The sequence below is a fragment of the Pseudomonas sp. HAR-UPW-AIA-41 genome (assembly GCF_002304225.1).
GTDB lineage: Bacteria > Pseudomonadota > Gammaproteobacteria > Pseudomonadales > Pseudomonadaceae > Aquipseudomonas.
Genome location: NZ_NSLB01000001.1, coordinates 569,355 through 682,508 on the forward strand (window position 1 = coordinate 569,355; position 113,154 = coordinate 682,508).

The following is a 113,154-nucleotide window of genomic DNA, read 5'->3' on the forward strand; positions in this document are numbered from 1 at the left end:
GAGTGGCCGCTCCGTCAGGCGGGTCAGCGGCAGCAGGCGGGCGGTGTTGCGGGCGTCTTCCAGGGCGCGGTGCTGGGTGCCCTGAAAGTGCAGGCCGGCCAGCTGCAGGGCGGTATTCAGGCCGACCTGTCGCTTCAGTTGGCGGCTTTCGGCAAAGCACTGTTTGAGATTGTGATGGGGGACCTGTAGGAAGCTGCTGTCGAGCTGATGCGCTCGGCATTCCTGCAGAATCTGCCGGCGGTCGTAGTCGCCCCAGCTGAGCCAGCCAGTCAGTTTCGGCAGGTGTGGGGCAAGCCATTGCTCGAAGCCGCTCCAGACCTGGGCGAAGCGCTCTGCGCTATCAATCTGGGCTTGCTGGATATGGGTCAGTTCTCGGCAGAAGCTGGTGAGGAGCGGGCGCCGCTGGGGGCAGACGAAGCGCTGGAAATGATCCAGCTCGCGGCCATTGCTGTCGACCAGGGAGGCACCGATCTCGATGATTTCCATTTCTTCCAGGGGCCAGCCACCTTCTTCGGTGGTGGCTTCCAAGTCGATCACAAGCCAATGCGACATAAGGTCCTCCGTGACAGTGGCAGCAGTATGGAGTGGCTTTGCATGGCGAGCAAACCGCGAGTTCGGGGCGCTTGTGTGGAGCAGTGCGGCTTGCGCGGAAATGCCAACAGCACCTAGGCTCGCAGCATGGTGAACCGAGGAGTTAGCAATGGCTAAGGTGGCATTTATCGGGTTGGGCGTGATGGGTTACCCGATGGCGGGGCATCTGGCCCGCGAGGGGCACGAGGTGACGGTGTACAACCGCACCCCCGCGCGGGCGCTGCAGTGGCAGGAGCAGTACGGCGGTGAGATCGCCGTCACGCCGCGGGAGGCCGCGCAGGGTGCTGAGCTGGTGATGGTGTGTGTCGGTAATGACGATGATCTGCGTCAGGTCGTGCTGGGCGCCGAGGGGGCTCTGGCCGGTATGGCGGCCGGCAGCATTCTGGTGGATCACACCACGGCCTCGGCCAATGTCGCCCGCGAGCTGGCGGTGCAGGCGGCCGAGCGTGAGGTGGGCTTTCTCGATGCGCCGGTTTCCGGTGGTCAGGCCGGGGCGGAAAACGGCCTGCTGACGATCATGGTGGGTGGCGAGGCGGCATTCTTTCAGCGTGCGGAGCCGGTGATCGACAGCTATGCGCGGATGAGTCGCCTGATGGGCCCGGTGGGCAGCGGTCAGTTGACCAAGATGGTCAATCAGATCTGCATCGGCGGATTGCTCCAGGGGCTCTCCGAGGCGCTGCATTTTGCCCAGTGCGCCGGCCTCGATGCCGAGGCAGCGATGGAGGTGATCAGCAAGGGCGCGGCGCAGTCCTGGCAGCTGGAGCATCGGCACCAGACCATGCTGGCGGGCAAGTTCGACTTCGGCTTTGCCGTCGACTGGATGCGCAAGGACTTCGCCATTGTCCTCGACGAGGCACGCGGCAACGGCGCGCAGTTGCCGGTGACCGCGCTGGTCGATCAGTTCTACGCCGATGTGCAGGCCATGGGTGGTGGTCGCTGGGATACCTCCAGCCTGATTGCCAGGCTCAAACCCAGGGCCTGAATCAGCTGCGGAAGATGAAGTACACCGCGCCGAGCAGGCACAGCCCGGCCCACAGGTAGTCGAGTTTCAGCGGCTGCTGCATGTACAGCACGCTGAAGGGGACGAAGACCGCCAGGGTGATGACTTCCTGCATGATCTTCAGCTGGCCAACCGACAGTTCGGTGTAACCGATACGGTTGGCCGGCACCATGATCAGGTATTCGAACAGGGCAATACCCCAGCAGATCAGGGCGGCGATGTACCAGGGTTTGTTGCCGAGGGTCTTGAGGTGGCCGTACCAGGCAAAGGTCATGAACAGATTGGACAGGCAGAGCAGGGCAGCGGTTTGCATCCAGGCCGGCATGGCGGGTTCTCGCAGGGCAAAGCGGCAAGCCTAATCAGCTGGCCGTCATGCGCCAAGGGGTAGATGAGCTGTAGGGCTGCTGCCTGTGCGGTTTGGCGTTACTATCGCCGCCCTTCAATGATGTGGGAGGTTTTCATGGAGTGTCGTGCTGGCTGTGGAGCGTGCTGTATTGCTCCCTCCATCAGTTCACCCATTCCCGGAATGCCCAATGGCAAGGCGGCGGGAGAGCGCTGCGTGCAGCTGGATGAGCGGGACTTTTGCCGTCTGTTCGGTTTGCCGGAGCGGCCCTCGGTGTGTCTTGGATTCAAGGCCGACGAGATGGTCTGTGGTGGTTCCCGCGAGGAGGCGCTGCGCCTGATCGGCTGGCTGGAGCAGGCAACGACGGTTTAGTGCGGCCGGCTGGAGTGGTGCGGTCGGATCATGGTTTTGCTGAGGAGAGAGTTGATGGGAATGTTGCGGGGTGTCACTGCTGCTTGTGCGCTGCTGGTGCTGGCTGCCGGTGCGCAGGCGGAAGAGTGGAAGCTGGCCAAGGATGAAGACGGTATTCAGGTTTATCTCAGCAGCGTGCCGGGATCGAAGTACAAGGCCTATCGTGGCGTTGCTCTGATCAGGGCGGACATGGCCAGCCTGCGCAAGCTGCAGGAAGATGTGGCAGGCTCCTGTGCCTGGATTCATGAGTGCCGCGAGCAGAAGTCGCTGAAGGCCGAGGGCGACAAGCACTGGACCTATACGCGCTTCAATACGCCCTGGCCGGTGACGCCGCGGGATTCGGTCATGGAGGTCACCACCGAGGAAGGCGCTGATGGCAGCATCACCCGCCATCTCAAGGGGGTGCCGACCTACGTGCCGGAGGAGAAGGGCTTTGTGCGGGTGAGCAAGGTCGAGGGCATCTGGAAGTTCACGCCAAAGGCCGATGGCCAGGTTGAGGCGCTGTATCAGGTGCATACCGAGCCGGGTGGCAGTATTCCTTCCTGGCTGGCCAACAGCTTTGTGGTTGATGCGCCTTACCTGACGCTGGAGAAGCTGCGCGCTCTGGCGGAAAAACGCTGAGCAACAGGCAATAAAAAACGGGAGCCGAGGCTCCCGTTTTTTATGTCGAGGAGGAAGGCGCTTAGTTGCGCTCTTCCAGCTTGACGTAGTTGCGCTGCTCGTAGCCGGTGTACAGCTGGCGCGGACGGCCGATCTTGTAAGGGCTGGAGAGCATTTCCTTCCAGTGCGAGATCCAGCCGACGGTACGCGCCAGGGCGAAGATCACGGTGAACATGCTGGTTGGAATGCCGATCGCCTTGAGGATGATGCCCGAGTAGAAGTCGACGTTCGGGTACAGGTTGCGTTCCTTGAAGTACGGATCGGTGAGGGCGATCTCTTCCAGGCGCATGGCCAGTTCCAGCTGCGGGTCGTTCTTGATGCCCAGTTCGGCCAGAACTTCGTCGCAGGTCTTCTTCATCACGGTGGCGCGCGGGTCGCGGTTCTTGTACACGCGGTGACCGAAGCCCATCAGCTTGAACGGATCGTTCTTGTCCTTGGCCTTGGCGATGAACTTGTCGATGTTCTCGACGCTGCCGATCTCGTCCAGCATGGTCAGCACGGCTTCGTTGGCGCCGCCGTGAGCCGGGCCCCAGAGGGCGGCGATACCGGAAGCGATACAGGCGAACGGGTTGGCACCCGAGGAGCCGGCCAGACGTACGGTGGAGGTCGACGCGTTCTGCTCATGGTCGGCGTGCAGGACGAAGATGCGGTCCATGGCCTTGGACAGTACCGGGCTGATCGGTTTGATCTCGCACGGCGTGTTGAACATCATGTGCAGGAAGTTTTCCGCGTAGTTCAGGTCGTTGCGCGGATACATCATCGGCTGGCCAGTGGAGTACTTGTAGGCCATGGCGGCGATGGTCGGAATCTTGGCAATCAGGCGCATCGCGGAGATTTCGCGGTGCTGCGGATTATTGATGTCAAGGGAGTCGTGGTAGAAGGCAGAGAGGGCGCCGACGACGCCGCACATGATCGCCATCGGGTGGGCGTCACGGCGGAAACCGTTGAAGAAGCTCTTGAGCTGCTCGTGAACCATGGTGTGGTTCTTGATGGTGCTGACGAACTTCTCTTTCTGCGCAGCGTTCGGCAGTTCGCCGTTGAGCAGCAGGTAGCAGGTTTCCAGGTAGTCGGAGCTTTCGGCCAGTTGCTCGATCGGGTAGCCGCGGTGCAGCAGGATGCCCTTGTCACCGTCGATGTAGGTGATCTTCGACTCGCAGGAGGCGGTGGACATGAAGCCCGGGTCAAAAGTGAAGTGACCGGTAGCGGTCAGGCCACGCACATCGATCACGTCCGGCCCCACGGTGCCACTCAGAACGGGCAGTTCGACGGGGGCAGCGCCCTCGATGATCAACTGCGCTTTTTTGTCAGCCATGTGGCCTCCTAATTAATGCTTGAAATCATCTGACTGCCCCCCACGCAGGGCTGGCGACACTATAGAGCCATAAAAATTAATGTCAATTTGCGAAAACGCAGGCGGCATAAGGGTTTGCGTGCAAAAAATTGAACAGAAAAGGCGGCTAATACGCCATTTTTTTAGCCCGCGCAATCCGCTTTTAGGGAGGGGTTGTCGCGTTGTTATTAGCTGGCTAACTGTCTATACTCGACCACCGACCGTAGGCGGGATTCTGCCCCTGTCTATGGTTGGCAGCACTCCCTTGGTGAAGGGGTACCTGACCAGTGCACTTCCCGACAACTTGCCCTGCGGTATTGGGGCCTCAGTGTGAAAAAAGCCGTGAATAGCCAACGACCTGTAAACCTAGATCTTAGGACTATCAAACTCCCGATCACTGCTTATACCTCCATTCTGCACCGCGTATCCGGTGTCATCCTGTTCGTCGGCCTGGCCGTGCTGCTTTACGCACTGGACAAGTCCCTGGCGTCCGAGGAAGGCTTCGCGCAGGTAAAAGAATGTCTGACCAGTCCGCTGGCTAAGTTCGTGACCTGGGGCCTTCTGTCCGCCCTGCTGTATCACCTGGTGGCCGGCGTACGCCACCTGATCATGGACATGGGCATCGGTGAGTCGCTGGAAGGCGGCAAGCTGGGCTCCAAGCTGGTCATCGTCATCTCGGCGGTGCTGATCGTGCTGGTGGGGGTGTGGGTATGGTAACCAACGTCACGAATTTCTCGCGTTCGGGTCTCTATGACTGGATGGCTCAACGCGTTTCTGCGGTCGTTCTCGCGGCTTATTTCCTCTTCCTGCTTGGCTACCTGGTGGCCAATCCGGGTGTGACCTATGCCGACTGGCATGGTCTGTTCTCCCAGAACTGGATGCGCATTTTCAGTCTGCTGGCCATGCTCTCCATCGCGGTGCACGCATGGGTTGGCATGTGGACCATCACCACTGACTACCTGACCCACATGGCGCTGGGCAAGTGGGCCACTGGTGTGCGTTTCCTCGTTCAGGCGTTCTGTGGCATGGCGATGTTCGTGCTGTTCGTCTGGGGCGTACAGATTCTCTGGGGTATCTGATTCATGGCTAGCATTCCTACTCTCAATTTCGACGCCATCATCATCGGTGGCGGTGGCGCCGGCATGCGTGCAGCGCTGCAGCTGTCTCAGTCCGGTCACAAGACTGCCGTGGTAACCAAGGTCTTCCCGACCCGTTCCCACACTGTATCCGCTCAGGGTGGCATCACCTGTGCCATCGCCTCGGCCGACCCGAATGACGATTGGCGCTGGCACATGTACGACACCGTCAAGGGTTCCGACTACATCGGTGACCAGGACGCGATCGAATACATGTGCTCCGTTGGCCCGGAAGCCGTGTTCGAACTGGAACACATGGGTCTGCCGTTCTCGCGTACCGAGCAGGGGCGTATCTATCAGCGTCCGTTCGGTGGCCAGTCCAAGGACTTCGGCAAGGGTGGTCAGGCTGCCCGTACCTGTGCTGCTGCTGACCGTACCGGTCACGCACTGCTGCACACCCTGTATCAGGCCAACCTGAAGAACGGCACTGTTTTCCTGAACGAGTGGTATGCGGTTGATCTGGTGAAGAACCAGGACGGCGCCGTGGTGGGCGTGATCGCCATCTGCATCGAAAATGGCGAAACCGTCTACATCCGCTCCAAGGCCACCGTACTGGCCACTGGTGGTGCCGGTCGTATCTACGCCTCCACCACCAATGCCCTGATCAACACCGGTGACGGCGTGGGCATGGCTCTGCGTGCCGGCGTACCGGTGCAGGACATTGAAATGTGGCAGTTCCACCCGACCGGTATTGCCGGTGCCGGCGTGCTGGTGACCGAAGGTTGCCGCGGCGAGGGTGGCTACCTGATCAACAAGCATGGCGAGCGCTTCATGGAGCGTTATGCTCCGAACGCCAAAGACCTGGCCGGCCGCGACGTGGTCGCCCGCTCCATGGTTAAGGAAGTGATCGCCGGCAACGGCTGTGGCCCGGATGGCGACCACGTGCTGCTGAAGCTGGATCACCTGGGTGAAGACGTACTGCACAGCCGCCTGCCGGGCATCTGTGAACTGTCCAAGACCTTTGCTCATGTCGACCCGGTTGTAGCTCCGGTTCCGGTTATCCCGACCTGCCACTACATGATGGGTGGTATCGCTACCAACATTCATGGCCAGGCCATTACCCAGGATGCCAACGGCAACGACAAGATCATCGACGGTCTGTTCGCCGTGGGCGAAGTTGCCTGCGTATCGGTACACGGTGCCAACCGTCTGGGCGGCAACTCGCTGCTCGACCTGGTGGTATTCGGCCGTGCCGCCGGTCTGCACCTGGAAAAAGCCCTCAAGGAAGGTATCGAGCACCGTGGTGCCAGTGAAACCGACCTGGAGCTGTCGCTCAAGCGCCTGTCCGGCGTCAACGAGCGTAAGAGTGGCGAAGACGTTGCTCCGCTGCGCAAAGAGCTGCAGCAGTGCATGCAGAACTACTTCGGTGTATTCCGTACCGGCGAATACATGCAGAAGGGCATCAAACAGCTGGCCGACCTGCGTGAGCGCATCGCGACCGTCAAGATCGCGGACAAGAGCCAGGCGTTCAACACTGCGCGTATCGAAGCGCTGGAACTGCAAAACCTTCTCGAAGTGGCTGAAGCGACTGCGATCGCTGCCGAGACTCGTACCGAGTCCCGTGGCGCGCATGCCCGTGAAGACTTCGAAGAGCGTGATGACGACAACTGGCTGTGCCACACCCTGTACTTCCCGGGTGAGAAGCGCGTGGCCAAGCGTTCTGTCAACTTCACGCCGAAGACCGTTCCGGCGTTTGAACCCAAAGTACGTACTTATTAAGGGTGACCGATATGTCGTTAGGTAAGACATTGCAAGTCAGCGTTTACCGCTACAACCCGGAGCAGGATGCTGCTCCCTTCATGCAGGACTTCAACGTCGAGATCGACGGCAAGGACCTCATGGTGCTGGATGTGCTGGCGCTGATCAAAGAGCAGGACGAAGGTTTCTCCTACCGTCGCTCCTGCCGTGAAGGCGTTTGCGGTTCCGATGGCATGAATATCAGCGGCAAGAACGGCCTGGCCTGCATCACTCCGATTTCTTCGGTGGTAAAAGGCAACAAGCTGGTGATTCGCCCGCTGCCAGGTCTGCCGGTCATTCGTGATCTGGTCGTCGACATGAGCATCTTCTACAAGCAGTACGAGAAGGTGCAGCCGTTCCTGCAGAATGACACTCCGGCTCCGGCCATCGAGCGTCTGCAGTCTCCGGAACAGCGCGAAAAGCTGGACGGTCTGTACGAGTGCATCCTGTGCGCCTGCTGCTCGACCAGCTGCCCGTCGTTCTGGTGGAACCCGGACAAGTTCCTCGGTCCCGCTGCGCTGCTGCAGGCCTACCGCTTCCTGGCCGATAGCCGTGACACCAAGACTGCCGAGCGTCTGGCCTCGCTGGACGATCCGTTCAGCGTGTTCCGCTGCCGCGGCATCATGAACTGCGTGAACGTCTGCCCGAAGGGTCTCAACCCGACCAAGGCGATCGGCCACGTACGCAGCATGCTGCTGCAGAGCGGTACCTGATACATTGCCTGACCTGTAATACCTGCGGCATCGGTGAAGCCCGATGCCGCAGTCTTAACTCCCCGGACCTCAGCTCACAAAGCCAAGGTTCTTACTGAAAGAAGACGACCAGCAGGGGCGACCGGGCTGGTACCCGGACTATCTGCGGGACCCGTAGTGGCTTACCAAGTCGCTGCACTGGACTTTTTAAGCCGCGTGGTTTCACGCCGGTAGCGTCCCCTTATCGAGGGTGACCTAGCATGCAAGAAAGCGTAATGCAGCGCATGTGGAACAGCGCCCACCTATCCGGTGGAAATGCTGCCTATGTGGAAGAGCTTTATGAGCTCTACCTGCACGATCCAAATGCTGTGCCAGAAGAGTGGCGCACGTATTTCCAGAAACTGCCGGCCGACGGCAACCCCGCCACCGACGTTTCGCATTCTACGGTCCGTGACCATTTCATCCTGCTGGCTAAAAATCAGCGTCGCCTGCAACCGGTTTCCGCCGGCTCGGTCAGTTCCGAGCACGAGAAGAAGCAGGTCGAAGTCCTGCGTCTCATCCAGGCCTACCGCATGCGTGGTCATCAGGCTGCCAGTCTTGATCCGCTGGGCCTGTGGAAGCGTACGCCGCCGGCCGATCTGTCGATCAACCATTACGGTCTGACCGACGCCGACCTCGACACCACTTTCCGTACCGGAGAGCTGTTCATCGGCAAGGACGAGGCAACCCTGCGCGAGATCCATGATGCGCTGCGCAGCACCTACTGCGGCACCATCGGCTCCGAATTCACCCACATCGTCGACTCCGAACAGCGCAAGTGGTTTGCCCAGCGTCTGGAGAGTGTGCGTGGTCGCCCGGCGTTCTCAGCGGAGGTCAAAGGCCACCTGCTGGAGCGTCTGACGGCCGCCGAGGGTCTGGAAAAGTACCTGGGCACCAAATACCCGGGCACCAAGCGCTTTGGCCTGGAAGGTGGTGAAAGCCTGATCCCGCTGCTCGACGAAATCATCCAGCGCTGCGGTTCCTACGGCACCAAGGAAATCGTCATCGGCATGGCCCACCGTGGCCGCCTCAACGTTCTGGTCAATACCCTGGGCAAGAACCCCCGTGACCTGTTCGACGAGTTCGAAGGCAAGCAGGCTCAGGGGCTTTCCTCCGGTGACGTGAAATACCACCAGGGTTTCTCTTCCAACGTCATGACTGCCGGTGGCGAAGTGCACCTGGCGCTGGCGTTCAACCCTTCGCACCTGGAGATCGTATCTCCGGTGGTCGAGGGTTCCGTGCGTGCCCGTCAGGATCGCCGCAAGGATGCCGACGGTGATCTGGTCGTGCCGATCTCCATTCACGGTGATGCGGCTTTCGCCGGTCAGGGCGTGGTCATGGAAACCTTCCAGATGTCGCAGACCCGTGGCTACAAGACGGGCGGCACCATCCACCTGGTGATCAACAACCAGGTTGGTTTCACCACCAGTCGTGCCGAAGATGCACGCTCCACCGAGTATTGCACCGACGTCGCCAAGATGATCCAGGCGCCGATCCTGCACGTGAACGGCGACGACCCGGAAGCGGTGCTGTTCGTCACCCAGCTGGCGGTCGACTACCGCATGCAGTTCAAGCGCGATGTGGTCATTGATTTGGTCTGCTACCGCCGTCGCGGTCACAACGAGGCAGACGAGCCGAGCGGCACCCAGCCGCTGATGTATCAGTTGATCAACAAGCAGCGCACCACACGTGAGCTCTATGCCGATGCTCTGATTCAGAGCTCGGTGATGGATGCCGGACGCGTACAGGCCAAGGTCGACGAGTACCGCATGGCGCTGGATAACGGTCAGCACGTGGTCAAGAGTCTGGTCAAACAGCCCAACGAGGAACTCTTCGTTGACTGGCGTCCCTACCTGGGACACACCTGGACCGCCCGCCACGACACCCGCTTCAACCTGAAAACCCTGCAGGAGCTGTCCAACCGCCTGCTGGAGATTCCGGAAGGCTTTGTCGTTCAGCGTCAGGTTGCCAAGATTCTCGAAGATCGTCAGAAGATGGGCGCCGGTGCGCTGCCGATCAACTGGGGCTTCGCCGAGACCATGGCTTACGCCACGCTGCTGTCGGAAGGACATCCGGTACGCATCACCGGCCAGGACGTTGGTCGCGGCACCTTCTCGCACCGTCATGCGGTGCTGCATAACCAGAAGGACGCCGAGCGTTATATCGCCCTGCAGAACCTCTACGACGGTCAGCCGAAATTCGAGCTGTACGACTCCTACCTGTCCGAGGAGGCCGTACTGGCCTTTGAATACGGCTACGCCACCACCACGCCCAACGCGCTGGTGATCTGGGAAGCGCAGTTCGGTGACTTTGCCAACGGCGCCCAGGTGGTGTTTGACCAGTTCATTTCCAGCGGCGAGCACAAGTGGGGTCGTCTGTGCGGTCTGACTATGCTGCTGCCGCACGGTTATGAAGGTCAGGGCCCTGAGCACAGCTCCGCGCGTCTGGAGCGTTACTTGCAATTGTGTGCCGAACACAACATGCAGGTCTGCGTGCCGACTACCCCGGCGCAGGTCTATCACATGCTGCGTCGCCAGGTGATTCGCCCGCTGCGTAAGCCGTTGGTCGCATTGACCCCGAAGTCGCTGCTGCGGCATAAGTTGGCTATCTCGACACTGGAAGATCTGGCCGAAGGTTCGTTCCAGACCGTACTGGGCGAGGTCGAAGCACTGGATGCGAAGAAAGTAACGCGCCTGATCCTGTGTAGCGGCAAGGTCTACTACGACCTGCTGGAGAAACGTCGCGCAGAACAACGTGATGATATTGCTATTGTGCGCATCGAACAGTTGTATCCGTTCCCTGAGGAAGATCTGACCGAGGCCATGGCTCCGTTCAAGAACCTCAAGCACATCGTCTGGTGTCAGGAAGAACCGATGAACCAGGGTGCCTGGTATTGCAGTCAGCATCACATGCGCCGGGTGGCCAGCGCGCACAAGAAGGAGCTGTTCCTGCAGTACGCCGGTCGTGACGCTTCGGCGGCACCGGCTTGTGGGTATGCCTCGATGCACGCCGAGCAGCAGGAGAAGCTGCTCAACGACGCTTTCACTGTGTAACGCCTTCGCGCGCTAGAAACCGAATAAACAGGACAACGAAAAATGGCTATCGAAATCAAAGCCCCTACCTTCCCGGAATCGGTTGCCGACGGCACCGTGGCTACCTGGCACAAGCAGCCGGGCGAGGCGGTCAAGCGTGATGAGCTGATCGTCGATATCGAAACCGACAAGGTCGTCATGGAAGTACTGGCCGAAGCCGACGGCGTGCTGGTGGAAATCATCAAGAACGCGGGCGAAACCGTGCTTTCCGGCGAACTGCTGGGCAAGCTCGACAGCTCCGCCACGGCCTCTGCTCCGGTTGCGGCCGCTCCGGCTCCTGCCGCAGCAGCGCAGGCTGCTGCCCCGGCAGCCGCCGCTCAGGATGCCATCCTCTCGCCAGCGGCGCGCAAGATCGCCGAAGAGAGCGGTCTGAACCCGAACAGCATTGCCGGCACCGGCAAGGGCGGTCGCGTGACCAAGGAAGATGCCGTGGCTGCCGCTGCCGCCAAGGCTGCTGCACCGGCTCCGGCTGCCAAGCCGGCGGCTCCGGCTGTCGAGGCGCCTGTGTTTGCGGCCGGTGACCGTGCCGAGAAGCGCGTGCCGATGACCCGCCTGCGCGCCAAGATCGCCGAGCGCTTGGTTGAAGCTCAGTCCTCCATGGCCATGCTGACCACTTTCAACGAAGTGGACATGCACGAAGTCATGGCGCTGCGCAGCAAGTACAAGGATCTTTTCGAGAAGACCCACAACGGCGTTCGCCTTGGCTTCATGTCCTTCTTCGTCAAGGCTGCGGTCGAAGCGCTCAAGCGTTTCCCGGCGGTCAATGCCTCGATCGACGGCAACGACATCGTCTACCACGGCTATCAGGACATCGGTGTGGCCGTGTCCAGTGATCGTGGCCTGGTGGTACCGGTCCTGCGCAACGCCGAGCTTATGAGCCTGGCCGAAGTTGAAAGCGGCATCGCCACCTTCGGCAAGAAGGCCAGAGAGGGCAAGTTGTCGATTGAGGAAATGACCGGCGGCACCTTCACCATCACCAACGGCGGCACCTTCGGTTCGATGATGTCGACGCCGATCGTCAATCCGCCGCAGGCCGCGATTCTGGGCATGCACAACATTATCCAGCGTCCGGTGGCCATCAATGGTCAGGTCGTGATCCGTCCGATGATGTACCTGGCGCTGTCCTACGATCACCGTCTGATCGATGGCAAGGAAGCAGTCAGCTTCCTGGTGACCATCAAGAACCTGCTGGAAGACCCGGCACGCCTGCTGCTGGACATCTGATCCGTCTGTCAGCCGCTTGAGACGGCCCCCACAAGGGGCCGTTCGCAAACATCCGAGAAGGAAAAGTTATGAGCCAGAAATTCGACGTAGTGGTGATTGGTGCAGGCCCTGGTGGTTATGTGGCCGCCATCAAAGCCGCCCAGCTGGGTCTGAAAACCGCCTGCATCGAGAAGTACCAGGACAAGGACGGCAAGCTCGCCCTGGGTGGTACCTGTCTGAACGTTGGCTGCATCCCGTCCAAGGCGCTGCTGGATAGCTCCTGGAAGTACCACGAGGCCGAAGAAGGCTTCAAGGTTCATGGCATCGAGGTCAAAGGCCTGGCCATGGACGTTCCGGCGATGATCGCGCGCAAGGCCGGCATCGTGAAGAACCTCACCGGCGGCATCGCCGCGCTGTTCAAGGCCAATGGCGTGACCCAGCTGGAAGGCCACGGCAAGCTGCTGGCCAACAAGCAGGTGGAAGTGACCGGCATCGACGGCACCGTGCAGGTAGTCGAAGCTGCCCACGTGATCATCGCTTCCGGCTCCAAGCCGATCGACATCCCGCCGGCTCCGGTCGATCAGGATGTGATCGTTGACTCCACCGGCGCTCTGGAATTCCAGGCCGTGCCGAAGAAGCTGGGCGTGATCGGTGCCGGTGTGATCGGCCTGGAGCTCGGTTCGGTGTGGGCCCGTCTGGGTGCCGAGGTGACCGTGATCGAGGCGCAGGACAAGTTCCTGCCGACTGCCGACGAGCAGATTGCCAAGGAAGCTCTGAAGACGCTGACCAAGCAGGGTCTGAACATCCGTCTGGGCGCTCGCGTGACCGGTTCGGAAGTGAAGAAGAAGCAGGTGACTGTGAGCTTCACCGACGCCACCGGCGAACAGAAGCTGACCTTCGACAAGCTGATCGTGGCTGTCGGCCGCCGCCCGGTAACTCAGGATCTGCTGGCTGCCGACAGCGGCGTGAACCTCGACGAGCGCGGCTTCATCTATGTCGATGATCACTGCGCCACCAGCGTGCCGGGTGTTTACGCGATTGGCGACGTGGTGCGCGGCCCGATGCTGGCCCACAAGGCTTCGGAAGAGGGCATCATGGTGGCCGAGCGTATCGCCGGTCACAAGGCTCAGATGAACTACGACCTGATCCCGGGCGTGATCTACACCCACCCGGAAATCGCCTGGGTCGGCAAGAACGAGCAGCAGCTCAAGGCCGAGGGCGTCGAAATCAACGTCGGTACTTTCCCGTTTGCGGCCAGTGGTCGTGCCATGGCGGCCAACGACACCGGTGGCCTGGTCAAGGTGATTGCCGATGCCAAGACCGACCGCGTGCTGGGCGTGCATGTGATCGGCCCAAGCGCGGCCGAGCTGGTGCAGCAGGGCGCAATCGCCATGGAGTTTGGCAGCAGTGCCGAAGACCTGGGGCTGATGGTGTTCTCCCATCCGACCCTGTCCGAAGCCTTGCACGAAGCCGCACTGGCAGTGAATGGCCACGCCATTCACATTGCCAACCGCAAGAAGCGTTAAGGCGTAGGCGGCCAGTGTGCCGCCACGCTGATTGGTTGATTCAAGCCTGCGGCTTGCCGCGGGCGCAGAACCAGGTTGGATTGCCCGCAGCAAGCTCTGCTCGCTGTCGGAAAGTCCATCCGACCACGCATGTGGTCACAGGTGATGCGGCGCCACGAGCGCAGCATCGTATGCGCAATACCAAAACAATGACGGTAGAAAAGCATGAATCTCCACGAGTATCAGGGTAAGCAGCTGTTCGCTGAATACGGGTTGCCGGTATCCAAAGGCTTCGCCGTAGACACCCCGGAAGAGGCCGCAGCGGCCTGCGACAAAATTGGTGGCAGCGAGTGGGTAGTCAAAGCCCAGGTGCACGCCGGTGGTCGCGGCAAAGCGGGCGGGGTCAAGCTGGTTCGCAACAAGGAAGATGCCAAGGCCTTTGCCGCTCAGTGGCTGGGCAAGCGTCTGGTCACTTATCAGACTGACGCCAATGGTCAGCCGGTCAGCAAGATTCTGGTGGAATCCTGCACTGATATTGCCAAGGAACTGTACCTTGGCGCCGTGGTGGATCGCTCCAGCCGCCGCATCGTGTTCATGGCCTCCACCGAAGGTGGCGTGGACATCGAGAAAGTCGCTCACGACACTCCCGAAAAGATTCTGAAAGCCACTGTCGATCCGCTGGTAGGCGCACAGCCTTACCAGGGCCGCGAGCTGGCCTTCCAGCTGGGCCTGCAGGGTGACCAGATCAAGCAGTTCACCAACATCTTCGTTGGCCTGGCCAAGCTGTTCCAGGACTACGATCTGGCACTGCTGGAAGTGAACCCGCTGGTCATCAAGAAAGACGGCAACCTGCACTGCCTGGATGCCAAGGTGAACATCGACAGCAACGCCATGTACCGCCAGCCGAAGCTGCGCGCCATGCATGACCCGTCGCAGGATGATCCACGCGAAGCCCACGCGGCCAAGTTCGAACTGAACTACGTTGCCCTGGAAGGCAACATCGGCTGCATGGTCAACGGTGCCGGTCTGGCCATGGGCACCATGGATATCGTCAACCTGCACGGCGGCAAGCCGGCCAACTTCCTCGACGTCGGTGGCGGCGCGACCAAAGAGCGCGTGACCGAAGCGTTCAAGATCATCCTGTCCGACAGCAATGTCGCGGCCGTACTGGTCAACATCTTCGGCGGCATCGTGCGCTGCGACATGATCGCCGAAGGCATCATCGGCGCCGTGAAGGAAGTCGGCGTGAAGATTCCGGTGGTGGTTCGTCTGGAAGGCAACAACGCTGAACTGGGCGCCAAGGTCCTGGCCGAAAGCGGCCTGAACATCATCGCGGCAACCAGCCTGACCGATGCGGCTGTGCAAGTTGTCAAAGCTGCGGAGGGCAAGTAATGAGCGTCCTGATCAATAAAGACACCAAGGTCATCTGCCAGGGCTTCACCGGCTCGCAGGGTACTTTCCACTCCGAACAGGCCATCGCCTATGGCACCCAGATGGTCGGCGGTGTGACTCCGGGCAAGGGCGGCACCACTCACCTGGGCCTGCCGGTGTTCAACACCGTCAAGGAAGCCGTGGAAGCCACCGGCGCCGATGCGTCCGTGATCTACGTTCCGGCCCCGTTCTGCAAGGACTCGATCCTGGAAGCGGCCTTCGGCGGCATCAAGCTGATCGTCTGCATCACCGAAGGCATTCCGACCATGGATATGCTGGAAGCCAAGGTCAAATGCGACGAGCTGGGCGTACGCCTGATCGGCCCGAACTGCCCGGGCGTGATCACTCCCGGCGAGTGCAAGATCGGCATCATGCCGGGTCACATCCACCTGCCGGGCAAGGTCGGCATCGTGTCGCGTTCCGGCACCCTGACCTATGAAGCCGTGAAGCAGACCACCGACGCCGGCTTCGGTCAGTCCACCTGTGTGGGCATCGGCGGTGACCCGATTCCGGGCTCCAACTTCATCGACATCCTGAAGCTGTTCCAGGAAGACCCGAAGACCGAGGCGATCGTGATGATCGGCGAGATCGGCGGCAGCGCTGAAGAAGAAGCCGCGGCCTACATCAAGGCCAACGTGACCAAGCCGGTCGTGTCCTACATCGCCGGCGTCACTGCGCCGCCCGGCAAGCGCATGGGCCACGCCGGTGCCATCATCTCCGGTGGCAAGGGCACCGCGGACGAGAAGTTCGCTGCCCTGCAGGACGCGGGGGTGAAGACCGTGCGTTCCCTGGCCGATATCGGCAAGGCACTGGCCGAGCTGACCGGCTGGCCGATGAAGAACGCCTGATCCGCTAGCGCGTTCGTCTAAAAAAGCCCGCCTTTGGCGGGCTTTTTTTTGTCTGCCCGTTGAGCGCCTAGACTCAAGGAGCAGCCCCGTCTGCCGATTTTCCGTAGAGCGGAGAGGAGACGTTTGATGCGCAGTTTCAAAGACTGGCCGGTGGCCTACAAGCTGATGGTGGCACCTCTGGCTCTGGTGCTGTTGATGATGGTTCTGGGTGGGCTGTCGAGTTGGTCGATGGAGCAGGTCGCTGGCCGGGTATCGCTGGTCAGCCGGCAGCTGGGCCCGGCATTGGAGCATACGGCCAAGGTGGTGGAGCTGATGGGGGAGCTGAAACTCACGGTTCAGCACTATCTGCGTGCGGGGCGGCCCGAGCACGAACAGCGCTTCGACAGCCTCGATCAGCAGCTGGGCACCGCCCTTGAACAGGCTACCAAACATCTGCGCGGGGAGCGCGAACGGCAGAATCTGGCGCAGTTGAGCAAGGATTATCAGGAATACCGAAGCCAGTTCCGTGAGCAACTGATGAGCCTGAAGCGCCGTCAGGGTGAGCAGCAGGCGGTGCTGGATGCCGAAGGCCCGAAGGTCGAGGCTGAACTGTCCGCTGCCCTGGTGGCTGCCCAGCAGAGCTTCAATCTGGATGCGGTGTTCTATGCCAGCGCGGCTATGCGCAGTCTGTTGCTGGGCAGCCAGTCGCTGTACCAGTTCCTCCAGGAGCAGCAGCCGGCGCAGTCGAAAAAGGCACTCAGCGAACTGGGCGACGCGCAAAGCAAAATCAGTGTGCTGCGTGACCGCACCAGTTCGGAAAAGACCAAGCAGGCGATGATCAATGCACTGTCCGGCCTGGATGCCTACCGTGCCGCCAGTGAGCAGATGATTGCGCTGGTCAACCAGCGGCGCCAGACCGTAGAGGCCATGGAGGTGCTCGATCAGCGCATCGCCGAGCATATCCGCCAGCTGCAGCAGGGCGTGATGCAGGACATGGCCGGTGCCAGCCAGCAGGCCAGTGCGACGGTGGAGTCCACCAATAGCCTGTTGTGGCTGGCCGTTCTGGTCGCGTTAGCGCTGGGCGGAGGTCTGTCGTTATTGGTGGGCCGTTCGTTCAATCGCGGACTGGATGGGCTGCGGCTGACGCTGCGTGATGTGGCGGAGGGCGACGGTGACCTGACCCGGCGTCTGCCGGTCAGCACGGCCGATGACCTCGGCCAGTTGGCCCACTCCTTCAACACCTTCGCCGACAAGATTCGCAGCACCGTGGTGGCGGTAGCCGAGTCGGTGAATACCCTGGACGATGCGGTGATGAGTCTGCGTGGCTCAGTTCAGGTTGTGCACGCCGATGTGGATGAACAGCAGCGGGAGACGGCTGAGGTTTCCACCCAGGTGCGCGAGCTGGCCAAGCATAGCCAGGCGTTTCAACAGCAGGCGGGGGAGGCGGCGCAGCATTCGGCTGCAGCCCGGAAGGCGGCCGGCGAGGGCCAGGCCCGGGTGGACGACAACCAGACAGCCATGCAGGCGCTCGAGCAGCAGTTCGGACAATTATCACAGGTGATCGAGACCCTGCAGAGCGACAGTGGCCAGATCGGCTCGGTGATTGGAGTGATACGTGCGATTGCTGAGCAGACCAACCTGCTGGCGCTCAACGCCGCGATCGAAGCGGCGAGAGCCGGCGAGCAGGGGCGTGGTTTCGCGGTGGTCGCCGACGAGGTGCGTTCGTTGGCCGGACGCACGCAGCAGTCAACCTTGGAGATCGAGGCCATTATCCAGACCCTGCAACGCAATGCCCAGGCGTCACTGGAGCTGATGGTCGGCAGCCGTCATGCGCTGGAACATGCCGGACAGTGTGCCGTCGAGACCGGGGCAACCCTCAGTCAGGTGCAGGGACTGATCGATGGCATCGACCAGTCGGTGCAGCAGATTGCCCGGCAGGCCGAGGGGCAGGCCAGTCTGGCCGCTTCGGCGGGGGCTGGTATCGAGCGCACCCAATCGATCGGCGACCGTAACCACGCAAGCCTTGGACAGGTCCTTGAAGCCAGTGCGAGCCTCGATGAACTGGAGAAGCGCCTGGGTTCACTGATCCGTCAGTTCCAGGTCTGAGTCGGCGATCGGTACGGCCAGTGCTGGCTGCTCGCCCCGTGGAGAGATGAACAGTCGCAGCCGCTCCGGTAGGGAGGTCGGCGGGTTGTACCAGCGCGCGGCATAGTCTCTGCCCCCTAGCCATTGCACGGCGAGGTCGAAGCCCTGGTCATCCTCGGGGCGGCCTCCGCGATGCAGTGGCTGCCAACGGCCGCCCTGTTGTATCTCGATAGTGAGCAGAGGCTGGTCGAAGGCCATGTCGGCCGGTGCCTGGTCGCGCCAGCGGATTTCCCAGTAGGGCTCCTCCGGCGCGGAAGGGGTTATCCGCTGCGCCGGCCTTAACAGCCGGCGTGGCGATGGTGCGTCTCCTTGTGGCCAGAAGCGTCGGCTGGCCAGGCTGAAGTCCCGGCTGTGCGGCAGTTCGGCGAAGCTTCCACGCGCGAGCATACCCCCGAGCAGCTCGGCGCTGTGGGCCGCGAGGAAGGGAGCGGTCTGCGGGCCGTAGAGGGTGTGTCCGCCTTCGTAGTGCTGCAGGCCATATTCGGCGGAGGTGGTCACGTAGCCGGTGTAGCCGTTGGCCACGCTGCTGACTACCACCATGCCATTCTGTATGCCGGCATCTTTCAGCGTGGCGCGCATGCGTGTTTCGATCTGGCGGCCACTCATGGTGGTGACCTCAAAGGGCAGCATGGCCCAGTAGCTGTCACCGATCTGCAGGGTTTGCAGCAGCAGGCGGTGGGGGAACTGCTCGGTGGGCAGGATCAGCGGCTGCAGCCAGGCGCCGCCGAGCCAGTGTTTGGCGCCCTGGCAGGTGTCCGTAAAGAAGGTGCGTGGCTGGCCGGGATGAATGAAGGGCAGGTACCAGATCAGCGGCGAGCGGTGCTCATGGGCGCCGGCGGCCAGTGCTGCTCCCGCAGCTGGCTTGCACAGGCGGGCCGTGCCGATCTCGGGGCGGGCCAGCACGTCCACCTCGCGCAGAGCGCTGCGCAGTGGCAGGTCATCGCGCAACTGCTTATCCAGATCGTTGAACAGTGCGAATGCCTGTTGGCCAATGGCAGTGCCCACGCGGCGGGCCTCGGCATAGCCGATCTGTCCGGGGCGCTCGTTGGGCGCCACGTCACCGTGAGTGGCTTCGAAGGCCCCAAGCACTGGCTTGTCTGTCAGGCCATAGTGCTGCTGCACGCGCCATGCGGCTTCATTGGCGATATAGGCCCAGACATCGGCATGGTAGAAACCGGTGTCCGAGCCGATGCCGGTGCCGTGGATGGAAAAACTGGCAAAGGCCCCGGCGGGACGGAAGGTACCGCTCGCCTCCTGAAGGTCGATGCGTACCAGCGTCAGGTCTGGGTTGATGGCCTGAAAGAGGGTGGTTGTCTTGTCGGTGACCTCAGGATTGGCCAGGTAGGGTTCCAGCGAGCGGTTGCGAGTCAGTCCCCAGACTTCACGCTGACCGACCGCAATGCGTGCCGGGCGCAGCCCGTCGCGTGCCCTGAGGACGGCCTGTTCGAGGCGGCCGGCGAGGAACTCGAACCAGTGCGGGTCGAAGCCGCCGGCATTGCTCGCGTGCAGGTTGTAGAAGTCGCTGCCGAAGTACTGGCCGGGTGCGGCGTGGGTGTGGTTGGCGGCCAGCACCAGGTTCTGCGGGGCGATCTCGCTGACCCGTGCCAGGCGTGAGGCGAGCGCGGCCTGGAGGATTTCCGAGCCGGCCAGCAGGTCGCTCTGGATCAGTACCAGTGGTTGGCCGCCCTTGGGCCTCAGATAGAACACCCGGGCCTTCAGGCGCGTGCGGAATCCGTCGCCATTCTCGGCCCAGGTGGAGAAGCCGGCCTTGGGCAGACCCGGTGGCGGAGTGATGTCCACTTCCTGCACGGCCCCCAGCAAGACTGCTTGCTGTGCCGGCATCGGCTTGGCAGCGACGGTGGCAAAACGATAATCCAGGCGGGCAGTGCTGCACGCGCCGAGCACTAGGCAGAGCAGGGGCAGGCAGAACGAGAGTGGGAAGAGACGGGGCATGGCCGATCCTTTTTTTGGCCACACCCTACTGCAAAAGTGGAACGTTGGTACAAGTCATTCCGGGCCAGTTTTGCCTGAGATCATGGAGCTGCTGTGGCTATAATCGGCGCTCTGTCCGGAGATGTCCGATGTCGTTGCTCGAACCCTACCTGATTCATCTGGCCGCGCTGGCGTGGTTCATGCTCTGCTGGATCGGCTACAGCCACTATGCGGCCTGGAAAGCCCGTTCCACGCCCTGTCTCGCGTCGGTGCTGCATTTGTACAGGCAGGACTGGATGCGCCGTCTGCTGCTGCGTGACAACCGCATTGCCGATGCCAGCGTGATTGGCAATCTGGAGCGCAATGCCTCGTTCTTCGCATCCAGCACCCTGATTATCCTGGCCGGTATTCTCACCGTGCTCGGCTCCACCGAAAGGGCGGTGTCGGTGCTGGCCGAGTTGCCGTTCGTGCAGGCGCCCAGCCGCGAGCTGTCCGAGGTCAAGCTGCTGACCTTGGCGGTGGTTTTCGTCTATGCCTTCTTCACCTTCAGCTGGTGCATGCGTCAGTACAACTTTGCCGCGGTACTGGTCGGGGCGGCGCCCATGGTGGCCGAGCGTACGGCGAGCGAGCAGGAACGCAAGGTGTTCACCGATCGCACGGCGCGGGTGATTTCCCTGGCGGCCCACCAGTTCAACCAGGGCTTGCGGGCCTATTACTTCGGCCTGTCGATGCTGGCCTGGTTCATCCATCCCTGTCTGTTCATGCTGGCAACCACTGGGGTCGTGCTGGTGCTCTACCGGCGTGAATTCCACTCCGATGTCCTGGAGGTCATGCTGTACACCAATGCCGGTCAGGAACCCCCGCAAAAGCTTTTTTGAGCGGCGCAAATCGCTATCATGCCCGCCCTTTTCGCACTCGCAGAGGTCATAGTCGATGAGCGATAACAGCATGCTGGATCGTGCCCAGCGTTTTCTCGGTGCCTTGCGCCATTGTCAGGTGCTCGGCATGCAGGTGCACAACGTGGACAGCAGCGGGCTGACGCTGCGTCTGCCCTACAGCACACAGATCATCGGCAACCCGGAAACCGGGGTGATCCACGGTGGCGCCATCACCACGCTGATGGACACCACCTGCGGTATCTCAACCGTCTGCGTGCTGCCGGAGTTCGAGATCTGTCCGACCCTCGATCTGCGCATCGACTACATGCGCCCGGCCGAGCCGCACAAGGACGTATTCGGTTTCGCCGAGTGCTACCGCGTCACCGAGAACGTCATCTTCACCCGCGGCTATGCCTATCAGGATGACCCCGGCCAGCCGATTGCTCATGTGGTCGGCGCCTTCATGCGCATGGGCAAGGGCGCCCAGGGCGAGAGCGGACTGAAGCAGAACATCGACGGAGCCGGCGCATGAGCGAATTGAACATCAATGAGCTGGTCCGTGAGGCGCACGCGAGCAACAACTACGATGCGCTGATCGAGTTGATTCCCTACGCCAGGCTGATCGGCATCGAGTGCCTGCGTCTGGGCGACGACATGGTGTTCCGTCTGCCGGCCAGCAAGGACAATATCGGCAACCCGATTCTGCCGGCCATCCATGGCGGGGTGATCGCCGGCTTCATGGAGCATTCGGCGCTGCTGCACCTGCTGATGTTCATGGAGATTCCGCATATGCCGAAAATCATCGACTTCTCGATAGATTATCTGCGCGCCGGGCATTACCGTGACACCTTCGTGCAATGCCAGGTGTGGCGACAGGGCCGGAGGGTGGCCAACGTCGCGATTACGGCCTGGCAGACCAACCAGACCGAGCCGATTGCCACCGCGCGGGCCCATTTCAAGGTGGACTGAGTGGCCGGCCGGGCGGCAGATTTCGCTTTCAAGGACCTGTGAATGGATGCGTTGCTGATTCTTGGCGGTGTGCTGATGATCCTCAGTGGCCTGGTGCTGCTGGTGACCCTGGCCTTTGGCACCAGCCTGCTGTGGGGGCTGGGCAGCCTGTTCCCACCGCTCACACTGGTCTATGTGATTCGCTACTGGAAGCGCGCACGCAAGGCGCTGGTGCTCGCCGGCATGGGCTGCATCCCCCTGGTGGTCGGGCTGGTTCAGCTGGCGCAGCACGATGCCGAGCGGCTGCAGGCCATTGTCAGCCTCGACTGGTTGAAATCCCCGCCGGCAGTTGTGCCCGAACTGAATATCCGTCTGTATGGCGAACTGCGTGGCCAGCCTTTTGCGCCCACCGAGGGTGAGCTGATCGATGGTGTGCTGAGTCTTCGCGAACGTGGCGATTTTTTCGCCAAGCGTGAAGTCAATATCCGCCTGGCTCAGCCCGTCACTGGCGAGCTGCGGGTAGATGTGTTGCCCCGGGATGCCGGTAGCTTGCCGGAAGTCGAGGTGGTCTGGCTGGATGCTGACCGTGATCTGCCTGAAGCGCGCCGGCTTAACCGCGGCTATACGCTGCACCTGGACCTCAAGCCACAGGCACCGAACAGACTGGTGGGCGATTTTCACCTGGTCATGCCCAGTGCTCTGCGCACCGCCCTCAGCGGTCAGATCGAGGTCTTTACCGATCGCTTGCGCTACCACGAGGGACAGGTCGACCGCCGGCATGACTCGCGCGATACCCTGGCCTGGGTGATCCGCGATTACCTGCAGCGCCGGGAGCAGCGCGCCGATGTCAGCCTGTCCAGCCTGCCGCCGTTCACCCTGCCGGCGCCTACCCTCAGCCTGGAGGTGACGGCCAGAGTCGGCGAGCAGGCGCTGACCCTGCCGGTGCAGTTGCGCAAGCACGAGGGGCGCGGCTGGCAGGTGATCGGCGATAACTATCCGCCACTGGCCGAAGGCACTGTCGCCGAACCTGAGCCCAGTGCGCCGCTGGATCCGGCCGCCAGTCTCGATCCCAACGACCGCCGTATTACCTTCAGTCTGCAGCGTCTGCTGCGCGAGCCACAGCGTTATGAACAGCTGACGATGCGTGTGCAGACCCACGCCGGCAGTGTGGCCGAAGGCCGCTTTACCGGCCTCAGCCCGACCGGACGGCTGACCCTGCAACGTCAGGTCAGTGGTGCTGGTGGCGCCAGCTACCGGGTCAAGCCGGAGGATGTGCAGCAGATCGAGCTGCTCGAGCCCTGACTACGGCTTGCCGGCCCGCCCTTGAAATTGCCTGCGCTGACCCCATCTGCATGACATCCGCCGCCATCTCGCGGCCTGTCCTGCATGTGGAGTTAGATGACCATGAGTGTGGAAACTCAAAAAGAAACCCTGGGCTTCCAGACCGAGGTGAAGCAGCTGCTGCACCTGATGATCCATTCCTTGTACTCGAACAAGGAGATCTTCCTGCGCGAGCTGATTTCCAACGCCTCGGATGCCGCTGACAAGCTGCGCTTCGAGGCGCTGGCCAAGCCGGAACTGCTCGAAGGCGGTGATCCCCTGAAGATCCGTCTGTCGTTCGACAAGGACGCCAAGACCCTGACCCTGGAAGACAATGGCATCGGCATGAACCGTGCCGAAGTGATTGCTCACCTGGGCACCATTGCCAAGTCCGGCACTGCCGACTTCCTCAAGAACCTCTCCGGCGACCAGAAGAAGGACTCCAATCTGATTGGTCAGTTTGGTGTCGGTTTCTACTCGGCCTTCATCGTTGCCGAGCAGGTCGAGGTCTTTACCCGCCGCGCCGGTGAGGCCGCCAGTGCTGGCGTGCACTGGTCGAGCAGGGGCGAGGGCGACTTCGAGGTTGCCAGCATCGACAAGCCCGAGCGCGGCACCCGTATCGTGCTGCACCTCAAGGCCGGCGAGGAGGAGTTCGCCGATGGCTGGCGCCTGCGCAACATCGTCAAGAAGTACTCCGATCACATCGGCCTGCCGATCGAGCTGCCGAAGGAATTCCATGGCGAGGAGAAGGACAAGCCGGCCGAGCCTGAGTGGGAAACTGTCAACCGCGCCAGTGCGCTGTGGACCCGTCCGCGTACCGAGGTCAAGGACGAGGAGTACCAGGAGTTCTACAAGCATGTCGGCCATGATTTCGAGAACCCGCTGTCCTGGAGCCACAACAAGGTCGAGGGCAAGCTGGAATACACCTCGCTGCTGTACGTGCCCGGCCGTGCACCCTTCGACCTGTACCAGCGTGAAGCACCCAGGGGCCTGAAACTCTATGTGCAGCGCGTGTTCATCATGGATCAGGCGGATCAGTTCCTGCCGCTGTACCTACGCTTCATCAAGGGTGTGGTGGACTCCAATGACCTGTCGCTGAACGTTTCCCGTGAAATCCTGCAGTCCGGGCCGGTGATCGACTCGATGAAGTCGGCGCTGACCAAGCGCGTGCTGGACATGCTGGAGAAGCTCGCCAAGGACAAGCCCGAGGACTACAAGAAGTTCTGGAAGGCCTTCGGTCAGGTGCTCAAGGAAGGTCCGGCAGAAGACTTCGCCAACAAGGAGAAGATCGCAGGTCTCTTGCGTTTTGCCTCCACGGCGGGCGAAGGCGAGGAGCAGTTGGTGTCGCTTGCGGACTACCTGGGCCGCGTCAAGGAAGGTCAGGACAAGATCTACTACCTGACCGGCGAAAGCTTCGCGCAGATCAAGAACAGCCCGCACCTGGAAGTGTTCCGCAAGAAGGGCATCGAAGTCCTGCTGCTTACCGATCGCATCGACGAGTGGCTGATGAGCTATCTCACCGAGTTCGAAGGCAAGCAACTGGTCGATGTGGCCCGTGGCGATCTGGATCTGGGCAAGCTGGACTCGGAAGAGGACAAGAAGGCTCAGGAAGAAGTTGCCAAGGCCAAGGAGGGGCTGATCGAGCGCCTCAAGGGCGCACTGGGCGAGCAGGTGGCCGAGGTTCGCGTATCCCATCGTCTGACCGACTCGCCGGCCATCCTGGCCATCGGTGAGCAGGACCTGGGCCTGCAGATGCGCCAGATTCTGGAGGCCAGCGGGCAGAAGGTGCCGGAGTCCAAGCCGATCTTCGAAATCAATCCGGGGCACCCGCTGATCGAGAAGCTCGACGGTGAGCCTGACGAAGACCGCTTCGTCGACCTGTCGCACATCCTCTTCGATCAGGCCGCTCTGGCCGCCGGCGACAGCCTGAAGGACCCGGCAAGCTATGTGCGCCGCCTGAACAAGCTGCTGGTGGAACTGTCCGCCTGATAGTGACGCAAGCCGTGAACAAAAGCCCGCCAAGTGCGGGCTTTTGTGCCTCTATGGAAGTGACATGGCTGACAGGTTGATTGACGCCGACGCCAAGGGCGTATTAAGTCACGTGACGCCCTTTTAGCATGCAGGTATCCATGAGCTTACTCGATCAATGGTTTGTCGATTCCGCAAGCGAAGGCATGCAGGTTTTCGGTCAGCACGAGCCGGTGTTGGTGTTGCTGTCTGTCGTGGTCGCCGTTCTGACTTCGGCTATGGCCCTGCAACTGGCCGGTGTGGCTCGGGTGAGTCAGAACCGCTTTCATCGCCAACTGGCAATAGCCACCGGGGCCGTGGCGCTTGGCGGTGGGGTCTGGTCTATGCACTTCATCGGCATGCTGGCCTTCCAGCTATGCGCCACGGTGCGTTATGACCCGCTAATCACTTTGGCTTCGGTGTTGCCCAGTCTGTTTGCGTCCTGGGTAGCATTGAGCTTGCTGTCCCAACATCGCCTCAATATCCACCAGTTGGTCGGAGGTGGTGTGCTGGTCGGTGCCGGTATCGGTGCCATGCACTACAGCGGCATGGCGGCGATGCAGATGGCACCATTGCTGCGTTATGACCCCTGGATGTTTGCTCTATCGATTCTGGTCGCCGTGGTGCTGGCGGTGCTTTCGCTGTGGGTGCGTTTTGGCTTGCGCCAGCACTTCAGTAAAGGCCAAGCACTGTCGCTGGCAGCCCTGGTCATGGGGCTGGCGATCAGTGGTATGCACTACACCGGCATGGCTGCTGCTCGCTTTGTCGGCATGGAGGAGTTCAGCCAGGCGCGAAGTGTCGAGGGCAGCTTCTATCTTGCCCTCGCGGTGGCGATGGCCACCCTGGCACTCAGTATGCTGGTGGCGGCAGTTAATGGCCTGTTGCGCTACCGAGACCTGTATCGTCAGATGCAGGGCAGCCAGAGCCGGATGGCGGCGGTGTTGGATACGGCTGTCGACGGCATCATCACCATTGACGAGCGTGGTCAGATACTCGCCGTCAATCCCTCAGTCGAGCGGCTGTTCGGTTGGGGGAGTGAGGAGCTGCTCGGGCAGAATATCCGCATGCTGATGCCGGAGCCTCACCGCAGCCAGCATGATGGTTACCTGAGTCATTTCAAGGAGACGGGTGACGCGCGGATCATCGGGGTGGGCCGCGAGGTTGAGGGACTGCATAAAGACGGTCGGCATTTGCCCATGCGCCTGGCTATCGGCCGTGCCGAGTTGCCGGGACAGGTGCTCTACATAGGCTTTATCACCGATATCAGTCAGCGTCGCGAAATGGAGCAGGCATTGCGCGTTAGCGAGCAGCAGTACCGGTCACTGATCGGCAATATTCCAGGCGTGGCTTTTCGTTGCTTGCTGGATGATGACTGGAGCATGTTGTTTATCAGTGATGCCGTTGCCGTATTGACCGGCTGGCCTGCTCAGGATTTTGTGGCACGCAGCAAGTCGTTTGCTGAGTTGTATCACCCAGATGATCTGCAGCCAGTGGCTGAGCAGGTGCGTTGTGCCATCAACGAGCGCCGCAGCTACACGGTCGAGTACCGCATTATCGATCGATTCGGTCAGGAGCACTGGATCTGGGAAAGTGGCAGTGCTGTCTGTGACGAATTGGGCAATCCACGCTGGATTGATGGTGTCCTGCTGGATCAGACTGAAAGCAAGCAGCGCAATGCTGAATATGAGGGCAAGGTCACGGCTATCAGCAAGGCCATGGCTTTGGTCGAGTATGACCTCGAGGGCCACTTGCTCACCGCCAATGAGAATTTCCTGGAGCTCTTTGGCTATCAGCTCGATGAGGTTGTAGGTCATCATCACTCGCTGTTCTGCGATCCTGCAGATGTTGCTGGTCAGGAGTACAGCGCTTTCTGGGACGGCCTGCGCAGTGGCAGTTTCCGGCAGGGGGAGTACCGGCGATTGGCCAAGGATGGTCGCGAGGTGTGGATTCAGGCTACCTATAACCCGATCCTCAATCTCGATGGCAAACCCTTCAAAGTGGTCAAATTGGCTACTGACCTGACCCCTCGTCGCCTTATGGAGCTTGAGTTGCGTATGGCGCGTGACCGGGCCGAGCAGGCAGCGGCTGCGCGCAGCAGCTTTCTGGCCAATATGAGCCATGAGATCCGTACACCCATGAACGCTATTATCGGATTCACGGAGCTCTTGCTGGACACTGCTCTGGAGGACGGCCAGCGGCGCCATCTGCGTACGGTTCAGCAAGCCTCGCGATCACTGCTTGGGCTGCTGAATGACATTCTCGATACCGCCAAGCTTGATCGTGGCGCGATAGAACTGGAAACCCTCGATTTTTCGCTCCGCGAGCTGTGTGAGCAGGTTTGTGATACTCAGCGGCTGACTGCCGAGCGAAAGGGTATCTCACTGCATTTCGAGTACCCCGAAAACCTGGATGAACATTTCAAAGGCGACCCACTAAGGCTCCAGCAGGTGTTGAGTAACCTGCTGGGCAATGCCGTGAAGTTTACGGAACAGGGTGAAGTGAGACTGCAGATATCCGGCACGCCGGGAGCTCTGCGTTTCACGGTGCATGACACAGGTATCGGGATCGCGCCTGACCGATTGGAACGGATCTTCGATCCGTTTGCCCAGGCTGATGCGTCAATGAGTCGTCGTTTTGGCGGTACCGGCTTGGGAACCACTATTTCACGGCAACTGGTGGAGCTGATGGGAGGGCGGATTCTGGTTGAGAGTCAGCTCGGTATTGGTAGCCGCTTTATCGTGGAGTTGCCATTGCCTGCCGGAGAGGGTGCCGTGCGGCAGCGAGAGCGGCGCCAGGTTCCCCGATTGCCACCTTTGCGGATTCTGGCGGCAGACGATGTAGCGCAAAACCTTGAGTTACTGGTGCTGAATCTGGAACGCTTTGGCCATCGGCTGGTCACTGTTACCGATGGCAGCGAGGCTGTTGAGGTATTTACCCGCGAAACGTTCGATCTGGTTCTGATGGATGTACAGATGCCTGGTATGGATGGCCTGGAGGCCAGTCGGCGTATACGTGAGTGGGAAAAGACACAGCAGAGACCGCCGATACCTATCATTGCCCTTACTGCCAGCGTGCTCGATCGTGATCGTCAGGAAGCACTGGATGCCGGTATGAACGGGTTTGCAAGTAAACCTTTGGAAATGCCAGCCCTGCTAGCTGAGATGGCGGGGGTGCTTGGCGGCGCACGAGGATCGGTCGCAGCGGCGTCGCAGACGGGGCGTGCTAACGGTCTATTCGACTGGACGGCGGGTTCGCGTTTGTGGGGTGGCCCTCTGCAGATGGCTGCAGCAATCGCACGGTTTCTGGCTACACAGTCGGCTTCAGAAACGTTGCGCACTGCTTTGCTTGAGCAAGACCTGGAGGCACTGGTAGCAGAGGCACACAGACTGCGCGGTGTTGCTGCCAATATGGGGTTGGTGCAGTTGAGCCATACTGCATTTGCTCTTGAGCAGGCTGCACATGCCGGAACGCTTGAGCGTTGTGACGAGTTGATCGGCCAGTGGACTGAGGCTTTTGAGGCGGTTCGAGTAGCGTTGCCACTTCAGCCAGAGGTCCAGCTAAAGGTTGTGACCCAGGTAGATCCACAACAACTGCGAGCGGCATTAGATGCACTCATCGCTGAGCTGGAGCGGGGGGCAATTGATGAAGCGGCGTTGTATCAATTGGAGCAGGGGATACAACTGGCAGGGGCGCCAATGCGAGAGGTGCGCCAGGCAGTCGACGATTTTGACTTTGAGCAGGCGCTTGAGTATTTGCAGGGCCTACGCCAGCAGTTAGAGCAGGAGAGTGGTGAGTGACACAAACTCAAGCCAAGGATGCTCGTCAGCAGTTGTTGGTGGTGGATGATGAGCCCGCCAATTTGCAGGTGCTGCGACATATCTTGCAGGATGACTATCAGTTGCTTTTCGCTAAAGACGGAGCCAAAGCGCTAGAGCTTGCTGCGCGCGAAAAGCCAGACCTGATTCTGCTGGATGTCATGATGCCGGGTATGACTGGTTACGAGGTGTGCGAGCAGCTCAAAAGCACTCCGGCGACAGCTGCTATTCCTGTGATTTTTGTGACGGCGCTGGCGGATGTCGATGATGAGGCCCATGGATTTGCAGTAGGCGCAGTCGACTACATCACCAAGCCTGTCAGTCCTGCAATTGTTCGTGCCCGGGTGCGTACTCACTTGTCGCTGGTGCGGGTGGAAGAATTGCGTGAGACCCGTTTGCAGATCGTTCAGCGTCTTGGAATGGCAGCTGAGTTCAAGGATAACGAGACGGGCCTGCACGTGATCCGCATGAGCCACTTCTCTCAGGTGCTGGCGCGGGCCGCCGGATTCAGTGAGCGTGATGCCGAGGAGCTGCTCAACGCCGCACCCATGCACGATGTTGGCAAAATCGGCATTCCCGACGTGGTGCTGCGTAAGCCCGGCAAACTCGATGACGCCGAGTGGGCGGTGATGCGCACCCATCCGCAGATCGGTGCGGACATCATCGGCCAGCACCCCGGCGGCTTGCTGCGCATGGCCCACGACATTGCCCTGACCCATCACGAAAAATGGGATGGCAGCGGTTACCCGCGTGGCCTCAAGGGCGAGGAGATCCCCATCGAGGGGCGCATCGTGGCAATTGCCGATGTGTTCGACGCACTGACCAGCGAGCGCCCGTACAAGGCGGCCTGGCCGGTGGAGAAGGCGGTGCAGCTGCTGCGCGACGAGTGCGGGCGGCATTTCGATCCGCAACTGGTCGAGTTGTTCATCGCCGAGCTGCCCACCATTCTGGAAATTCGTCAGCGCTGGGCCGAGCAGCAGTCCGGAGTCTTAACCGAGGCTGCTGATTAGCTGGGTGCCATGCAGCAGGTTGTCGGCCAGCGGGCAGCGTTGCTCTATCTCTTTCAGTAATGCCCGTTTGCCGGCCTGATCGAGGTCGGCATCAATGCTCACCTGAATGCGCAGAGCCTGAAAGCCCGGACGCACCTGTGGGTTGCGGCCGAGCAAGCCATCCGGGTCGTAGTCGCCTTCGATGGCGAACTGCATGCCGCGCAGTTCGAAGCGCTGCTGGTGGGCAATGAAGCGGCCTATGGTGCCGAAGCAGCCAGCCAGGGCGGCGAGGATTAGCTCCAGTGGCGTCGGGCCAAGCCCGCTGCCGCCGGCTCCCTTGGGCTGGTCCATGATGATCTCTCGCTCACCACTGGTAATGCGGATGCACATATCGCTTCCCATGCCGCCTTGCGCATGTAAGGTCTTAAGTGCCATGTCAGATGTCCGTCTTGCAGGTTTTGATGCCTAGCAGGGTGTATGCAGGACACCAGTTGAGCAGTCCAGTGGCCAGAGGCACTACACCGATCAGCCCCCACCAGCCTATGAGGCCAGAGGCCCCCAGACCGAGAAGAGCGATACCGGCGGAAATCCTTAGCAGCTTATCGGTTTTGCCTACGTTGCATTGCATGGTGATCGCTCCGCGATGGTGTTGAGTGAATGCAGCTTAGGGGTGGCTCAAAGGAGGCGGTTTGATATGAGTCAATGCTTTTCAATATACAGGTGGGGGTATATTGAAATGCCTTGTCATCTATCTGTCATGCCTTGGTCATAGGCTCGTCGTCGTTCATTCCAAGGAGAGCATCATGCAAGCATTCAAAGTCTTCACCCTGATGGCCATCAGTCTGGTCAGTACACCTCTTTTGGCTGAAGTGCAGGTTCAGGGCGAGGTTGAGTATGGGATTTTCCAGAGTCAGGTTAAGGACTTCGAACCGGGGCAGCGGGTGCTAACCAACCAGCAGCAGAAGATCGAGGCGACCCAAGTGATCCCGGCCAAGCTCGGCACGAAGTTCGGCCTGCGCTATCAGTTGGCTGGCAAGCGCAAGGGCGATCAGCCGCTGACCCTGCTTTATCTCACCCCTGGCGTTGTAACACCGGATGGCCAGCGCCATGACAAGTTCGTGGTTCAGCAGGAGATGGCCGAGGCAGCCGTTGCTGATGTGATGGCGTACGAGTTCAGCGAGCACTACGAGGTAGTACCGGGTGAGTGGCGCTTTCTGGTTTTCCAGGGGGATCGGAAGCTGGTTGAGCAGAGTTTCTTGGTTCGCTAACCGGATGGCTATTCGGTCATTTCTGCTTGTTTAAGCACTTTCGTGCTAATTCTTGCTTGACTCATTAGTCATTGATTGGCAAAACTCTGTTACACAGCAGGTACTATAGTGCTAATTTCTACCTGCTCTGCGTAACCTGCGGGCCCTAGGGTCCGCAGCCGAGAAAAAACAAAAAAGCGTCTGCTAGGGCGCACCAATCTTGGCTTAGGAGTAGAAAATGACAAAGCAGGTGCGATTGCCCGCCCTGTTCTGCAGACCGTTGCAGGCAGGAGCTTTGCTGGGAGTGTTGCCACTGCTGATCGCCAGCCATGTGCAGGCGGTTGAGCTCAGTTTGATGGACGGACAGGTCGAGGGTTCGCTCGACACCACCTTGTCCTATGGCACGCTGTGGCGTGTGCAGGGGCGTGACGACACCGGCGACATCAACGCCGATGATGGTAACCGTAACTTCGAGACTGGTCTGGTTTCGGAGGTCTATAAGGTTACATCGGACTTGGCGCTCAACTACCAGAACTATGGCGCTTTTGTGCGTGGTACTGCGTATTACGACACGCAGATCATGGACAAGCGTAACGACTATTACAGTCTTTCTGACTCGCTGGGGCGACCCAGTCAGGCCTATCCAAACGACAATCATTTCACTGATGAGACACGTGACGTAGCGGGTAGCAACGTCGAGTTGCTTGACGCTTACGTTTTTGGGAATTGGGACATCGGTGATATGCCGTTGTCAGCCAAGGTCGGACGTCAGGTGATCAACTGGGGGGAGGGTGTTTTCTATCGCGGTGGGGTCAACACCATAAACCCGGTAGATGCAGCAAAGTTCCACTTGCCTGGTTCTGAACTTAAGGAAGTGCTGATGCCGTTGGAGGCATTCAGTTTCAACCTCGGCTTGACCGAAAATCTTTCTATGGAAGCTTTCTACCAGTGGACATGGGAGGAGACGCGTCTGGATCCGGTCGGTACCTTCTTCTCGGGGACGGATCTTTTTGCCGACGGCGGCAACACTGCTTACACCACAACCACCGATCCTCAGCTGCAGGCGATACTTGGAGCTCATCAGCTTGCTGTGCAAGCCGGGGCTGTTGGTAACGGCCCCAACGGGCCAAACGCGTACGTTGATCCTGCAGGTGGCGTATTCAAAGTTGCCAATATCGGCAAGGATCTTTCCGCTAGCGATGATGGGCAGTTCGGCCTTTCTCTCCGTTACTTGGCCGAAGGACTCAACTCGACTGAGTTTGGGCTTTATTTTGTCAACTACCACTCCAAAGAGCCCCAGGTGGCGGTTGACCTGACGCAGTATCAGGGCGTGGATGTAATGGGGCTAGTCATGGGGGGATTTGGTCTTGCCGGCCCGGGTATTGCCACGATCGACATGGCCAGCAATGCTCAGGCGAGGCGTCGATATGTCGAAGATATCCGCATGTATGGGTTCAGCTTCAACACCACGGTGGGTGATGCTTCCTTCTCCGGCGAAGTTGCTTATCGGCCCAATGCGCCGGTGGCGATTGCTGCCACCGATGACATTTTGGCCGATCTACTGACCCCAGGTGTACTAGGTGTCAGTCAGGTGGCTAACAGCGCTGTTCCAGCCAATCTTGCCTGCTCGCCAGTAGCTGGCAAGCAACTCTGTCGTGGCAGCATCTTCGACAACTATGAGCGCGCGGAGATGTTCAATGTCTCGCTGTCCTCCATCTACAACTTCGGTCCACGGCTGAGCTTCGACTCACTCTACGGTGTAGTCGAGGTGGCATCGCAGCATATTCGCGGCAGCAGCCTGAAATACACATCCTGGGATGGGCAGGAAAGAGTCTTCACCAGTGCCGCCGATAAAGCCTACGTCAATGATGCAGGCGATGACTGGCAGGTCGATCGTGACAGCTACGGCTACACCCTGCTGCTGTCGGGCAGCTGGAACGACGTATTTGCAGGCGTGCAGCTGTCGCCATTCTTCGTCTTCCAGCATGACTTCCAGGGTAATTCAGACCGGGTCGGCAACTTCATCGAGAACAACAAAGCCTTCACCGTGGGGATGGATGCGCTGTACCTGAACAGTTTCCAGGTCGGCCTGCAGTACACCCAGTACGACGATGGCAACAGCGGCTCCTATGACCGCGACAACATCTCGCTGACCGGCAAGTATTCGTTCTGATCAACCGGCCCGGTCTGGCGCCGGGCTGAGTTTTGCTCTGGAGTTTTCGCTATGCGTCCATCTCTTTCGTTGCTTGCGGTTGCCTTGTGGCTGACCGTTCCTGTTGCCGCACAGGCGGCCGTATCTGCCAGTCAGGCCGATGCGCTCAAAACCACGCTGACCCCGCTGGGTGGTGAGCGTGCCGGCAATGCTGCCGGCACTATCCCGGCCTGGACGGGCGGCCTGACCAAGGCTCCGGCCGGTTATCAGGGCCCAGGCAAGCGGCATGTCGATCCCTATGCTGGCGACAAGCCGTTGTTCAGTATCACCAAGGCCAATCTGGAGCAGTATCGCGCCAACCTTACCGATGGCCAGATTGCCCTGCTCAAGTCTTACCCGGACAGTTTCAGCATGCCGGTCTACCCGACCCGGCGCAGTGCTGCGGCGCCACAGTGGGTGTATGACAACACCTACAAGAATGCCACCACGGCCAAGCTGCTCGATGGCGGTAACGGGATCAGCGATGCCTACGGCGGCACGCCTTTCCCGATTCCGCAAAGTGGCGTAGAGGCGGTGTGGAACCACATCACCCGCTATCGCGGTAGCTACCTGGTGCGTCGCTCTTCCGAGGCCGGGGTACAGAAGAACGGCGCCTACGCCCTGGTTACCTCGAAGAACGAGGCCAAGTTCCGTTTCTATGACCCTCAGGGCAGCTATGCCACGCTGAACAACCAGCTCTTCTACTACCTGACCTTCACCACGGCGCCGGCGCGTTTGGCGGGTGAGGGCGCGCTGGTTCACGAGATGCTTGACCAAGTGAAAGAGCCGCGTCAGGCCTGGGGCTACAGCCCGGGTCAGCGTCGCGTGCGACGTGCGCCAACGCTGGCCTATGACACGCCGATCGAGGCCACCGATGGCCTGCGTACGGCCGATGACACCGACATGTACAACGGTGCCCCGGATCGTTATGACTGGACCCTGGTCGGCAAAAAGGAACTCTTCATTCCCTACAACAACTACCAGCTGACCAGTGCCGAGGTGAAGTACAAGGACCTGCTTACCCCAGGCCACATCAATCCCAAGTACACCCGTTACGAGCTGCACCGGGTGTGGGTGGTCGAGGGCAAGCTCAAGCCCGGTGCGCGACATATCTATTCCAAGCGTCGTCTGTATCTGGACGAGGACAGCTGGAGTGCGGCGGTGGTTGACCAGTACGACGGTCGTGGCGAGCTGTGGCGGGTGTCGATGGCCTACCTGAAGACCTTCTACGAAGTGCCGACGGTCTGGACTGGCCTGGATACCTTCCACGACCTGCAGGCGCGTCGTTATGGCGTACAGTGGCTGGATAACGAAGAGAACAGTACGGTCGACTTCAGTCAGCCCGCGCCCGATGACAGCAACTTCAGCCCCTCGGCCCTGCGCCGCAAGGCAGGTCGCTGAGTTAGTCGCTTGGTAAATGAAAACGGCGCCCGCAGGCGCCGTTTTTTATTGCCTGGCAGTTCAGGCCGTCCAGCGCTTGAGAATCAGGGTGGCGTTGGTGCCCCCGAAACCAAAGCTGTTGCTCATCACGGTATTGAGCTGCACGTTTTCACGAGTCTGCTGCACCACCGGCAGATCGGCCACTTCCGGGTCCAGTTCCTCGATATTGGCGGAGCCGGCGATGAAATTGCCTTCCATCATCAGCAGGCAGTAGATGGCTTCCTGTACGCCGGCTGCGCCGAGCGAGTGGCCGGAAAGGCTCTTGGTCGAGCTGAGTGGCGGCGCCTTGTCACCAAACACTTCGCGTACTGCCCGGCCTTCGGCGGCGTCACCGACCGGCGTGGAGGTGCCATGGGTGTTGAGGTAGTCGATCGGGGTGTCGACGGTGGCCAGCGCCTGCTGCATGCAGCGCACAGCGCCTTCGCCGCTCGGGGCAACCATGTCGTAGCCGTCGCTGGTGGCACCATAGCCGACGATTTCGGCGTAGATCTTGGCGCCACGGGCGAGGGCGTGTTCCAGTTCCTCGACCACCACCATGCCACCACCGCCGGCGATGACAAAACCGTCACGCTTGGCGTCGTAGGCGCGCGAGGCCTTTTCCGGGGTCTCGTTGTACTGGGTGGAGAGGGCACCCATGGCATCGAACAGGCAGCTCTGGCTCCAGTGCTCTTCCTCGCCGCCGCCGGCAAAGACGATGTCCTGCTTGCCCATCTGGATCTGTTCCCAGGCGTGGCCAATGCAGTGCGCGCTGGTGGCGCAGGCCGAGGAGATCGAGTAGTTCACGCCCTTGATCTGGAAGGGGGTGGCCAGACAGGCCGATACCGTGCTGCCCATGGTGCGCGGCACGCGGTATGGGCCGATGCGCTTGACGCCCTTCTCGCGCAGGGTGTCGATGGCTTCCATCTGGTTGAGTGTCGAAGCACCACCGGAGCCAGCCACCAGGCCGGTGCGCGGGTTGGAAATCTGTGCTTCGGTCAGGCCGGCATCACTGATTGCCTGCTGCATCGACAGGTAGGCATAGGCAGCCGCGTCGCCCATGAAGCGCAGGACCTTGCGGTCGATCAGCTCTTCCAGGTTGAGTTGCACCGAGCCGGAAACCTGACTGCGCAACCCCATCTCGGCATAGGCCGGGTTGAAGCGGATGCCGCTCTTGCTGGCACGCAGGTTGGCGCTAACGGTGTCCTTATCGGTGCCTAGGCAGGAAACAATACCCAGGCCAGTGATGACGGCGCGACGCATGGTGGAGTCCTTCAATCAGAAACTGTCGGTGGAGGTGAACAGGCCGACTCGCAGGCCTTCGGCACTGTAGATCTCGCGGCCATCGACGCTGACGGTGCCATCGGCGATGCCGAGGATCAGCGAGCGGTTGATGGTGCGCTTGATGTGAATGGTGTAGGTGAGCTTCTTGGCGGTCGGCAGGACCTGGCCGAAGAACTTCACTTCGCCCGAACCCAGGGCGCGGCCACGGCCGGGGTTGCCTTGCCAACCGAGATAGAAACCGACCAGTTGCCACATGGCATCCAGACCCAGGCAGCCGGGCATGACCGGATCACCCTCGAAGTGGCAGGCAAAGAACCACAGGTCCGGATTGATATCGAGCTCGGCGATGATCTCGCCCTTGCCGTACTTGCCGCCCGTGTCACTGATATGGGTAATGCGGTCCATCATCAGCATGTTGGGTGCCGGCAGTTGTGCGTTGCCCGGGCCGAACAGTTCGCCGCGACCACAGGCCAGCAGTTCTTCCCGGGTGTAGGCGTTCTTCTTGCTCATGCATGCTCCTCAAAGGTCCCTGTCTCAGGGCTGGGCCAATCATCCTGCGGCCGCACAGCGGGTCTGTGTGCCGTCAGCCTAGTCGTAGACTGTTGCGTTGTGGTTAAAGTCACACTACTGCGCACACGTGTTCACACTTTACCTACAAGCTGACGCACTGTGCGGTTTGCGCCTACTCGCCAAAGGTCGGGGGTGCCTGCCAGGCATTGGCCTCATTGGTGTTGACCCGCTGACGCAGCCAGCGCTCCAGCAGGTGTTGCAGGTCCAGACGCTTGAAGGGTTTTGCCAGATAGTCGTCCATACCCGCACGCAAGCAGAGTTCCCGATCACCTTGCAGGGCATTGGCGGTCAGTGCAATGACTGGAATCAAGCGACCCTGTGGGAGTTGGCGAATACGTCTGGTGGCCTCGTAACCGTCCATATGTGGCAATCGGCAATCCATGAGGATCAGATCAAAATGCATATCGCTGACCGCTTGCACAGCAATGGCGCCATCACCTGCCAGGTGTACGCGATAGCCGAGGCTGCGCAGCATGGCCTCGATCACGGTTTGGTTGACCGGGTTATCTTCGACCAGAAGCACCAGCTCGCCAGCGCCTTGGGACTGCTGTTGGGCATTACGCCTGTCGACTCGGGTGTGGCGTGGTACGAAGGGAAGGGGGATCTCCAGGGTGAAAATAGAGCCCTCATCGCTGCTTTCTGCTCGTAGAGTCCCTCCCATTCGTTCTGCAAGGGTTCGGGCAATCGGCAGTCCCAGGCCCGTTCCGCCGTAGCGCCGGGAAATCGAGTTGTCTGCCTGCTGGAAGGCGTCGAACATATGTTCCAGACGTTCGGCGGGAATACCGATGCCACTGTCGTGAACGGCGCAGGTAAACCATAGCACCTGAGCATCCAGAGCCTGCCAGTTGGCCACGACGCGGATACCACCCTGCTCGGTGAACTTCAGGGCATTGCCGATCAGATTCACCAGAATCTGCCGGATGCGTGTCGGATCACCCTGGGTTTCCATGCTTTCCAGCCCGGGCTGGATCTCCAGACTCAGGCTGAGGTGGCGCTGCTGGGCACTGTGCAGGAAGACCTGCACCGAGCTTTGCAGCAGGTCGCCCAGGTCAAAGGCAATGCGCTCCAGCTCCAGCGCATCACGTTCGATGCGCGAGAAGTCGAGGATGTCGTTGATCACCTTGAGCAGGTGTTCGGTGGACTCGGTAGCCAGCGCCGTGTACTCGGCCTGCTCACTGGTCATCTCGGTGGTTTCCAGCAGCTGCAGCATGCCCAGTACGCCGTTCATCGGCGTGCGCAGCTCATGGCTCATCATGGCGAGGAATTCGGACTTGGCGCGGTTGGCCTGCTCGGCTTCCTCGCGCGCCAGGGTCAGTTGTTCGATGGCTTGGTTCTGTTCGCGGCTGGCTGTCTCCAGCGCGCTGGCCAAGGCGTTGATATGGCGTGCCAGGGTGCCCAGCTCCCCATCATCGTTCACTGGCAGCTCCTGGCCATAGTCGCCACTCTGCAGCGAGTGCACGGCTGCACCCATGGCGGCAATCGGCCGCGACAGGCTCATGGCCAGCCGACGGGCGAGGAGAAAGGTCAGCAGCAGAGCAAGCAGGCCAATGGCGCCGGCTTTCGCCAGGATTTCCTGTTGGCGGCTGTTGAAGTCGTCACTGGAAATACCGACCACTACCCGCCCGAGCGTGGAGGCCTGATTGCCCATGACGGCGGCTTGGAAAACCTGCAGTTGATCGTTGCTGGCAGGCTGGGCCTGTTCAACATAAACCAGCAGGCTGTTCTCTGTATCGCGCACCTCAAGAAAACGTACCTTGGAAGTTTCCAGGGTGGCCTGTAACAGCTCGCGTAGCTGCTCCAGGTTATTGTTTTGCAGGGCATATTCGCTTGCCGGTGCCAGCTGGTTGGCAATCAGTTGGCCGGTCTGGTTGATCTCAGTGCGCAGGTCATGCAGGCGCGTGTAGGTGAAAAAGGCGGTGAGAATTAGCGTCAGCAACAGCGCAGGGCCAAGACTGATCAACTGGGTGCGGACGTGGATGTCGCCCTGATTGAGCAGCTTCACGGCGTGACAGCTCCCAGGCAGGCGTGGCAATGCGGCAGGCAGCGGGCAGGCTGAAGCATGGCAAATCCGATCCATCGGGCAGGTTTTTGCATGTTAACCGACCTGACTGTATTTGCCAGCTGGCTAGGTAGTGTGTGGAAGTGGCTGTGCTGGGATGGCAACGTATAATGCCCTGCATGGATTGACTGCTGGTCAGGCATGCTGACCGAAGATGGAACCCTTATGACAGAACAATTTTCGCGTGGCGTAGAGCCGATTGGCGTGCTGGGTGGCGGTAGCTTCGGTACCGCTCTGGCCAACCTGATGGCCGAGAATGGCTTACCTGTTCTGCAATGGATGCGCGATCCGGAACAGGTGGCCGCCATTGAGCAGACCCGCGAGAACCCTCGCTACCTCAAGGGCATCAAGGTGCATGCCGGGGTTACGCCCACGGCCGACCTGGCGCGCGTGCTGGACAGTTGCGAATTGCTGCTGGTGGCGATTCCCTCCAGCGCCCTGCGCAAGGTCCTGCAGCCAGTGGCGGCGCAACTGGCCGGCAAGTTTCTGGTCAGTACCACCAAGGGTATCGAGGCCGACAGCTTCCTGCTGATGAGTCAGATCATCGAGTCGATTGCCCCCGAAGCGCGCATCGGGGTGATTTCCGGGCCGAACCTGGCACGTGAGATTGCCGAGCATGCGCTCACGGCCACCGTGGTGGCCAGCGAGGATGAAGAACTCTGCCGGCGCGTGCAGAAAGCTCTGCATGGCCCGCGTTTTCGTGTCTATGCCAGTCGCGACCGTTTCGGCGCTGAGCTTGGCGGGGCACTAAAGAATGTCTACGCGATCATGGCCGGCATGGCTGCGGCGCTGGGTATGGGCGAGAACACCAAGAGCATGCTGATTACCCGGGCGCTGGCAGAAATGACCCGCTTTGCCGTCAAGCTCGGGGCCAACCCAATGACCTTTCTCGGCCTGTCGGGCGTTGGCGATCTGATCGTCACCTGTTCGTCCCCCAAGAGTCGCAACTATCAGGTGGGCTTTGCTCTCGGCCAGGGGCTGAGTCTGGATGAGGCGGTGTCGCGCTTGGGTGAGGTGGCCGAAGGTGTCAATACCCTGCGTGTGCTCAAGGCACGCGCAGAGTCGCTGCAGGTCTATATGCCGCTGGTCAGCGGCCTTCATGCCATCCTGTTCGAAGGCCGTACCTTGCAGCAGGTCATTGGCCTGCTGATGAGCGGTGAGCCGAAGACGGATGTGGATTTCATCACGGCAGACGATTTCTAAGAACCTGTTCTGGACTGACAGTTTCTAACCTGTGGAGGTGTGTATGAGCGAGCCGGAAAAGCAACTCGAACGTGAATCGATGGGGCTGCGAATTGTCTGGATGCTGGTGTATGTCGTGGTCTGGCAACTGGCGGAAATTCTGCTCGGCGCAGTGGTGCTGTTGCAGCTGGGTTACCGCATTTTCTACGGCGCGCCGAGTGCTGCGCTGCTCGGCTTTGGTGACAGCCTGAGCCAGTACCTGGCCCAGATCGGCCGTTTCGGTACCTTCAACAGTGACGAAAAACCCTGGCCGTTTGCCGACTGGCCGGTGCCTGCCGCCCCGCAGGGGGAAGCTCCCCATGTGATCGAGCCGGCACCGCACCCGGTACGTGACGAAGAGCCCAAGCTGTGAAACTCTGGCTGCTGCGTCACGGTGAGGCAGAACCCCATGCCGCCAGTGATGCGCAGCGTCGGTTGACCGAGCGCGGCATCCGTGAGGTTCGCCAGAGCGCTGAGCAACTGTGTGGCGCCGGCGTGCAGCGGGTTCTGGTCAGCCCTTACCGGCGGGCTCAGGAAACCGCGCAGCTGGTGATGCAGGTGACGGGGCTAGATTGCCCGTTGGTGACGGTCGACTGGCTGACCCCGGACAGCGATCCGCAGTGGGTGATCAATCAGTTTGATGACAGCGCCGAGGTCCTGCTGCTGGTAGCTCACCAGCCGCTGCTGGGTGAGCTGGCCGGCTTGCTGCTGCATGGCCATCGCGGCGACCCGCAGTCGTTTCGTACCGCTGGCCTGCTGGCGCTGCAGGGGCCGGCTGCCATGGCCGGGTTGATGGAGCGCGGTCGCGACTAAACGTTGACCATTCAAACGTCGTTCATTGTTGCGGCAGTGGATCAATGCGTTGCCATTTGTAAGCGCCGGCAACCTTTCGGTGCTTTCCATCTTTCCTGTATGTGCAGGAAAACTTCTTTCTTATCAAATGCCTAACCTGTAAGTCCGGCGGACGTCTGGCCATTGCGCGGTATTTGATTGGCCGATTTGTGCTGGCCTGGGCACTTGCCAGTCACTCTCTGTCCGTGGAATAGTCAAACCAAGCAAGTGCTTGGTAGTTCCCGATAAAAACGACAAAGGGAGAGTGCCCCGTGGTTACTGCTGTCCGTTTACCGCTGGATTGGTTTTACGAGCGCGAAGCGCAACATCCGAACAAGCGTTACCTTGTCCAGCCCATGAGCGGCGGGCAGCTGCAGGAGCTGACCTGGGGCGAGGTCGGCGAGCAGGCACGGCGCGCGGCCAACTGGCTGCGCGCGCTGGAGCTGCCGCAGGGCAGTCGCGTGGCAATCATCTCGAAGAACTGTGCGCACTGGATCATTGCCGACCTGGCGATCTGGATGGCCGGGTATGTGTCGGTGCCGCTGTACCCCAATCTCACCGCCGAATCGGTGCGCCAGGTGTTGGAGCATGCCGAGGTGCAGGTGGCTTTCATCGGCAAGCTTGATGAATGGCCAGCCATGGCCCCAGGTGTGGGCGAGCATATCCGGACTGTAGCGTTGCCGCTTCATCCGCACGGGCGCTTCAACGCCATGTGGGATGAACTCCAGGAAGGTTCGCCGATTCAGGACAGCCCGCGGCCCGGGGCTGATCAACTGGCCACCATCATCTACACCTCCGGCACCACCGGCATGCCCAAGGGCGTGATGCACAACTTCAGCAACTTCGGCTTTGCCGCCAGTCATGCCATCGAGCTGTTTGGTGTGGGACCGGAGGATCGTCTGCTGTCCTATCTGCCGCTGTGCCATGTGGCCGAGCGGATGTTTGTCGAGATGGCTTCAATTTACGCCGGTCAGACCATTTTCTTTGCCGAAAGCCTGGATACCTTCCTGCACGATCTCAAACGTGCCCGGCCTACCGTATTCTTCGCCGTTCCGCGTATCTGGACCAAGTTTCAGATGGGGGTGCTGGCCAAGATGCCGGCCAAGCGTCTTGATTTTCTACTGGGCCTGCCGCTGTTGGGCAAGTTGCTAGGGCGAAAGGTGTTAGCCGGGTTGGGCCTGGATGCGGTGAAGTTCGCCTTGTCCGGGGCTGCGCCAGTGCCTAAGGAGTTGCTCAACTGGTATCGCCGCCTGGGTCTTGAACTGCAGGAGGTGTACGGCATGACCGAGAACTGTGGGTATTCGCATGTCTGCCGTCCTGGTCAATACCGTGAAGGCTGGATCGGGCAGAATTGCCCGGGGGTCGAGGTGCGCATCAGCGAGCAGGGTGAGGTATTGGTTCGCAGTGGTTCGACAATGCAGGGCTACTACAAGGAGCCAGAGAAAACCGCCGATACGCTGACTGTCGATGGCTTCCTGCGCACGGGCGACAAGGGGGAGCAGGATGCCGAGGGTAACCTTCGCCTGACTGGGCGGATCAAGGAAATCTTCAAAACCACCAAAGGCAAGTACGTGGCACCGGCGCCCATCGAGAACAAGCTGGCCGTGCACGACCGCATCGAGCAAGTCTGTGTGGTTGGCGATGGCCTGCCGCAGCCGCTGGCACTGTGCGTGCTGTCCGAGGTTGGCCGTAGCGAGGCCGGCAGCCATGCCCGTGAGGTACTGGAAACGAGCCTCAAACGTTTGCTGAGCGAGGTCAATGCCGAGCTGGACCAGCATGAGCAGCTGCAGCGCATTGTTCTGGTCAAGGATATTTGGGCGGTGGAGAACGGTTTCCTGACACCGACACTGAAGATCAAGCGCAATGTGATTGAGGGCGCCTACGGCGAGCGATTCCAGCAGTGGGCTGAAAATCGTGATCCGTTGCACTGGCACGACGAGGAGCACGCATGAGCATCTGGCAGCGGACTCCCGACTTGGCAGCGCTCAACGCCACGCTCAAGGGGAATATCGGCGAGTTGCTGGATATCCGTTTCGACGACTTCGGGGATGACTGGCTGAGTGCCAGCATGGTAGTTGACAAGCGGACACACCAGCCCTACGGCATTCTCCATGGTGGGGCCTCGGTGGTACTTGCCGAGACTCTCGGCTCCACTGCCAGTTACCTGTGCATCGACAGCAGCCGCTATTACTGCGTCGGGCTGGAGGTCAACGCCAACCATCTGCGCAGTCTGCGTGATGGCCGGGTCAGCGCCGTTGCACGCCCGGTGCATCTTGGGCGTACCACCCATGTATGGGACCTGCGCCTGTGTGGTGAAGATGGCAAGGCCAGCTGCATAAGCCGGCTGACCATGGCCATCGTGCCGCTCGGCGAGCGGGCGCCAGACTGACCATGCGTGCGGCGGCAGTCCGGCCATTCGTCCGGCTGCTGCCGATTGCCGCTGCCCGGGTCCTGCCGGACAATGCCTGCTTTCAGTCCATGAAGCCTGTCGCATGAGCTCACCGATTTTCTTCGCCCACGCCAACGGCTTTCCCAGCGCCACCTACGGCAAGCTGCTTGATGCGTTGAGTCCGGACTACAGCGTGCTGCATCTGGAGCAGCACGCCCACGATCCGCGCTTTCCGGTGGATGACAACTGGGACAATCTGGTCGAGGAACTGCTGACCCACCTGCGCGAACTGCAGCAGCCCGTGTGGGGTGTCGGACACTCGCTGGGTGGCGTGTTGCACTACCACGCGGCATTGCGTCACCCCGAACTCTATCGCGGCGTGGTGATGCTCGACTCGCCCGTGCTCACCCGTCTCGATCAGTGGGTGATTCGTCTGGCCAAGGGATTTGGCCTGATCGATCGCATCACCCCGGCAGGCCGTACCCTCGGACGTCGCGAGCAGTTTGCCGATGCGGCCGAGGCGCGTGCCTACTTTGCCGGCAAGACCCTGTTCAAGCGCTTTGATCCCGCTTGTCTGGACGCCTATGTGCAGCATGCACTGGTGGCTGATGGCGAGCAGGGGCTGCGTCTGAAGTTCGATCCGAACACCGAAATCAGCATCTACCGCAGTGTGCCGCACCGCAGTCCGGGGCGGCCGCAGCAGGTCGAACTGCCGCTGGCGGTGGTGCGCGGTCAGCATAGCCAGGTGGTGTTGCCGCACCATGCCCGCTCGGTACGCAAGATGGCGCGCGGCGAGTCCCATGCCTTGCCCGGCGGCCACATGTTCCCGCTGGAACGCCCGGAACAGACTGCAGAGCTGCTCAAGGGCCTGCTGCAGCGATGGCAAAATGAGGAGCAGCAGCCATGACAATGCAGATCGAGGAAGTCCGTTTCAACCTGCCACATATCGAGCTGGCCGCCCACCTCTATGGGCCGGCCGATGGCCTGCCGGTGATTGCCTTGCATGGCTGGCTGGATAACGCCGCCAGTTTCAGTCATCTGGCGCCCCTCTTGCCGGGCCTGCGTATTGTGGCACTGGATCAGGCCGGACATGGTCACTCCTCGCATCGTGCGCCGGGCTGCGGTTATCAGCTGTGGGATTACGCGCTGGATGTGCTGCAGGTGGCTGATCAGTTGGGCTGGCAGCAATTTGCCTTGCTCGGTCATTCTCTGGGCGCCATTGTCTCGCTGCTGCTGGCCGGTGCCGTGCCCGAGCGCATCAGCCGTCTGGCGCTGATCGACGGGTTGATTCCCTACACCGGCGAGGCCGCCCAGGCACCGCAGAAACTCGGTGAAGCCCTGCGCGCGCAGCTGGCTCTTTCCGGCAAGCAGAAGCCGGTGTATGCCGAGGTCGAACAGGCGGTCCGGGCGCGTATGAAGGGCGTGGGTTCTGTATCCCATGAGGCGGCCTCCCTGCTGGCACAGCGGGGGCTGATGCCGGTTGCCGGTGGTTACACCTGGCGCACCGACAGTCGCCTGACCCTGCCATCGCCACTGCGCCTGACCCGTGCCCATGCCATGGCGTTCCTCGATGCCGTGCAGTGTCCGCTGAGCCTGGTGCTGGCGGAGCAGGGCATGCTGCTGGTGGAGCCGCGGTTTACCGAGGTGCTGGAAGGCCGGCCGTTCAGCGTGCATCGTCTGCCCGGTGGGCATCATCTGCATCTGGACAGCGTCGCGGGTGCCCAGGCCGTCGCAGACTGTTTCAATCCGTTCTTCGCCGGGCCTTGACGGCACGCCGGCGAGTGCCGACCCTCTCTGGTATTCGCTGGCATGCGCCAGCCCCGGAGACTGCCTGATGATCGAGCTCTACACCGCCGCCACCCCCAATGGCCAGAAAATTTCCATCGCTCTGGAAGAGCTTGGCCTGCCGTACCGAGTGCATGCCTTGTCCTTCGACAGGAAGGAGCAGAAGGCTCCCGAGTACCTGAAGATCAACCCCAACGGGCGCATTCCGGCGATCGTTGATACCGAGAATGAAGATTTTGCCGTGTTCGAATCCGGCGCCATCCTGCTCTACCTGGCGGAGAAGACCGGCCGGCTGATGCCGGCCGATGTCAAGGGCCGCTCCACGGTGATCCAGTGGTTGATGTTCCAGATGGGCGGGGTCGGGCCGATGCAGGGCCAGGCCAACGTGTTCTTCCGCTATTTCCCGGAAAAACTGCAGGGCGCCATCGACCGCTACCAGAATGAAACCCGCCGTCTGTACGAGGTGCTCGACACTCGTTTGGGCGAGGTCGAATACCTGGCCGGCGACTACAGCATTGCCGATATCGCCACCTACCCCTGGGTGCGTATTCACGACTGGTCGGGGGTGTCCGTGGAAGGCCTTCCCCATCTGCAGCGCTGGATGGCGTCGCTGGCGGCACGGCCGGCGGTTCAGCGCGGGCTGCAAGTGCCGCAGCGCGAGCCGGATGCGGCAGCGGTGATCAAATCCGCACAATCCATGCTGGCGCGCTAAGTGAGTCCTTGATGCCGTATTTGTTGCTGATCCTGCTGCTGTTGTCCCCTTTGCTGCGCGCCGAGCAGGGCATCTTCCCGGTGCCGGCGCCGGCCCATGCCCGCCTGATCGCACAGGATGATATGGCCGAGGCCGAACGCTTCTATCCGATGTCGGCTCTGCGCCGCATCAGCAATCAGGCCCGCGCCGAGCTGCGCCTGGAGGTTGACGGGCAGTTGGCCCGGCAGACGTACCAGTTGGCCAGCGGGCATCTTGCCCAGCCGGCCTTTGCCCAGGTGCGCAAGACACTGCAGACAGACGCTGATCTGTTGTTCTGGTGCGAGGGGCGCGACTGCGGCGCCAGCACCCTGTGGGCCAACGCGGTATTTGACCGCGCCGACCTGTCGGCGCCGGACGATCAGCAGCTGTTCGGCCTTTGGCGTGTGAAGGCACAGCCCGAGACCGTCCTTGCCGTGTATGCGGTGAACCGCGCCAATCGTCGCTCGTACCTGCATGTCGAACAGTTGCACAGTGAAAGCTCTCTGGCCGAGTTGCTGCCGACAGCCGCCACCTGGCTGCGTCAGTTGCGCGAGGATGGCGAGCTGCAATTGCCGGCGTCGGCCATGGCACCGGTCGAGCCCTGGCTGGCCTTGCTGGTGCGTACCCTGCGTCTGGACAGCACCCTGCGTGTGGCCCTGCAGGGCGAGCAGGGCGAAGCCTGGCAGGCCGCTCTGGTGGGCGCAGGCATCCGGGCTCAGCGTCTGAGTGTTGCGGCCGCGACCGAGGCCGGTGCGGGTCTGCGTTTGCAGCGACAGTAAGTAGCGCACCCTTTCACCGGCATGAGCCTGTTACCCTAACGGGGCGTTCCTTTCCCGGTTTGTAGAGATTGTCTGCACATGTTCAATACCGATCGTCTGCTGATGCAGATCCTGCTTCTGGCCCTGCTGGCCGCCTGCCTACTGGTACTGGCGCCATTCTGGTCAGCGCTGTTCTGGGCGGCGGTACTGGCCTTTGCCAGCTGGCCGCTGATGCGTTTGCTGACCAGCGCGCTGAACGGGCGGATCAACCTGGCGGCGGCGTTGTTGACGGCCGGCTGGATGCTTTTGGTGGCCGGCCCGCTGGTGTGGCTGGGCTTTAACCTGGCTGACCATGTGCAAAAGCTGGTGGCCCTGCTGCAGGGGTTTCAGGTAGACGGCTTGCCCGATGCGCCAGAGTGGCTGGACGACCTGCCGCTGATTGGTCCGCGTTTGGCCAGTCTGTGGAATACCGTGGATGTGCAGGGTGCAGCCATGCTGGCCAATGCGCGTCCGTACCTGGGGCAGATCGGCAACTGGCTGCTGGCGCGCAGTGCCCAGCTCGGTGGCGGCATGCTGGAACTGACCCTGAGCCTGGTTCTGGTGTTCTTTTTCTACCGCGATGGCCCGCTGATGGCGGACAAGGTGCGTCGCGGTCTGGAAAGGCTGATCGGCGTGCGCGCCGAGCATTACCAGAACCTGGTGGCCGGCACCGTGCAGCGGGTGGTCAATGGCGTGATCGGTACGGCCGCGGCGCAAGCCCTGCTGGCGCTGGTCGGCTTTCTCATTGTCGGCGTGCCGGGCGCGGTGGTGCTGGCCCTGCTGGTCTTCGCCCTCAGTCTGATTCCCATGGGGCCGCCGCTGGTGTGGGCGCCGGTCACTGCCTGGCTGGTTTACCGCGGTGACTACGGTCTGGCGGTGTTCCTCGGCATCTGGGGTACTTTCATCATCAGCGGCGTGGACAACGTACTCAAACCCTACCTGATCAGCCGCGGCGGCAACCTTCCGCTGGTAGTGGTGCTGCTCGGCGTGTTTGGCGGCATTCTCGCCTTCGGCTTCATGGGCCTGTTCCTCGGCCCGACGCTGCTGGCGGTGGCCTACAGCCTGATCGGCGACTGGATTGAACAGCCCACGCGCGAGCAAAGCGCGCTACCGCCTGCGGAGTGACGCGCGGATAGCACGAACCAATGGGAGCGGCTGTGACCGCTCCCATCTCCTTCAGGCGCAGAGGTCCAGGCTGCTGCCGACGCTGCTGGCATAGTCACCGGTATGCTCGGTGTACTGCTTGAGCAGCATGGCGATCAGTTGGTTGCTGTCCAGATTGCCAGCGTTCCCGCCGGCATCCGCCTCACCACTCTGCGCCTGTGCGAATCCGCCGCGGCTGCCTTCGGGTGGTGGCGGCGGAGGTGTCAGCGCGGACAGCTCCTCAGTGTCGATGCCGCCACTGCCGTCGGCGTCCAGCTGGCTGAACAGCTCACTCAATGCATCAGAGGACGTAGCGGCACCAGCCTGGCTGGCAAGAACCGACAGCTCGTCACTGTCGATGCTGCCGTCGCCGTTACTGTCCAGCGCGCCGAAAAGCTCCTCGCTGGATGGTGGTTGGCCTGGCGGTGGTGGGGGCGGTGGCAGCAGGGCGGCGGTTTCGTCGCTGCTGAGATTGCCGTCGGCATTGGCATCCAGCTGGCTGAACAGCTCATCGATATCGATGGTCAGGCTGTTGTCGCTTTTCTTGGCGGCGGTCAATGCGGTGTTCAGCTCGTCCTTGCTGACACTGCCGTCGGTGTTGCTGTCGAGGGTCTTGAACAGCTTTTCCTGCATCTGCGCAGGGTCCGGCGGTTTCGGCCGGCTGCTCAGGCTGGAACTGTAGTTGTAGGACGAATAGCCACTGACTCCACTGATCATGGCAGTCACTCCTTTAACGGTTGGCAGGTGGTGCGGCCTGCATCGCGCAGACCGCTTTCCGGAGTGGGTTCTCCGGTTCTGCCAGCGTCGGCAGGGCCTGTGTCGTCTGTGTTTGGGCTTGGTATCAGGCGTTATACAGAGGGACGGGGCAGGCGCAGCACGGCGGTCAGACCGCCACCGGGCGTGCCTTCCAGGCGTAGCTCGGCACCCAGCCGCTGGCTCGCCTCGCGGGCGATGCTCAGGCCGAGGCCGATGCCGCCGGAGTTTCGGTTGCGTGATCCTTCCAGGCGGAAGAACGGCTCGAATACCGCCTCTCGCTGCTCGGCGGGGATGCCAGGGCCGTGATCGACCACCCGCAGCGTCACTTCATGGGGGCCTTCAACCAGTTCGATTCGGGCATGACCTGCATAACGCAGGGCATTACCGAGCAGGTTGTTGAGGCAGGCGCGTAACGCCAGCGGCCGAGTCGGCAGCGGCTCACACTGGCCGAAGATTTCCACGGGCTGGCCCTGTTCGCGAGCGTTCTCGGCCAGCGACTCGACCAGCGCCAGCAGATCCAGGCGCTGCACTGGCTCGTGGCTGCTCTGTTCGCTGAGGTACGAAAGAGTGGCATCAAGCATGCCAGCCATTTCGTTAAGGTCGGCGGCCAGCTTGCTGCGCAGGGCTCCGTCGTCAATTTGCTCCAGACGCAGCTTTATCCGCGAGAGTGGCGTGCGTAGGTCGTGGGAGAGGGCGGTCAGAATACGTGCACGTTGGCTGACCTGCTCGCGGATACGCTGCTGCATGCGGTTGAAGCTGAGCGCGGCCTGACGGACTTCCCGCGGGCCCTGCTCGCTCAGTGGCGGGCTGTCGAGGTCCTGGCTGAGGCGCTCGGCGGCGCTTGAGAGTTGATGGATCGGCCGGGTCAGCAGGCGCGAGCCCAGCCAGGCAGCGATGATCAAGGCCAGCAGTTGCAGTACCAGTGGCACCAGTGGGCCGCCGAAGCGTGAGGGTGGTGGGGCGGGTGGTCCCTCAGGCGGGGGCGGAGGGTGGTCCGCTAGCCAGCTGGCGCCAGGTGGCGGTGGTGGGCCGGGCGGTTGTGGCGGTGCGGCAAAACTGTGAAACCAGATGAACGCCAGCAGGTGGGCCAGGGCGATGGCCAGCACGAACATGCCGAACAGGCGCAGCTGCAGGCTGTCGGTGCGGCGCATCAGCCGGCCTCGCGGCTATCGAACAGGTAGCCTTCGCCGCGTACGGTCTTGATCAGCCGTGGTGCACGTGGGTCGTCACCGAGCTTCTGGCGCAGGCGCGAGACCAACAGGTCAATGCTGCGGTCAAATACCTCGATGCTGCGCCCGCGCGCGGCATCCAGCAGTTGCTCGCGGCTGAGTACCCGGCGCGGACGTTCGAGAAAGGCCCAGAGCAGCCGGAACTCGGAGTTGGACAGCGGCACCACCAGCCCTTCGGCCGACTCCAGCTGGCGCAGTACGGTGTTCAGTTGCCACTGCGCCACGCCGATTCGCTCGGCCGCTTCGCTGCGGCTGGGTGCCTCTCGTCCTTCATTGACCCTGCGCAGAATGCTCTGGATGCGTGCCACCAGCTCGCGCGGCTCGAAGGGTTTGGCCATGTAGTCGTCGGCACCCAGCTCCAGGCCGATGATGCGGTCGGTGGGCTCGCAGCGGGCGGTAAGCATGAGAATCGGGATACGCGAAGTCCGGCGCAGTTCGCGGCATAGGCTGAGGCCATCCTCGCCGGGCAGCATCAGGTCGAGCACCAGCAGATCAAAGGATTCCTCGGCCAGTCGTTCGCGCATGGCGCGGCCATCGCTCACCCCGGCACCTTCCAGGTTGAAGCGTGCCAGGTAGTCGCAGAGCAGTTCGCGGATGGGCTCATCGTCATCGACGATCAGTACGCGAGTGCGTAGGCGGGGGAGTTCCGGAGTGAACTCTGCGGGAGTGCTGTGCATGGTACGCCTTGCCGGGAAAGTACAGAGCGGGGCCGCGCCGGGCGGTGGGGCATGCTACCCCGCAGCCAGGCTGACGGCCACTGTGGCGCCAGACTGTGGCCCGTGTGTATCGGCGCCTTGTCGGTTTTGTATCGATCTCGATACGCGGGAAATGTGCGGATTTTACGGATTCTTTACGGCTGTCCAGTCCTTCGCCATCGAACCTTTACGGACTCTGCTCCGAGAATTTCTCCAGGCGCTATTCGAGCGCGATATGGAGCACAGACACATGAGCATTCTCGACGGATTGTCCCTGGCGCTGGCCACGGGGCTGTTCATCTATTTGACGGTGGCGCTGCTGCGCGCCGGTCGCGGCTAGGAGGCAACATGCAAGTCCAAGATTATTGGCTGATTCTGGCCTTCTTCGTGCTGGTGCTCGCGCCGGCGCCTTTCCTGGGGCGGTTCTTCTTCAGCGTCATGGAAGGCAAGCCTAACCTGCTGAGTCCGGTGCTTTTGCCGGTTGAACACCTGTGCTATCGCATATCCGGGGTTGACCCCGAGCGCGATCAGGACTGGAAGACCTATAGCCTGGCGCTGCTGGCCTTCAGTGCAGTCAGCCTGGTGGTGCTGTTCACCATCCTCATGCTGCAGCACCTGTTGCCGCTCAATCCGCAACAGTTGCCGGGCCTGGAATGGACACTGGCATTCAACACCGCTGTGAGCTTCGTCACCAACACCAACTGGCAGGCCTATAGCGGCGAGGCGGCGCTGAGCTACTTCAGCCAGATGATCGGTCTGGGCGTGCAGAACTTCGTCAGCCCGGCCGTCGGCCTGGCCATCCTGGTGGCCTTCGCCCGTGGTATCGCGCGCAAGTCGAGCAACGGCATCGGCAACTTCTGGGTCGATGTGACCCGCGCCACCCTCTACGTGCTGCTGCCATTCTGCGTGCTGCTGGCCATCTTCCTGGTCTGGCAGGGCGTGCCGCAGACCCTCATGGACTACGTGCAGGCCAAGACCCTGCTGGGCGCCGACCAGAGCATCCCGCTGGGCCCGGCCGCCAGCCAGATCGCCATCAAGCAACTGGGCACCAACGGTGGCGGCTTCTTCGGCGTCAACTCGGCGCACCCGTTCGAGAACCCGACCGCCTGGAGCAACCTGTTCGAGGTGGCATCGATCATCCTCATCCCGGCCGCCCTGGTGTTCACTTTCGGCCACTACGTCAAGGATCTGCGCCAAAGTCGCGCCATTCTGGCAAGCATGCTGATTCTGTTCGTTGCAGGCCTTGGCATGACGCTGTGGGCCGAGTCTCAGCCCAACCCGGCCCTGGCGGCGCTGCCGATTGAGCAAATCGGTTCGCTGGAAGGCAAGGAAGCACGCTTTGGTACAGCAGCGTCTGTATTGTGGGCGGTAACCACCACGGCCGCCTCCAATGGTTCGGTCAATGCCATGCACGACAGCTTCAGCGCCCTTGGTGGGCTAGTGCCGATGTTCAACATGATGCTTAGTGAGGTGATTTTCGGCGGCGTCGGCGCCGGGCTCTACGGCATGCTGCTGTTCGTCCTGATCGCCGTGTTCCTGGCGGGCCTGATGATCGGCCGTACCCCAGAGTACCTGGGCAAGAAACTGGAGGCCCGCGAGGTGCGCCTGCTGGTGCTCACCCTGTTGGTGATGCCGGTTGGCGTGCTGGTGTTCTGTGCCCTGGCGGTGAGTCTGGACGGCCCCGCGGCCTCCATCACCAACCCCGGTGCCCATGGCTTCAGCCAGGCGCTGTACGCCTACACCTCGGGCACCGCCAATAACGGCTCTGCCTTTGCCGGCTTCGGCGCCAACACGCCGTTTCACAACCTGATGATTGGTCTGGCCATGTTGCTGGGGCGCTTCGGCTACATCCTGCCGATTCTGGCCATCGCCGGCAGCCTGGCGGCCAAGAAGCGTGCCCCGGTCGGACAGAACAGCTTCCCGACCCATGGCCCACTGTTTGTCACTCTACTGACCCTGACCATCTTGTTGGTCGGCGGCCTGACCTTCTTGCCGGCGCTGGCCCTGGGGCCGATCGCCGAGCACCTGGCGTTCTAACGGAGAACCAAGATGAATGCCCCTGTAAAGGCGCAACAAGGCGCCAAGATGCATAAAAACCAGGCCCAGACCAGCCTTGCCATGCTGTGGAAGCCGGCGCTGAAGCAGGCCTTCGTCAAGCTGGACCCGCGCCAGCTGGTGCGTTCACCGGTGATGCTGGTGGTCGAGCTGACGGCCATCCTCACCACTGTGCTGTGTTTCATTCCCCATCCGGCGGTTTCCCTTGGATTGGGTATTCAGATTGCGCTGTGGCTGTGGTTCACCGTGCTCTTCGCCAACTTCGCCGAGGCTCTCGCAGAGGGCCGTGGCAAGGCGCGGGCTGACAGCCTCAAGGCTGGTAGTCAGGGCCTGACGGCGCGTCGCCGGGTCGCTGAAAATCAGTACCAGGCAGTGGCCGCCAGTCAGCTGCGCAAGGGCGATATTGTTCGTGTCGAGGCTGGCGAGCTGATTCCGGGCGACGGCGAGGTGATCGAGGGTATTGCCGCGGTCAACGAGGCGGCCATTACCGGTGAGTCAGCGCCGGTGATTCGCGAGTCTGGCGGGGACCGTTCTGCGGTTACCGGTAACACCAGGGTGGTGTCCGACTGGCTGCTGGTGAAGATCACCGCCAACCCGGGCGAGTCGACGCTGGACCGGATGATCGCCCTGGTCGAGGGCGCCAAGCGGCAGAAGACACCGAACGAGGTGGCGCTGGACATCCTGCTGATCGGTCTGACCTTGATCTTCCTGCTGGTGGTGGCCACCCTGCAGCCGTTCGCCCGTTTCGCCAGCGGTGATCTGCCGCTGGTGTACCTGGCAGCCCTGCTGGTGACACTGATCCCGACCACCATTGGCGGTCTGTTGTCGGCGATCGGTATTGCAGGGATGGATCGCCTGGTCCGCTTGAACGTGATTGCCAAATCCGGCCGTGCAGTAGAGGCGGCGGGTGACGTGCATACGCTGCTGCTGGACAAGACCGGCACCATTACCTTCGGTAATCGCCGCTGCAGTTTCATGGTCATGGCCCCAGGCGTGGATGCGCACACACTCGCTCAAGCCAGTCTGCTGGCCTCGTCGGCGGATGACACGGCGGAAGGCAAATCGATTGTCGAATACCTGCGCAGCAGTTCAGCACTGCAACTGCCTCCGCCGGGCGAGATCAAGGCTATTCCCTTCAGTGCCGAGACACGTCTGTCCGGTGCCGACTGGCAAGGATGTAGCTACCGCAAGGGCGCTGTGGATGCCGTTCTCAACTATCTAAATCTGGGGCGAGATGATCTGCCTGCGGCACTGGCTCGTGAAGTGGAGAAAATCGCCCAGAGCGGAGGCACTCCGTTGCTCGTCGCGGGCGAGGGGCGCTTGCTGGGCGCGATTCACCTCAAAGACGTGGTCAAGCCCGGTATCCGTGAACGCTTTGCCGAGCTGCGTACGCTGGGGATCCGCACGGTGATGGTCACCGGCGACAACCCGCTGACCGCCGCCGCCATCGCCGCCGAGGCCGGGGTGGATGACCTGATTGCCGAAGCCACCCCGGAGAAGAAGCTGCAGCGAATTCGCAGCGAGCAGGCTGAAGGCAAGCTGGTGGCCATGTGCGGCGACGGCGCCAATGATGCCCCGGCACTGGCCCAGGCCGATGTGGGTCTGGCCATGAATGACGGCACCCAGGCCGCCCGTGAGGCCGCGAACTTGGTTGACCTGGATTCGGACCCGACCAAGCTGCTGGACGTGGTACAGGTGGGCAAGGAGCTGCTGGTGACACGCGGTGCGTTGACCACCTTCTCGGTGGCCAACGATGTGGCCAAGTACTTCGCCATCCTCCCGGCGCTGTTTGCCGGTATTTATCCGCAGCTCGGCGCGCTCGACATCATGCAGCTGCACAGCCCGCAGAGCGCCATTCTCTCGGCCATCGTGTTCAACGCGCTGATCATCATTGCGCTGATCCCCCTGGCCCTTCGCGGGGTGCGCGTCAAGGCACTGGATGCGGCCAGCCTGTTGCGGCGCAACCTGCTGATCTACGGTCTGGGCGGCATCATCGCGCCCTTCATCGGGATCAAGCTGATCGATCTGCTGCTGGTAGCCCTGGGGCTGGTGTGAGTCTGACCCCCTCTCCTTGGGGGAGGGGCTTCAACGAATTCGGAGAACTATCATGCTCAAGCAACTTCGTCCGGCCATCAGCGTGCTGGCCTTCATGACCCTGATAACAGGCGTGGCTTATCCTCTGGTCGTCACCTGCATCGCCCAGTTGGCCTTCCCCGCGCAAGCCAATGGCAGCCTGGTGCGTGATGCCAAGGGCCAGGTGGTCGGCAGCGCTTTGCTGGCACAGAACTTCGAGGGTGAACAGTGGTTCCAGCCGCGCCCCTCGGCTGCCGCCTTCGCCACTGTCGCCAGTGGAGCCAGCAACCTGGCTCCCAGCAACCCGGCGCTGGCCGAGCGTATCGGCAAGACGGCTGCCAGCTTGGGTGAACAGGGGAAACTGCCGGTGCCCATGCAACTGGTCACGACCTCCGGCAGTGGGTTGGACCCTCATCTGGCGCCCGAGGCCGCGCTTTGGCAGGTATCGCGCATCGCTCAGGCGCGCCAAGTGCCCAGCGCAGAACTGGAACGCCTGATTGAGCAGCATACCGAGCGGCCGCTGGTAGGGCCGGCAGTAGTGAACGTGCTGGCGCTCAATCTGGCCCTGCAGGACAATTCTCCCTCCATACGCCATGAGCTTGTTCAATGAGTGATGCTGTGCGAGCCGATGCCCTGCTGGCTGACTTGCCCCGTGAAGGCCGCGGTCGCCTGAAAGTCTTTCTGGGGGCGGCACCAGGCGTGGGTAAAACGTTCGCCATGCTGCAGGCCGCACACGGGCAGTTGCGGCAGGGTGTCGATTTGCGCGCCGGGGTGGTGGAAACCCATGGCCGGGCCGAGACGGAAGCATTGTTGGTCGGCTTGCCGCAGCAGGCGCTTAAACGGCTGGAGTACCGCGGCGTGCCGATGGTCGAGATGGATCTCGATGCGCTCCTGCAGAGCCCGCCGGCGCTGGTTCTGGTCGATGAACTGGCCCACAGCAATGTGCCCGGCAGCCGGCACGCCAAGCGCTGGCAGGATGTGCAGGAGCTGCTGGAAGCCGGCATCGACGTTTACACCACGGTCAACGTGCAGCACCTGGAAAGCCTCAATGACCGGGTGCAGGACATCACCGGCGTGCAGGTACGCGAGACGGTGCCCGACTGGGTGCTGCAGGAGGCCTTCGAGATCCAGCTGGTTGACTTGCCGCCGCGCGAGCTGCTGGAGCGACTGCGTGATGGCAAGGTCTACGTGCCCGAGCAGGCACGCGCAGCCATCGATGCCTTTTTCAGTCAGACCAATCTGACCGCCCTGCGTGAGTTGGCTATGCAGACGGCTGCCGCACGGGTGGATGCTGACCTTAATCGCCGCTACCGCCTGCAGGGTCAGACTGCGCCTACTGTGCTGGGCCGGCTGCTGCTGGGCATTGACGGAGATGTGCATGCTGAGCGCCTGGTGCGCCATGCCAGTCGGGTGGCCGAGCGCCGCCATCTGCCATGGTCGGTGGTGCACGTGGATACCCGCAGCCCTCAGGATGAGGATGCTCGGGCCCGTCTGCAGTCCGCCCAGCAACTGGCAGAACGTCTGGGTGGTGAGGTGGTTACTCTGCGCGGTGACTCGGTGGCGCAGACGTTGCTGGAACATGCTCATGAGCGGCGCGCCAGTCTGATTCTGGTTGGACGCAGCCGGGAGCGGCTGCGTCGTCGCTGGTTTGGTCGCGGCCTCGGTGAGCGGCTTCTGGCCGCAGGGCAGGGGCTTGAAATCAGTGTGCTGGATACCGAGGCTGAGCCTTCGCCCACACGGCGCCTGGCGCAGCAGCCGGCGAGCTGGGGCAATTACGGGCTGGCTCTGGCGGCTACCGCCGTTGCGGCTCTGCTGGCGCTGGGCCTGTCGCGCGTGCTGGAACTGCCGAATATCTCCATGGTGTTCCTCGCCGCTGTGCTGCTGGTGGCGGTGCGCAGTAGCCTGGGGCCTGCGCTGGTCTGCTCCGGGCTGTCGTTCCTCGCTTACAACTTCCTGTTCATTCCGCCGACCTGGTCGCTGACCATCGAACGGCAGGAGGACGTGCTGACCCTGCTGTTTTTCCTGCTGATGGCCGGGCTGACTGGCAATCTTGCCAGCCGACAGCGTCGTCAACTGGAGGCGCTGCGCCAGGCTCAGACCGAGACTACCGCCTTGCTGGATCTGTCGCGCAAGCTCACGGCAGCCACCGATCGCCGCGCGGTGCTGGCCGCCGCGGAACAACAGTTCTGCGCCTGGAGTGAGCTGGAGGTGGCGCTGCTGTCGCGCGATAGTGATGGCGTATGGAAGGTCGAAGCTGGCGTCCAGCGCCTGCTCGCCGATCAGGAACGTGCTGCCGCCGACTGGGCCTGGCAGCATGAGCAACCCGCTGGGCTGGGTACCGATACGCTGCCGAATGGACGTTGGTGGTGGTTACCGCTGGCCGGAGAGGAAGGGCCTCTACTGCTACTTGGCATCCAGCCGCGTGATGGTCAGCCGCTGCCGGGCGAACGGCGCAGGCTGATTGCGGCCCTCGGTCAGCCGCTGGCCCAGGCGCTTGAACGCGCACAGCTGGCCGAGGAGCTTGAGGCTGCGCGCCTGCATGGCCAGACCGAGGAGTTACGCAGCGCGCTGCTGGCCTCGGTATCCCATGATCTGCGTACTCCGCTGACCGCCATGCGCGGCTCAATCGACAGCCTGTTGGCCCTGGGCGAGCAGATTCCTCTGACTGACCGCCAGGAGTTGCTGGAAGTCACTCGTGACGAGGCCGAGCGGTTGGACCGCTATATCCAGAATCTTTTGGACATGACCCGCCTGGGGCACGGCGGTCTGAAGCTCGCTCGTGACTGGGTGGCACCGGCTGATATCGTCTCCAGTGCCTTGCAGCGGTTGCGCGCTGTGCTGGCACCGCTGCAGGTCGAGACCGTTTTGCCGCGTGAGTTACCTTTGCTCTACGTCCATGCGGCGTTGATTGAGCAAGCATTGGTCAACGTGTTGGACAATGCGGCACGCTTCTCACCGGCTGCAGGGCGCATTCGGGTAAGCGTGTCGGCAGAGCGCGACGAGCTACGTATCGCTGTCAGTGATCAGGGACCGGGGATTCCGTCCAATGAGCGCGAGAAGATCTTCGACATGTTCTACACCGCGGCTCGTGGCGACAGGGGCGGGCAGGGAACCGGCCTCGGACTGGCCATCTGTCGGGGCATGCTGGGCGCACACGGTGGGCGGGTGACGGTGAGTGATGGGCTGGAGGGACAGGGCACTACGCTGGTGCTGCACCTGCCCCTGACCGCGCAGCCCCCTTTGGCCAATGAGGATGACCAGTGAGTGCCGCTCCCAGCGTTCTGGTGATTGACGACGAAGCGCAAATTCGCAAGTTTCTGCGCATCAGCCTGTGCGCGCAGGGCTACCGTGTGCTGGAAGCAGGTAGTGGTCGTGAGGGACTGGAACAAGCGGCACTGGGGCGGCCTGATCTGGTGGTATTGGATCTCGGGTTACCGGATCTGGATGGCCAGCAGGTGTTGCGGGAGCTGCGTGAGTGGAGCCAGGTTCCGGTGCTGGTGTTGTCGGTACGTGCTGGTGAGGGTGAGAAGGTGCAAGCGCTGGATGCCGGCGCCAATGATTATGTGATCAAGCCTTTTGGCATTCAGGAGTTCCTTGCCCGTGTCCGGGTATTGCTGCGACAGAGCCAGACAGATCAGCAGCCGGCTGTGCAGGTCCGGACGGGCGATTTGCTGGTGGACTTCGCCTATCGGAGGGTGCTGTTGGCAGAGCAGGAAGTCCCCCTGACTCGCAAGGAATATGCCGTGTTGGCGCTGCTGGCCCGGCATCTGGGGCGGGTGGTCACGCAGCAACAGTTACTCAAGGATGTCTGGGGCCCCAGTCATGCGGATGACAGCCACTACCTGAGAATCGTCATCGGCCATCTGCGGCAGAAACTGGCTGATGACCCGGCAGCGCCCAGATTTATCGCCACTGAGCCCGGTGTGGGATATCGATTACGCGATGGATTGTGAACACCCATTCGTATTTACCCCCATTTCTAGACGCCTCGTTACGCCCTGAATAGACTGTGCGGATTTTCTGTTCTGTCGACCTTAGGAGTTTTATGAAGCGCAAGGACGTTGCAGTAATTGCAGTGCTGACAAGCCTGGTATGCCCTCTCTCCGGATTTGCATCCGATTACCAGGCAGTCAGTAAACAGGCTGAGCAGCAGGCGCGTTGGGGATTGCTGGGGGATGCTGTTGATAGCTATCGTCAGGTTCTCGCCAATCCTGATCTGAGTGATCACCATGATCAGGCCCGTCTGCGTCTGGCACGTCTTTACATGGACAGTTTTGACTACGCGGCAGCGCGCGCCGCGTTGCAGCCTCTGCTGAGTCGGTCGTCAGACAGTGCCGAAGCGAAACAGGCGCGCAAGCTTGAGCGCAAATTGGCCAGCAAAACCAAGACCCATAGTGTTGGTGGAAAGCTGCAGCTGGGTTTGGTTCATGACACGGATACTGCCAATGCGTCAGCCAGCAGTCCGGTGGCCGATCCGGTCTTTCTTGATGACGACGAGGAGGGTGGCGAGGCGGAAGACGATGCTTTCGAGGACGACGCCGACTTCGCTGACCTGGAATTCGAAGACGATATGCTGGACGACATCCTGGAGGATGTTGATCTCGACGAGGATGACCTGGAAGACAGTGGTCTGGTATCGGAGGACGATGATGAAGACGTCGACCCCGGTACTGGGTCTGCTCCCTCCAAACGCAGTGTCCACGACAATCGCCGCTTGTCTACTGCGGCGATGCGCTATGCCTACGGTTTCAATAGCAGGGGTGATCGCTGGCTCTTGTCTGGGAATTTCAGTCAGGCTCGCCAGGATGATCAGACTCAGCTCAATCGTCAGACGTGGGCCGTGTCGACGGGGCCTGAGTTTTTGCTACCGGAATGGCGATTGAAGCTAAATCCCTCTGTCACTTACCTGCAGCTCTACAAAGACCATCACTACGACCTCTCCAGCAGCATCTGGTCGATGGGTGTCAGCCATAAACCCAATCGAGTTCTGGAAGTCGGGGCGCGCTACAACTACGAAAATCGCTCGCTCTACAGCGATGACTCACCCGACGTCGAAGTAGATACGCTGAAGTTGTCGGCGAAGCTCAAGCCAACCTCTCACGACACGCTTGATCTAAGTTTCTCGCCCAAGGTGGAGGACAATGATCAACGCAAGAAGGACAAGGATCAGCACGGCTGGAAGCTGGCTTATGCCCGCAAGTTGCCATGGGACAGCTTTGCGACTGTCGCCTTCAGCAGACGTCATACCGACTACGACAACGATCCTAAGGGTAAGCAGGAAGACGAGGACAAGTATGCAGTCAGCCTCGGCCATAAACTGACCAAGCAGCTTCAGGTTGCAGTCAGTTATGAGCACAAGGACAAGGACTCCAACCAGCCCGGCAAGGACAAGAACAACGAGAGCACGGCGCTGACAGTCACATATCGTTTCTGAGGTGTGCTCTGTCAGCCGTTGTCACGCTCGTACTTGTCCAGCGTGTCACGGGCGATCTGCCGGCCGAGGAGGATCAGCTCTTCGGCCTTGTAGAACTCGAAGAAGCGGCAGACCCGCTTGGGGATGTTGATCAGCACGTCTGGCGGGTAGCCGGCGATCTTGTATTGCGCCAGCGAGGTCTGCATCGTCTCGAAGCTCTGGTTGATCAGCTCCAGCAACGAGGCTGGGCCGATGTTGTCGCTCACCTGGCTGCCGCTGGCCGAGCGTAGCGGCTGGCTGGGCGCAGCGGCCGGCGCATTGAGCAGGGTCGCCGTGCTGTCGTCTTCTTCCTCCTCGCCGCCGCTGCGCTTGAGAAATGCGAGGCGACTGCCGAGGCTCTCCATCATCGCATCCATGCGCCCCTTGAGTGCTGGCGGACGCTCGATCACCGGCAGGCTGTAGTGCTTCTGGTTCGCCGAGTTGAGGTTGACCGCCACGATCAGGTCGCAGTGGCTGGACACCACCGGCACGATCGGCAGGGGGTTGAGCAGGCCGCCATCGACCAGCATGCGGTTGCCCTGGATCACCGGGGTGAACAGGCTGGGGATCGCGGCCGAAGCACGCATGGCCTGGTGCAGGCAGCCTTCCTGGAACCAGATTTCCTGCTGGTTGGTCAGGTCGGTGGCCACGGCGGTATAGGGAATCGGCAGGTCTTCGATGTCGATGTCGCCAACGATTTCGCGCATCTTGCCGAACACCTTTTCGCCACGAATGGCGCCCAGACGGAAGCTGACGTCGAGCAGGCGCAGTACGTCCAGATAGTCCAGGCTGGAAATCCATTCGCGGTACTCCGGCAGCTTGCCGGCAGCGTAGATGCCGCCAATCACCGCGCCCATGGAGCAGCCGGCCACGCAGCCAATTTCGTAGCCACGCGCTTCCAGTTCCTCGATCACGCCGATATGGGCATAACCGCGTGCGCCGCCTGAACCCAGTACCAAGGCAATTCGTTTACTCACCGTGCAGTCCCCCGCAGAAACAGGTTGCGACGATACCGCCCGGTCGGCAGGCGGCCAAGTGCTGGCTAGAATGGGATGCAAAATTCAAACGGGAGGTTGGTATGTACAAGATGTTGTTGGTGGTGACGCTGCTGGCTATGGCCGGATGCGCGGGCAAGACCGTCAATCGCGATGCCTGCGCCCATTCGCTGGACCGCGCCTGGAAGGAACTGGACCTGGCCAAGGCCGAAGGCTTTGCCGGTACGGTGAGCTACTCCAAGGCGCTGTCACTGCTCACCGCCGCCAAGACTCAGCAGCAGTTCGAGGGCTATGACGGCTGCCTGGAGAATGCCGAAAAGGCGCGCTTCTATATCCGTGAATCGCGCGCCGGGCGTTAACCCGCGATTGAGCGGTGGGCGTGCTGCTCCGGCCAGGTTGTAAGCACGCATTGCAGCGCCTTGGCCGCCTGCCGGCTAGCGGTTAGTCTGGCCAGTCTTGCAGCCAGCCGGCTGTCACCGCGTTGGGAGTCGATGATGCGCAACAAGCTGGATGCCTGTCTGCAGGCGGTCAATCAGGTGGTGCTGGGCAAGGCGCCCCAGGTGCAGTTGGCCATGGCCTGTCTGCTGGCGCGCGGGCACCTGCTGCTGGAGGACCTGCCGGGGATGGGCAAGACCACCCTGAGTCACACCCTGGCCAAGGTACTGGGCCTGTCTTTCCAGCGCATTCAGTTCACGTCGGATCTGCTACCCGGCGACATCCTCGGCACCTCGGTGTTCGACAAGGAGTCCGGGCAGTTCACCTTTCATCCGGGGCCGATCTTTGCCGAGCTGGTGCTGGCCGACGAGATCAACCGCGCCACGCCGAAAAGTCAGAGTGCGCTGCTGGAGGCCATGGAGGAGGGGCAGGTGACCATCGAGGGCGCCACCCGGCCGTTACCCGAGCCTTTTTTCGTCATTGCCACGCAGAATCCGGTGACCCAGAGCGGCACATTTGCCTTGCCGGAGTCTCAGCTGGACCGGTTTCTCATGCGCCTGTCGCTGGGCTATCCGGCCCACGCCGCGGAAAAGGCCCTGCTTCAGGGCCAGGGCCGGCGAGCCATGCTGGGTCGCCAGGAGCCGCTGCTCAGCCACCGCGAACTGGCCGAGCTGCAACAACTGGTGGAGCAGGTACATGCCAGTGATGCCCTGATCGATTACGTGCTGCGTCTGGTCGAGGCGACCCGCACTCAGCCGCAGTTTGCCTGGGGGCTTTCGCCACGCGCCGCACTGGGGCTGCTGAGTGCGGCGCGGGCCTGGGCGCTGCTGGCCAACCGCGAATACGTGATTCCCGAAGATGTTCAGGCGGTCCTGCCGGCGGTAGCCGGTCACCGTCTGCGCGAGCGCGCCGATCCCAGTGGTCATGGCGGCAGCGCCCTGGTGCAGTGGCTGCTGCGCGAAGTGCCGGCGCTGTAGATGTTCAGGGACGCTTACCGCCAGCGCTGGCGGCACTGGCTGAACCGGCGCATTCCGCCGGCGCGGGCGGTGCAGCTCAATCAGCGGCGCATCTTCATCCTGCCCACGCCGCGTGGTCTGGCGTTCAGCGTGGTGCTGCTGCTGATGCTGCTGGCCGGCATCAATTATCAGAACAGCCTGGCCTATGGCCTGACCTTTCTGCTGCTGTCGGTGTTTCACACCGCCATGCTGCATACCTATCGCAATCTGTCCGGCCTCATGATCAAGGCCGTTGGTGTTGCACCGGTGTTCGTCGGTGAGCAGGCGCGTTTCCAGTTGCGCCTGGAGAGTCGCGGCAAGGTCCATGAAGCGATTGCCTGTGGCTGGCCACCAGCGCCGCTGGAGGTGGCCGATGTGCCGGCCGATGGCCAGGCCCTGCTGGAAATTCCCCTGGCCGCGAGCCGTCGGGGCTGGTTGCGGGCCGAGCGTATGCGGGTGGAAAGCCGTTTCCCGCTGGGCCTGCTGGTAGCCTGGAGCTGGGTCGATCTGGATCAGGCGGTGCTGGTCTATCCCCAGCCGCTGCCGGGTGACCTGCCACTGGCGGCGCAGGCGGGGCTGGAAGACGAGGATGAAGGCCAGCGCATCGTCGGTCGGGGCGCCGATGATTTTCAGGGGTTGCGCACTTTTCAGCCGGGTGACTCGCGCCGGCGCCTGGACTGGAAGGCTTACTCGCGCGGCCAGGGCCTGCTGGTCAAGGATTTCGCCCAACTTGCCGGGCGTGACCTGTGGCTGGACTTCAGCAGCCTAGGCGGCGATGTGGAGGCGCGCCTGAGCCTGCTCTGCCACTGGGTGCTGACGCTGGATCAGCGCCAGCAGGCCTTTGGTCTGAATCTGCCGGGTTTGCGCCTGGAGCCGGCAACCGGTACGGCCCATCGCGAGGCGTGCCTGAAGGCGCTGGCGCTGTTCGGGAGTGCTTCGGCATGACGCCGGCGATCCCGCGCATCAGTTTGATCTGGCTGCTGGTGGCTCAGGCGCTGGTGATCCTGCCGCATCTGGCCCATCTTCCCATCTGGTTCACCGGGCTCTGGACTTTCTGCGCGGCCTGGCGGTTGCAGATTTTCCGCATGCGCGCCCGCTACCCCAACGGCCTGGCTAAGGCGGCGCTGTTGCTGGCGACCGCGGCGGGGGTGTTCTGGTCGCGGGGCAGCCTGATCGGCCTGGAGGCCGGCACGGCACTGCTGATGGCCACCTTCGTGCTCAAGCTGGTGGAGATGCGCACCCAGCGCGACGCTCTGGTGCTGATCTACCTGGGCTTCTTTGCGGTGGTCACCGCCTACCTGATGAACAGCGAGATGCTCAGCGCGCTTTACAGCGTGCTGCCGGTGACGGCATTGCTGGCGGCCATGGTCGGTTTGCAGCAGAGCCGTCTGGCCATGCAGCCCTGGCCGACCCTGCGTTATGCCGGCAAGCTGTTGCTGCAGTCCTTGCCGCTGATGTTGCTGCTGTTTGTCTTCTTCCCGCGGCTGGGGGCCTTGTGGTCACTGCCGCAGCCGGGCAATCAGGCGCGCATGGGGCTGGCCGAGAGCATGAGTCCGGGTGATATTGCCAACCTGGGCCGCTCGCCGGAGCCGGTGTTTCGCGCCAGTTTCGAGGGGGCGACGCCGCCCCGCAGTGAACTGTACTGGCGTGCTCTGACTCTGGAGCATTTCGATGGCCGGCGCTGGTCGCAAACGCCTGAGCTGCCAGTGCTGGCAACCGACAGCTGGCAGCCGCTAGGCCAGAGTCTGAGTTACAGCATTCTCATGCAGCCCAGCCAGCAGCGCTGGCTGTTTGCGCTCGACACAGCGCGCACCGATCTGCCCGGTGCGCGCCAGCTCAGTGACTACCGTCTGATCAGTGCCAGTCCGGTGGAGCAGCCCTTGCTGTATCGCGTCAAGTCCTGGCCGCAGGTGGTGCGTGATGGCGAACTGTGGCCCTCGCAGCAGCGCCGTGCACTGCAGCTTCCGGCCGGCAACCCGCGTGCCCGCGAACTGGCGGCCGAGCTCAAGGCCCGCTATGCACGACCGGAACAACTGGTGGCGGCGCTGCTGACGCGCTTCAACCAAGGCGAGTATTTCTACACCCTCAAGCCGCCGACGCTGTCCGGCGATACCGTCGATGCCTTCCTCTTCGACAGTCGCCGCGGCTTCTGCGCTCACTATGCTGGGGCGGCCACCTTCGTCCTGCGTGCGGCGGGGATTCCGGCGCGGGTGGTGGCGGGTTACCAGGGCGGTGAGTTCAACCGCCAGGGTGGCTATGTACAGGTACACCAGTTCGATGCCCATGCCTGGGTCGAGTACTGGCTGCCGGAGCGCGGTTGGCAGCGCGTTGACCCGACCTTTGCCGTCGCCCCTGAACGTATCGAGGAGGGACTGGAGTCTGCATTGGCCGAGGAGGGTAGTTTCCTTGAGGATTCCCCGCTGTCTCCCTTGCGCTACCGCGATGTGGCCCTCATCAATCAGCTGCGCCTGGCCTGGGACAATCTCAACTATGGCTGGCAGCGCTGGGTGCTGGGTTATCAGAGCGAGCAGCAGCTGGGGCTGCTGCAGCGCTGGTTCGGTGACTGGGATATCCAGCGCTTGGTGATCGTGCTGGGCGGTGGCGGTGTGTTGCTCGGCCTGCTGATGGCGCTGTTGCTGCTCAAGCCCTGGCAGCAGCGTCTGGATGCTCAGCAGCGCGTCTACCGGCGCTTCGAACGGCTGCTGGCCCGGCACGGCGTGGCGCGTCAGCCCGGTGAAGGCGCCCGTGACTATGCCCGGCGTGCCGCGCAGGCTCTGCCGCAGCAGGCGCGGCAGATCGAAGGATTTGCCGAGTGTTTCGAGGCGCAGCGCTATGCCGGGGGCAAGTCGGATAAGGGGCGGTTGGCCCAGCAGTTGCGCGCTTTGCGCCGCGCCTTGCCCTGGCGCCTGAGCCGGCTGGACGAGGGGGACACACCGCGATGAGCGAGTCTAGTCGGCTACTCATTCAGCTGCTGCAGCTAGCCAGCTGGTGATGCTAACGATCATTTTTCCCGGTATTCACGGCCTGGATAATTGACCATAGGCTCAGCTCGGTGCCACCGTAACGCCGTATCCAGTCAGATACCCATCAGCATGCCCAACCAGCAGAGGGGAGCAGGTCCGTGAATTTTTCCCAATTGATCGCCCAGGCCGAGCAGTCGCCGGAGCATATCCTTGTGCCGCAGAACTGGGGGCAGGGGCGTGCGGCCTTTGGCGGGCTGGTGGCCGCACTGGTGTTTGCCGCCATGCGCAGCAAGGTACCGGCCGGGCGGCCAGTGCGCTCGCTGGCGGTGACCTTTGTCGGCCCGTTGCAGCCGGGTGTGCCGGCCCAGGTCGAGGCCGAGGTACTGCGCGAGGGCAAGGCGGTCAGCCAGATGCTCGGCCGTGCTACTCAGGATGGTCAGGTCGTGGCCCTGGTGCAGGGCAGCTTCGGTGCGCCGCGCGAGTCGGTGCTGGCGGTTGAGGCCTTGCCCGCGCCGGTCATGAGTCCGCCCGAGCATTCGCAGGAAATGCCCTACATCAAAGGGGTGACGCCGGAGTTCACCCAGCACCTGGCGCTGCGCTGGGCCGAAGGCGGCATGCCATTCAGCAACAATCCGTCGCGCACCATGGGTGGCTGGGTTCGGCTACGCGAGGAGTTGCCGCAGGAGCATCTGGACGAAGCGCATCTGCTGGGCCTGGTCGATGCCTGGCCGCCAGCCCTGCTGCCGCATCTGCGTCAGCCGGCGCCGGGCAGTTCGCTGACCTGGACCATCGAGTTCATGCAGCCGCTGGTGCCGCTCAGTGGTGAGGACTGGTGCCAGTACCGCGCTGAGATCGAGCATGCCCGGGATGGTTACGGGCATATCGCCGCGGGATTCTGGAGCCCGCAGGGTGAGCTGCTGGCAATCAGCCGGCAGACGGTGACGGTATTTGCCTGAAGCCCGGCCTGCGCGCTGTTCGTGCGCAGGACGAGAGCATTACAGCTTGAGCAACTGCACGGCCCGGGTCAGTTCGGTGGACAGGCGTGCCAGGGCATCGCTGGTTTCCGCCGAGTCGTGGGTCATCTGCACGCTCTTGACCGTGACATCGCGGATATCCAGCACGGCGCGGTTCATTTCCGCGGCGACCTGAGTCTGCTGGGCGGCGGCAGTGGCGATCTGTGTGTTGCTGTCGCGCATCTGTGACACCGCGTCGGCAATGCTGCTCAGCGCTGCGCCGGCTTCATCGGCCTGGCGCACGCAGTCATCGGCTTTCAGCGAGCTGTCCTGCATGAATTCCACGGCATCGCGGGTACCGCTCTGCAGCTGCTGAATCATCTGGGTGATTTCGTCGGTGGAGTCCTGCACGCGGCGGGCGAGGTTGCGTACCTCGTCGGCGACCACGGCGAAACCTCGGCCCATTTCACCGGCACGGGCGGCTTCGATGGCGGCGTTGAGCGCGAGCAGGTTGGTCTGCTCGGCGATGCCGTGGATCACACTGACCACGCTGCTGATCTTCTGGCTGTCTTCGGCCAGGCGCTGGATCATCTGCGCGGTTTCCTGCACGCCGCTGGACAGACCGGAGATCGACTGTCCTACCAGTTGCACGGCCTGCTGGCCTGCGCTGGCCAGTTCATGTGCCTGTTGCGACTGGTCTCGGGTGGACGCGGCATGCTGGGCAATCTCGTGCACGTTGGAGGTCATTTCACCAATCGAATGCGCCGCCTCGTCGGTGGTCTGCTGCTGGCCGTGCATGCCGTTACGCATGTCCTTCATGCGAGCGGCGAGCAGACCGGCCTGTTCGTCCAGTCGTGCCGCCGCCTCTGCCACTGTGTTACCCACACGTTGATAACCGGTCTGCATGGCGTTGAAGGCACCGGCCATCTGGCCGACTTCATCGCGAGAGTCGAGTTTGACTCGGATGCTCACATCACCCGTTTTTTCCACATGCAGCATGGCGTCTTTGAGGCGGTGCAGGTGACTGAGGATAAAGTGGATGAGCATCTGAGAGCTGGCCAATAGCATCAGCATCAGAACGAAAACGCAGAGTGCATAGGCAAGAAAGTGTTGGCCAAGCAAGTTCAGCAGTGAGGGCGTGTAGGCCAGCAAGGCATAGCGTTCATTGCCTCGCTCGAATAACTGGGCACCGATCAGTGGTTCACTGGCGAGCAGGCTGTCATGGCTTAGCGCCTGCCAACCACTTCCCTGTTGCAGTTTGGTCGGCAGTTCTCTGGGCCAGTTCTGGTCAAGGCGTTTGAGGTGATTGATATTGGGAAGCGGATTGCCCTCCGGCCATTGCGCGAGCAAACGGGCCTGCTCCTGAACGTGGGCTTGCTGCTGAGCTGCCAGATTCAGCTGTTCCAGATGCAGTGCAAACAGCACCAGCAACAGCGTTGTGGCGAACGATACGGCGTTTACGGCCCAGAACTTGTACTTCAGCGAGAGATTACGCAGCCAAGCATTCATGGTGTGCCCTTGTATGGCGGCAGATGACGAGGCAAAGCCAGTTGATTATTGACCATGCAGCACTGTTGTGCCGGCTGGCAAAAGGCCATCCGCGCAGGGGTCGCATTCTGTAGCGGCGTGTCCGACAAAACCTTGAGCCAGATCAGCCGTGAGAATCAATCCTGGTTATTTTCTGACCATATGGGCAAGTTGAAGAAGCGCCGGGCGGTGTCGGTGGTCTGCGCAGCCAGTTCGGCCTCGCACTGGCCACGGTGACGGGCCACTTCGCTGAGCACATAGGGCAGGTAGGCCGGCTCGTTGTGCCCGCTTTTCGGCTTTGGACGCAGAGTGCGGGGCAGCAGATAGGGCGCATCGCTTTCCAGCATCAGGCGATTGCCCGGGATATTGCCGACCAGGCTGTGCAGGTGGGTGCCACGGCGCTCGTCACAGATCCAGCCGGTGATGCCGATGTGCAGATCCAGATCAAGGTAGGCGAACAGTGCCTGGCGCTCGCCGGTGAAACAATGCACCACGGCGGCCGGCAACTGGTCGCGGTAGTGGCGCAGGATGGCCAACAGGCGGGTATCGGCTTCACGTTCGTGGAGAAACACCGGTAATTGAAGCTCTACGGCCAGTTGCAGTTGCGCTTCCAGGGCCTGTTCCTGCTGCGGGCGCGGCGAGAAGCCACGGTTGAAGTCCAGGCCGCACTCGCCGACGGCACGGCAGCGCGGCTGGAGCAGCAGGTCGCGCAGCTGGCGTTCGCTGTCGGCATTCCATTCCCTGGCATCGTGTGGGTGGACGCCGGCGGTGCTGAACAGCTGCTGACCGGACTTGTCCAGCTCCTCGCACAGGCGCAGGGCCGCCTCGCTTTCGCTCAGGGAGGTCCCGGTCAGAAGCAATTGCACCACGCCTGCCTCGCGGGCGCGGCGCAGGACGGCCGGAGCTTCGCGGGCCAGGCTGGGGTGGGTCAGGTTGACGCCGATATCGATCAGTTGCATGGTGGCCTTGAGCTGTTTTGGGCGGTTTCAGGTGACGGCAGAAGACGCTCAGTCACCGCTTATGGCGGCGATTTTACCGGGGTTTGCAGCGGTTCGGCTTGGCAGTCGTCAGGGCCTGTGCGAACCTCCGCGCCCCGCGATGGTCTTAGCTGGCGCTTGGCGCCGTGTGCCGGGGCCGGTTTGCTGCAACCCGCGCGGTATTCATGTGCTGTGGCGTTCAACTGATAGGCGCCGCTCAACCGATGTGTCACCAACGGATTCGTCTATGACTGCATCACTCACCCCGGCCGAAGCGGTCCGGCCTATGCCCAGCCTGTCCGGTCAGGCGCCGCGTTGCTGAGAGTCCTGCTGTGCCTGTTGCTGGGGCTGCTGTGCATGCCGGCCAGCGCGCGCGTGGCCGATCCACTGCAGACCTGGAACAGTCCGGCTTCCCGTGATCTGGCGCAGATCCGCCGCAGCGGCGAGCTGCGCGTGCTGGTCAACGAGAGCCGCGCCAGCTCCGGTGAGGTGCGTGGTCAGGCGGTGGGCGCGGAGTATCACCGGCTCAAGGCGTTCGAGCGCTTCCTCAACCAGCGGCAGCAGGGCAGTGTGCGACTGAAGCTGCTGCCGCGGCCCAAAACCGAGTTGCTCAAGGCCCTGCAGCGTGGCGACGGGGATCTGGTGGCCAGCAGCGAGCTGCTGCAGAGCGAGACGGCCATTCATGTCAGCTCCAGTCAGGCGCTGCGCGAGGCGGTGCCGCTTGTGGTGGTCACCCGCCAGGGCGTGCGGCGCAACCTGCGTTTTGAACACATGGCCGGACGCAGCCTGGCACTGCCGCGGGGCAGCGCGGCGGTGGAGGCTGTGCGGCGGATCAACCAGCAGCTGACCGAACGCCGGCTGGCGCCGCTGATGATCGAGTGGGTAGATGAGTCGCTGGCGGTGGAGGATGTGCTGGAGATGGTTCAGGCCGGCATCTACAACTACAGCGCGGTGGAGCTGCCGTTGGCCGAGCGCTGGGGCAAGGTGCTGCCGCGTCTGCGTATCGACCGCCATCTGGTGCTGGATAACCAGCGCGATCTCAACTGGTATGTGCGTCCGGATGCCCCGACTCTGCGCGCCAGCCTGGACACCTTTCTGGATGACTACCGCGCGCCGGCGGATCAGGATGCGGTGTTTCAGCGGGTCTACCGGCGCTCGTACAAGGTGCATTACCCGCTCAACCGTGCCGATCGCCAGCGTCTGGAGAAGGTCCGGCCGGTGTTACAGAAATATGCCGCCCAGCAGGACTTTGACTGGCTGGCGCTGGCGGCGATTGCCTACAAGGAGTCCAGCCTCAACCCGGCAGCGCGGGGCGCTAATGGGGCGACCGGTCTGATGCAGATTACGCCGGCGGCGGCACGCAGTGTAGGCGTGGGCAATATTGCGGTGCTGGACAGCAATGTGCAGGCGGCGACGCGCTACATGGCGAAGATCCGCCGCAGCTTTTTCGCCAGCCCGCGGCTGGATCCGAATGAGCGTCTGGCCTTCATTCTGGCGGCTTACAACATGGGGCCGCAGCGGGTGCAGAGTCTGCGGGCCGAAGCCAGGCGCCGGGGGCTGGATGCCGATCGCTGGTTCTTTCAGGTCGAGCGGATTGCTCTGGAGCAGGTCGGCATGGGGCCCGTCAGCTATGTGGCGGCCGTCAATAAATACCGCCTGGCCTTCGATCGGGAGCGTGATGTGCTGGAACCGCGATCTGCACGTAAATAATCGATTATTTCGATTTTTATGGCGGACTTTTTGCGCTTTTTGTATCGATAATGCGCATATAAGGTGTCTCTCACCTGCTACCCATTCGTGAGGACACCACCATGCACAAGCTTCGTCGCGTTCTGTTCAATACCCAGGCCGGCTATGCCATCACCCTGCTGCGAATCACCACCGGTCTGACCTTTGCCGCCCATGGCGCGCAGAAACTGTTTGGCTGGTTTGGTGGCTACGGGCTGGAGGGCACCGGGCAATGGATGGCCTCGATCGGTCTGGAGCCGGGCGTGCTGATGGCATTGCTGGCTGGCAGTGCGGAGTTCTTCGGCGGTTTGTTGCTGGTTATTGGGCTCTTGGTACGCCCGGCCGCTCTGTCACTGGTTGTGGCTATGTTGATCGCGCTGTTCTGGGTGCACCTGGGTAACGGTTTCTTCATGGCCAGCAATGGCTTCGAATACGCCATGACCCTGGCGGTGATCAGTGTGGTCCTGTTGCTGGAGGGAGCCGGGCGGCTGTCGGTGGATGCGCGCCTGCAAGGCTGAGCGCTGAGACTCCGGGGCCGCAAGTGCGGCCCCGGTCGTTTCAATTGCTGTTGTTTTCTTGCCGGCTTTGATGAAGCGCCAGGGCCGCGTCGAGGCGCAGGCGTTCCTGTTCGTTGAAGTTGCTGGAAATTAGCTCGTCGAGGGCCGCTTGCCGGTCTGTCTCGCTGAGTCCGGGGTTGTTCTCGATTTCGGCTTTGGCACTGCTGTATCGCTTGAGGCGTTGCTGCCAGTCGGCGCGTTGCTGGTCCAGCGCTTCCAGACGCGCGGTGGCTTCGCTCCCCACCAGTTGCTGGCGCAGGGCGCGCAACTCCTCGGGGCTTCCGTTGCGCGCTCGCAGGGCCTGGGTCTGCTGGTGCAGCTCGCTTTGCAGCTGCGGTAGTACAGCCTGTTCGAGGATTTCCGGCAGGCTGTCGCGCAGTGCCTGCATGGCCTGGCCCTTTTGTTCGGCGCTGAGGCTGGCGTCGTTCTGAATACTCAGGCGGTTCAGGGTGAACTGGTTGTAGGCCTCTTCCTCGGCGAAGAACGCCTGGTGAGCCTCCTGACTGAACAGGCGGGCGCGCAATGCACTCACGGCCTGTTCGCGCTGACGAATGCCATCCAGATGAGTCAGCTGCGGCAGGTCGCGTTCCAGATCGACCAGCTGGCGTTTGTAATCGAGGTATTGCTGAAGAAGCTGCAGGGCCTGGCCTTCTGCCGGCTCCGTCAGTTGTGCGGTGATATAGCTTTGCAGGCGTTCGATGCTGGCCTTGAGTGGTTCCTCGCCGAAGCTGCTCAGGAAGTAGTCGAACAGGTGGCGTATCTCGCCTTCGATGATCAGGTTGCCACTGGCATCGACCCGCAGGCGTCCATCGATCTCGGTGCCCTGAAAGGACGCCGGGAGGGGCTTGATGCCGCTCGGCAGTGGCCTGGTAGCCTCTGCGGACTCTGCCGCCGGCGTCACGCTGCGGTTTTCGCTTGCAGCAGTGGGAGCTGCAGGCAGGGGAGTATCCGTTGCTGGCTGCGACCACCAGATCACGCCAGTGATGGTGGCCAGCGCCAGGGTCAGCGTCAGTACATAGGTCCTGAGTTCAGTAGGCTTCATCGGGCAGGGCGTCTCGCAGTCTGGAGGGAAGGTGCAGGGCCGGAGCCCTGCACCAGGTCTGGCGGGTGTCAGACTCCGTCGTTCTTCAGACGGTTGGCCACCTGGCGGTAGACCGTCACCGGGCTGGTCTCGAACAGGCTGGTCAGACCGAAGGCCTGGTTCACTTCGTCGAGGTGGTTCATCCGGTAGTTGTCGCGAATCACTTTGCCCAGGTGCGAGCTGCAGCGTCCGACCAGGCCATCGTTGGGCTCGTCGAAGGTCAGCGAAGCGGCGCCGGTCAGCAGATCGCTCGGATCGAGCATGTTGGTCAGCGGGCTGGTGCCACTCCAGGAGTAGTAGCGCACGCCGTTGACCTTGTAGGCGCCTTCGCCACAGGCGGTGGTCGGCAGGCCTTGCGGGTATTTGGCGTTGAACACGGCAGCGCCCTTGCTGTTCAGCGACTCCAGGCTGCCCAGCGCATTCTGCGGCGTCATGCTGCTGCTACCAGAGAGGAAGTTGATCACGGTGCCCAGGGCATTGACGATGCCGACCAGCAGCGGGGTGGCGACGGGGCCGACAGGGCTTTCGGTGATCGATTTGAGGAAGTCGGCAGTATCCGAGCCCTTGTGCGGGGCGCCGACGCTGACCGCGGAAGCCACCAGATCCGGGCGGACGGCCGCGACATAGCGGATGGTCGGGCCACCGTGGCTGTGGCCGATCAGGTTGACCTTGCCGGCACCGCTGATGGCGGCAATTTCCTCGACCTGCTCCAGCAACTCTTCACCACGGGTTTCCGAGGTGTTCAGTTGTGACACTTCACTGATGTAGACCTTGGCGCCACCACTGCGCAGGGCTGAGGGAATGCCATACCAGTAGTCGATGCCCAGCAGGCTGTCGAAACCGAGCATGCCGTGGGTCAGCACGATCGGGTATTTGGTCTGGGTGTAGGAGGCCTGACTGACCTGGGCGGTAGCCGCCAGGCCGAGGCCGATGCAAACAGCGAGCAGAGTCTTGTTCTTGTTCATGGATGCTCTCAAAAGATGGTTAGGCAGAACCGTCCTTGCAGGCTGTCACGCCCCTCCTGAACGTGCACATCAGCTGACAGGGCATGGCAGGAACCATGCCACAGGCGCGTGAAATTAGAGCGAAGGCTCTATTCCGGGCTGTATGTAAATACAGCGAACGAATGTTCACCTTTTCTGATTGGCTCCCGCGTTACAGGTCGCCACGGTTAGAGTTGCCTGTGGTGTCAGTGCGCGGGATCGGCGTGTTCAGCCATGCGCCATTGCTCATGGCATTTGCGTCGTTATCTGAGGCGATTGTGCCAGTTCGCCCATCAAAGGTTGGGCCCGCTGGTGGCACAGGAACGGCACGATGGGCGTGGGCGAGTACGTGGAAGTGAGCATGCAGGCCCCGCCAGCCTTGACAGGCTCCGGGGGCATTTTTAGGATGGCCGCCTGGCGCCGATTTAAGAGCAAATTGCGGGGCGCCGCCCGGTTGGGCACATACCGCTAAAGCGCTGGCCCCGGTGTCGCCTCTCACCGCTGCCCGGCGGTAACTCCGAGGCCGAGATTGATGCCATGAGCTGTCCACGTCCCCTACTGCAATTCTCACCGCTGCCGTCCGGTAGTGTCGTTCGCCACCCCCATGTTCTGCTGATTGGCCAGCACTCGCCGAGCCTGCTCAGGTACCTCGAAGGTTGGCCGAAGAACTGGGCGGCTGACCGTCAGAGCCTGCTCAAGTTTGCGGCGCCCCAGGCTGCCGAACTGCGTGAACTGCCGGATGCAGCCTTCGATCTGGTGGTGCTTGGTGAGTCTTCCGGCGCACTGACTGACGAGCTGCTGCATGAGGTGCTGCGTGTGGCTCGCCAGGGATTGATTCGCCTGCGCTGAAGGGCGGCGGGCTGTCTTCAGGGATAGTCGATCGCGGTGATCACGTAGTACTGCTCACCCGTGGGAGTCTGTACCTTGACTTCGGCATCCAGCGGCTTGCCGACCAGTGCTCTGGCCAGTGGCGAGTCGATGCTGATCAGGCCCTGGCGCAGATCCAGCTCGTCGGGGCCGACGATGCGATAGCGTGCCTCGTTGCCGTCTTCGTCTTCCACTGTCACCCAGGCGCCGAAGTAGACCTTGCCTGCGTCCGCCGGGCGCTCGCTGACCACCTTGAGATTTTCCAGGCGCTTGCTGAGAAAGCGCACGCGGCTGTCGATTTCACGCAGCATCTTCTTGCCGTAGGTGTACTCGGCATTTTCCGAACGATCGCCCTGGGCGGCGGCTTCGCTGACGGCCTGAGTCACCTGTGGCCGGCGCACATGCCACAGCTCGTGAAGCTCTGCACGCAGGCGCGCCTCGCCTTCGGGGGTGATCAGGGGAGTGCCGGCACTGCGCGGCGGACGGTAACGACTCATGGCGACTGTTCGTTCAGCTCTTTTCGTTTCAGCTTTCGCGCAGCACCGACAGCGGGCTGGCGTGAATCAACCGGCGGGTTCCCAGACTGCCGGCAAGGCTCACCAGCAAGGCGCCGGCCAGCGGCAGCAGGAGCAGCCAGGGATGGGGCTGCCAGGCGATATCGAGGGCGAAATGATACAGCAGGTAGCTGACCAGCTCGCAGCCGAGCATGGCCAGCATGCCGCTGCTGGTGCCCAGCAGGGCAAACTCGCGCAGGCGTGCCTGTTGCAGCAGACGCCTGGAACCGCCGAGGGCCCGCAGGATGGCGCCCTGTTTGAGACGTTCGTCGAGGGTCGCCTGCAGGCCGGCAAACAGCACGCAGAGGCCGGCGGCCAGCACGAACAGCAGTACGTACTCCACGGCCAGACTGACTTGGGCCAGGATGCTGCGCAGCTGTTCGAGGATTGCATCGACCTGCAGCAGGGTGACGCTGGGGAACTGCCGCGATAGCGGCAGCAGGGCGCCTTCCTGACTCTTGGGCAGGTGGAAGCTGGTCAGGTAGGTCAGCGGCAGACCATCGAGCACGCCGGGGGCGAAGACCATGTAGAAGTTCGGCTGGAAACTGTCCCAGTCGACCACGCGCAGGCTGCTGACTTCCACCTCGCGGGTTTGCCCGGCGATGCTGAAGGTCAGGCGGTCACCCAGCTGGATTTTCAGGTTATCCGCCAGTTTGCTTTCCATCGACACGCCGGGAAGACCGCTGCGTGTGGTACCCAGCCAGGCGCCGGCGGTCAGTTTGTTGCCAGCTGGCAAATCGCTGGCCCAGGTCAGGCCCAGATCGCGCTGGATCGCCCGCTCTCCCTGGGAATCCTTACTGACCAGTTGCTGCACGGGTTGCTGATTGATGGCAATCAGGCGGCCGGGCACCAGCGGGAACAGCGGCTGGCTCTGCGCGCCCTGCTGTTCGAGGGCACTGACAAAGGCTTCCCGCTGCTCGGGCAGGATGTTCATGGCGAAATGATTGGGTGCATCGCCGGGCAACTGGTTCTGCCAGTTATCCAGTAGCTCCCCACGCAGCAGACCGATAACGCCCATGGCCAGCAGTATCAGGCCGAAGGCCAGGGACTGGCCGGTGGCCGCCAGCGGATGGCGCAGCAGTTGGCCGAGTCCCAGGCGCCAGCTTAGCGAGGCGTTTTCCAATACCCGGCGCAGGCTGCGCAGACCCAGCCACAGCAGGCTGCCGAGCAGCAGGCAGGCGAGCAGGCCGCCGCCGAGCAGGGCCAGGGTCAGGCGCCAGTCGAGGCTCAGTCGCCACATGATCAGGCCAAGGGCTGCGATAGCCAGGGCATAGCTGAACCAGGCGGCGACCGGCAGCGGCTGCAGGTCCCGGCGCAGCACCCGCAGAGGCGATACGCGCCCCAGGTTGAGCAGTGGCGGCAGGGCAAAGCCGGCCAGGGTGATCAGACCGCTGGCAATACCTGCCAGTGCCGGAAGCCAGCCAACGGCTGGTAGTTCTTCCGGTAGCAAGCCGCCCAGCAGATGGAGCAGGCCGAGATGGCCAAGCCAGCCGAGCAGGGCGCCGAGCAGGCTGGCGAACAGGCCCAGGGCCAGTAACTGAATGCAGAACAGCTGGGTGATCTGCCGGCGTTGCAGGCCAAAGCAGCGCAGCAGGGCGCTGGTGTCATAACGGCGTGTGGCAAAGCGACTCGCCGACAGCGCCACCGCGACGCCGGCCAACAGCAGGGCGGCCAGACTGGCCAGATTGAGGTAACGCTCGGCTCGGCTCAGTGCGCCGCCCACCTGGGTGTTGCCACCGCGGGCGTCGAGCAGTTGCTGATGAGCGGCTAGATCTGGTTTGGTCTGCTGCCGGTAGGCTCGCACGGCTTCGGCAGACCCTCGCCAGTAATCCCGGTAGCGCACCCGGCTGCCCGGCTGCACCACCTGCGTGGCAGCCAGATCGCTCAGGTTGATCAGGGCGCGTGGCGTGAGGCTGTAGAAGTCGCCGGCACGATCCGGTTCATAGGTGAGCAGGCGGGTCAGGGTCAGCTCTGTCGCGCCTACCTCGATGCGTGCTCCGGGCTCTATGCCCAGGGCCTGGGTGAGGCGTGCTTCGGCCCAGAGCTCGCCCGGTTGCGGCAAGCCGCCGGCCTGTTCTTCAGCAAAGCGCCTGGCAGTGGATTTCAACTCGCCACGCAGCGGGTAGGGGGCCGCCACGGCCTTGACGCTGGCCAGTTGCAGGCCCTGATCGCTGGCCAGCATGCTGGAAAATTCGACACTCTGTGCATGTTGGAGGCCGAGGGCAAGCCCCTTGTCGATCTGTGCAGTAGCGGCCGGCTGGCTGCCGCTCAATACCAGATCGGCGGCGAGGAACTCGCTGGCGCGCAGCACCATGGCTTCCTGCAGGCGGGCGCTGAAGAAGCCGATACTGCAGCTGGCGCTGACGGCAATCAGCAGTGACCAGAACAGCGTGCGCACTTCGGCGGCGCTGCGTTCACGCCATAACAGGCTCAGGGCCAGACGCAGCAGGGCTGGAGTACGCATCAGGGGTCCACGCTCGCCAGCAGGTGGCCGGCTTCTAGGCGAATCTGCCTATGGCAGCGGTGCGCCAGGCGCTCATCGTGGGTGACCAGGACCAGGGTGGTGCCCTGCTCGCGGTTCAGCTCAAAAAGCAGGTCGCTGATGCGCTCTCCGGTCTGGCTGTCGAGATTGCCGGTAGGCTCGTCGGCAAACAGGATCGCCGGATTGCAGGCAAAGGCACGGGCCAGGGCAACCCGCTGTTGTTCGCCGCCGGAGAGCTGGCGCGGCAGGTGGCGCAGGCGCTGGGCCAGGCCGACTCGTTCCAGGAGCTGCTGGGCATGTGCGCGAGCGTCACGGCGACCTGCCAGCTCCAGTGGCAACATGACGTTCTCCCAGGCACTCAGACTGTCGATCAATTGGAACGACTGGAAAACGAAGCCCACCCGCTCGGCACGCACTGCAGCCCGCTGGTCTTCATCCAGTGAGGTCAGCTCCAGTCCGTCGAGCACAATCCGACCCTGGCTGGGCAGGTCGAGTCCGGCGAGCAAACCGAGCAGGGTGGACTTGCCCGAGCCGGAACTGCCGACGATAGCCAGGCTGTCGCCGGCCTTCAGATCAAGACTGAGCGGGTGCAGTAGGGTCAGTTCACCTTCCGCCACAGTGACCACTTTGCTAAGGTCTTGCGCACTCAGAATGCTTTTGCTCATGGAGTTCTCGATGTTGCTGCGCCTGCGCTGGATCGGCCTCGCTCTGTTGTTACTGGCGGCGCCGCTGCGTGCTGAAGTCTGGCTGGTGGTGGGCGATAGTATCAGCGCCGCTTTTGGCCTGGATACGACCCAGGGCTGGGTGGCCCTGTTGCAAAAGCGCCTCGATCAGCAGGGCAAGCGTATTCAGGTCGTCAACGCGTCGATCAGTGGTGACACCAGTGCAGGCGGTCTGGCCCGCCTGCCAGCGCTGCTTGCAGAGCATCGGCCGGCACTGGTGATGATCGAGCTGGGGGGCAATGATGGCTTGCGCGGCACCCCGCTGGCGCAATTGCAACAGAATCTTGCGAACATGATTGCGGCAAGCAAATCCAGTGGCGCTCGGGTGCTGCTGCTGGGCATGCGCCTGCCCCCCAATTACGGTAAACGCTACACCGAGGGTTTTGCCGGAGTCTATGAGCAACTGGCCGTAACCCATCAGGTGCCGTTACTGCCCTTTTTCCTTGAGGGTGTGGGCGGTGTGCCTGGCCTGATGCAGGCTGACGGTATCCATCCCACGGCTGCTGCTCAGCCGCGCCTTCTGGATAACATCTGGCCCTTGCTCGAGGCGCGACTCTAGGCTTTTCCGCGCCAGGCCTTTCGGCTAAGGTGGCGCACCTTCTCCGGAGCCTTCGATGCCGCGCTTTGTCTGGTCCCTGCATGCCTATCAGCTGATCGAGCCTGACGAACAGCTGGACCTGTTTGCCTGCCGGGAAGTGCGTGTGCATCTGCTTGCGCGTCAGCTTGAGCTTGGCGGCTACGCCGACCGTACGCTCTGTGGTGGCCTGCTACCGGCGCAACCCCAGCTGTTGCCGCTAACGCGGGGCGACCTGCGCGATCGTCGTCTGTGTGTCGAGTGTGAGCGTGTCCTGCGCGCGCAAAAGGCCGGCCAGCGCCTGCCCTGGGGCGACGACTGAGGCCTCCCCGGTCTGGGTGGGCCTGGTGTACAATTCCGCATCTTTTTTCTCAACTATTGCTAATCAAGGACTTTCGGATGTTGTCGTGCGTATCTGCCGTCGCCCGTGGCCTGTCGGTCGCCGGTTTGTGTCTGGCTGGCCAGGCCGTTGCTCTGGAACTGCCCCTGCCGCCCCCTGGCGAGGATGTCGTCGGTGAAGTCCGTGTCATTCAAGCCAAGTACGAAGACACCTTCGCCGATATCGCCACGGCCAATGATCTGGGCTACCTGGAAATGGTCGCTGCCAACCCGGGTGTGGACGCCTGGCTGCCGGGTGCTGGCACCGAAATCATTCTGCCGACCCGCTATATCCTGCCGCCGGGACCGCGTGAGGGCATTGTGATCAACCTCGCCGAGTACCGCATGTACTACTTCCCGAAAGGCAAGAATGTGGTGCATACCTTCCCACTGGGCATTGGCCGTGAGGGCTGGGGTTCGCCGATCGCGACCACAACCATCACTGGGAAAACCCCAAATCCAGGTTGGTCGCCGCCTGCCTCGATTCGTGCCGAGCATGCTGCCGATGGTGATCCGCTACCGGCCTACGTGCCGCCGGGGCCTAATAACCCGCTGGGTCCGTTCAAGTTCACTCTGGGCACACCTGGCTACCTGATCCACGGCTCGAACAAGAAGTTCGGGATCGGCATGCGCGTCAGCCACGGCTGTTTCCGCATGCTCAACAACAATGTGCTGGAACTGGCCAAGATGGCGCCGGTGGGCACCAAGGTGCGCATCATCAACGAGCCGTACAAGTTCGGTGTAAGTGGCGGCAAGATCTATCTGGAAGCCCATGCTCCGCTGACCGATGCGCCTGAGGCTCAGGTCTCGGCGGTGGACAAGAATGCCGCCGTGGTCAATGCCCTGCTCAAGCGTGAGGATCTGGTGCAGCAGGTACAGATGGACTGGGATCGTGTTCGTGAGGTGGTCACCGCCGAAGACGGTCTGCCGGTTCAGATCGCCGCGCCGCATGAGGCGATGGCCAGCACCGAAACGCCGCTGCACTGATCGCGTCGTAAGTGAAAAAGCCCGCCTTGTGCGGGTTTTTTCATGTCTGGCAAAAAGTGTCAGGCATAAAAAAACCGACCCATTGCTGGGTCGGTTTCACAAGATAGCCTGAGAGGCTATTACTTGCGGCTGGCTTTTTCCAGCATGCGCAGAGCGCGCTCGTTAGCCTCGTCAGCGGTCTGCTGGGCTTTCTGAGCAGCGGCCAGAGCTTCGTCGGCCTTGTTGTAGGCTTCGTCAGCACGAGCTTGAGCGCGGGCAGCGGAGTCTTCAACAGCGGTCAGACGGGCTTCGGTTTCGCTGGAAGCACAGCCGGTAGCCAGAGCAGCGGCCAGGGCCAGAGCAGAGAATTTCAGAACGTTGTTCATTGGTTTCCCCTTAAGGTGGACTTTTTCCATAAAAAGCAATTCCCCAAGGCTGGGAAATTTGCCGGCCTACATAGTACCCGTTAGTTGTCGTAAGTAAACCAACAGCAGTAACGACATGCTGTTTTTTTTTGCGTTGTGTGGTGACTTTGTGAGTGTGTTGGGGCTCGGTTGTTCAATAAATAGACAAGGTGAGCAAAGTTTGTGCAAGGCGTAAAGACTTGTAGTCGATGGGGGCGTCCAGGCATGGATGCAGCTGCTTGCGCCTGATACGCTTGGTTTTTCCAAGATGTTGCATACACCTGCAGGGAAGGCATCAATGTCCAAGATAATCAAATGGCTGGTATTGGCGGTAATAGCCTTAGCGCTGCTGATCAAACTGTCGCTCTGGTGGTCGGTACGCAACATCATGGACGAGGCAGCCGATAGTCTGCAGCCGTTTGCTGAAGTTACATACGAAGGCGTTACGTCCTCCTTTGATGGTCGCGTGGGGCTGGAGGGGCTGGAAGTTCGGGTCCCGATGGCTGGTGACAGCATCACCATCGAACATGCTCAGCTCAAGTTCAATGGGCTCGGCGAGTTGCTGCGCTTCAAGGAGCGACTGGAGCAGGGCAAGTTCCCCGAACAGATGGCCATCGATCTCAAGGGGATAGCTCTAGAGGTGCACGGCCCGTTTATGCAGGCTCTCTACGACACGCCCGCCGAACGCAGCGTGTTTACTGCCATGAGCGAGGTCAATTGCGGCAAAATCAAGCACATCGGTACGGTCGAGTTGCTGGATATGGGCTATCGCACCCTGGAAACCGATGCCGAATTTTCCTATCGACTTGATCCAGGAGCGCAGAAGCTGACCTTCAATCTGCGTGCCGATACACGCGATATGCTGGAAACGCGCCTTAGCATGGCGCTGATCAACGTCTCGGATAATCCGGGTGATCTGCGGATGAACCCGCCGCGTATCTCCTCTATGACTGTCGAGATGAATGACAACCAGTACCTGCGCAAGGTTCAGGCTTTCTGCGCGGGCAAGCTGGGGCAGAGCGAGGCGGAGTACCAGAAGACCTCGCTGGACAAGTTTGATGCGGTGCTGCGCAGTCAGCGTGTAGGCCTTGATCAACCAGTGCTGGATGCCTATGCCCGCTACCTCAAGGATCCGCAATCACTTCGCCTGGAAATCAATCCAACCGAAGGCATGGCCTGGGATGGTCTGCAGTTCTTCGAGGCCAAGGATGTGCTGCAGATGGTCAACCCGGTGCTGCTGATCAATCAGGAGTCTGTGCAGCCATTGGGCTTTAGCTGGGTCGAGCCGGGGCAGGTCCGCGAGATGGGGGCGCTGGAGAAGATCGTGGCGGAGGAGTCACAGTCGTCTCGCGAAAACTCGACCCAGTATGACTTCGTGCCGGTGGAGCAGTTGGCACAATACACCGGTAAGCGCTTGCAGTTTCTGACCTATGATGGCACCTATTATCAAGGCATTCTGCACAAGGTGGAGAACAGCAGGGCTTACCTCACGGTCCAGTTTGGGGCGGGCAGTGCGGAGATGTTCTTGCGGCTGGATAAGATCGACAAGGTTCGTGTGAATTTCTGAGTGGAGGTGTGAGGCGCGATGAAGCAGAGCCTGCCCATTGAGCACGATGTGATCAAACATCAGTTTGCGCTGGTGGTGGATGGTCATCGTGCCTATCTGGCCTACATGGACTTGGGCAAGCAGACCCTGGATTTCTATCGCACCTTCGTCCCTAGTGATTTACGTGGACGGGGCATCGCGGCGCACCTGACCGAGCATGCACTCGATTACGCCGAGCGCATGGGCTACAGCGTCATTCCGTCGTGTTCCTATGTCGAGCGCTACATGCAGCGGCGCGAGCGCTAGTCTTCGGGTTGAATCGCAGACACAAAAAAGCCGGGCAATTGCCCGGCTTTTTTGTGTCTGCGGGAAACTCAACGCTGGCGCTTGGGCAGTACGTCCTTGAGCTTGGCGTGCATGCTGCGCACGCTCTTCTCGGTAGCTTCCCAGTCGATGCAGGCGTCGGTGATCGAAACACCATATTGCAGTTGGCACAGATCCTTCGGAATGGGCTGGCTGCCCCAGCCGAGGTGGCTTTCCACCATCAGGCCGACGATCGAGTTGTTGCCTTCGAGAATCTGGTTGGCAACGTTGTCCATCACCAGAGGCTGCAGCGCCGGATCCTTGTTGGAATTGGCGTGGCTGCAGTCGACCATGATGTTGGCCTTGATCTTGGCTTTGCTCAGCTCCTGCTCGCAGAGCGCGATACTGACCGAGTCATAGTTCGGCTTGCCATTGCCGCCGCGCAGAACCACGTGGCCGTAGGGGTTGCCCTTGGTGGTGACGATGGATACGCCGCCCAGCTGATTGATGCCGAGGAAACGGTGCGGACTGGAAACCGATTGCAGTGCGTTGATGGCGACTGTCAGGCTGCCGTCGGTGCCGTTCTTGAAGCCCACGGCCGAAGACAGGCCGGAGGCCATCTCGCGGTGAGTCTGGGACTCGGTTGTGCGAGCGCCGATCGCGGACCAACTGATCAGGTCCTGCAGGTACTGCGGGGAAATCGGATCCAGGGCTTCGGTGGCCGTCGGCAGGCCCATCTCGGCCAGGTCGCGCAGCAGTTGGCGGCCAATGTGCAGGCCATCCTGAATCTTGAAGGAATCATCCAGGTACGGGTCGTTGATCAGACCCTTCCAGCCGACCGTGGTGCGTGGCTTTTCGAAGTACACGCGCATGACCAGAAACAGGGTATCGGACACCTCGGCGGCCAGTACCTTGAGACGCTCGGCATACTCTTTGGCGGCCTTGACATCATGGATCGAGCAGGGGCCGATCACCACGAACAGGCGGTGATCCTTGCCATCAAGGATGTCACGAACGACCTGGCGGCCATGGGCAACGGTCTTGAGCGCTGCATCGCTCAGGGGGATTTCGCGCTTAAGTTGCTCGGGGGTGATCAGGGTTTCATTCGAGGCAACGTTAAGGTCGTCAATCGGTAAATCAGCCATCGGGGTACTCATCAGGTCACGGATGCCGGCCGCCAGCCTCCCCGCGCGGCGGAGCACAGCACGACGGGCGCTGCGGGGAAGGCCGAACCTTAGCGCGTCGGGCGGGCGGAAACAATGGGCAGGGCGGGCTTCAGGCGTGGCCGGATGCCGCAAAGGTGGCACCGTGCAAGGCAATCCAGTCGCGCGCGACCTCTTCTATCGGCAGGCTGTGGCCGACTTCGGCTTCGCGTTGCAGGCGATAGCATTCGATCTGACAGACCTGCTCGACCATGCGCGCGCGGAACAGGTTGTCCTCATCGGTGAAGGCAATGCCTACCAGATAGTCGCCGGCACGCTTGCGGCACCAGGCAACCACACCGCTGTAGTGGGCTTCGCTGCCGAGCAGCGGCACGTGAAGCTCCACCCAGAGACCGCGCTTGAAGTTGCGCTGCGAGTTGCAGGCAACCCCACCGAGGCTGATATTGTTGAGCTGCTGGTGCACCTGTTGCTTTCGGGCAATCAGCTCCACCGGCATTTCTGTAGGGTGACGCAGGTATTGACGCATGGCGGCGTACTCCGAGTGCCGACAAACGCAAGGCGGTGATGTCAGTATAGTGGCAAATCTGCGGCTGTCCGATCTGGATGCCGATCGCCAGTTACTGGATCTGCCGGGCGCCTCGCTGGTGATCTTTACCAGCATGGGTTGTGCCAGTTGCCGCTTTCTGGAGCAGTGGCTGCCTAAACAGACACTGCCCGTTCAGCGATTGATCTGGATCGATGCCGGCGAGAGTCAGGGATTGGTCAGTCGTTACGAGGTTTTCCATCTGCCAGCTCTGTTTCTGGTGCGTGATGGTCATTTTTTTGGCGAGGTGCGCGCAGCTCTGCGTGGCGACTCGCTGGTCAAGGCGCTGGCCGTGCAGTGGCAACAGCCAGCCGAGGAGCTCCCCTGATGGTTGAACAACGCTCGCCGCGGATCGGCATTATTGGTGCCGGGGCGATTGGCGGTTATTACGGCATGCTGCTGGCCCGTGCCGGTCTGGATGTCCATTTTCTCCTGCGCAGCGACTACGCCGTTGTCGCTGAACAGGGCCTGCGACTCGACAGTGTCGTACATGGCCAGCTGCATCTGAGCAACCTGCAGGTCTATGCCGATGCGGCCAGCATGCCGGCGTGCGACTGGCTGCTGGTGGGCGCCAAGACCACCAGTAATGCCGAGCTGGCCCCGCTGCTGGTGCAGATTGCCGCACCCGGTGCCAAGGTGGTGTTGCTGCAGAATGGACTGGCTGTGGAAGAGACGCTGCGTCCGCTGCTCCCGGACTCCCTGCATCTGCTGGGTGGCCTGTGTTTCATCTGCGTGCACCGAGCTGCCGCCGGGCAGATCGTGCATCAGGCCTATGGTGGCATCAATCTGGGCTATCACTCGGGGCCCGGCGATGGTGATGCTGTTCTGGCTGAAGGCGTGGCGCTGCTGCGTCAGGCTGAGATTGATGCCAATCCGGTCGCCAATCTGGCACAGGCGCGTTGGCAGAAGCTGGTGTGGAACGTGCCTTACAACGGGCTTTCCGTGCTGCTCAACAGCGGTACTGCAGCCATGATGCAGCAGTCCGATAGCCGTGCACTGATTGCCAGCTTGATGGAAGAAGTGATCAGCGCAGCCGCCGCCTGTGGCCATGCCTTGCCGGAGGGATTGGCGGACAAGCTGCTTCTGGCAACCGACCGTATGCCGGATTATCTGCCGAGTATGTATCACGACCGGCAACTGGGTCGGGTGATGGAGCTCGACGCGGTTTATGCCGCACCGCTGGCCGTGGCAGCCGCCGCGGGCGTGTGCATGCCGCAGACGCGCATGCTGCTGCAATGCCTGCGTTTCCTCGAAACGCCCTGAAGGAGCCTGAGCATGGCCAAGGGATTGGGCGACAAACTGGTGGTGGCCATTTCTTCAAGCGCCTTGTTCGACTTGAGTGCCAGTCACTGGGTCTATGAAACGCAGGGTATCGAGGCTTACCGGCAGTATCAGATCGACCATGAGGACGAGTGCCTGCAGCCCGGCGAAGCTTTTCCGCTGGTGCAGAAGCTGCTGGCGCTCAACCCGCCGGGTGGTGAGGCGCGTACCGAGGTGATCCTGGTGTCGCGCAACAGCGCCGATACGGGGCTGCGCGCGTTCAATTCCATCCAGCAGCATGGCCTTCCCATCTCCCGCGCGGCATTCGTGGGTGGGCGCAGTCCCTATCCCTACCTGGCGGCGTTTGGCTGCCATCTGTTTCTCTCGACCCATGCCGAAGATGTGCGCAACGCGCTGGCGGCGGGGTTTGCTGCGGCGACCATCCTCTCCGGTGGCAGTCGCCGGGCCGACAGCGGTGAACTGCGCATTGCCTTCGATGGTGATGCCGTACTGTTTTCCGATGAGTCCGAGCGGGTTTACCAGCAGAGCGGGCTGGATGCCTTTCAGCGCAGTGAGCGTCAGGCGGCCCATCAGCCGCTGGCGGGCGGGCCGTTCAAGCCTTTCCTTGCGGCACTGAACCGGTTGCAGCAGGCCTTTCCGGCTGAGGCCTGTCCGATTCGCACGGCATTGGTTACTGCGCGTTCCGCGCCTGCCCATGAGCGGGTGATCCGCACCCTGCGCGATTGGGATATCCGTCTGGATGAGTCGCTGTTTCTCGGTGGCCTGGATAAATCGGGGTTCCTCGAGGCTTTTGCTGCCGACGTGTTTTTCGATGATCAATTGGGCCATTGTGAGAAGGCGCGCGGGGTTGTGCCGACGGGTCATGTTCCCCATGGCATCAGCAATAGCGAGCAGGGCTGACTACCCTGTAGAGGCCACGTTGGTAGTTGAGGAAGTCACATGGTGCAGTCGATTCTGTATGCCACTGATCTGGGTCTGTATTCGCCCTACGTCCTGCAGCACGCACTGAGTCTGGCGAGGTCATTCGGCGCCCAGTTGCATGTGGTGCATGCCGTGGAGCCGCTGAGCCTGTTTGCCGAATCGGTATTGCAGACCTATGTCGAGGAAACGCGTTTGCGCGAGTTGCGCGAGAAGGGCATGCAGGTCGTGCTGGAAAGCATTCGTCAGCGCGTACTGGAAAGTTTTCGCGAGGAAATGCAGGACGCCGGTCAGGACATGCAGCTGATTGCTTCCCTGCAGGTGGTGCAGGGCGATCCGCCGCAGGTCATTCTCGATGAGGCCAATCGGCTGGGTGTCGAGCTGGTGGTGGTCGGGAGCCACAGTCATGGCACCGCCTGGGATGCCCCGCTGGGGCGCACGGCCCTGCGTTTGCTGCAGCTGGCCGAGGTGCCGGTATATCTGGTGCCGATGCTGCAGCACCGTGGGCGGGGAGATTTCTGATAGATCGTCGGACGGACGGCAAGCAGAATAAAAAAAAGCGACTAGCTTTACTGGTTAAACCATTAATATGGTTATAACAAAGGTCGTTGTTGACGGGAGCGGGCCGCCGCTCCGAGGGAGAGTCATGAAACTGCAGCAGCTGCGCTACATCTGGGAAGTCGCGCACCATGATCTGAACGTCTCGGCGACGGCGCAGAGCCTGTATACCTCGCAACCGGGGATCAGCAAGCAGATTCGCCTGCTTGAAGACGAGCTGGGTGTTGAAGTCTTTGCCCGCAGCGGCAAGCACCTGACCCGCATTACCCCGGCGGGCGAGCGCATCATCACCACCGCCGGCGAGATTCTGCGCAAGGTCGAGAGCATCAAGCAGATTGCCCAGGAGTTCTCCAACGAGAAGAAGGGCACCCTCTCGATTGCCACCACCCACACCCAGGCACGCTATGCACTCCCGCCGGTGATCAGCAGCTTCATCAAGCAGTACCCAGAAGTGTCTCTGCACATGCATCAGGGTACGCCGATGCAGATTGCCGAGATGGCTGCCGATGGCACCGTGGACTTCGCCATTGCCACCGAAGCGCTGGAGCTCTTCGGTGATCTGGTGATGATGCCCTGCTATCGCTGGAATCGTTGCGTGATCGTGCCGCAGGGCCATCCGCTGACCAAATTGCCGAAGCTGACCCTGGAGGCGCTGGCTGATCAGCCGCTGGTGACCTATGTATTTGGCTTTACCGGGCGCTCGAAGCTCGATGATGCCTTCAGTCATCGCGGCCTGACCCCGAAGGTGGTGTTTACCGCCGCCGACGCGGACGTGATCAAGACCTATGTCCGACTGGGGCTGGGCGTCGGCATCGTGGCGCACATGGCGGTTGATCCCAAACTCGACAGCGATCTGGTGATGCTCGATGCCAGCGAGCTGTTCGAGTCCAGTGTGACCAAGATCGGTTTCCGTCGCGGTACCTTCCTGCGTGGCTTCATGCATGACTTCATCGAGAAGTTTGCCCCGCACCTGACCCGCGAGCGGGTGGCCAAGGCGCTGCAATGCCATAACAAGGCAGAGCTGGATGAGCTGTTCGATGGCGTCGAGCTGCCGGTTTACTGAGTTTCTTCTGCGCAACAAAAAGCCCGGCCTAGGCCGGGCTTTTTCATGGCCGCTGATCAGCCTTTGCTGATCAGGTTGCCGGCGTGCAGGCCGCACTCCTTGTGTGTGGCTTCCTCCCACCACCAGCGGCCTTCGCGCTCATGCTGGTTAGGCAGTACCGGACGGGTGCAGGGCTCGCAGCCGATGCTGATGAAGCCGCGCTCGTGCAGGGGGTTGTACGGCAGCTCCAACATGCGGATGTAGCCCCAGACTTCCTCGCTGCTCATCTGCGCCAGCGGATTGAACTTGTACAGAGGACGTTCAGGCGTGGAGAAGGCTGCGTCCAGTTCAAGTCCGGCTACCTGGCTGCGGGTACCGGGGCTCTGGTCGCGGCGCTGACCCGTGGCCCAGGCCTTGACGGTCGCCAGCTTGCGCTTGAGTGGGGCAATCTTGCGCACGCCGCAGCACTCGCCGTGGCCATCCTTGTAGAAGCTGAACAGGCCCTTGTCCTTGACCAGTGCTTCGACAGCTGCGGCTTCAGGCGACAGCACTTCAATGGCGATGCCGTAGTGCTCGCGGACCTGCTCGATGAAGCGGTAGGTCTCCGGATGCAGACGACCGGTATCCAGGCTGAACACCTTGACGTTCTTGTTCAGCTTCCAGGCCATGTCGACCAGCACCACGTCTTCGGCGCCGCTGAAGGAGATCCACAGCTCGTCGCCGAAGTGCTCGAAGGCCAGTTTGAGAATGTCTTGTGGTGACTTGTTGGCGTAACTGGCAGCCAGCTCGGCGGCATTGAAGGGTTGGCTCATCAGGCGGTTCCTTATCACTGGCGCCTGTGCGCGGCGCTTTCGTGGCGGCGATGTTAGCAAAGCCGCTTTATATTCCTAAATAACGATAGCTAACGGTGACCTTGTGCTTTGGGTATAAGGCACGCGTTGCACTGCGGCAGGCGAGTCGCTAGAGTGCCGCCTTCTTTCATCACCTTGTTCAAGGAGTCGCCTGTGGAAATCGCCTGTCTCGACCTGGAAGGCGTGCTGGTCCCGGAAATCTGGATCGCATTTGCCGAGAAAACTGGTATCGATGCGCTGAAGGCGACCACTCGCGACATCCCCGATTACGACGTGCTGATGAAGCAGCGCCTGCGCATTCTGGATGAGCATGGTCTGAAGCTGAAGGATATTCAGGATGTGATCGCAACCCTGAAACCCCTGGAAGGCGCCGTTGAATTTGTTGACTGGCTGCGCGAGCGTTTCCAGGTGGTGATCCTGTCCGACACCTTCTACGAGTTCTCCCAGCCGCTGATGCGTCAGCTGGGCTTCCCGACCCTGCTGTGCCACAAGCTGATCACCGACGAGACCGATCGTGTGGTGGATTATCAGCTGCGCCAGAAGGATCCCAAGCGTCAGTCGGTCATTGCTTTCAAGAGCCTCTACTACCGTGTGATCGCTGCCGGCGACTCGTACAACGACACCACCATGCTCAGCGAGGCCCATGCCGGCATCCTGTTCCATGCCCCGGATAACGTGATTCGCGAGTTCCCGCAATTCCCGGCTGTACACACCTATGAGGATCTCAAGAAAGAGTTCCTCAAGGCCTCGGTACGCAACCTCAGCCTGTAAGGCTGAGTCATAAAAAAGGCCCGCGAATGCGGGCCTTTTTTGTTGTGGTCACGCTCAGAGCGTCTGTTCCAGGGTGCGCAGCAGCACATCGACCTTGGTCAGCGACTCCTGGTATTCGGCCTGCCAGTTCGAGTCGGCCACGATTCCACCACCGCCCCAGCAGGATACCTGGCCGTCCTTGAACAGCAGCGTTCGGATAGCGATCGAGCTGTCCATCTCGCCGCGCACATCCAGATAGAGCAGGGAGCCGCAGTAGATCGAACGGCGGGTCGGTTCCAGTTCGTCGATGATCTGCATGGCACGGATTTTCGGTGCGCCGGTAATCGAGCCGCCCGGGAAGCTGCCCAGCAGCAGGTCGATGCTGTCCTTGCCGGGCGCCAGCTGTCCGGTCACGCAACTCACCAGGTGGTGCACGTTGGGGTAGCTTTCCAGAGCAAAGAGTTCTGGTACCCGCACCGAGCCAATGGCGCAGCTGCGCCCCAGGTCATTGCGCAGCAGGTCGACGATCATCAGGTTTTCTGCGCGATCCTTGCGGCTGTTCAGCAGTTCTGCCGCGTTGGCCTGGTCGCTTGGTTCGGTGTTGCCGCGTGGTCGGGTGCCCTTGATCGGTCGCGTTTCCACGTGTCCCTGACTGACTTTGAGAAAGCGCTCCGGCGACAGGCTGACGATGGCGTCATCGGCGGCCAGGCTCAGATAGGCAGAGAAGGGTGTCGGGCAGGCCTGACGCAGCAGGCTAAAGGCTGGCCAGGGGTTGCCCTGGTAGGGGGCCTGAAAGCGTTGCGCGAAGTTGACCTGGTAGCAGTCGCCGCTGTGGATGTAGTCCTGAATACGGCCGATAGCCTCGGCGTAAGCCGCCTGGCTGATGCCCGCCTGAAAAGGCGCCTGCAAAGCAAAGTGGCTTGAGGCGGTTGGCGCATCGCTGCTCAACAGCTGCAGCAGGTTGTCTCGGCGGGCGTCTGTCAGGCTGGGGTGGCAGACCAACTGGCAGCGTTGCTGCTGGTGGTCGGTGATTAGCGCCCAGTCATAAAGACCGAAGCTGGCCTGTGGCAGCGCGAGGTCATCCTGTGCCTGGCTGGGTAGCGCCTCCAGCCGGCGGCCGAAGTCGTAACTCAGATAGCCGATCAGGCCGCCGGCGAATGGCAGCTCACAGCCGTCCGGCACGTCTGCGTGGCCAAGCCGGTTGAGGGCTTCACGCAGGCGCGCGGCAAAGTCGTTGGCCGATTCGTCACTGCCAATTCGCAGCTGGGCCAATGGCCAGGCGCTGATTAGGTCATAGCGTCCGCGCTCGGCATTTGGGCGCCCGGCATCAAGCAGCACGGCTCCCTCTGCGTGACAGAGTCGCTTGAAGTAGTCGGCAGGGTCAGCTCGGTAGGCGAGCGGAATAACGGAACAGGTCGGCATCAGGTCTGGCCAGGGAGGCGCGGATGCCGATTGTAGACTGCCGGCTGCCTTCGTCCTAGAGCCTCTCTGCGGGTTTACTTGAACGGCAGGTGCTGATTAGTATGAACGTATCCCAGAGCGGCGATAGCCCTCACTACAATCATAATGAACCAGGGATATTGGCTGTGGACGATGTTCAGGATCCGGCTGTTGACAGCCTTTTGCGTTCCAAATTGACCCCTCCGCGGGTATCTGCCGATAACGTTCCCCGCCCGGGTTTGCAGCGGGTGCTGGCCGAACATGCCGATGCACGGCTGCTTTTGCTGTGCGCGCCTGCCGGTTTCGGCAAAACCACTGCGCTGGCCACTCTCGCTGAGCAGCGTCTACAGCAAGGCGATAAAACGGCGTGGTTGTTTCTCGCCGCTGAGGATGATGATCCGGCGCGCTTCTTCACGCATTTGATCGACAGTCTCGCACTGGCCCTGCCTGGGTTTGGTGAGCAGGCACTGGGCTATTTGCAGAACGTGATTCAGGTGCCGGTGGCGGCAGTTGTCGATTGTCTGCTGCTCGATTTGGCCAATCTTGATCAGCCGTTATTTCTGGTCCTGGATGATCTTCATCTGGTGCAGAACCGCGATATCCTGGGTGCCTTGACGCGTCTCGTGCAGCTGGCACCGGCGGGCTTCACTTTGGCGATCGGCAGTCGCAATCTGCCGTCGATGAGTCTTGCGACTCTGCGTGCCAAGGGGCAGTTGCTGGAAATCGGTCAGGATGAGTTACGTTTGTCTGCCGTCGAGGCACGGCATTATCTGGAGCGTAATGGTCTGAGCCTCGGCGAAGAGTCTTTCGCTCAGCTGTATGACCACACCGAAGGGTGGATGATCGGCCTCAACCTGGCCAGCCTGTGGTTGCGCAATCGACCGGAAGCGGCGGCCGAGGTGCGTGGTCTCAGTGGTGATCAGAGTGCCGTGGGCAACTATCTGCTTCGTGGGGTGTTCGAGCGATTGCCGGTTGATCTGCAGGAATCACTGTTGGCGCTGGGCGTGCCCAGCCAGCTGTGTGGCGATCTGGCCAGTACCCTGTGTGGTCGCCAGGATGGTCAGGCGCTTCTGGAACAATTGGAACAGCTGCAGCTGTTTCTGGTGCCGCTAGACCGTGAGCGTCAGTGGTATCGCTTTCATCATCTGTTCGCCGAGTTTCTCCGCCAGCGCCTGCGTGAGCGTGATCCGGAGCGACTCAAACAACTGCACTTCAATGCCTGTCTGTGGTTCGCCAACCACCGTATGCAGAACCTGGCGATCGAACATGCGGCTTTGGCCGAAGACCCGGAAATGCTGGCCGCGCTGGTTGACGGTTGTGGCCTTGAACTGATCAACCGCGGCCAGTTGAGTTCCATCTATCGCTGGCGCCTGAAGGTGCCAGACGAGATTGCCGAGCGTTATCCGATTCTGATTCTGGCCGACGTCTGGGATAAAGCTTCGACCTTGGCATTGCCCGAAGCCAATCGCATGCTTGATGAGCTGCTGGCGCGATGGGGTGATGGGAAAGCCGATGCGCTGAATAATGACAGCTATGTAGCAGCGCTTGCAGTAAAGGCCGTTATCTCGCTGCAGAAAGATGATCTTGAGCAGTGCGTGAACCTGGTGCGCCGGATTGAACCTCGGTTAGGGCATCAGTCTGCCTTTCTCGAGGTAGCCATGCTCGTCATCGGTGCGCTGGCTCACACCATGCTTGCGCAACCGGATCAGGCGCGACGCTTGTTAGGCTTGGCGCAGCAGCGCAATCACTTTCTCGAGGGACGCTACCTCGATATGCAGCTGTCCAATGTCGAGGTGATCCTGGCGCTGGAGCAGGGCAGTATCAAACAGGCTCGTGACCTCTGCGCCCAATTGCACGCCAAGGCTATGCCGAGCTTTGCTGGCTCGGCCAGTGCGCTGGCGTTGCCGGGAATCACTGAAGCGCTGATTGACTACCAGCAAGGGTGTTATTCCGGGCTCGATGAACGCCTGCAGCATGCTCTCAAGCATGTCGATGTGATCAACCCCATCGACATCTATGCGCAGGGCATGCTCGGCTTGGCGCGTGTGCAGCGTATGCAGATGCGGCCCAAGGATGCCCTCAATACTCTATTGACCATGCAGAATCTGGCTGCGCGCAATCAGTCCTGGCGTTTTTACGCGTTGGCCCTGGTGGATGAGATTGCTCTGATTCTGCAGGAGCCGGCTACTGATCGTCTCAAACGTGCCGAGCAGCGTCTAAAGAGTGTCGATTGGGACAAGCTCGCAGCGCAGTATCGCCAGCAGGGCTATAACCCCGTTCTCTGGTTGCAGGGACTGATCCGGGTACGACTGCAGCAGGCGCGTGGGCATTTCAGCGAGGCCCTGCACGAGATCACCCAATTGCGTGGCCAGCTCTTGCCCAATTGGCATGGGCTGCAGCGTCTGCGTCTCGATCTGCTGGCTGCATTGAGCTATCAGCGCTTGGGCTATCAGGAGCGTGCCTACAGCCTGCTTGTGCAATGCCTGGTTGGGGCTGAGCGCGAAGGTGTGCGCAGTCTGTTTGTCGAAGAGGGTGAAGCCATTCGCCAGTTGCTACAGCAGTTGGAAGCAGCCGAGCGTCAGCCAGCGCTGCAGGGTTTTATCCGCAGTCTGTTGGCAATCTGGCCGGGAGAGGCCGCTAGCAAGGCTCAAGATGTACTTGAGGAAGGATTGACCGAGCGTGAGCGTGAGGTGGTGTGGCTGGCAGCGCGTGGCCACTCCAATGAGGAGATAGGCCAACAGTTGAACTTGGCCCTCGGCACGGTGAAATGGCACCTGCACAACATCTACGAGAAGCTCAAAGTGCGTAATCGGACGCAAGCGATCCGGCGTGCACGCGAACTGGGACTGCTTGAATAATGACTGCGAAGATCCTCGCGAAAAAACGCCTGCCCCTGCTGCCAACCAAACTTTACCCGCCGGAGCTTGGTGGGCGCCCGATGCTGATCAGAGGAGCATTGATCGATCGCCTGTTCGAGCAGCGAGACAAGCTCTTGCTGATCCTCAGTGCTCCTGCCGGATTCGGCAAAAGCACAGTGCTTTATCAGTTTGGTCAGCGCCTGCAGCAGGCCGGTGCCCGTCTGGCTTGGTTGTCCTGCGATGAGGCCGACAGCGAGCCGCAGCGTCTGTTGCTGTATCTCATTGGAGCCATTGAGCGTGTAGTGCCGGGCTTTGGCGAGCAGGTCAGTAACCTCTTGCACAGCGAAATCACGTTGCCTCTCGAGGCACTGGTCGATGCTTTCCATGCCGATTTGCAGAAGGTCGAAGGCGAGCTGTATGTAGCTCTCGATGACTTTCATCGCATTCGCCATCCCGGCCTCGTCAGCGGTGCGCGTTATCTGGTGGAGCGTCTGCCAAAAAATATCCACCTCATTGCCTGCACCCGTTTCAAGCCGCGCTTTTTGTATGACGAGCCGTGGGCATTCTGGCTTAAGGCTGACGATTTGCGTCTGAGTCTTGCCGAAACCCGCGCCTATCTACTGGATGTGCGCCAGCAGGAGCTGTCCGAAGCTGATGTTGAGTTGCTATATCGGCGCACCGAGGGTTGGATAACTGCGTTGCACCTGGCGGTGCTCGCGCTGCAGCGGCATAGCGATCGTGCGGCGTTTCTGGCGGATCTCAGTGGCACCGAACGAAATATCGCCGATTACCTTGCCGAGGATGTTGTCGACAGCCTGTCTGACGACCTGCAACGCTTTCTTGAGCAAACCTCAATACTTGATGAGTTCAACGCCGAGCTGTGTAACGCCCTGACGGGTGAGCGCGACGGTCAGGACTTTCTGGAACGCTTGCAGAGTGATCAGTTGTTTCTGATCGCCCTGGATGATCATGGCGAGTGGTTCCGCTATCACCATCTGTTTGCTGAGTTTCTTCAGAGTCGCCTGAACAAACGTGGTGATGCAGGGCGCCTGCTGCATGCGGCTGCACGCTGGTGTGAAGGCCATGATCTGGCCGATCGGGCGATTCGTTATGCGCTGCGGGCACGTGATTACAGCTTTGCTGCCGAGTTGCTTGAGCGTCAGGGTGCTCGTTTGGTCGCTGGTAACCGGGTTTACGCGATTCTGGCCATGCTCAAGTCTGTGCCAGCCGAGGTGATTCGCGATCATGTGGTGTTTCAGATTTTCTATGCATGGCAGTTGGCTTTCGAGCAACGCTTTGCCGAAGCCGAGGCGCTGATCGAGGAGCTTAGTGGTCGTTTGCTACAGGGGCGTGGTAAGACCATGCACTATGGCATGACCGAGCTGCTAGCTGTCACTCAGGTCCTTAAGGCGTTGGTCCTGCTCTATCAGGACAAGCTTGAGGCATGCCTGAAAATTGCCCGTCAGTGGTTGGCTATGGTGCCGGAAAACCAGCCGGTTTTCCGTGCCAGCTTGAGCTGTGTGCAGGCAGCAGCATATGCCTTGCTCGGCGAGTTTGGTGAGGCGAGCAAGGCGATTAGCGTGGCTCGCACCTGCTTGCGGTTGGCGGATAGCGAATACCTGAATGTGGTAACCAGTCTGATCGAGGCGCTGATCTGCAAGGAGTGTGGCGAGCTGGAGAAGGGACGTTCGATTTCAGAGGCAGCTCGGGCGCGGGTGGAGCGGGTGTTTGGCCGGCGGAGTCGGGTCGGCGGGCCGCTATCTCTAGCCTATGCAGATCTGCTCTACGAGCAGGATCGCCATGCCGCAATCCTCACGGAGTTGCCACGCGCGACCACATGGCGTGATGTCGCGACGCCAGTCGAGCTGGTCAGTCGTGGTCAGCTGGTTATGGCGCGTGGACGTTTCTTCGCCGGTGAGGCTGAGCAGGCCCTGGAACAGTTGGACGAGTGGATCACCGGCCTGCATGGGCCTGGTTATGAGCGTGTCTATGCCCATGCTATCGCCTGCAAGGTGCAGTTTCTGTTGTGGCTGCGAAAGCCCAATGAGGCTGAGCGCAGCTGCCTGCAGTTGGAGCGTCATCTGGCGATTTTGCCAGAGGGGCGCTATCCCGATGCGCATGTTTCTCTGGCTTTGGCGCAGGCGCATCTGGCGCTCAGTGAGCGTCGTGCTGATAAAGCACAGGTTCAGTTGGAACAATGTTTGGCAAAACAAACGGCAGAACACCAGCGAGATAGGCGCTTGCGTCTCTCGCTGTTACTTTCAGTGGCAAGCTGGCGCAAGGGTAACAGCGACAAGGCATTCGCTCTGTTCCAGTCCGTTCTGGAAGAAGCCTGGGCGCGTGGTTACCGTCGGCTGTTTCTTGATGAAGCACTGTGGTTGCTGCCGTTGTGGGAGGCTTGGAGCCAGGCTGAACCGCTGCAGGCTCAGTGCTGGAGTGGTCTGGCTGAAGGTCTGCGCGAGCAATGCCGGCGCCTGGCTGTTGATCCTGAGGCCTTTGAGGAAAATCAGGACATCAGTCACCGTGAGCGGGAGATTCTCCGGTTTGTCGCGGCAGGGCTGTCCAATCGTGATATTGCCCAGGCGGTTCACCTGTCCGAGGCCACCATCAAATGGCATCTGCATAACCTGTTTGCCAAGCTCGGCGTGCGCAGTCGCACCCAGGCGGTACTCAAAGGCAAGAGCATGGGGTTACTCAGCGAGGCCTGAAGCGGGTGTTTGGAAAAATGCCCGGCAATTCGCCATCCCTTGGATGGGCTGGCAGGTGGGGGGGAGGAAAGTAGTTTGTGTCCCAGGACGAGAGGCAACCCGCCTCACGGAACCAGGCTCGACCGACCAGGGAAAACCGGTCGGGTGTGGTGATCGGCGAAAGTCGGTCCTGCTGATGCTGACAGGCCGTCAGCATGAGTAACCGGGGAAACCCCACCTGCGAACTTTGGAGACATAAAATAATGAAAAGCTTCAAACAACTGGCTCTGGCTGCTGCTGTTCTGTCTACCTCCTTCATGGCTCAGGCTCAGATGAAGTCCATGGAAGACGCCGCTCTCTCCGACGTAACCGGTCAGGCTGGTATCAGCATCTCCGGTAACTTCAATCAGACCATCGGCTCGGTCACCTACACAGACACCGACACTGGCGGCGGCTCCATTCGCATGGAAACCATCGCGCTGACTGGTTTCAACATTTCTGACGCTAACCCGGTCATGATCGACGTAGTGAACAACGGTTCGGTTGATCAGATCCAGATCACCATGCCGACCATCACTGGTGGCATGAGCATCGGCGCGATCAAGGTAGGTGGTGCTTCTGCTGCCAGCATTGGCTCGCTGGCCATCAACGACCTCAATATGGCCGGTACCACCATCAAGATCTGGGGTCACTAATCCCTGATTTAGGCTGTACCCAGAAGGCCTTATCGGCGTAAGCCGATAAGGCCTTTTTCTGAGTGATGTAGGGGCGACGCATGCTGGAGATTCTGCTGGGTAGTCTGATCGGGGTCTTTGGTTTTACCCAGGCTGTCGATACCAAGCCGCAACCGGAAGGCGCGGTGCATATCAGTCAGCCGCTGACCAATACCTCTGCCACAGTCAACCGTGAGCGAGTTCAGTTGGAACCGCTCAGTCAGTTGCAGTTTCGCAATGTGGTTCGTCAGGCCTACGACTACAGCTGTGGCTCCGCCGCGCTGACCACCATGCTGGATTACTACCTGGGGCGAAATCTTGAAGAGCGCCAGGTCATGGAAGGACTGTTGCGCTTTGGCGAGGCAGACAAGATCGTGGAGCGTCGGGGGTTTTCGCTGCTCGATATGAAGCGTTTTGTCGCGGCGTTGGGTTACAAGAGTGGCGGTTTCAAAGCGGAGTTCAATGACCTGGAGGGGCTTGAGCATCCGGCAATCGTGCCTATCCACTATGGCGGCTTCAAACACTTCGTGGTGGTGCGTGATGTGTATGATGGCCATGTGTTCATCGCCGATCCCTCACTGGGCAATATCAGTTTTACCCAGACGAGGTTCGAAGAAGTTTGGGATCAGAACGTCCTGTTCGTGATCTATCCGTCAGGTCAGGGGCCACAGAATGCACTGGCCCTGTCCGAGCGGGATCTGCGGATCATTGATGACCGCACTGTGAGTCTGCTGGCTTTTAGAGAGTTTCCACAGATCACCAAGTTCAGCGAGAACCAGGCCACTGAGCTCGGTTCGGGCGGAAACATTCACTACATTCGCCGAAAATAATCGACCCGGCATAACAATAAAGAACTGGGGATACGCGTAATGGACGTTAGGGGGATGGCCGTCGCCGGCCTGCTGCTGCTGTCAGTGCACTCTGCTTGGGCCGATGAGGGTTCGGTAGACCAGGCGCGCGAGGCGCTGAGCAAGAAAGATGACGACGCCGACAGCGCCAAGGCTCTGGAAGAGGTTTTCCAGGCTGCCGAGCAGAGCTATACCCTGCTGAAAAAAGGCGAGCGCACCCTGACCTACGGTGTGGACTACTCGCTGGTGCGCGACACCATGATCGAGACGGTTAAAGTCGGTAATAATGATTACAGCGTGATCGGTCAGAGCGAGGCCCAGCACACCTTCACCAACTCCTTCACCTTCGACTATGGCGTCTGGGATAACCTGACCTTCAGCGTGCGTCTGCCGCTGGTGGCCAAGTTCGATACCGAGCGCGATATCAATGCCTACAGCCTGGGTGATGTATCCGCCAGTCTTCGTTATCAGCCATGGGCTTCGGTTCGTGGCAAGCCGGTTGTCACCTTCTATACGACGCTGGGGTTGCCTACGGGTGACGGCCCCTATGACGTCAAACCGGGCGAGGATCTTTCTACCGGTAGCGGGATATACAGCCTGGGCTTTGGTAGCAACGTGTCTTACGTGCTGGACCCTGTGGTGCTGTTCGGCTCGCTGGGCTACACCATCAACTTTGCTGATACCGATATCGATCAGGTGCGGGGTGGCCGTCGCCTGACAGCTGTCACTCCGGGCGACACCATTTCCGGCAGCATGGGTTTTGCCTATGCCCTTTCTTACGACGTCTCTTTGTCGGCCTCCTATCAAATGGCCTATACGCTGGCAGACGAGTACGAGTTTGACGGTCAGAAGCTGGAAGGCACCGAGCAGACCAGTTCGATCATGAACTTTTCGCTGGGTCTGCGCACAGCGCCCGATCACATCATCAACGTCAACGCAGGCTTCGGTATGACCGAGGACTCACCGGACGTGCTCCTGGGCGTTTCCATGCCATTGGATATCAAGGGCCTCAAGGCCGAATAACTCGCGCGGGTTCAGCATGAATGATTTCGTACTGCCTCTGGCGCGTTTGTGTGCCGGGTTGGCGCTGCTCATGGCCGGTGTGGCGCAAGCGCAACTGGCCAACAATCTGACGATCGGAAATCCCAAGGCCATGGCGCTGGCAAACGCCGTTACGGCGGACTCCACCGGTGTTGATGCGGTTCACTACAACCCGGCAGCACTGACCAAACTCAAAGGACGGCAGACCACGGTCAAGTTCCTGACGGGCGTCATGGATATCCGAGCCGAATTTGATGCTCCACAGGGTTATAACCATTTTGGATTTAGTGATGATGATGTAAAAAACAGCAGCAGTCGCACTCTGACGCCTGCTATGTACTTGCCGGGCCTGGGGGGGATGACCGAAGTTCCCATGCTGTTTGCGCCGCTGGCAGGGCTGTCGATCAATCCGCCAGGTTCCAAGCTGACTTTTGCCACCAATGTTTATGCGCCGATGGCGCTGGGCTATTCGAGGGACGACGACAGCGATCCTGCTCGATATCAGGGGCGTGAGGTAGCGCTGCAGCGCATCACCTACTTCTCTCCGTCCCTCGGTTATCAGATGAATGACGAGCTGGCTTTGGGCTTGTCCATTGGTTTCTCGCATCAGGCCATGGCGCTCAATCAGGATTTTCGTAACCCCAGCATGCTGACGGGGCTGGTCAGGGCGCTGACGAATGCGACCTGTGTGGGCAATGCTCCTATTCTTGCTCCTTTCATTAATCTTTGTGGCGGTAATTTTGGTCCTTTTACCAATCTGGCCAATCTCGATCTTGATCTGCAGCAGAGTCTTTCCCCCACCTTCAATCTGGGGGTGCAGTGGGAGCCGACTGACTGGTTTGCCTGGGGGGCGACCTATCAGAGTGAGGCGCGGATGAAGCTGACCGGAAAATACCGGGTGGATTACACGTCTGACTGGACCGGATTCTGGAAGGATTTCAATCAGGCCTTTGTCGGGCAGATTGGCAATCTGATTTTCGGCATTCCTCAGGGAACTCAGGATGAGGAAACCGGGAATGCCTCGCTGACCCTGACCTATCCGGACAGCTTCGCCACGGGTATCAAGGTTCGACCCTTTGATCGTTGGCAGATTAACGCAGATGTGCGGTGGGTAGATTACAGCGATTGGGACCAGTTTGAGATCAAGTTTGATCGTGAGCTGGATATGTTGCGTATCGCTCAAATGTTTAGTCCCAAATATGCAACTTCTTCGTCGCTCATTCTGGATCGGGGATATGAGGACACTATCAGTTGGGCGCTAGGCGTTCAGTACGATCTCAATGAGCGGGTTCAGTTGCGTGCCGGCTATGAGTGGCGACCCTCGGCCATTCCTAAAGATAAGGCTGATGTGCTGGCTCCGATTGGCGATGCCCATCTCTATGGACTTGGCGTGGGCTATCGCTGGGACAAGGACACGCAGATTGATCTCGGCTTCAACTACTTCGTGACCAAAACCAGTGTGCCGGCCGATACCAGCTGCAACCTCAATTGCACGGGAATCGACAATGTCGTGTACAACCCTTATGCAGGTTTGGACGTAGAAACCTCAGTACATGCTTATGTAATGGCCCTGACCTACCAAACGGTGTTCTGACGTGCGTGGCAGCTCTTTCTTGCTTTTACCCTTGCTACTTACGGCTGCAAATGTGCAGGCGGCTGCAGGGCGTTATCTGACCTGGGTCGATGAGCAGGGGCGGGTGCACAACACCTTCGTCGACGGACGTTATGCCGAGCAGCAGCGCCAGGCGGAGAGGCGTATCAGCCTGAGTGACGAGGCTCGCCAACTGGATGAGCAGAACGCGCGTTGGCCCGGCAGCAAGGCATCGGGCGAGAGCAAGCGTCGTTATTTCACCTGGGTCGATGGCAGCGGCAACCTGCAGAACAGCTTCTATGCCAACAATGCGGTAGGCGGGCAGGGGCGCGACTATCTGCTGCCCAATGGCGAGCGCAGCGGTGAATACATTGATGCCGATGTACTGGAAGGCAAGGGTTTCCGGCGCAGCGAGAATGGTGACTCCTACTACACCTGGGTCGACGAGCAGGGGCGTATGCACAACTCGAAGGTCCCTACTGGCGATCCGGTATCGCGCGCTTCGGCTCAGGGTGGCGCAATCAAGTACACCGAAGGGCGTCAGATCGAATTCAAGCAGGCTGTCGCCAATCTGCCTGGTCTGGATGGTCAGCCAACCGAGGCCATGCGTGCCTTGCTGGGCGGTACTCCGGAAGAGCAGGAGGGGCTGTATGCCGAGCTGGTTGATAAATGCTGTGGGCAGATGCTGGATGATGACTTCAGCGAGCTGAGTGCTGACGAGCCGCGTTACGAGGAGATCAATAACTTCTCTCCTAGTTTCGATTTCCCCATGGGCCGCAGCTACTACGCGGCAGTGAAGTTGCCCAGCTCCTATCGTACCTATGGATTGCGTGTGCGCAGTTTCGCCAATCAGAAGGTGGTCTATCCCTCACTGCTGTTCCTTGATGAGGCCAAGCGCCCGACGCGTTTGGTCAGCGATGCGGTGTATCAACTGCATGGCGAAACCTGGTATCGCTATGCATTCATCGAGGGGACTGTACCTGTTGAGGCCGACAAGGGTGAGCGTTACGTGCTGCTGCTAAGCACCGATGAAGACCGCAGCCTCAAGACGCTGGATAACAAGCCCTTCAAGCGTCCCCTTCAGGATTTGGCGGTGAATGAGGCCGGCATGCAGGTGCATGAGCATGCCGAGCAGGGCTCATTCGAGCTGGCTGTGGTGCGCTGATCACCGCGCAATAAAAAGCCCGGATCAACCGGGCTTTTTTGTTTCTGGCTGAGCGCTTCAGACTTCGCTTGCCAGCACGTGACCGAAGGCCTGCTGGGAGAAACGAACGCGTTCTTCCGGGGTTTCCTGAATGCCTTTCTTCTGCATCTCGGCGATATGGGCTTCGATGGCATTGGTCCGCAGGGCCAGGCCGCAGTCGTTGGCGATCTGGATATTCAGGCCGGGGCGGGCATTGAGTTCGAGGATCAGCGGTCCCTTATCCTGATCCAGCACCATGTCCACGCCGATATAGCCGAGGCCGCAGAGCTCGTAGCAGCCTGCCGCCAGCTTCATGAAGCCATCCCAGTTGGGCAGCTGTACGCCGTCCACGGCATTGGCCGTGTCCGGGTGTTTGCTGATCTTGTTGTTCAGCCAGGTGCCCTTGAGGGTGATGCCGGTAGCCAGGTCCACACCGACGCCGATGGCGCCCTGATGCAGGTTGGCCTTGCCGTTGGACTGGCGGGTGGGCAGGCGCAGCATGGCCATCACGGGATAGCCCATCAGCACGATGATGCGAATGTCCGGCACGCCTTCATAGCTGATGCTCTTGAAGATCGGGTCCGGCTTGACGCGGTACTCGATCAGCGCACGGTCACGGTGACCGCCCAGGGAATAGAGACCGGTGAGGATGCTCGACAGCTGGTACTCGATTTCGTCGTGACTGACGATCTTGCCCGATACGGTCTTGTAGCGGCCCTCGAAGCGATCGGCGATTACCAGAATGCCGTCACCGCCGGCGCCCTGCGCCGGCTTGATGACGAAGTCGTTGTGCTCGCCGATGATCGAGTCGAGTTTCTCGATCTCCTTCTCGGTGGAGATCACGCCATACATTTCAGGCACATGGATGCCGGCTTCGATGGCGCGCTGCTTGGTGATGATCTTGTCATCGACAATGGGATACAGGTGACGCTTGTTGTACTTCAGCACGAAGTCCGCGTTGCGTCGGTTGATGCCCATGATGCCTTTGGCATTCAGGTCCTTCCAGCGTTTCCAGAGACCGATCATGGCTCAATCCTTCAGGAAGGCTTTGAAACGGAACAGTTCGGTCAGGCGGTAGCCGCGGTAGCGACCCATCGCCAGCATAAAACCCACCAGGATCAGCAGTACCGCCGGGAAGGTGAAGACGAAGTAGGTCAGCTCCGGAATGCTCATCAGGGCGTGCGCCAGCGAGGCGGCAATGATGGTGCCCACGGCCACTTTGAAGGCATGGCTGCCGCCACGCTCTTCCCAGGTGATCGACAGCCGCTCGATGGTCATGGTCAGAATCACCATCGGGAACAGTGCCACCGACAGACCGCGCTCCAGGCCCAGTTTGTGACTGAACAGGCTGATGACGGCGATCAGGACCACTACGAAGGTCAGTACCACCGACAGGCGCGGCAGCATCTGTAACTTGAGGTGCTCAAGGTAGGAGCGCAGCGACAGACCGAGGGCAGTGATCAGGGTGAACAGGGCGATACCGAAGCCCAGCTGGGTTTCGCGGAAGGCCAGGGCGATCAGCACCGGGGTGAAGGTGCCGAGAGTCTGCAGGCCGCCGAGGTTGCGCAGGATCAGGATCACCAGCACGCCGATCGGGATCATGATCATGATCTGATAGGTCTGCTGGGTCTGCAGCGGCAGGCCGTACAGCGAGTACTCGAGGAAGCCGGCGCTGGTGTTGGCGTCCGACAGTTTGGCCAGGTGGATGGCGTTCATTTCGCTGTTGTTCAGGCTGAACGTAACCTGGGCTTTCTTGCCACCATCCAGATTGACCAGCGGCTCGTCGCCGGTCCACCAGATCAGGCGGTCATTGGGCAGGCCCTGCTCGCCGGTTTCCGGGTTGAAGTACAGCCAGTTCTCGCCATTGAAGGTGCGCAGCCACAGTTCCGGGCTCTGCTGCTCGCTGGCAAGGCGTACGGTATGCACGCGCTGCAGCGGGACGTGGGCGATGGACAGCAGCAGGTCGGCGACCTTGGCCTTGTTGCTGACCGAGTTGTCGCCGCCGAGCAGAAGTTTGACGTTGTCGTCCTTCTCGTTGTTGACCCGCTTGATGGTCTCGCTGACGAAGGTTTCGATGTCGGCCGAGTGCTGGCGGATGGGTGCCAGCAGGGCTTCGGCGGCAATCTTCTCAGCGCCTTCAACCGGCAGGCTGTCACGGAAGATCGGGCCTTTCTCCTTGGGCTTTTCGCCGCTGTAGCGCTTGGTCAGTACCAAGCGGTAGTACAGGGTCTGCTTGCCACTGGCGCGGCGGGCCGACCAGGTCACCTTGCGGTTGCCATCGGCACGGTTGACGCTCACGCCATAGTTGTTGGAGATGAAGCTCTCGTTAAGGCTCACATAGTCCTGATTCAGCGGCGGAACGAACATCTGCATTTTGACCGGAACACTGGGCGAGGCCTGGAACTCGACCTTGGCGTCGATATTCCACAGATCGTCGGTCTCATCTTCGGTCACCGGAATGCCGAGGATGAAGATCTGGTAGGCCGTAATCAGTACACCCAGGCTCACCAGCAGGGTGATGAGAACTTTCAGATGCAGATTCAGAGAGCGCATGTAGGTTACTCAGCAGCAAGAGCTTCAGACGTGCAGCGCGGCTTGCCGGCTGCGTATTTCACACTGGGGTCAATCAGAGCTCCAAAGCGCTTGAGCGCCTCGGAGCCAATCAGCAACGGGTACTGGAAGGCACTGCGGTCAGTCAGATTGACCTCGATATTGCGCAGGGTCGTACCCATGCACAGTTCGAGCTCGATCACCGGGCGTGCCGTGTAGGTCTTGCCTTCCTCAGGATCGAAGTCACCGGCGCGACGCTTGATCTTGCTGATGCGTGCCAGGGGGCGCTCGATCGGGTGTTCGTGGGCGTCATCAATGGCCAGGTAGAACCGCACCCAGGTCTCGCCATTGCGTTTGAACCGCTCGATGTCACGGGCACTCAGCGAGGCGGTCTTCGCGCCGGTATCAAGCTTGGCTGCAACTTGCAGGTCCATGCCTTGCAGGCGCGCATATTCGTTCAGGCCATACACGGTCTTTTCCACGGCGAGCGCGGTGCCCGAGAGGAAAGTCAGCAGGGTGGCGAGAAGGGCTAGGCGGGTCATAAGGTCCGGATGGCTGCGGGGCGAGCGAATGACTATCGAGTCTAGCAGCTGAGTGGGCGCTGCCGACCGGATGTTATTTGGCGGCATTCTAACACGCGCTTTTTCAGTGGCGACAGGTGCTTAGCGCACGATCTGAAGCCTTGTCCGAGCTTCGGGTGCTGTTCCGCTTGTCGCTGGATTGTCGACAATCGAATAAAAATGTTTGACATGCACGGCTCTGGATTGCTGATAATTGCCTGAATTAAAGCGATGGTGTCGACAATATGTCCGAGCAAGCGCTGCCCATTCTGGATGACACGGAAACCCTCTCCGAGCAGGTGTTCCGGACTATTCAGGCAGCTATTGTCAAAGGCGAGATCGCGCCCGGCAGCAAGATTTCCGAGCCGGAGCTGGCGCGCACCTATGGCATCAGTCGCGGGCCGCTGCGTGAGGCCATTCACCGCCTGGAAGGGCAGAAGCTGCTGGTGCGCATTCCCCACGTCGGGGCCCGGGTGGTGTCCCTGTCGCACGCTGAGCTGATCGAGCTGTATGAGATCCGTGAGTCGCTGGAGGGAATGGCCTGTCGTCTGGCGGCCGAGCGCATGACTCAGACCGAAATTGATGATCTGCGCCGGGTGCTTGATCTGCACGAGCAGGATGCCGCCTTCAAGGCCGGAGTCGGTTACTACCAGCAGGAGGGCGATTTCGACTTCCACTACCGGATCATTCAGGGCAGCGGCAATCAGACCCTCAGCCGCATGCTCTGTGGTGAGCTGTACCAGCTGGTGCGCATGTACCGCCTGCAGTTTTCCGCCACGCCCAACCGGCCACGTCAGGCCTTTGCCGAGCATCACCGCATTCTCGATGCCATCGCCGAGCGCGATGGCGAGCTGGCCGAACTGCTGATGCGCCGGCATATCGCAGCCTCCAAACGCAATATCGAACGCCACTACCAGGCCGCTCAGGCCCGTGGCGCCGCCGTCAAACCGTCGAAGTCCCGAGGTGAGTCATGAGTCAAGCAACTCCCGGCCAGCGTTTCCGCGCGGCGATCGCTGCCGAGCAGCCACTGCAGATCATCGGTGCCATCAATGCCAACCATGCGCTGCTGGCCAAACGTGCCGGCTTCAGGGCCATTTATCTGTCCGGTGGTGGCGTGGCGGCGGGTTCGCTCGGTCTGCCGGATCTGGGCATCAATACACTGGATGATGTGCTCACCGACGTACGCCGTATCACCGATGTGTGCGACCTGCCGCTGCTGGTGGACATCGACACCGGTTTCGGCCCCAGCGCCTTCAACATCGAGCGCACCATCAAAAGCCTGATCAAGGCTGGTGCCGCTGCCGCGCATATCGAGGATCAGGTCGGCGCCAAGCGTTGCGGTCATCGTCCGGGCAAGGAAATCGTCTCCTGCGAGGAGATGGTGGACCGCGTGCGTGCCGCCGCCGATGCCAAGACCGATCCGGATTTCTTCCTGATCGCCCGCACCGACGCCATCCAGGCCGAGGGTGTGGACGCGGCTATCGAACGCTGTCAGGCCTACGTCGAGGCTGGTGCCGACGGCATCTTCGCTGAGGCTGCCTACGACCTGCCGACCTACAAGCGCTTTGTCGATGCGCTGAAGGTACCGGTGCTGGCCAACATCACCGAATTCGGCGCCACGCCGCTGTTCACCCGCGACGAGCTGGCCTCGGTCGGCGTCGCTATGCAGCTTTATCCGCTGTCGGCCTTCCGTGCCGCCAACAAGGCCGCCGAGGCGGTCTACACCTCTATTCGCCAGAACGGCCACCAGAAGGATGTCATCGACCTGATGCAGACCCGCATGGAGCTGTACGACCGCATCGGCTACCACGCCTTCGAGCAGAAGCTCGACGCGCTGTTTGCCCAGAAAAAGAACTGACCAGACCACTTGCCTGAAGAGGACCGATAACCATGGCTGAAGCAAAAGTATTGGGTGGCGCCGGCCTGCGTGGCCAGGTGGCCGGGCAGACCGAACTGTGCACCGTGGGCAAGACCGGTGCCGGTCTGACTTACCGTGGCTACGATGTGCGTGAGCTGGCGGAAAAATGCTGCTTCGAGGAAGTGGCCTACCTGCTGCTGTACGGCGCTCTGCCGAACAAGAGCCAGCTGTCTGCCTACAAGGAAAAGCTGCAGGGCCTGCGTGGATTGCCGGTTGAGCTGAAGGAAGTGCTGGAGCGCATTCCGGCCGATGCCCATCCGATGGACGTGATGCGTACCGGTGCTTCTATGCTCGGCACTCTGGAGCCTGAGCTGTCTTTCGAGCAGCAGCGCGACGTGGCCGACCGTCTGCTCGCCGTGTTCCCGGCGATCATGTGCTACTGGTACCGCTACAGCCATGACGGCGTGCGTATCGACACCATCACCGACGAGGAAGGCATTGCCGGTCATTTCCTCCACCTGCTGCACAGCAAGCGTCCGAGCGAGCTGCATGTGCGCGTGATGAATGTCTCGCTGATCCTCTACGCCGAGCACGAGTTCAACGCTTCGACCTTCACCGCCCGCGTCTGCGCCTCGACCCTGTCGGATCTGTACTCCTGTGTGACCGGCGCCATCGGCTCGCTGCGCGGCCCGCTGCATGGCGGTGCCAACGAGGCGGCCATGGAGCTGATCGAGCGTTTCAGCAGCCCCGAAGAGGCGGTCACCGAGCTGCTGGCGATGCTGGCGCGCAAGGACAAGATCATGGGCTTCGGTCATGCGATCTACAAGGAAAGCGACCCGCGCAATGAAGTGATCAAGCAGTGGTCCAAGCGCCTGGCCGAAGAAGTGGGCGACAGCGTGCTGTTCCCGGTTTCCGTGGCCATCGACGAGACCATGTGGGCGCAGAAGAAACTGTTCCCCAACGCCGACTTTTACCATGCCTCGGCCTACCACTTCATGGGCATCCCGACCAAGCTGTTTACCCCGATCTTCGTCTGCTCGCGCACCAGCGGCTGGACCGCGCACGTGTTCGAACAGCGGGCCAACAACCGCATCATTCGCCCGAGTGCCGACTACATCGGCGTCGAGCAGCGTGCCGTGCCGGCCCTGGATCAGCGCTGAGCAAGATGGGGCGCCCACTGCCGGGCGCCCTGACTGCCGCCTTCCTTATTCGAATGAGTCTTACCGTGATGAACACCGCCTACCGCAAAGCCCTGCCGGGCACCGTGCTGGACTATTACGACACCCGTGCCGCCGTTGATGCCATCGCGCCGGGCGCCTACGCCAAGCTGCCGTACACCTCCCGTGTCCTGGCCGAGCAGCTGGTGCGCCGCTGCGAGCCGGAGCTGCTGACCGACTCGCTCAAGCAGCTGATCGAGCGCAAGCGTGACCTCGACTTCCCATGGTACCCGGCCCGTGTGGTCTGCCACGACATCCTCGGTCAGACCGCGCTGGTCGACCTCGCCGGCCTGCGTGATGCGATTGCCGAGAAGGGCGGTGATCCGTCCAAAGTCAACCCGGTGGTGCCGACCCAGCTGATCGTCGACCACTCGCTGGCTGTCGAGTTCGGCGGCTTCGATCCGGATGCGTTCGAGAAGAACCGTGCCGTCGAGGAGCGTCGCAACGAGGACCGTTTCCACTTTATCGAGTGGACCAAGACCGCGTTCAAGAACGTCGACGTGATCCCGGCCGGCAACGGCATCATGCACCAGATCAACCTGGAGAAAATGAGCCCAGTGATCCAGGCGCGCGGCGGCGTGGCCTTCCCGGATACCTGCGTCGGTACCGACTCGCACACCCCGCACGTCGATGCCCTGGGCGTGATCGCGATTGGCGTGGGCGGCCTGGAAGCGGAAACCGTGATGCTCGGTCTGCCGTCGATGATGCGCCTGCCCGATATCGTCGGCGTCAAGCTGACCGGCAAGCGTCAGCCCGGCATCACCGCCACCGACATCGTGCTGGCCCTGACCGAGTTCCTGCGCAAGGAGCGCGTGGTCGGCGCCTATGTCGAGTTCTTCGGCGAGGGTGCGGACAGCCTGTCGATCGGCGACCGCGCCACCATTTCCAACATGTGCCCGGAATACGGTGCCACCGCGGCGATGTTCTACATCGACCAGCAGACCATCGACTACCTCAAGCTGACCGGTCGTGAGCCTGAGCAGGTGGCGCTGGTCGAGAACTACGCCAAGCTCACCGGCCTGTGGGCCGACGCGCTGGTCACGGCCGAGTACGAGCGCGTGCTCGAATTCGACCTGAGCACCGTGGTGCGCAACATGGCCGGCCCGAGCAACCCGCACAAGCGCCTGCCGACCTCGGCGCTGCACGAGCGCGGCATTGCCGACGAGGCCAAGCTGGCCGCGGCCAAGGCCGAGGAGGCCGAAGGCCTGCTGCCGGATGGTGCGGTGATCATTGCCGCCATCACCAGCTGCACCAACACCTCCAACCCGCGCAACGTGGTGGCCGCAGGTCTGTTGGCGAAGAAGGCCAACGCGCTGGGCCTGGTGCGCAAGCCCTGGGTCAAGACCTCGTTCGCTCCGGGCTCGAAAGTCGCCAAGCTGTATCTGGAAGAAGCGGGCCTGCTGACCGAGCTGGAAAAGCTCGGCTTTGGCATCGTCGCTTACGCTTGCACCACCTGTAACGGCATGTCCGGTGCGCTGGACCCGGTGATCCAGCAGGAAATCATCGACCGCGACCTGTATGCCACCGCCGTGCTCTCCGGCAACCGTAACTTCGACGGCCGTATCCACCCCTACGCCAAGCAGGCCTTCCTGGCTTCGCCGCCGCTGGTGGTCGCCTACGCCATCGCCGGTACCGTGCGCTTCGACATCGAGCAGGACGTGCTGGGCCATGACGCCAGCGGCAAGCCGATCACCCTGAAGGACCTGTGGCCGAGCGACGAGGAGATCGACGCCATTGTTGCGGCCTCGGTGAAGCCTGAGCAGTTCAAGCAGATCTACATCCCGATGTTCGACCTCGGCACCGTGCAGGAAGCCGAAAGCCCGCTGTACGACTGGCGCCCGCAGTCCACCTACATCCGCCGTCCGCCGTACTGGGAAGGCGCGCTGGCCGGCGAGCGCACGCTCAAGGGCATGCTGCCGCTGGCGATCCTGCCGGACAACATCACCACCGACCACCTGTCGCCATCCAACGCCATCCTGCTGGACTCGGCTGCCGGTGAGTACCTGGCGAAAATGGGCCTGCCGGAGGAGGACTTCAACTCCTACGCCACCCACCGCGGTGATCACCTGACTGCCCAGCGCGCCACCTTCGCCAACCCGCAGCTGGTCAACGAAATGGCCGTGGTCGACGGTGTGGTGAAGAAGGGTTCGCTGGCCCGCGTCGAGCCGGAAGGCAAGGTGATGCGCATGTGGGAAGCCATCGAAACCTACATGAACCGCAAGCAGAACCTGATCATCGTCGCCGGCGCCGACTACGGCCAGGGCAGCTCGCGCGACTGGGCTGCCAAGGGCGTGCGCCTTGCCGGCGTGGAAGTGATCGTCGCCGAGGGCTTCGAGCGCATCCACCGCACCAACCTGGTGGGCATGGGCGTGCTGCCGGTCGAGTTCAAGCCGGGCACCACTCGTCTGACTCTGGCACTGGATGGCTCCGAGACCTACGACATCGAAGGCGAAGTCTCGCCGCGCTGCGACCTGACCCTGGTGGTCAATCGCCGCAATGGTGAAGTGGTCAGGGTGCCGGTGACCTGCCGCCTGGACACCGCAGCTGAAGTGCACGTGTACACGGCCGGTGGTGTCCTGCAGCGCTTCGCCCAGGACTTCCTCGAGTCGTCCGCCGGCTAACTCCTTCTCCCTTTGGGAGAGGGCTGGGTGAGGGAGGCGGTCTCCCTCATCCGCCCTTCGGGCCGCTTCTCCCTTGGGGAGAAGGGGACCCCAGCCTCTAGCCCGGATGTAATCCGGGGTGACCTGTTTCCCGGATTGCATCCGGGCTACTTCCATCAAGCCAGGACCTCATCATGGCTCACGTACCCCAGATCAAGATTCCCGCCACCTACATGCGTGGCGGTACCAGCAAGGGCGTGTTCTTCCGTCTGCAGGATTTGCCGGCGAGCTGTCAGGTGCCGGGCGAGGCCCGTGACCGCCTGTTCATGCGAGTGATCGGCAGTCCCGATCCCTATGCGGCGCATATCGACGGCATGGGCGGCGCGACGTCCTCGACCTCCAAGTGCGTGATTTTGTCGAAAAGCAGTCAGCCGGAGCATGACGTCGACTACCTCTACGGTCAGGTTTCGATCGACAAGGCCTTCGTCGACTGGAGCGGCAACTGCGGCAACCTCTCCACCGCCGCCGGCGCCTTTGCCATTCATGCCGGGCTGGTCGATCCGGCGCGCATTCCGGACAACGGCGTGTGCGTGGTGCGTATCTGGCAGGCCAATATCCAGAAAACCATCATCGCTCATGTGCCGGTGAGCAGTGGTCAGGTGCAGGAAACCGGCGACTTCGAGCTGGATGGCGTGACCTTCCCGGCGGCGGAGATCGTGCTGGAGTTCCTTGATCCGTCCGATGATGGCGAGGAGGGGAGTTCGATGTTCCCTACCGGCAACCTGGTCGATGACCTGGAAGTGCCGGGCGTCGGCACCTTCAAGGCGACCATGATCAGCGCCGGCATCCCCACCGTGTTCGTCAATGCCGAGGATATCGGCTACCAGGGCACCGAACTGCGCGAGGCCATCAATGGCGATCCGGCGCAACTGGCGCGCTTCGAGCAGATCCGCGTGGCCGGTGCTCTGCTCATGGGCCTGATCAAAACGCCCGAAGAGGCTCTGACCCGGCAGCACACACCGAAGATCGCCTTCGTCAGTCCGCCCAAGTCCTACCAGGCCTCCAGCGGCAAGCAGATCGAGGCGGGCGAAGTGGACCTGCTGGTGCGCGCGCTGTCCATGGGCAAGCTGCATCACGCCATGATGGGCACCTGCGCGGTGGCTATCGGCACGGCGGCGGCTGTTCCGGGCACATTGGTCAATCTGGCAGCGGGCGGTAGCGAGCGCGAAGCAGTACGCTTCGGTCATCCGTCCGGCACCCTGCGGGTCGGTGCGCAGGCTGAGCTGGTCGATGGGCAGTGGGTGGTGACCAAGGCCATCATGTCGCGTTCGGCACGCATCCTGATGGAAGGCTGGGTGCGGGTGCCGGGTGATGCGTTCTGATGCATGAAAAAGCCCGGCACTGGTCCGGGCTTTTTGTGGGGTAATGCCGGTTTTACTTGAGCCGGCGTTCCACGCCTTTTTCCACCAGGATCTTGGCGGAGATTTCCTCCACCGAGAAATGGGTGGAGTTGATGTGCGGAATGTTCTCGCGGCGGAACAGGTTTTCCACCTCGCGGACTTCGAACTCGCACTGGGCAAAGCTGGAATAGCGGCTGTTGGGTTTGCGTTCGTGACGAATGGCCGTCAGGCGGTCTGGGTCGATGGTCAGGCCGAACAGTTTGTGTTTGTGCTGTTTGAGGGCGGCGGGGAGCTGCAGGCGCTCCATGTCTTCCTCGGTCAACGGGTAGTTGGCGGCGCGGATGCCGTACTGCATGGCCATGTACAGGCAGGTGGGTGTCTTGCCGCAGCGCGAGACGCCGACCAGGATCAGATCGGCCTTGTCGTAGTGGTGGGTGCGGCCGCCGTCGTCGTTGTCGAGGGCGAAGTTCACCGCCTCGATGCGCTCCATATAGTTGGAGTTGGCGCTGATCGAGTGTGACTTGCCTACCGAGTAGGAAGAGCCGGCGGTCAGCTCCTGCTCCAGAGGGGCAAGGAAGGTGGAGAAAATGTCGATCATAAAGCCGTTGGACTCGGCCAGCACCTCGCGAATATCGCGATTGACGATGGTGTCGAAGATGATCGGGCGGGCGCCGTCTGCCTCGGCAGCTGCATTGATTTGCTGTACCATCACCCGGGCTTTTTCCACGGTGTCGATGTACGGTCGTGTCAGCTTGCTGAAGGCAATGGTTTCGAATTGTGCGAGCAGGCTTTGACCGAGGGTTTCGGCAGTGATGCCGGTGCCGTCGGAGATGAAAAAGGCAGTTCGTTTCATAGCGCTGCAGGCCTTAAGGTAGTCTCGGATCTTGGCTAAGATGGCCGCACGATCGGGCCTTGCCGGGCGTCATTGTGACGCATTTGTCTGCAGCTTTGCCAGAATCCTGCGGCCGGGAGTGCCACAGGGTTGTACCAACATTCATGTGGAGAGATCACCTTGGTAGAGTACGTAGTGTCCCTCGATAAGCTCGGCGTCCACGATGTTGAGCGGGTAGGGGGCAAGAACGCTTCCCTGGGCGAAATGATCAGCAACCTTGCCGGTGCCGGTGTTTCGGTTCCTGGCGGTTTTGCCACCACGGCCCAGGCCTACCGTGATTTTCTCGAGCAAAGTGGTCTCAATGACCGTATTCATGACCTGCTTGATGCTCTCGATGTGGATGACGTCAATGCGCTGGCCAAGGCCGGCGCGCAGATCCGCCAGTGGGTGATGGACGCCGAATTCCCGGCCCAGCTGGATGCCGATATCCGCACCGCCTTCGCCGAAATGAGTGGCGGCAACGAGCACATGGCCGTGGCCGTGCGTTCCTCGGCCACCGCCGAAGACCTGCCGGATGCGTCCTTCGCCGGCCAGCAGGAAACCTTCCTCAACATCCGTGGCGTGGACAACGTGATCCGCGCGGCCAAGGAAGTGTTCGCCTCCCTCTTCAACGACCGCGCCATCGC

101 protein-coding genes and 1 pseudogene (2 of these 102 running past the window's edge) are annotated in these 113,154 nt (G+C 61.4%); 73 read left to right on the forward strand and 29 right to left on the reverse strand.

Features of this window, described 5'->3' with window-relative positions:
• On the reverse strand, nt 1-552 hold the 5' portion of the coding sequence (locus CK486_RS02620; RefSeq protein ID WP_095938713.1) for an exonuclease domain-containing protein. Its footprint begins 6 nt before the window's first position; 552 of the gene's 558 nt are visible here — the first part of the coding sequence; the start codon lies at nt 550-552; its stop codon lies beyond the left edge, outside the window.
• 148 nt (nt 553-700) lie between these two features.
• On the opposite strand from CK486_RS02620, the gene CK486_RS02625 reads away from it, so the two are divergent.
• On the forward strand, nt 701-1,573 hold the full coding sequence (locus CK486_RS02625) for an NAD(P)-dependent oxidoreductase (protein ID WP_095938714.1): 873 nt from the start codon (nt 701-703) through the stop codon (nt 1,571-1,573).
• A 1-nt stretch (nt 1,574) separates the two neighbouring features.
• Here CK486_RS02625 and CK486_RS02630 read toward each other — a convergent pair whose 3' ends face one another.
• Nucleotides 1,575-1,916, reverse strand: a complete 342-nt coding sequence (locus CK486_RS02630; protein ID WP_095938715.1) for a DMT family protein — start codon at nt 1,914-1,916, stop codon at nt 1,575-1,577.
• Nucleotides 1,917-2,051: 135 nt separating this feature from the next.
• On the opposite strand from CK486_RS02630, the gene CK486_RS02635 reads away from it, so the two are divergent.
• On the forward strand, nt 2,052-2,306 hold the full coding sequence (locus tag CK486_RS02635) for a YkgJ family cysteine cluster protein (RefSeq protein WP_095939047.1): 255 nt from the start codon (nt 2,052-2,054) through the stop codon (nt 2,304-2,306).
• Between the two features lie 54 nt (nt 2,307-2,360).
• Nucleotides 2,361-2,966 (forward strand): START domain-containing protein, encoded by a 606-nt coding sequence (locus CK486_RS02640; RefSeq protein WP_095938716.1) that lies wholly within the window; start codon nt 2,361-2,363, stop codon nt 2,964-2,966.
• A gap of 61 nt (nt 2,967-3,027) precedes the next feature.
• On the opposite strand, the gene gltA is transcribed toward CK486_RS02640, so the two are convergent.
• On the reverse strand, nt 3,028-4,317 hold the full coding sequence (gltA, locus tag CK486_RS02645) for a citrate synthase (RefSeq protein WP_095938717.1): 1,290 nt from the start codon (nt 4,315-4,317) through the stop codon (nt 3,028-3,030).
• A gap of 348 nt (nt 4,318-4,665) precedes the next feature.
• Between gltA and sdhC the strand changes: the two genes are divergently transcribed.
• From sdhC to CK486_RS18465, 11 genes and pseudogenes are all read left to right on the forward strand, one after another.
• Nucleotides 4,666-5,052 (forward strand): succinate dehydrogenase, cytochrome b556 subunit, encoded by a 387-nt coding sequence (sdhC, locus tag CK486_RS02650; RefSeq protein ID WP_176481630.1) that lies wholly within the window; start codon nt 4,666-4,668, stop codon nt 5,050-5,052.
• Nucleotides 5,046-5,414, forward strand: a complete 369-nt coding sequence (gene sdhD / locus CK486_RS02655; protein WP_095938719.1) for a succinate dehydrogenase, hydrophobic membrane anchor protein — start codon at nt 5,046-5,048, stop codon at nt 5,412-5,414. Before sdhC ends, sdhD begins: the two co-directional genes overlap by 7 nt.
• A 3-nt stretch (nt 5,415-5,417) precedes the next feature.
• Entirely contained in the window at nt 5,418-7,190 is a 1,773-nt protein-coding gene (gene sdhA / locus CK486_RS02660) for a succinate dehydrogenase flavoprotein subunit (protein WP_095938720.1), read from the forward strand.
• 11 nt (nt 7,191-7,201) lie between these two features.
• Complete coding sequence (locus CK486_RS02665; protein ID WP_095938721.1) at nt 7,202-7,921, forward strand: succinate dehydrogenase iron-sulfur subunit; 720 nt, start codon at nt 7,202-7,204, stop codon at nt 7,919-7,921.
• 239 nt (nt 7,922-8,160) lie between these two features.
• Complete coding sequence (locus CK486_RS02670; protein ID WP_095938722.1) at nt 8,161-10,992, forward strand: 2-oxoglutarate dehydrogenase E1 component; 2,832 nt, start codon at nt 8,161-8,163, stop codon at nt 10,990-10,992.
• A gap of 42 nt (nt 10,993-11,034) precedes the next feature.
• Nucleotides 11,035-12,255 (forward strand): 2-oxoglutarate dehydrogenase complex dihydrolipoyllysine-residue succinyltransferase, encoded by a 1,221-nt coding sequence (gene odhB / locus CK486_RS02675; RefSeq protein WP_095938723.1) that lies wholly within the window; start codon nt 11,035-11,037, stop codon nt 12,253-12,255.
• Nucleotides 12,256-12,323: 68 nt separating this feature from the next.
• Nucleotides 12,324-13,760: a dihydrolipoyl dehydrogenase gene (gene lpdA, locus CK486_RS02680; RefSeq protein ID WP_095938724.1), complete on the forward strand. Its 1,437-nt coding sequence runs from the start codon at nt 12,324-12,326 to the stop codon at nt 13,758-13,760.
• 204 nt (nt 13,761-13,964) lie between these two features.
• On the forward strand, nt 13,965-15,131 hold the full coding sequence (gene sucC / locus CK486_RS02685; RefSeq protein WP_095938725.1) for an ADP-forming succinate--CoA ligase subunit beta: 1,167 nt from the start codon (nt 13,965-13,967) through the stop codon (nt 15,129-15,131).
• Nucleotides 15,131-16,018 (forward strand): succinate--CoA ligase subunit alpha, encoded by an 888-nt coding sequence (gene sucD / locus CK486_RS02690; protein ID WP_095938726.1) that lies wholly within the window; start codon nt 15,131-15,133, stop codon nt 16,016-16,018. Before sucC ends, sucD begins: the two co-directional genes overlap by 1 nt.
• A gap of 972 nt (nt 16,019-16,990) precedes the next feature.
• Nucleotides 16,991-17,245, forward strand: a pseudogene (locus CK486_RS18460) (HAMP domain-containing protein); the annotation flags it as partial.
• A 63-nt stretch (nt 17,246-17,308) separates the two neighbouring features.
• Entirely contained in the window at nt 17,309-18,103 is a 795-nt protein-coding gene (locus CK486_RS18465) for a methyl-accepting chemotaxis protein (RefSeq protein WP_371915475.1), read from the forward strand.
• Here CK486_RS18465 and CK486_RS02700 read toward each other — a convergent pair.
• Entirely contained in the window at nt 18,077-20,095 is a 2,019-nt protein-coding gene (locus tag CK486_RS02700) for a neutral/alkaline non-lysosomal ceramidase N-terminal domain-containing protein (protein WP_095938728.1), read from the reverse strand. The two genes, CK486_RS18465 and CK486_RS02700, sit on opposite strands and share 27 nt — an antisense overlap.
• A 128-nt stretch (nt 20,096-20,223) precedes the next feature.
• Between CK486_RS02700 and CK486_RS02705 the strand changes: the two genes are divergently transcribed.
• The 7 genes from CK486_RS02705 (at nt 20,224) to CK486_RS02735 (ending at nt 30,052) form a co-directional block, all read left to right on the forward strand.
• Nucleotides 20,224-20,952, forward strand: a complete 729-nt coding sequence (locus tag CK486_RS02705; RefSeq protein WP_095938729.1) for a DUF599 domain-containing protein — start codon at nt 20,224-20,226, stop codon at nt 20,950-20,952.
• Nucleotides 20,953-21,007: 55 nt separating this feature from the next.
• Nucleotides 21,008-21,484, forward strand: a complete 477-nt coding sequence (locus CK486_RS02710) for a PaaI family thioesterase (RefSeq protein ID WP_095938730.1) — start codon at nt 21,008-21,010, stop codon at nt 21,482-21,484.
• Nucleotides 21,481-21,921, forward strand: a complete 441-nt coding sequence (locus CK486_RS02715; protein WP_095938731.1) for a PaaI family thioesterase — start codon at nt 21,481-21,483, stop codon at nt 21,919-21,921. Before CK486_RS02710 ends, CK486_RS02715 begins: the two co-directional genes overlap by 4 nt.
• 42 nt (nt 21,922-21,963) lie before the next feature.
• Complete coding sequence (locus tag CK486_RS02720) at nt 21,964-23,202, forward strand: MFS transporter (protein WP_095938732.1); 1,239 nt, start codon at nt 21,964-21,966, stop codon at nt 23,200-23,202.
• 102 nt (nt 23,203-23,304) lie between these two features.
• On the forward strand, nt 23,305-25,209 hold the full coding sequence (htpG, locus tag CK486_RS02725; protein ID WP_095939048.1) for a molecular chaperone HtpG: 1,905 nt from the start codon (nt 23,305-23,307) through the stop codon (nt 25,207-25,209).
• A 140-nt stretch (nt 25,210-25,349) separates the two neighbouring features.
• Nucleotides 25,350-29,024, forward strand: coding sequence for a PAS domain S-box protein (locus CK486_RS02730; protein ID WP_095938733.1), 3,675 nt, complete (start codon nt 25,350-25,352; stop codon nt 29,022-29,024).
• A complete protein-coding gene (locus tag CK486_RS02735) occupies nt 29,021-30,052 on the forward strand; it encodes a two-component system response regulator (RefSeq protein ID WP_095938734.1) in 1,032 nt (343 codons plus the stop codon). The genes CK486_RS02730 and CK486_RS02735 overlap by 4 nt, the downstream gene beginning before the upstream one ends.
• Here CK486_RS02735 and CK486_RS02740 read toward each other — a convergent pair.
• Together CK486_RS02740 and CK486_RS02745 are read right to left on the reverse strand one after the other, a co-directional pair.
• Nucleotides 30,032-30,466 carry an OsmC family protein gene (locus CK486_RS02740; protein WP_095938735.1) on the reverse strand — a complete coding sequence of 145 codons (435 nt, stop codon included), beginning with the start codon at nt 30,464-30,466 and terminating at the stop codon, nt 30,032-30,034. The genes CK486_RS02735 and CK486_RS02740 overlap by 21 nt on opposite strands.
• 1 nt (nt 30,467) lies before the next feature.
• Nucleotides 30,468-30,659: a DUF2892 domain-containing protein gene (locus CK486_RS02745; RefSeq protein ID WP_095938736.1), complete on the reverse strand. Its 192-nt coding sequence runs from the start codon at nt 30,657-30,659 to the stop codon at nt 30,468-30,470.
• A gap of 175 nt (nt 30,660-30,834) precedes the next feature.
• Here CK486_RS02745 and CK486_RS02750 point away from each other — a divergent pair, with 175 nt between their 5' ends.
• From CK486_RS02750 to CK486_RS02760, 3 genes are all read left to right on the forward strand, one after another.
• Complete coding sequence (locus CK486_RS02750) at nt 30,835-31,299, forward strand: DUF3859 domain-containing protein (protein ID WP_095938737.1); 465 nt, start codon at nt 30,835-30,837, stop codon at nt 31,297-31,299.
• A 217-nt stretch (nt 31,300-31,516) separates the two neighbouring features.
• Entirely contained in the window at nt 31,517-33,451 is a 1,935-nt protein-coding gene (locus CK486_RS02755) for a DUF1302 domain-containing protein (RefSeq protein WP_095938738.1), read from the forward strand.
• A 51-nt stretch (nt 33,452-33,502) separates the two neighbouring features.
• Entirely contained in the window at nt 33,503-34,870 is a 1,368-nt protein-coding gene (locus CK486_RS02760) for a DUF1329 domain-containing protein (protein WP_095938739.1), read from the forward strand.
• Nucleotides 34,871-34,930: 60 nt separating this feature from the next.
• Here CK486_RS02760 and fabB read toward each other — a convergent pair whose 3' ends face one another.
• The 3 genes from fabB to CK486_RS02775 all read right to left on the reverse strand — a co-directional run bounded on the left by fabB (nt 34,931) and on the right by CK486_RS02775 (nt 38,741).
• The gene (gene fabB / locus CK486_RS02765) at nt 34,931-36,148 is read right to left on the reverse strand and encodes a beta-ketoacyl-ACP synthase I (protein WP_095938740.1); all 1,218 of its coding nucleotides are present in this window, start codon (nt 36,146-36,148) and stop codon (nt 34,931-34,933) included.
• A 15-nt stretch (nt 36,149-36,163) separates the two neighbouring features.
• On the reverse strand, nt 36,164-36,679 hold the full coding sequence (gene fabA / locus CK486_RS02770) for a 3-hydroxyacyl-[acyl-carrier-protein] dehydratase FabA (protein WP_095938741.1): 516 nt from the start codon (nt 36,677-36,679) through the stop codon (nt 36,164-36,166).
• Between the two features lie 172 nt (nt 36,680-36,851).
• Nucleotides 36,852-38,741, reverse strand: coding sequence for a response regulator (locus tag CK486_RS02775; protein ID WP_256574345.1), 1,890 nt, complete (start codon nt 38,739-38,741; stop codon nt 36,852-36,854).
• A gap of 222 nt (nt 38,742-38,963) precedes the next feature.
• On the opposite strand from CK486_RS02775, the gene CK486_RS02780 reads away from it, so the two are divergent.
• The 10 genes from CK486_RS02780 to CK486_RS02825 all read left to right on the forward strand — a co-directional run bounded on the left by CK486_RS02780 (nt 38,964) and on the right by CK486_RS02825 (nt 47,676).
• The gene (locus CK486_RS02780; RefSeq protein WP_095938743.1) at nt 38,964-40,001 is read left to right on the forward strand and encodes an NAD(P)H-dependent glycerol-3-phosphate dehydrogenase; all 1,038 of its coding nucleotides are present in this window, start codon (nt 38,964-38,966) and stop codon (nt 39,999-40,001) included.
• A gap of 43 nt (nt 40,002-40,044) precedes the next feature.
• The gene (locus CK486_RS02785) at nt 40,045-40,392 is read left to right on the forward strand and encodes a DUF4389 domain-containing protein (protein ID WP_095938744.1); all 348 of its coding nucleotides are present in this window, start codon (nt 40,045-40,047) and stop codon (nt 40,390-40,392) included.
• Nucleotides 40,389-40,832 carry a phosphohistidine phosphatase SixA gene (gene sixA / locus CK486_RS02790; protein ID WP_095938745.1) on the forward strand — a complete coding sequence of 148 codons (444 nt, stop codon included), beginning with the start codon at nt 40,389-40,391 and terminating at the stop codon, nt 40,830-40,832. The genes CK486_RS02785 and sixA overlap by 4 nt, the downstream gene beginning before the upstream one ends.
• A 290-nt stretch (nt 40,833-41,122) precedes the next feature.
• Nucleotides 41,123-42,802, forward strand: coding sequence for an AMP-binding protein (locus tag CK486_RS02795; protein WP_095938746.1), 1,680 nt, complete (start codon nt 41,123-41,125; stop codon nt 42,800-42,802).
• Nucleotides 42,799-43,239 carry a hotdog fold thioesterase gene (locus CK486_RS02800; RefSeq protein ID WP_095938747.1) on the forward strand — a complete coding sequence of 147 codons (441 nt, stop codon included), beginning with the start codon at nt 42,799-42,801 and terminating at the stop codon, nt 43,237-43,239. The genes CK486_RS02795 and CK486_RS02800 overlap by 4 nt, the downstream gene beginning before the upstream one ends.
• A 103-nt stretch (nt 43,240-43,342) precedes the next feature.
• Nucleotides 43,343-44,146 (forward strand): alpha/beta fold hydrolase, encoded by an 804-nt coding sequence (locus CK486_RS02805; RefSeq protein WP_095938748.1) that lies wholly within the window; start codon nt 43,343-43,345, stop codon nt 44,144-44,146.
• Entirely contained in the window at nt 44,143-45,006 is an 864-nt protein-coding gene (locus CK486_RS02810; RefSeq protein WP_095938749.1) for an alpha/beta fold hydrolase, read from the forward strand. The genes CK486_RS02805 and CK486_RS02810 overlap by 4 nt, the downstream gene beginning before the upstream one ends.
• A gap of 67 nt (nt 45,007-45,073) precedes the next feature.
• Nucleotides 45,074-45,736, forward strand: a complete 663-nt coding sequence (locus tag CK486_RS02815) for a glutathione S-transferase family protein (RefSeq protein WP_095938750.1) — start codon at nt 45,074-45,076, stop codon at nt 45,734-45,736.
• 11 nt (nt 45,737-45,747) lie between these two features.
• Entirely contained in the window at nt 45,748-46,533 is a 786-nt protein-coding gene (locus tag CK486_RS02820; RefSeq protein ID WP_095938751.1) for a DUF4892 domain-containing protein, read from the forward strand.
• Nucleotides 46,534-46,611: 78 nt separating this feature from the next.
• A complete protein-coding gene (locus CK486_RS02825) occupies nt 46,612-47,676 on the forward strand; it encodes an AI-2E family transporter (RefSeq protein ID WP_095938752.1) in 1,065 nt (354 codons plus the stop codon).
• A gap of 51 nt (nt 47,677-47,727) precedes the next feature.
• On the opposite strand, the gene xopAW is transcribed toward CK486_RS02825, so the two are convergent.
• The 3 genes from xopAW to CK486_RS02840 form a co-directional block, all read right to left on the reverse strand.
• Nucleotides 47,728-48,411, reverse strand: a complete 684-nt coding sequence (gene xopAW / locus CK486_RS02830; protein ID WP_095938753.1) for an EF-hand domain-containing protein — start codon at nt 48,409-48,411, stop codon at nt 47,728-47,730.
• Nucleotides 48,412-48,542: 131 nt separating this feature from the next.
• On the reverse strand, nt 48,543-49,604 hold the full coding sequence (locus CK486_RS02835) for an ATP-binding protein (protein ID WP_095938754.1): 1,062 nt from the start codon (nt 49,602-49,604) through the stop codon (nt 48,543-48,545).
• The gene (locus CK486_RS02840) at nt 49,601-50,356 is read right to left on the reverse strand and encodes a response regulator (RefSeq protein WP_095938755.1); all 756 of its coding nucleotides are present in this window, start codon (nt 50,354-50,356) and stop codon (nt 49,601-49,603) included. The genes CK486_RS02835 and CK486_RS02840 overlap by 4 nt, the downstream gene beginning before the upstream one ends.
• Nucleotides 50,357-50,624: 268 nt before the next feature.
• Here CK486_RS02840 and kdpF point away from each other — a divergent pair, with 268 nt between their 5' ends.
• From kdpF to CK486_RS18025, 7 genes are all read left to right on the forward strand, one after another.
• Nucleotides 50,625-50,714, forward strand: coding sequence for a K(+)-transporting ATPase subunit F (kdpF, locus tag CK486_RS17875; RefSeq protein ID WP_141248869.1), 90 nt, complete (start codon nt 50,625-50,627; stop codon nt 50,712-50,714).
• A gap of 8 nt (nt 50,715-50,722) precedes the next feature.
• Nucleotides 50,723-52,411: a potassium-transporting ATPase subunit KdpA gene (gene kdpA, locus CK486_RS02850; protein ID WP_095938757.1), complete on the forward strand. Its 1,689-nt coding sequence runs from the start codon at nt 50,723-50,725 to the stop codon at nt 52,409-52,411.
• 12 nt (nt 52,412-52,423) lie between these two features.
• On the forward strand, nt 52,424-54,484 hold the full coding sequence (gene kdpB / locus CK486_RS02855) for a potassium-transporting ATPase subunit KdpB (RefSeq protein ID WP_095938758.1): 2,061 nt from the start codon (nt 52,424-52,426) through the stop codon (nt 54,482-54,484).
• Between the two features lie 52 nt (nt 54,485-54,536).
• The gene (kdpC, locus tag CK486_RS02860; RefSeq protein ID WP_095938759.1) at nt 54,537-55,112 is read left to right on the forward strand and encodes a potassium-transporting ATPase subunit KdpC; all 576 of its coding nucleotides are present in this window, start codon (nt 54,537-54,539) and stop codon (nt 55,110-55,112) included.
• Nucleotides 55,109-57,766: a sensor histidine kinase KdpD gene (locus CK486_RS02865; RefSeq protein WP_095938760.1), complete on the forward strand. Its 2,658-nt coding sequence runs from the start codon at nt 55,109-55,111 to the stop codon at nt 57,764-57,766. Before kdpC ends, CK486_RS02865 begins: the two co-directional genes overlap by 4 nt.
• Nucleotides 57,763-58,455 (forward strand): response regulator, encoded by a 693-nt coding sequence (locus CK486_RS02870; RefSeq protein ID WP_095938761.1) that lies wholly within the window; start codon nt 57,763-57,765, stop codon nt 58,453-58,455. Before CK486_RS02865 ends, CK486_RS02870 begins: the two co-directional genes overlap by 4 nt.
• Nucleotides 58,456-58,547: 92 nt before the next feature.
• Nucleotides 58,548-59,936 (forward strand): porin family protein, encoded by a 1,389-nt coding sequence (locus CK486_RS18025; RefSeq protein ID WP_176481631.1) that lies wholly within the window; start codon nt 58,548-58,550, stop codon nt 59,934-59,936.
• Between the two features lie 11 nt (nt 59,937-59,947).
• Here CK486_RS18025 and CK486_RS02890 read toward each other — a convergent pair whose 3' ends face one another.
• Nucleotides 59,948-60,931, reverse strand: a complete 984-nt coding sequence (locus tag CK486_RS02890; RefSeq protein ID WP_095938764.1) for a patatin-like phospholipase family protein — start codon at nt 60,929-60,931, stop codon at nt 59,948-59,950.
• Between the two features lie 101 nt (nt 60,932-61,032).
• On the opposite strand from CK486_RS02890, the gene CK486_RS02895 reads away from it, so the two are divergent.
• The 5 genes from CK486_RS02895 (at nt 61,033) to CK486_RS02915 (ending at nt 66,298) form a co-directional block, all read left to right on the forward strand.
• Complete coding sequence (locus CK486_RS02895; RefSeq protein WP_095938765.1) at nt 61,033-61,308, forward strand: hypothetical protein; 276 nt, start codon at nt 61,033-61,035, stop codon at nt 61,306-61,308.
• Between the two features lie 135 nt (nt 61,309-61,443).
• Entirely contained in the window at nt 61,444-62,361 is a 918-nt protein-coding gene (locus tag CK486_RS02900) for a MoxR family ATPase (protein WP_095938766.1), read from the forward strand.
• Nucleotides 62,362-63,324, forward strand: a complete 963-nt coding sequence (locus CK486_RS02905; protein WP_095938767.1) for a DUF58 domain-containing protein — start codon at nt 62,362-62,364, stop codon at nt 63,322-63,324.
• Nucleotides 63,321-65,321, forward strand: coding sequence for a DUF3488 and transglutaminase-like domain-containing protein (locus tag CK486_RS02910; protein WP_095938768.1), 2,001 nt, complete (start codon nt 63,321-63,323; stop codon nt 65,319-65,321). Before CK486_RS02905 ends, CK486_RS02910 begins: the two co-directional genes overlap by 4 nt.
• A 179-nt stretch (nt 65,322-65,500) precedes the next feature.
• Nucleotides 65,501-66,298, forward strand: a complete 798-nt coding sequence (locus CK486_RS02915; protein ID WP_095938769.1) for an acyl-CoA thioesterase II — start codon at nt 65,501-65,503, stop codon at nt 66,296-66,298.
• Between the two features lie 39 nt (nt 66,299-66,337).
• On the opposite strand, the gene CK486_RS02920 is transcribed toward CK486_RS02915, so the two are convergent.
• Together CK486_RS02920 and CK486_RS02925 are read right to left on the reverse strand one after the other, a co-directional pair.
• The gene (locus CK486_RS02920) at nt 66,338-67,804 is read right to left on the reverse strand and encodes a methyl-accepting chemotaxis protein (protein WP_095938770.1); all 1,467 of its coding nucleotides are present in this window, start codon (nt 67,802-67,804) and stop codon (nt 66,338-66,340) included.
• A 155-nt stretch (nt 67,805-67,959) separates the two neighbouring features.
• Nucleotides 67,960-68,781: a TatD family hydrolase gene (locus tag CK486_RS02925; RefSeq protein WP_095938771.1), complete on the reverse strand. Its 822-nt coding sequence runs from the start codon at nt 68,779-68,781 to the stop codon at nt 67,960-67,962.
• Nucleotides 68,782-69,114: 333 nt separating this feature from the next.
• Here CK486_RS02925 and CK486_RS02930 point away from each other — a divergent pair, with 333 nt between their 5' ends.
• A complete protein-coding gene (locus tag CK486_RS02930; protein WP_095938772.1) occupies nt 69,115-70,509 on the forward strand; it encodes a transglycosylase SLT domain-containing protein in 1,395 nt (464 codons plus the stop codon).
• 101 nt (nt 70,510-70,610) lie between these two features.
• Nucleotides 70,611-71,045 carry a DoxX family protein gene (locus tag CK486_RS02935; protein ID WP_095938773.1) on the forward strand — a complete coding sequence of 145 codons (435 nt, stop codon included), beginning with the start codon at nt 70,611-70,613 and terminating at the stop codon, nt 71,043-71,045.
• Nucleotides 71,046-71,085: 40 nt separating this feature from the next.
• Here the strand turns inward: CK486_RS02935 and CK486_RS02940 are convergent, their stop codons facing one another.
• Together CK486_RS02940 and CK486_RS02945 are read right to left on the reverse strand one after the other, a co-directional pair.
• Nucleotides 71,086-72,126 carry a lipase secretion chaperone gene (locus tag CK486_RS02940; RefSeq protein WP_095938774.1) on the reverse strand — a complete coding sequence of 347 codons (1,041 nt, stop codon included), beginning with the start codon at nt 72,124-72,126 and terminating at the stop codon, nt 71,086-71,088.
• A 68-nt stretch (nt 72,127-72,194) separates the two neighbouring features.
• Nucleotides 72,195-73,130 carry a triacylglycerol lipase gene (locus CK486_RS02945; protein WP_095938775.1) on the reverse strand — a complete coding sequence of 312 codons (936 nt, stop codon included), beginning with the start codon at nt 73,128-73,130 and terminating at the stop codon, nt 72,195-72,197.
• 555 nt (nt 73,131-73,685) lie between these two features.
• Between CK486_RS02945 and CK486_RS02950 the strand changes: the two genes are divergently transcribed.
• Nucleotides 73,686-73,997 carry a hypothetical protein gene (locus tag CK486_RS02950; protein WP_095938776.1) on the forward strand — a complete coding sequence of 104 codons (312 nt, stop codon included), beginning with the start codon at nt 73,686-73,688 and terminating at the stop codon, nt 73,995-73,997.
• Between the two features lie 17 nt (nt 73,998-74,014).
• On the opposite strand, the gene greB is transcribed toward CK486_RS02950, so the two are convergent.
• The 3 genes from greB to CK486_RS02965 are packed head-to-tail and all read right to left on the reverse strand — an operon-like array spanning nt 74,015 to nt 77,716.
• The gene (gene greB, locus CK486_RS02955) at nt 74,015-74,512 is read right to left on the reverse strand and encodes a transcription elongation factor GreB (RefSeq protein WP_095938777.1); all 498 of its coding nucleotides are present in this window, start codon (nt 74,510-74,512) and stop codon (nt 74,015-74,017) included.
• Nucleotides 74,513-74,540: 28 nt separating this feature from the next.
• A complete protein-coding gene (locus CK486_RS02960) occupies nt 74,541-77,033 on the reverse strand; it encodes an ABC transporter permease (protein ID WP_095938778.1) in 2,493 nt (830 codons plus the stop codon).
• Nucleotides 77,033-77,716 (reverse strand): ABC transporter ATP-binding protein, encoded by a 684-nt coding sequence (locus CK486_RS02965; RefSeq protein WP_095938779.1) that lies wholly within the window; start codon nt 77,714-77,716, stop codon nt 77,033-77,035. Before CK486_RS02965 ends, CK486_RS02960 begins: the two co-directional genes overlap by 1 nt.
• Before the next feature lie 10 nt (nt 77,717-77,726).
• On the opposite strand from CK486_RS02965, the gene CK486_RS02970 reads away from it, so the two are divergent.
• The 3 genes from CK486_RS02970 to CK486_RS02980 all read left to right on the forward strand — a co-directional run bounded on the left by CK486_RS02970 (nt 77,727) and on the right by CK486_RS02980 (nt 79,712).
• The gene (locus CK486_RS02970) at nt 77,727-78,332 is read left to right on the forward strand and encodes an arylesterase (RefSeq protein WP_095938780.1); all 606 of its coding nucleotides are present in this window, start codon (nt 77,727-77,729) and stop codon (nt 78,330-78,332) included.
• Between the two features lie 55 nt (nt 78,333-78,387).
• Nucleotides 78,388-78,669 carry a hypothetical protein gene (locus CK486_RS02975; RefSeq protein ID WP_095938781.1) on the forward strand — a complete coding sequence of 94 codons (282 nt, stop codon included), beginning with the start codon at nt 78,388-78,390 and terminating at the stop codon, nt 78,667-78,669.
• A 77-nt stretch (nt 78,670-78,746) separates the two neighbouring features.
• A complete protein-coding gene (locus CK486_RS02980; protein ID WP_095938782.1) occupies nt 78,747-79,712 on the forward strand; it encodes a L,D-transpeptidase family protein in 966 nt (321 codons plus the stop codon).
• A gap of 119 nt (nt 79,713-79,831) precedes the next feature.
• On the opposite strand, the gene CK486_RS02985 is transcribed toward CK486_RS02980, so the two are convergent.
• Complete coding sequence (locus tag CK486_RS02985) at nt 79,832-80,077, reverse strand: Lpp/OprI family alanine-zipper lipoprotein (protein ID WP_095938783.1); 246 nt, start codon at nt 80,075-80,077, stop codon at nt 79,832-79,834.
• Nucleotides 80,078-80,393: 316 nt separating this feature from the next.
• On the opposite strand from CK486_RS02985, the gene CK486_RS02990 reads away from it, so the two are divergent.
• Both CK486_RS02990 and CK486_RS02995 read left to right on the forward strand, forming a co-directional pair.
• Nucleotides 80,394-81,662: a hypothetical protein gene (locus tag CK486_RS02990; protein ID WP_095938784.1), complete on the forward strand. Its 1,269-nt coding sequence runs from the start codon at nt 80,394-80,396 to the stop codon at nt 81,660-81,662.
• Nucleotides 81,663-81,680: 18 nt separating this feature from the next.
• Entirely contained in the window at nt 81,681-81,947 is a 267-nt protein-coding gene (locus CK486_RS02995) for a GNAT family N-acetyltransferase (protein WP_095938785.1), read from the forward strand.
• 68 nt (nt 81,948-82,015) lie between these two features.
• Here the strand turns inward: CK486_RS02995 and CK486_RS03000 are convergent, their stop codons facing one another.
• Nucleotides 82,016-83,089: a 3-deoxy-7-phosphoheptulonate synthase gene (locus tag CK486_RS03000; RefSeq protein WP_095938786.1), complete on the reverse strand. Its 1,074-nt coding sequence runs from the start codon at nt 83,087-83,089 to the stop codon at nt 82,016-82,018.
• 130 nt (nt 83,090-83,219) lie between these two features.
• The gene (locus tag CK486_RS03005; protein ID WP_095938787.1) at nt 83,220-83,633 is read right to left on the reverse strand and encodes a PilZ domain-containing protein; all 414 of its coding nucleotides are present in this window, start codon (nt 83,631-83,633) and stop codon (nt 83,220-83,222) included.
• Between CK486_RS03005 and CK486_RS03010 the strand changes: the two genes are divergently transcribed.
• The 5 genes from CK486_RS03010 (at nt 83,632) to cysB (ending at nt 87,510) form a co-directional block, all read left to right on the forward strand.
• Nucleotides 83,632-84,018, forward strand: coding sequence for a thioredoxin family protein (locus CK486_RS03010; protein ID WP_095938788.1), 387 nt, complete (start codon nt 83,632-83,634; stop codon nt 84,016-84,018). The genes CK486_RS03005 and CK486_RS03010 overlap by 2 nt on opposite strands.
• On the forward strand, nt 84,018-84,953 hold the full coding sequence (locus CK486_RS03015) for a putative 2-dehydropantoate 2-reductase (RefSeq protein WP_095938789.1): 936 nt from the start codon (nt 84,018-84,020) through the stop codon (nt 84,951-84,953). Before CK486_RS03010 ends, CK486_RS03015 begins: the two co-directional genes overlap by 1 nt.
• A 12-nt stretch (nt 84,954-84,965) precedes the next feature.
• Nucleotides 84,966-85,871, forward strand: coding sequence for a 5'-nucleotidase (locus CK486_RS03020; protein WP_095938790.1), 906 nt, complete (start codon nt 84,966-84,968; stop codon nt 85,869-85,871).
• Nucleotides 85,872-85,910: 39 nt separating this feature from the next.
• On the forward strand, nt 85,911-86,411 hold the full coding sequence (locus CK486_RS03025; protein WP_095938791.1) for a universal stress protein: 501 nt from the start codon (nt 85,911-85,913) through the stop codon (nt 86,409-86,411).
• Between the two features lie 124 nt (nt 86,412-86,535).
• Nucleotides 86,536-87,510, forward strand: coding sequence for an HTH-type transcriptional regulator CysB (cysB, locus tag CK486_RS03030; protein ID WP_095938792.1), 975 nt, complete (start codon nt 86,536-86,538; stop codon nt 87,508-87,510).
• Nucleotides 87,511-87,566: 56 nt separating this feature from the next.
• On the opposite strand, the gene CK486_RS03035 is transcribed toward cysB, so the two are convergent.
• On the reverse strand, nt 87,567-88,301 hold the full coding sequence (locus CK486_RS03035; protein WP_095938793.1) for a phosphoadenylyl-sulfate reductase: 735 nt from the start codon (nt 88,299-88,301) through the stop codon (nt 87,567-87,569).
• Between the two features lie 192 nt (nt 88,302-88,493).
• Here CK486_RS03035 and thrH point away from each other — a divergent pair, with 192 nt between their 5' ends.
• Nucleotides 88,494-89,111 (forward strand): bifunctional phosphoserine phosphatase/homoserine phosphotransferase ThrH, encoded by a 618-nt coding sequence (thrH, locus tag CK486_RS03040; RefSeq protein ID WP_095938794.1) that lies wholly within the window; start codon nt 88,494-88,496, stop codon nt 89,109-89,111.
• Between the two features lie 54 nt (nt 89,112-89,165).
• Here thrH and pabB read toward each other — a convergent pair whose 3' ends face one another.
• Nucleotides 89,166-90,512 (reverse strand): aminodeoxychorismate synthase component I, encoded by a 1,347-nt coding sequence (pabB, locus tag CK486_RS03045; protein WP_095938795.1) that lies wholly within the window; start codon nt 90,510-90,512, stop codon nt 89,166-89,168.
• Nucleotides 90,513-90,676: 164 nt separating this feature from the next.
• On the opposite strand from pabB, the gene CK486_RS03050 reads away from it, so the two are divergent.
• From CK486_RS03050 to CK486_RS03080, 7 genes are all read left to right on the forward strand, one after another.
• On the forward strand, nt 90,677-93,388 hold the full coding sequence (locus tag CK486_RS03050; protein WP_256574346.1) for a LuxR C-terminal-related transcriptional regulator: 2,712 nt from the start codon (nt 90,677-90,679) through the stop codon (nt 93,386-93,388).
• Nucleotides 93,388-96,096 carry a LuxR C-terminal-related transcriptional regulator gene (locus CK486_RS03055; RefSeq protein WP_095938797.1) on the forward strand — a complete coding sequence of 903 codons (2,709 nt, stop codon included), beginning with the start codon at nt 93,388-93,390 and terminating at the stop codon, nt 96,094-96,096. Before CK486_RS03050 ends, CK486_RS03055 begins: the two co-directional genes overlap by 1 nt.
• Nucleotides 96,097-96,338: 242 nt before the next feature.
• The gene (locus CK486_RS03060; RefSeq protein ID WP_095938798.1) at nt 96,339-96,770 is read left to right on the forward strand and encodes a DUF6160 family protein; all 432 of its coding nucleotides are present in this window, start codon (nt 96,339-96,341) and stop codon (nt 96,768-96,770) included.
• Between the two features lie 80 nt (nt 96,771-96,850).
• On the forward strand, nt 96,851-97,618 hold the full coding sequence (locus tag CK486_RS03065; protein ID WP_095938799.1) for a C39 family peptidase: 768 nt from the start codon (nt 96,851-96,853) through the stop codon (nt 97,616-97,618).
• Between the two features lie 39 nt (nt 97,619-97,657).
• Nucleotides 97,658-98,659, forward strand: coding sequence for a transporter (locus CK486_RS03070; protein WP_095938800.1), 1,002 nt, complete (start codon nt 97,658-97,660; stop codon nt 98,657-98,659).
• A 16-nt stretch (nt 98,660-98,675) separates the two neighbouring features.
• Nucleotides 98,676-100,271 carry an outer membrane protein transport protein gene (locus tag CK486_RS03075; protein ID WP_095938801.1) on the forward strand — a complete coding sequence of 532 codons (1,596 nt, stop codon included), beginning with the start codon at nt 98,676-98,678 and terminating at the stop codon, nt 100,269-100,271.
• Nucleotide 100,272: 1 nt separating this feature from the next.
• Nucleotides 100,273-101,433, forward strand: a complete 1,161-nt coding sequence (locus CK486_RS03080; RefSeq protein WP_095938802.1) for a MalM family protein — start codon at nt 100,273-100,275, stop codon at nt 101,431-101,433.
• Nucleotides 101,434-101,490: 57 nt separating this feature from the next.
• Here the strand turns inward: CK486_RS03080 and CK486_RS03085 are convergent, their stop codons facing one another.
• Genes CK486_RS03085 through CK486_RS03095 form a run of 3 tightly spaced genes read right to left on the reverse strand, consistent with a single transcriptional unit; the run spans nt 101,491 to nt 104,543 of the window.
• Nucleotides 101,491-102,474 (reverse strand): alpha-L-glutamate ligase-like protein, encoded by a 984-nt coding sequence (locus CK486_RS03085; RefSeq protein WP_176481641.1) that lies wholly within the window; start codon nt 102,472-102,474, stop codon nt 101,491-101,493.
• A gap of 6 nt (nt 102,475-102,480) precedes the next feature.
• On the reverse strand, nt 102,481-104,004 hold the full coding sequence (locus CK486_RS03090; protein ID WP_095938804.1) for an inactive transglutaminase family protein: 1,524 nt from the start codon (nt 104,002-104,004) through the stop codon (nt 102,481-102,483).
• A 5-nt stretch (nt 104,005-104,009) separates the two neighbouring features.
• Nucleotides 104,010-104,543 (reverse strand): ATP-dependent zinc protease, encoded by a 534-nt coding sequence (locus CK486_RS03095; protein WP_095938805.1) that lies wholly within the window; start codon nt 104,541-104,543, stop codon nt 104,010-104,012.
• Nucleotides 104,544-104,806: 263 nt separating this feature from the next.
• On the opposite strand from CK486_RS03095, the gene CK486_RS03100 reads away from it, so the two are divergent.
• The 5 genes from CK486_RS03100 (at nt 104,807) to prpF (ending at nt 111,618) form a co-directional block, all read left to right on the forward strand.
• A complete protein-coding gene (locus CK486_RS03100; protein ID WP_095938806.1) occupies nt 104,807-105,535 on the forward strand; it encodes a GntR family transcriptional regulator in 729 nt (242 codons plus the stop codon).
• Nucleotides 105,532-106,419 (forward strand): methylisocitrate lyase, encoded by an 888-nt coding sequence (gene prpB, locus CK486_RS03105; RefSeq protein ID WP_095938807.1) that lies wholly within the window; start codon nt 105,532-105,534, stop codon nt 106,417-106,419. Before CK486_RS03100 ends, prpB begins: the two co-directional genes overlap by 4 nt.
• Nucleotides 106,420-106,451: 32 nt before the next feature.
• On the forward strand, nt 106,452-107,579 hold the full coding sequence (gene prpC / locus CK486_RS03110; RefSeq protein ID WP_095938808.1) for a 2-methylcitrate synthase: 1,128 nt from the start codon (nt 106,452-106,454) through the stop codon (nt 107,577-107,579).
• Between the two features lie 68 nt (nt 107,580-107,647).
• Nucleotides 107,648-110,257 carry a Fe/S-dependent 2-methylisocitrate dehydratase AcnD gene (gene acnD / locus CK486_RS03115; RefSeq protein ID WP_095938809.1) on the forward strand — a complete coding sequence of 870 codons (2,610 nt, stop codon included), beginning with the start codon at nt 107,648-107,650 and terminating at the stop codon, nt 110,255-110,257.
• 173 nt (nt 110,258-110,430) lie between these two features.
• The gene (prpF, locus tag CK486_RS03120; RefSeq protein WP_095938810.1) at nt 110,431-111,618 is read left to right on the forward strand and encodes a 2-methylaconitate cis-trans isomerase PrpF; all 1,188 of its coding nucleotides are present in this window, start codon (nt 110,431-110,433) and stop codon (nt 111,616-111,618) included.
• A 52-nt stretch (nt 111,619-111,670) separates the two neighbouring features.
• Here the strand turns inward: prpF and CK486_RS03125 are convergent, their stop codons facing one another.
• Nucleotides 111,671-112,489, reverse strand: coding sequence for a pyruvate, water dikinase regulatory protein (locus CK486_RS03125; protein ID WP_095938811.1), 819 nt, complete (start codon nt 112,487-112,489; stop codon nt 111,671-111,673).
• A 159-nt stretch (nt 112,490-112,648) separates the two neighbouring features.
• Between CK486_RS03125 and ppsA the strand changes: the two genes are divergently transcribed.
• Nucleotides 112,649-113,154: the start of a phosphoenolpyruvate synthase gene (gene ppsA, locus CK486_RS03130; protein WP_095938812.1), read on the forward strand. Its footprint extends 1,864 nt past the window's final position; only the first 506 of its 2,370 coding nucleotides appear in the window; it begins with the start codon at nt 112,649-112,651; the stop codon falls past the right edge of the window.

What these genes read in the sequence shown, in the direction of transcription:
- CK486_RS02625 (WP_095938714.1), top strand. Translation starts at nt 701, where the DNA reads ATGGCTAAGGTGGCATTTATCGGGTTGGGCGTGATGGGTTACCCGATG.
- CK486_RS02630 (WP_095938715.1), bottom strand. Translation starts at nt 1,916, where the DNA reads ATGCCGGCCTGGATGCAAACCGCTGCCCTGCTCTGCCTGTCCAATCTG.
- CK486_RS02635 (WP_095939047.1), top strand. Translation starts at nt 2,052, where the DNA reads ATGGAGTGTCGTGCTGGCTGTGGAGCGTGCTGTATTGCTCCCTCCATC.
- CK486_RS02640 (WP_095938716.1), top strand. Translation starts at nt 2,361, where the DNA reads ATGGGAATGTTGCGGGGTGTCACTGCTGCTTGTGCGCTGCTGGTGCTG.
- gltA (WP_095938717.1), bottom strand. Translation starts at nt 4,317, where the DNA reads ATGGCTGACAAAAAAGCGCAGTTGATCATCGAGGGCGCTGCCCCCGTC.
- sdhD (WP_095938719.1), top strand. Translation starts at nt 5,046, where the DNA reads ATGGTAACCAACGTCACGAATTTCTCGCGTTCGGGTCTCTATGACTGG.
- sdhA (WP_095938720.1), top strand. Translation starts at nt 5,418, where the DNA reads ATGGCTAGCATTCCTACTCTCAATTTCGACGCCATCATCATCGGTGGC.
- CK486_RS02665 (WP_095938721.1), top strand. Translation starts at nt 7,202, where the DNA reads ATGTCGTTAGGTAAGACATTGCAAGTCAGCGTTTACCGCTACAACCCG.
- CK486_RS02670 (WP_095938722.1), top strand. Translation starts at nt 8,161, where the DNA reads ATGCAAGAAAGCGTAATGCAGCGCATGTGGAACAGCGCCCACCTATCC.
- odhB (WP_095938723.1), top strand. Translation starts at nt 11,035, where the DNA reads ATGGCTATCGAAATCAAAGCCCCTACCTTCCCGGAATCGGTTGCCGAC.
- lpdA (WP_095938724.1), top strand. Translation starts at nt 12,324, where the DNA reads ATGAGCCAGAAATTCGACGTAGTGGTGATTGGTGCAGGCCCTGGTGGT.
- sucC (WP_095938725.1), top strand. Translation starts at nt 13,965, where the DNA reads ATGAATCTCCACGAGTATCAGGGTAAGCAGCTGTTCGCTGAATACGGG.
- sucD (WP_095938726.1), top strand. Translation starts at nt 15,131, where the DNA reads ATGAGCGTCCTGATCAATAAAGACACCAAGGTCATCTGCCAGGGCTTC.
- CK486_RS18465 (WP_371915475.1), top strand. Translation starts at nt 17,309, where the DNA reads ATGAGTCTGCGTGGCTCAGTTCAGGTTGTGCACGCCGATGTGGATGAA.
- CK486_RS02700 (WP_095938728.1), bottom strand. Translation starts at nt 20,095, where the DNA reads ATGCCCCGTCTCTTCCCACTCTCGTTCTGCCTGCCCCTGCTCTGCCTA.
- CK486_RS02705 (WP_095938729.1), top strand. Translation starts at nt 20,224, where the DNA reads ATGTCGTTGCTCGAACCCTACCTGATTCATCTGGCCGCGCTGGCGTGG.
- CK486_RS02710 (WP_095938730.1), top strand. Translation starts at nt 21,008, where the DNA reads ATGAGCGATAACAGCATGCTGGATCGTGCCCAGCGTTTTCTCGGTGCC.
- CK486_RS02715 (WP_095938731.1), top strand. Translation starts at nt 21,481, where the DNA reads ATGAGCGAATTGAACATCAATGAGCTGGTCCGTGAGGCGCACGCGAGC.
- CK486_RS02720 (WP_095938732.1), top strand. Translation starts at nt 21,964, where the DNA reads ATGGATGCGTTGCTGATTCTTGGCGGTGTGCTGATGATCCTCAGTGGC.
- htpG (WP_095939048.1), top strand. Translation starts at nt 23,305, where the DNA reads ATGAGTGTGGAAACTCAAAAAGAAACCCTGGGCTTCCAGACCGAGGTG.
- CK486_RS02730 (WP_095938733.1), top strand. Translation starts at nt 25,350, where the DNA reads ATGAGCTTACTCGATCAATGGTTTGTCGATTCCGCAAGCGAAGGCATG.
- CK486_RS02740 (WP_095938735.1), bottom strand. Translation starts at nt 30,466, where the DNA reads ATGGCACTTAAGACCTTACATGCGCAAGGCGGCATGGGAAGCGATATG.
- CK486_RS02745 (WP_095938736.1), bottom strand. Translation starts at nt 30,659, where the DNA reads ATGCAATGCAACGTAGGCAAAACCGATAAGCTGCTAAGGATTTCCGCC.
- CK486_RS02750 (WP_095938737.1), top strand. Translation starts at nt 30,835, where the DNA reads ATGCAAGCATTCAAAGTCTTCACCCTGATGGCCATCAGTCTGGTCAGT.
- CK486_RS02755 (WP_095938738.1), top strand. Translation starts at nt 31,517, where the DNA reads ATGACAAAGCAGGTGCGATTGCCCGCCCTGTTCTGCAGACCGTTGCAG.
- CK486_RS02760 (WP_095938739.1), top strand. Translation starts at nt 33,503, where the DNA reads ATGCGTCCATCTCTTTCGTTGCTTGCGGTTGCCTTGTGGCTGACCGTT.
- fabB (WP_095938740.1), bottom strand. Translation starts at nt 36,148, where the DNA reads ATGCGTCGCGCCGTCATCACTGGCCTGGGTATTGTTTCCTGCCTAGGC.
- fabA (WP_095938741.1), bottom strand. Translation starts at nt 36,679, where the DNA reads ATGAGCAAGAAGAACGCCTACACCCGGGAAGAACTGCTGGCCTGTGGT.
- CK486_RS02780 (WP_095938743.1), top strand. Translation starts at nt 38,964, where the DNA reads ATGACAGAACAATTTTCGCGTGGCGTAGAGCCGATTGGCGTGCTGGGT.
- CK486_RS02785 (WP_095938744.1), top strand. Translation starts at nt 40,045, where the DNA reads ATGAGCGAGCCGGAAAAGCAACTCGAACGTGAATCGATGGGGCTGCGA.
- CK486_RS02800 (WP_095938747.1), top strand. Translation starts at nt 42,799, where the DNA reads ATGAGCATCTGGCAGCGGACTCCCGACTTGGCAGCGCTCAACGCCACG.
- CK486_RS02805 (WP_095938748.1), top strand. Translation starts at nt 43,343, where the DNA reads ATGAGCTCACCGATTTTCTTCGCCCACGCCAACGGCTTTCCCAGCGCC.
- CK486_RS02810 (WP_095938749.1), top strand. Translation starts at nt 44,143, where the DNA reads ATGACAATGCAGATCGAGGAAGTCCGTTTCAACCTGCCACATATCGAG.
- CK486_RS02815 (WP_095938750.1), top strand. Translation starts at nt 45,074, where the DNA reads ATGATCGAGCTCTACACCGCCGCCACCCCCAATGGCCAGAAAATTTCC.
- CK486_RS02820 (WP_095938751.1), top strand. Translation starts at nt 45,748, where the DNA reads ATGCCGTATTTGTTGCTGATCCTGCTGCTGTTGTCCCCTTTGCTGCGC.
- CK486_RS02825 (WP_095938752.1), top strand. Translation starts at nt 46,612, where the DNA reads ATGTTCAATACCGATCGTCTGCTGATGCAGATCCTGCTTCTGGCCCTG.
- xopAW (WP_095938753.1), bottom strand. Translation starts at nt 48,411, where the DNA reads ATGATCAGTGGAGTCAGTGGCTATTCGTCCTACAACTACAGTTCCAGC.
- CK486_RS02840 (WP_095938755.1), bottom strand. Translation starts at nt 50,356, where the DNA reads ATGCACAGCACTCCCGCAGAGTTCACTCCGGAACTCCCCCGCCTACGC.
- kdpF (WP_141248869.1), top strand. Translation starts at nt 50,625, where the DNA reads ATGAGCATTCTCGACGGATTGTCCCTGGCGCTGGCCACGGGGCTGTTC.
- kdpA (WP_095938757.1), top strand. Translation starts at nt 50,723, where the DNA reads ATGCAAGTCCAAGATTATTGGCTGATTCTGGCCTTCTTCGTGCTGGTG.
- kdpB (WP_095938758.1), top strand. Translation starts at nt 52,424, where the DNA reads ATGAATGCCCCTGTAAAGGCGCAACAAGGCGCCAAGATGCATAAAAAC.
- kdpC (WP_095938759.1), top strand. Translation starts at nt 54,537, where the DNA reads ATGCTCAAGCAACTTCGTCCGGCCATCAGCGTGCTGGCCTTCATGACC.
- CK486_RS02865 (WP_095938760.1), top strand. Translation starts at nt 55,109, where the DNA reads ATGAGTGATGCTGTGCGAGCCGATGCCCTGCTGGCTGACTTGCCCCGT.
- CK486_RS18025 (WP_176481631.1), top strand. Translation starts at nt 58,548, where the DNA reads ATGAAGCGCAAGGACGTTGCAGTAATTGCAGTGCTGACAAGCCTGGTA.
- CK486_RS02895 (WP_095938765.1), top strand. Translation starts at nt 61,033, where the DNA reads ATGTACAAGATGTTGTTGGTGGTGACGCTGCTGGCTATGGCCGGATGC.
- CK486_RS02900 (WP_095938766.1), top strand. Translation starts at nt 61,444, where the DNA reads ATGCGCAACAAGCTGGATGCCTGTCTGCAGGCGGTCAATCAGGTGGTG.
- CK486_RS02905 (WP_095938767.1), top strand. Translation starts at nt 62,362, where the DNA reads ATGTTCAGGGACGCTTACCGCCAGCGCTGGCGGCACTGGCTGAACCGG.
- CK486_RS02910 (WP_095938768.1), top strand. Translation starts at nt 63,321, where the DNA reads ATGACGCCGGCGATCCCGCGCATCAGTTTGATCTGGCTGCTGGTGGCT.
- CK486_RS02920 (WP_095938770.1), bottom strand. Translation starts at nt 67,804, where the DNA reads ATGAATGCTTGGCTGCGTAATCTCTCGCTGAAGTACAAGTTCTGGGCC.
- CK486_RS02925 (WP_095938771.1), bottom strand. Translation starts at nt 68,781, where the DNA reads ATGCAACTGATCGATATCGGCGTCAACCTGACCCACCCCAGCCTGGCC.
- CK486_RS02935 (WP_095938773.1), top strand. Translation starts at nt 70,611, where the DNA reads ATGCACAAGCTTCGTCGCGTTCTGTTCAATACCCAGGCCGGCTATGCC.
- CK486_RS02940 (WP_095938774.1), bottom strand. Translation starts at nt 72,126, where the DNA reads ATGAAGCCTACTGAACTCAGGACCTATGTACTGACGCTGACCCTGGCG.
- CK486_RS02945 (WP_095938775.1), bottom strand. Translation starts at nt 73,130, where the DNA reads ATGAACAAGAACAAGACTCTGCTCGCTGTTTGCATCGGCCTCGGCCTG.
- CK486_RS02950 (WP_095938776.1), top strand. Translation starts at nt 73,686, where the DNA reads ATGAGCTGTCCACGTCCCCTACTGCAATTCTCACCGCTGCCGTCCGGT.
- greB (WP_095938777.1), bottom strand. Translation starts at nt 74,512, where the DNA reads ATGAGTCGTTACCGTCCGCCGCGCAGTGCCGGCACTCCCCTGATCACC.
- CK486_RS02960 (WP_095938778.1), bottom strand. Translation starts at nt 77,033, where the DNA reads ATGCGTACTCCAGCCCTGCTGCGTCTGGCCCTGAGCCTGTTATGGCGT.
- CK486_RS02965 (WP_095938779.1), bottom strand. Translation starts at nt 77,716, where the DNA reads ATGAGCAAAAGCATTCTGAGTGCGCAAGACCTTAGCAAAGTGGTCACT.
- CK486_RS02970 (WP_095938780.1), top strand. Translation starts at nt 77,727, where the DNA reads ATGTTGCTGCGCCTGCGCTGGATCGGCCTCGCTCTGTTGTTACTGGCG.
- CK486_RS02975 (WP_095938781.1), top strand. Translation starts at nt 78,388, where the DNA reads ATGCCGCGCTTTGTCTGGTCCCTGCATGCCTATCAGCTGATCGAGCCT.
- CK486_RS02980 (WP_095938782.1), top strand. Translation starts at nt 78,747, where the DNA reads ATGTTGTCGTGCGTATCTGCCGTCGCCCGTGGCCTGTCGGTCGCCGGT.
- CK486_RS02985 (WP_095938783.1), bottom strand. Translation starts at nt 80,077, where the DNA reads ATGAACAACGTTCTGAAATTCTCTGCTCTGGCCCTGGCCGCTGCTCTG.
- CK486_RS02990 (WP_095938784.1), top strand. Translation starts at nt 80,394, where the DNA reads ATGTCCAAGATAATCAAATGGCTGGTATTGGCGGTAATAGCCTTAGCG.
- CK486_RS02995 (WP_095938785.1), top strand. Translation starts at nt 81,681, where the DNA reads ATGAAGCAGAGCCTGCCCATTGAGCACGATGTGATCAAACATCAGTTT.
- CK486_RS03000 (WP_095938786.1), bottom strand. Translation starts at nt 83,089, where the DNA reads ATGGCTGATTTACCGATTGACGACCTTAACGTTGCCTCGAATGAAACC.
- CK486_RS03010 (WP_095938788.1), top strand. Translation starts at nt 83,632, where the DNA reads ATGGCGGCGTACTCCGAGTGCCGACAAACGCAAGGCGGTGATGTCAGT.
- CK486_RS03005 (WP_095938787.1), bottom strand. Translation starts at nt 83,633, where the DNA reads ATGCGTCAATACCTGCGTCACCCTACAGAAATGCCGGTGGAGCTGATT.
- CK486_RS03015 (WP_095938789.1), top strand. Translation starts at nt 84,018, where the DNA reads ATGGTTGAACAACGCTCGCCGCGGATCGGCATTATTGGTGCCGGGGCG.
- CK486_RS03020 (WP_095938790.1), top strand. Translation starts at nt 84,966, where the DNA reads ATGGCCAAGGGATTGGGCGACAAACTGGTGGTGGCCATTTCTTCAAGC.
- CK486_RS03025 (WP_095938791.1), top strand. Translation starts at nt 85,911, where the DNA reads ATGGTGCAGTCGATTCTGTATGCCACTGATCTGGGTCTGTATTCGCCC.
- cysB (WP_095938792.1), top strand. Translation starts at nt 86,536, where the DNA reads ATGAAACTGCAGCAGCTGCGCTACATCTGGGAAGTCGCGCACCATGAT.
- CK486_RS03035 (WP_095938793.1), bottom strand. Translation starts at nt 88,301, where the DNA reads ATGAGCCAACCCTTCAATGCCGCCGAGCTGGCTGCCAGTTACGCCAAC.
- pabB (WP_095938795.1), bottom strand. Translation starts at nt 90,512, where the DNA reads ATGCCGACCTGTTCCGTTATTCCGCTCGCCTACCGAGCTGACCCTGCC.
- CK486_RS03055 (WP_095938797.1), top strand. Translation starts at nt 93,388, where the DNA reads ATGACTGCGAAGATCCTCGCGAAAAAACGCCTGCCCCTGCTGCCAACC.
- CK486_RS03060 (WP_095938798.1), top strand. Translation starts at nt 96,339, where the DNA reads ATGAAAAGCTTCAAACAACTGGCTCTGGCTGCTGCTGTTCTGTCTACC.
- CK486_RS03065 (WP_095938799.1), top strand. Translation starts at nt 96,851, where the DNA reads ATGCTGGAGATTCTGCTGGGTAGTCTGATCGGGGTCTTTGGTTTTACC.
- CK486_RS03070 (WP_095938800.1), top strand. Translation starts at nt 97,658, where the DNA reads ATGGACGTTAGGGGGATGGCCGTCGCCGGCCTGCTGCTGCTGTCAGTG.
- CK486_RS03075 (WP_095938801.1), top strand. Translation starts at nt 98,676, where the DNA reads ATGAATGATTTCGTACTGCCTCTGGCGCGTTTGTGTGCCGGGTTGGCG.
- CK486_RS03090 (WP_095938804.1), bottom strand. Translation starts at nt 104,004, where the DNA reads ATGCGCTCTCTGAATCTGCATCTGAAAGTTCTCATCACCCTGCTGGTG.
- CK486_RS03095 (WP_095938805.1), bottom strand. Translation starts at nt 104,543, where the DNA reads ATGACCCGCCTAGCCCTTCTCGCCACCCTGCTGACTTTCCTCTCGGGC.
- CK486_RS03100 (WP_095938806.1), top strand. Translation starts at nt 104,807, where the DNA reads ATGTCCGAGCAAGCGCTGCCCATTCTGGATGACACGGAAACCCTCTCC.
- prpB (WP_095938807.1), top strand. Translation starts at nt 105,532, where the DNA reads ATGAGTCAAGCAACTCCCGGCCAGCGTTTCCGCGCGGCGATCGCTGCC.
- prpC (WP_095938808.1), top strand. Translation starts at nt 106,452, where the DNA reads ATGGCTGAAGCAAAAGTATTGGGTGGCGCCGGCCTGCGTGGCCAGGTG.
- acnD (WP_095938809.1), top strand. Translation starts at nt 107,648, where the DNA reads ATGAACACCGCCTACCGCAAAGCCCTGCCGGGCACCGTGCTGGACTAT.
- prpF (WP_095938810.1), top strand. Translation starts at nt 110,431, where the DNA reads ATGGCTCACGTACCCCAGATCAAGATTCCCGCCACCTACATGCGTGGC.
- CK486_RS03125 (WP_095938811.1), bottom strand. Translation starts at nt 112,489, where the DNA reads ATGAAACGAACTGCCTTTTTCATCTCCGACGGCACCGGCATCACTGCC.